Origin of the sequence: Pseudomonas sp. RIT-PI-S (assembly GCF_025642975.1) — a bacterium.
GTDB lineage: Bacteria > Pseudomonadota > Gammaproteobacteria > Pseudomonadales > Pseudomonadaceae > Aquipseudomonas.
On record NZ_JANZKJ010000001.1, the window covers coordinates 569,569 to 680,671 of the forward strand.

At 62.2% G+C, this 111,103-nt stretch carries 110 protein-coding genes and 1 pseudogene (2 of these 111 running past the window's edge); 55 read left to right on the forward strand and 56 right to left on the reverse strand.

Annotation, left to right across the window (positions count from 1 at the left end; genetic code table 11):
* Positions 1-438, forward strand: partial view of a D-2-hydroxyacid dehydrogenase gene (locus tag OGL93_RS02575; RefSeq protein WP_263260802.1) — the 3' end only. It extends 495 nt beyond the left edge of the window; only the last 438 of its 933 coding nucleotides appear in the window; the start codon falls outside the window, past its left edge; it ends in the stop codon at positions 436-438.
* Positions 439-513: 75 nt separating this feature from the next.
* Here the strand turns inward: OGL93_RS02575 and OGL93_RS02580 are convergent, their stop codons facing one another.
* Positions 514-1,110, reverse strand: a complete 597-nt coding sequence (locus OGL93_RS02580; RefSeq protein WP_263260803.1) for a nitroreductase family protein — start codon at positions 1,108-1,110, stop codon at positions 514-516.
* Between the two features lie 182 nt (positions 1,111-1,292).
* On the opposite strand from OGL93_RS02580, the gene OGL93_RS02585 reads away from it, so the two are divergent.
* Positions 1,293-1,742: a YcgN family cysteine cluster protein gene (locus OGL93_RS02585; RefSeq protein ID WP_263260804.1), complete on the forward strand. Its 450-nt coding sequence runs from the start codon at positions 1,293-1,295 to the stop codon at positions 1,740-1,742.
* Between the two features lie 130 nt (positions 1,743-1,872).
* Here the strand turns inward: OGL93_RS02585 and OGL93_RS02590 are convergent, their stop codons facing one another.
* Together OGL93_RS02590 and OGL93_RS02595 are read right to left on the reverse strand one after the other, a co-directional pair.
* A complete protein-coding gene (locus tag OGL93_RS02590; protein WP_263260805.1) occupies positions 1,873-2,244 on the reverse strand; it encodes a DUF2892 domain-containing protein in 372 nt (123 codons plus the stop codon).
* Positions 2,245-2,303: 59 nt separating this feature from the next.
* Positions 2,304-2,774, reverse strand: coding sequence for an RNA methyltransferase (locus OGL93_RS02595; RefSeq protein ID WP_263260806.1), 471 nt, complete (start codon positions 2,772-2,774; stop codon positions 2,304-2,306).
* A gap of 146 nt (positions 2,775-2,920) precedes the next feature.
* Here OGL93_RS02595 and OGL93_RS02600 point away from each other — a divergent pair, with 146 nt between their 5' ends.
* The gene (locus OGL93_RS02600; protein ID WP_263260807.1) at positions 2,921-3,169 is read left to right on the forward strand and encodes a hypothetical protein; all 249 of its coding nucleotides are present in this window, start codon (positions 2,921-2,923) and stop codon (positions 3,167-3,169) included.
* Between the two features lie 7 nt (positions 3,170-3,176).
* On the opposite strand, the gene OGL93_RS02605 is transcribed toward OGL93_RS02600, so the two are convergent.
* Both OGL93_RS02605 and OGL93_RS02610 read right to left on the reverse strand, forming a co-directional pair.
* Complete coding sequence (locus tag OGL93_RS02605; RefSeq protein WP_263260808.1) at positions 3,177-3,641, reverse strand: cyclic nucleotide-binding domain-containing protein; 465 nt, start codon at positions 3,639-3,641, stop codon at positions 3,177-3,179.
* A gap of 33 nt (positions 3,642-3,674) precedes the next feature.
* Positions 3,675-5,717, reverse strand: coding sequence for a S9 family peptidase (locus tag OGL93_RS02610; RefSeq protein ID WP_263260809.1), 2,043 nt, complete (start codon positions 5,715-5,717; stop codon positions 3,675-3,677).
* A gap of 116 nt (positions 5,718-5,833) precedes the next feature.
* Here OGL93_RS02610 and OGL93_RS02615 point away from each other — a divergent pair, with 116 nt between their 5' ends.
* The 3 genes from OGL93_RS02615 to OGL93_RS02625 are packed head-to-tail and all read left to right on the forward strand — an operon-like array spanning position 5,834 to position 7,707.
* Positions 5,834-6,367, forward strand: a complete 534-nt coding sequence (locus OGL93_RS02615; RefSeq protein WP_263260810.1) for an MFS transporter — start codon at positions 5,834-5,836, stop codon at positions 6,365-6,367.
* 32 nt (positions 6,368-6,399) lie between these two features.
* A complete protein-coding gene (locus tag OGL93_RS02620) occupies positions 6,400-7,176 on the forward strand; it encodes a class II glutamine amidotransferase (protein WP_263260811.1) in 777 nt (258 codons plus the stop codon).
* A gap of 9 nt (positions 7,177-7,185) precedes the next feature.
* On the forward strand, positions 7,186-7,707 hold the full coding sequence (locus OGL93_RS02625) for a DUF2937 family protein (RefSeq protein WP_263260812.1): 522 nt from the start codon (positions 7,186-7,188) through the stop codon (positions 7,705-7,707).
* Between the two features lie 110 nt (positions 7,708-7,817).
* Here OGL93_RS02625 and OGL93_RS02630 read toward each other — a convergent pair whose 3' ends face one another.
* The 3 genes from OGL93_RS02630 to OGL93_RS02640 form a co-directional block, all read right to left on the reverse strand.
* Positions 7,818-8,996, reverse strand: coding sequence for a VWA domain-containing protein (locus OGL93_RS02630; protein ID WP_263260813.1), 1,179 nt, complete (start codon positions 8,994-8,996; stop codon positions 7,818-7,820).
* Positions 8,997-9,017: 21 nt separating this feature from the next.
* Positions 9,018-9,863: a MoxR family ATPase gene (locus OGL93_RS02635; protein ID WP_263260814.1), complete on the reverse strand. Its 846-nt coding sequence runs from the start codon at positions 9,861-9,863 to the stop codon at positions 9,018-9,020.
* 68 nt (positions 9,864-9,931) lie between these two features.
* Positions 9,932-11,008 carry a DUF748 domain-containing protein gene (locus OGL93_RS02640; RefSeq protein WP_263260815.1) on the reverse strand — a complete coding sequence of 359 codons (1,077 nt, stop codon included), beginning with the start codon at positions 11,006-11,008 and terminating at the stop codon, positions 9,932-9,934.
* Positions 11,009-11,139: 131 nt separating this feature from the next.
* On the opposite strand from OGL93_RS02640, the gene cysK reads away from it, so the two are divergent.
* The 3 genes from cysK to OGL93_RS02655 all read left to right on the forward strand — a co-directional run bounded on the left by cysK (position 11,140) and on the right by OGL93_RS02655 (position 14,033).
* Entirely contained in the window at positions 11,140-12,114 is a 975-nt protein-coding gene (cysK, locus tag OGL93_RS02645) for a cysteine synthase A (protein ID WP_263260816.1), read from the forward strand.
* Between the two features lie 102 nt (positions 12,115-12,216).
* Positions 12,217-13,155, forward strand: a complete 939-nt coding sequence (locus OGL93_RS02650) for an aspartyl/asparaginyl beta-hydroxylase domain-containing protein (RefSeq protein WP_263260817.1) — start codon at positions 12,217-12,219, stop codon at positions 13,153-13,155.
* 356 nt (positions 13,156-13,511) lie between these two features.
* The gene (locus tag OGL93_RS02655; RefSeq protein WP_263260818.1) at positions 13,512-14,033 is read left to right on the forward strand and encodes a GNAT family N-acetyltransferase; all 522 of its coding nucleotides are present in this window, start codon (positions 13,512-13,514) and stop codon (positions 14,031-14,033) included.
* A 75-nt stretch (positions 14,034-14,108) separates the two neighbouring features.
* On the opposite strand, the gene OGL93_RS02660 is transcribed toward OGL93_RS02655, so the two are convergent.
* The 3 genes from OGL93_RS02660 to OGL93_RS02670 all read right to left on the reverse strand — a co-directional run bounded on the left by OGL93_RS02660 (position 14,109) and on the right by OGL93_RS02670 (position 16,996).
* Positions 14,109-15,254, reverse strand: coding sequence for a nitrate- and nitrite sensing domain-containing protein (locus tag OGL93_RS02660; protein WP_263260819.1), 1,146 nt, complete (start codon positions 15,252-15,254; stop codon positions 14,109-14,111).
* A gap of 79 nt (positions 15,255-15,333) precedes the next feature.
* Positions 15,334-16,203, reverse strand: a complete 870-nt coding sequence (locus tag OGL93_RS02665; protein WP_263260820.1) for a DUF6279 family lipoprotein — start codon at positions 16,201-16,203, stop codon at positions 15,334-15,336.
* 73 nt (positions 16,204-16,276) lie between these two features.
* Positions 16,277-16,996 carry a TorF family putative porin gene (locus OGL93_RS02670; protein ID WP_263260821.1) on the reverse strand — a complete coding sequence of 240 codons (720 nt, stop codon included), beginning with the start codon at positions 16,994-16,996 and terminating at the stop codon, positions 16,277-16,279.
* A gap of 270 nt (positions 16,997-17,266) precedes the next feature.
* On the opposite strand from OGL93_RS02670, the gene OGL93_RS02675 reads away from it, so the two are divergent.
* From OGL93_RS02675 to def, 4 genes are all read left to right on the forward strand, one after another.
* Positions 17,267-18,106 (forward strand): S1-like domain-containing RNA-binding protein, encoded by an 840-nt coding sequence (locus tag OGL93_RS02675; protein WP_263260822.1) that lies wholly within the window; start codon positions 17,267-17,269, stop codon positions 18,104-18,106.
* A 113-nt stretch (positions 18,107-18,219) separates the two neighbouring features.
* A complete protein-coding gene (locus tag OGL93_RS02680) occupies positions 18,220-18,420 on the forward strand; it encodes a CsbD family protein (protein WP_263260823.1) in 201 nt (66 codons plus the stop codon).
* 121 nt (positions 18,421-18,541) lie between these two features.
* Positions 18,542-19,480, forward strand: a complete 939-nt coding sequence (locus OGL93_RS02685) for a YihY/virulence factor BrkB family protein (protein WP_263260824.1) — start codon at positions 18,542-18,544, stop codon at positions 19,478-19,480.
* 6 nt (positions 19,481-19,486) lie between these two features.
* On the forward strand, positions 19,487-20,017 hold the full coding sequence (gene def, locus OGL93_RS02690; protein WP_263260825.1) for a peptide deformylase: 531 nt from the start codon (positions 19,487-19,489) through the stop codon (positions 20,015-20,017).
* Between the two features lie 65 nt (positions 20,018-20,082).
* Here the strand turns inward: def and alkB are convergent, their stop codons facing one another.
* From alkB to OGL93_RS02710, 4 genes are all read right to left on the reverse strand, one after another.
* Positions 20,083-20,745, reverse strand: coding sequence for a DNA oxidative demethylase AlkB (gene alkB, locus OGL93_RS02695; protein WP_263260826.1), 663 nt, complete (start codon positions 20,743-20,745; stop codon positions 20,083-20,085).
* Positions 20,742-22,574, reverse strand: coding sequence for an ABC transporter ATP-binding protein (locus OGL93_RS02700; RefSeq protein WP_263260827.1), 1,833 nt, complete (start codon positions 22,572-22,574; stop codon positions 20,742-20,744). The genes alkB and OGL93_RS02700 overlap by 4 nt, the downstream gene beginning before the upstream one ends.
* A 53-nt stretch (positions 22,575-22,627) precedes the next feature.
* A complete protein-coding gene (locus OGL93_RS02705; protein WP_263260828.1) occupies positions 22,628-23,191 on the reverse strand; it encodes a peptidylprolyl isomerase in 564 nt (187 codons plus the stop codon).
* A 183-nt stretch (positions 23,192-23,374) separates the two neighbouring features.
* Positions 23,375-24,298 (reverse strand): LysR family transcriptional regulator, encoded by a 924-nt coding sequence (locus OGL93_RS02710; protein ID WP_263260829.1) that lies wholly within the window; start codon positions 24,296-24,298, stop codon positions 23,375-23,377.
* Between the two features lie 140 nt (positions 24,299-24,438).
* Here OGL93_RS02710 and OGL93_RS02715 point away from each other — a divergent pair, with 140 nt between their 5' ends.
* From OGL93_RS02715 to OGL93_RS02735, 5 genes are all read left to right on the forward strand, one after another.
* Positions 24,439-25,071, forward strand: coding sequence for an FMN-dependent NADH-azoreductase (locus OGL93_RS02715; protein WP_263260830.1), 633 nt, complete (start codon positions 24,439-24,441; stop codon positions 25,069-25,071).
* A gap of 36 nt (positions 25,072-25,107) precedes the next feature.
* Positions 25,108-25,968, forward strand: coding sequence for a carboxylate/amino acid/amine transporter (locus tag OGL93_RS02720; RefSeq protein WP_263260831.1), 861 nt, complete (start codon positions 25,108-25,110; stop codon positions 25,966-25,968).
* A 76-nt stretch (positions 25,969-26,044) separates the two neighbouring features.
* Positions 26,045-27,364: a DEAD/DEAH box helicase gene (locus OGL93_RS02725; protein WP_263260832.1), complete on the forward strand. Its 1,320-nt coding sequence runs from the start codon at positions 26,045-26,047 to the stop codon at positions 27,362-27,364.
* 94 nt (positions 27,365-27,458) lie between these two features.
* A complete protein-coding gene (locus OGL93_RS02730) occupies positions 27,459-27,830 on the forward strand; it encodes a transcriptional regulator (protein ID WP_263260833.1) in 372 nt (123 codons plus the stop codon).
* A 356-nt stretch (positions 27,831-28,186) separates the two neighbouring features.
* Positions 28,187-28,309: a PA1414 family protein gene (locus OGL93_RS02735; RefSeq protein WP_263260834.1), complete on the forward strand. Its 123-nt coding sequence runs from the start codon at positions 28,187-28,189 to the stop codon at positions 28,307-28,309.
* A 56-nt stretch (positions 28,310-28,365) separates the two neighbouring features.
* Here the strand turns inward: OGL93_RS02735 and OGL93_RS02740 are convergent, their stop codons facing one another.
* Positions 28,366-29,865 carry a cytosine permease gene (locus tag OGL93_RS02740; protein ID WP_263260835.1) on the reverse strand — a complete coding sequence of 500 codons (1,500 nt, stop codon included), beginning with the start codon at positions 29,863-29,865 and terminating at the stop codon, positions 28,366-28,368.
* 164 nt (positions 29,866-30,029) lie between these two features.
* Positions 30,030-30,980 carry an agmatinase gene (gene speB / locus OGL93_RS02745; RefSeq protein WP_263260836.1) on the reverse strand — a complete coding sequence of 317 codons (951 nt, stop codon included), beginning with the start codon at positions 30,978-30,980 and terminating at the stop codon, positions 30,030-30,032.
* A gap of 155 nt (positions 30,981-31,135) precedes the next feature.
* On the opposite strand from speB, the gene OGL93_RS02750 reads away from it, so the two are divergent.
* From OGL93_RS02750 to OGL93_RS02760, 3 genes are all read left to right on the forward strand, one after another.
* A complete protein-coding gene (locus OGL93_RS02750; protein ID WP_263260837.1) occupies positions 31,136-32,029 on the forward strand; it encodes a LysR family transcriptional regulator in 894 nt (297 codons plus the stop codon).
* A 127-nt stretch (positions 32,030-32,156) separates the two neighbouring features.
* Entirely contained in the window at positions 32,157-33,722 is a 1,566-nt protein-coding gene (locus tag OGL93_RS02755) for a PAS domain-containing methyl-accepting chemotaxis protein (RefSeq protein WP_263260838.1), read from the forward strand.
* 14 nt (positions 33,723-33,736) lie between these two features.
* The gene (locus OGL93_RS02760) at positions 33,737-34,315 is read left to right on the forward strand and encodes a DTW domain-containing protein (protein ID WP_263260839.1); all 579 of its coding nucleotides are present in this window, start codon (positions 33,737-33,739) and stop codon (positions 34,313-34,315) included.
* 55 nt (positions 34,316-34,370) lie between these two features.
* Here the strand turns inward: OGL93_RS02760 and OGL93_RS02765 are convergent, their stop codons facing one another.
* Genes OGL93_RS02765 through OGL93_RS02790 form a run of 6 tightly spaced genes read right to left on the reverse strand, consistent with a single transcriptional unit; the run spans position 34,371 to position 39,588 of the window.
* A complete protein-coding gene (locus OGL93_RS02765) occupies positions 34,371-35,024 on the reverse strand; it encodes an HAD family hydrolase (protein ID WP_263260840.1) in 654 nt (217 codons plus the stop codon).
* 19 nt (positions 35,025-35,043) lie between these two features.
* Positions 35,044-36,033: an ABC transporter ATP-binding protein gene (locus OGL93_RS02770; protein ID WP_263260841.1), complete on the reverse strand. Its 990-nt coding sequence runs from the start codon at positions 36,031-36,033 to the stop codon at positions 35,044-35,046.
* 1 nt (position 36,034) lies between these two features.
* A complete protein-coding gene (locus OGL93_RS02775) occupies positions 36,035-36,832 on the reverse strand; it encodes an ABC transporter permease (protein WP_263260842.1) in 798 nt (265 codons plus the stop codon).
* Complete coding sequence (locus tag OGL93_RS02780) at positions 36,819-37,661, reverse strand: ABC transporter permease subunit (protein ID WP_263260843.1); 843 nt, start codon at positions 37,659-37,661, stop codon at positions 36,819-36,821. Before OGL93_RS02780 ends, OGL93_RS02775 begins: the two co-directional genes overlap by 14 nt.
* The gene (locus OGL93_RS02785; RefSeq protein WP_263260844.1) at positions 37,658-38,464 is read right to left on the reverse strand and encodes an alkaline phosphatase family protein; all 807 of its coding nucleotides are present in this window, start codon (positions 38,462-38,464) and stop codon (positions 37,658-37,660) included. Before OGL93_RS02785 ends, OGL93_RS02780 begins: the two co-directional genes overlap by 4 nt.
* Positions 38,465-38,523: 59 nt before the next feature.
* Entirely contained in the window at positions 38,524-39,588 is a 1,065-nt protein-coding gene (locus tag OGL93_RS02790) for an ABC transporter substrate-binding protein (RefSeq protein ID WP_263261099.1), read from the reverse strand.
* A 338-nt stretch (positions 39,589-39,926) separates the two neighbouring features.
* Between OGL93_RS02790 and OGL93_RS02795 the strand changes: the two genes are divergently transcribed.
* The gene (locus OGL93_RS02795) at positions 39,927-40,643 is read left to right on the forward strand and encodes a UTRA domain-containing protein (RefSeq protein ID WP_263260845.1); all 717 of its coding nucleotides are present in this window, start codon (positions 39,927-39,929) and stop codon (positions 40,641-40,643) included.
* A 46-nt stretch (positions 40,644-40,689) separates the two neighbouring features.
* On the opposite strand, the gene OGL93_RS02800 is transcribed toward OGL93_RS02795, so the two are convergent.
* The 6 genes from OGL93_RS02800 to minC all read right to left on the reverse strand — a co-directional run bounded on the left by OGL93_RS02800 (position 40,690) and on the right by minC (position 47,899).
* Positions 40,690-42,819 (reverse strand): mechanosensitive ion channel family protein, encoded by a 2,130-nt coding sequence (locus OGL93_RS02800; protein ID WP_263261100.1) that lies wholly within the window; start codon positions 42,817-42,819, stop codon positions 40,690-40,692.
* 35 nt (positions 42,820-42,854) lie between these two features.
* Complete coding sequence (locus tag OGL93_RS02805) at positions 42,855-44,144, reverse strand: M18 family aminopeptidase (protein ID WP_263260846.1); 1,290 nt, start codon at positions 44,142-44,144, stop codon at positions 42,855-42,857.
* Between the two features lie 1,091 nt (positions 44,145-45,235).
* The gene (locus OGL93_RS02810; RefSeq protein WP_263260847.1) at positions 45,236-45,871 is read right to left on the reverse strand and encodes an RluA family pseudouridine synthase; all 636 of its coding nucleotides are present in this window, start codon (positions 45,869-45,871) and stop codon (positions 45,236-45,238) included.
* Positions 45,872-45,936: 65 nt separating this feature from the next.
* Positions 45,937-46,191: a cell division topological specificity factor MinE gene (gene minE / locus OGL93_RS02815; protein WP_263260848.1), complete on the reverse strand. Its 255-nt coding sequence runs from the start codon at positions 46,189-46,191 to the stop codon at positions 45,937-45,939.
* Complete coding sequence (gene minD / locus OGL93_RS02820; protein ID WP_263260849.1) at positions 46,188-47,003, reverse strand: septum site-determining protein MinD; 816 nt, start codon at positions 47,001-47,003, stop codon at positions 46,188-46,190. The genes minE and minD overlap by 4 nt, the downstream gene beginning before the upstream one ends.
* Before the next feature lie 140 nt (positions 47,004-47,143).
* A complete protein-coding gene (gene minC / locus OGL93_RS02825) occupies positions 47,144-47,899 on the reverse strand; it encodes a septum site-determining protein MinC (RefSeq protein ID WP_263260850.1) in 756 nt (251 codons plus the stop codon).
* 120 nt (positions 47,900-48,019) lie between these two features.
* Between minC and OGL93_RS02830 the strand changes: the two genes are divergently transcribed.
* Positions 48,020-48,949 (forward strand): lipid A biosynthesis lauroyl acyltransferase, encoded by a 930-nt coding sequence (locus OGL93_RS02830; protein WP_263260851.1) that lies wholly within the window; start codon positions 48,020-48,022, stop codon positions 48,947-48,949.
* Between the two features lie 111 nt (positions 48,950-49,060).
* On the opposite strand, the gene OGL93_RS02835 is transcribed toward OGL93_RS02830, so the two are convergent.
* The gene (locus OGL93_RS02835; RefSeq protein ID WP_263260852.1) at positions 49,061-49,837 is read right to left on the reverse strand and encodes a VacJ family lipoprotein; all 777 of its coding nucleotides are present in this window, start codon (positions 49,835-49,837) and stop codon (positions 49,061-49,063) included.
* Positions 49,830-51,128: a serine/threonine protein kinase gene (locus OGL93_RS02840; RefSeq protein ID WP_263260853.1), complete on the reverse strand. Its 1,299-nt coding sequence runs from the start codon at positions 51,126-51,128 to the stop codon at positions 49,830-49,832. The genes OGL93_RS02835 and OGL93_RS02840 overlap by 8 nt, the downstream gene beginning before the upstream one ends.
* A 209-nt stretch (positions 51,129-51,337) precedes the next feature.
* On the opposite strand from OGL93_RS02840, the gene OGL93_RS02845 reads away from it, so the two are divergent.
* On the forward strand, positions 51,338-51,739 hold the full coding sequence (locus OGL93_RS02845; protein WP_263260854.1) for a hypothetical protein: 402 nt from the start codon (positions 51,338-51,340) through the stop codon (positions 51,737-51,739).
* 12 nt (positions 51,740-51,751) lie between these two features.
* Here OGL93_RS02845 and OGL93_RS02850 read toward each other — a convergent pair whose 3' ends face one another.
* Positions 51,752-53,323, reverse strand: a complete 1,572-nt coding sequence (locus OGL93_RS02850) for a beta (1-6) glucans synthase (protein ID WP_263260855.1) — start codon at positions 53,321-53,323, stop codon at positions 51,752-51,754.
* 297 nt (positions 53,324-53,620) lie between these two features.
* On the opposite strand from OGL93_RS02850, the gene OGL93_RS02855 reads away from it, so the two are divergent.
* The 3 genes from OGL93_RS02855 (at position 53,621) to OGL93_RS02865 (ending at position 56,605) form a co-directional block, all read left to right on the forward strand.
* Entirely contained in the window at positions 53,621-54,469 is an 849-nt protein-coding gene (locus OGL93_RS02855) for a glycine betaine ABC transporter substrate-binding protein (protein WP_263260856.1), read from the forward strand.
* Positions 54,470-54,638: 169 nt separating this feature from the next.
* Positions 54,639-54,950 carry a DUF485 domain-containing protein gene (locus OGL93_RS02860; protein ID WP_263260857.1) on the forward strand — a complete coding sequence of 104 codons (312 nt, stop codon included), beginning with the start codon at positions 54,639-54,641 and terminating at the stop codon, positions 54,948-54,950.
* Entirely contained in the window at positions 54,947-56,605 is a 1,659-nt protein-coding gene (locus OGL93_RS02865) for a cation acetate symporter (RefSeq protein ID WP_263260858.1), read from the forward strand. The genes OGL93_RS02860 and OGL93_RS02865 overlap by 4 nt, the downstream gene beginning before the upstream one ends.
* Before the next feature lie 169 nt (positions 56,606-56,774).
* Here the strand turns inward: OGL93_RS02865 and OGL93_RS02870 are convergent, their stop codons facing one another.
* A complete protein-coding gene (locus OGL93_RS02870; protein WP_225772438.1) occupies positions 56,775-56,927 on the reverse strand; it encodes a DUF3309 family protein in 153 nt (50 codons plus the stop codon).
* 208 nt (positions 56,928-57,135) lie between these two features.
* Between OGL93_RS02870 and OGL93_RS02875 the strand changes: the two genes are divergently transcribed.
* The 3 genes from OGL93_RS02875 (at position 57,136) to csrA (ending at position 58,718) form a co-directional block, all read left to right on the forward strand.
* The gene (locus OGL93_RS02875; protein WP_263260859.1) at positions 57,136-57,942 is read left to right on the forward strand and encodes an SDR family oxidoreductase; all 807 of its coding nucleotides are present in this window, start codon (positions 57,136-57,138) and stop codon (positions 57,940-57,942) included.
* 37 nt (positions 57,943-57,979) lie between these two features.
* The gene (locus OGL93_RS02880) at positions 57,980-58,309 is read left to right on the forward strand and encodes a YnfA family protein (RefSeq protein WP_263260860.1); all 330 of its coding nucleotides are present in this window, start codon (positions 57,980-57,982) and stop codon (positions 58,307-58,309) included.
* A gap of 214 nt (positions 58,310-58,523) precedes the next feature.
* Positions 58,524-58,718: a carbon storage regulator CsrA gene (gene csrA, locus OGL93_RS02885; protein ID WP_263260861.1), complete on the forward strand. Its 195-nt coding sequence runs from the start codon at positions 58,524-58,526 to the stop codon at positions 58,716-58,718.
* A gap of 4 nt (positions 58,719-58,722) precedes the next feature.
* Here csrA and OGL93_RS02890 read toward each other — a convergent pair whose 3' ends face one another.
* The 6 genes from OGL93_RS02890 to mnmC form a co-directional block, all read right to left on the reverse strand.
* Positions 58,723-58,953 carry a YheU family protein gene (locus OGL93_RS02890; RefSeq protein ID WP_263260862.1) on the reverse strand — a complete coding sequence of 77 codons (231 nt, stop codon included), beginning with the start codon at positions 58,951-58,953 and terminating at the stop codon, positions 58,723-58,725.
* A 63-nt stretch (positions 58,954-59,016) separates the two neighbouring features.
* Positions 59,017-60,192: an osmoprotectant NAGGN system M42 family peptidase gene (locus tag OGL93_RS02895; RefSeq protein ID WP_263260863.1), complete on the reverse strand. Its 1,176-nt coding sequence runs from the start codon at positions 60,190-60,192 to the stop codon at positions 59,017-59,019.
* Between the two features lie 90 nt (positions 60,193-60,282).
* Complete coding sequence (gene ngg / locus OGL93_RS02900; protein ID WP_263260864.1) at positions 60,283-62,028, reverse strand: N-acetylglutaminylglutamine synthetase; 1,746 nt, start codon at positions 62,026-62,028, stop codon at positions 60,283-60,285.
* A gap of 3 nt (positions 62,029-62,031) precedes the next feature.
* Positions 62,032-63,804: an N-acetylglutaminylglutamine amidotransferase gene (locus tag OGL93_RS02905; RefSeq protein WP_263260865.1), complete on the reverse strand. Its 1,773-nt coding sequence runs from the start codon at positions 63,802-63,804 to the stop codon at positions 62,032-62,034.
* A gap of 346 nt (positions 63,805-64,150) precedes the next feature.
* Positions 64,151-65,923, reverse strand: coding sequence for a sensor domain-containing phosphodiesterase (locus OGL93_RS02910; protein WP_263260866.1), 1,773 nt, complete (start codon positions 65,921-65,923; stop codon positions 64,151-64,153).
* A 130-nt stretch (positions 65,924-66,053) separates the two neighbouring features.
* The gene (mnmC, locus tag OGL93_RS02915; RefSeq protein ID WP_263260867.1) at positions 66,054-68,021 is read right to left on the reverse strand and encodes a bifunctional tRNA (5-methylaminomethyl-2-thiouridine)(34)-methyltransferase MnmD/FAD-dependent 5-carboxymethylaminomethyl-2-thiouridine(34) oxidoreductase MnmC; all 1,968 of its coding nucleotides are present in this window, start codon (positions 68,019-68,021) and stop codon (positions 66,054-66,056) included.
* An 86-nt stretch (positions 68,022-68,107) separates the two neighbouring features.
* On the opposite strand from mnmC, the gene pap reads away from it, so the two are divergent.
* A complete protein-coding gene (gene pap, locus OGL93_RS02920) occupies positions 68,108-69,589 on the forward strand; it encodes a polyphosphate:AMP phosphotransferase (protein ID WP_263260868.1) in 1,482 nt (493 codons plus the stop codon).
* A gap of 73 nt (positions 69,590-69,662) precedes the next feature.
* On the opposite strand, the gene OGL93_RS02925 is transcribed toward pap, so the two are convergent.
* On the reverse strand, positions 69,663-69,869 hold the full coding sequence (locus OGL93_RS02925) for a DUF6316 family protein (RefSeq protein WP_263260869.1): 207 nt from the start codon (positions 69,867-69,869) through the stop codon (positions 69,663-69,665).
* Between the two features lie 74 nt (positions 69,870-69,943).
* The gene (locus tag OGL93_RS02930) at positions 69,944-71,338 is read right to left on the reverse strand and encodes a class II fumarate hydratase (RefSeq protein ID WP_263260870.1); all 1,395 of its coding nucleotides are present in this window, start codon (positions 71,336-71,338) and stop codon (positions 69,944-69,946) included.
* 201 nt (positions 71,339-71,539) lie between these two features.
* Here OGL93_RS02930 and OGL93_RS02935 point away from each other — a divergent pair, with 201 nt between their 5' ends.
* From OGL93_RS02935 to OGL93_RS02960, 6 genes are all read left to right on the forward strand, one after another.
* Positions 71,540-72,058 (forward strand): DUF2059 domain-containing protein, encoded by a 519-nt coding sequence (locus OGL93_RS02935; RefSeq protein WP_263260871.1) that lies wholly within the window; start codon positions 71,540-71,542, stop codon positions 72,056-72,058.
* Positions 72,059-72,063: 5 nt separating this feature from the next.
* Positions 72,064-72,357: a BolA family protein gene (locus OGL93_RS02940; RefSeq protein ID WP_263260872.1), complete on the forward strand. Its 294-nt coding sequence runs from the start codon at positions 72,064-72,066 to the stop codon at positions 72,355-72,357.
* A gap of 201 nt (positions 72,358-72,558) precedes the next feature.
* Positions 72,559-73,497: a rhodanese-related sulfurtransferase gene (locus OGL93_RS02945; protein ID WP_263260873.1), complete on the forward strand. Its 939-nt coding sequence runs from the start codon at positions 72,559-72,561 to the stop codon at positions 73,495-73,497.
* Between the two features lie 3 nt (positions 73,498-73,500).
* Complete coding sequence (locus OGL93_RS02950; protein WP_263260874.1) at positions 73,501-74,133, forward strand: DsbA family protein; 633 nt, start codon at positions 73,501-73,503, stop codon at positions 74,131-74,133.
* 154 nt (positions 74,134-74,287) lie between these two features.
* Positions 74,288-76,726 (forward strand): EAL domain-containing protein, encoded by a 2,439-nt coding sequence (locus tag OGL93_RS02955; protein WP_263260875.1) that lies wholly within the window; start codon positions 74,288-74,290, stop codon positions 76,724-76,726.
* A 97-nt stretch (positions 76,727-76,823) separates the two neighbouring features.
* Positions 76,824-77,615 (forward strand): iron-containing redox enzyme family protein, encoded by a 792-nt coding sequence (locus tag OGL93_RS02960; RefSeq protein WP_263260876.1) that lies wholly within the window; start codon positions 76,824-76,826, stop codon positions 77,613-77,615.
* 98 nt (positions 77,616-77,713) lie between these two features.
* On the opposite strand, the gene OGL93_RS02965 is transcribed toward OGL93_RS02960, so the two are convergent.
* From OGL93_RS02965 to OGL93_RS02980, 4 genes are all read right to left on the reverse strand, one after another.
* On the reverse strand, positions 77,714-78,454 hold the full coding sequence (locus OGL93_RS02965; protein ID WP_263260877.1) for a YciK family oxidoreductase: 741 nt from the start codon (positions 78,452-78,454) through the stop codon (positions 77,714-77,716).
* Between the two features lie 29 nt (positions 78,455-78,483).
* Entirely contained in the window at positions 78,484-79,155 is a 672-nt protein-coding gene (gene mupP, locus OGL93_RS02970) for an N-acetylmuramic acid 6-phosphate phosphatase MupP (RefSeq protein ID WP_263260878.1), read from the reverse strand.
* Positions 79,156-79,157: 2 nt separating this feature from the next.
* Positions 79,158-79,856: a bifunctional 2-polyprenyl-6-hydroxyphenol methylase/3-demethylubiquinol 3-O-methyltransferase UbiG gene (ubiG, locus tag OGL93_RS02975; protein ID WP_263260879.1), complete on the reverse strand. Its 699-nt coding sequence runs from the start codon at positions 79,854-79,856 to the stop codon at positions 79,158-79,160.
* 75 nt (positions 79,857-79,931) lie between these two features.
* The gene (locus tag OGL93_RS02980; protein ID WP_263260880.1) at positions 79,932-81,263 is read right to left on the reverse strand and encodes a TRZ/ATZ family hydrolase; all 1,332 of its coding nucleotides are present in this window, start codon (positions 81,261-81,263) and stop codon (positions 79,932-79,934) included.
* 102 nt (positions 81,264-81,365) lie between these two features.
* On the opposite strand from OGL93_RS02980, the gene mtnA reads away from it, so the two are divergent.
* The 9 genes and pseudogenes from mtnA to OGL93_RS03025 all read left to right on the forward strand — a co-directional run bounded on the left by mtnA (position 81,366) and on the right by OGL93_RS03025 (position 92,571).
* Positions 81,366-82,442 carry an S-methyl-5-thioribose-1-phosphate isomerase gene (gene mtnA, locus OGL93_RS02985; protein ID WP_263260881.1) on the forward strand — a complete coding sequence of 359 codons (1,077 nt, stop codon included), beginning with the start codon at positions 81,366-81,368 and terminating at the stop codon, positions 82,440-82,442.
* 362 nt (positions 82,443-82,804) lie between these two features.
* Positions 82,805-85,477 carry a DNA gyrase subunit A gene (gyrA, locus tag OGL93_RS02990; protein WP_263260882.1) on the forward strand — a complete coding sequence of 891 codons (2,673 nt, stop codon included), beginning with the start codon at positions 82,805-82,807 and terminating at the stop codon, positions 85,475-85,477.
* Positions 85,478-85,561: 84 nt separating this feature from the next.
* A complete protein-coding gene (gene serC, locus OGL93_RS02995; protein WP_263260883.1) occupies positions 85,562-86,644 on the forward strand; it encodes a 3-phosphoserine/phosphohydroxythreonine transaminase in 1,083 nt (360 codons plus the stop codon).
* The gene (pheA, locus tag OGL93_RS03000) at positions 86,644-87,738 is read left to right on the forward strand and encodes a prephenate dehydratase (protein ID WP_263260884.1); all 1,095 of its coding nucleotides are present in this window, start codon (positions 86,644-86,646) and stop codon (positions 87,736-87,738) included. The genes serC and pheA overlap by 1 nt, the downstream gene beginning before the upstream one ends.
* A 93-nt stretch (positions 87,739-87,831) precedes the next feature.
* Positions 87,832-88,740: pseudogene (locus tag OGL93_RS03005) on the forward strand (prephenate dehydrogenase/arogenate dehydrogenase family protein); the annotation flags it as partial.
* Positions 88,741-88,982: 242 nt separating this feature from the next.
* The gene (gene cmk / locus OGL93_RS03010) at positions 88,983-89,669 is read left to right on the forward strand and encodes a (d)CMP kinase (RefSeq protein ID WP_263260885.1); all 687 of its coding nucleotides are present in this window, start codon (positions 88,983-88,985) and stop codon (positions 89,667-89,669) included.
* A 138-nt stretch (positions 89,670-89,807) separates the two neighbouring features.
* Positions 89,808-91,490 carry a 30S ribosomal protein S1 gene (gene rpsA / locus OGL93_RS03015; RefSeq protein ID WP_263260886.1) on the forward strand — a complete coding sequence of 561 codons (1,683 nt, stop codon included), beginning with the start codon at positions 89,808-89,810 and terminating at the stop codon, positions 91,488-91,490.
* Between the two features lie 501 nt (positions 91,491-91,991).
* Positions 91,992-92,294, forward strand: a complete 303-nt coding sequence (ihfB, locus tag OGL93_RS03020; protein WP_263260887.1) for an integration host factor subunit beta — start codon at positions 91,992-91,994, stop codon at positions 92,292-92,294.
* 70 nt (positions 92,295-92,364) lie between these two features.
* Entirely contained in the window at positions 92,365-92,571 is a 207-nt protein-coding gene (locus tag OGL93_RS03025) for a lipopolysaccharide assembly protein LapA domain-containing protein (protein WP_263260888.1), read from the forward strand.
* A gap of 4 nt (positions 92,572-92,575) precedes the next feature.
* Here OGL93_RS03025 and OGL93_RS03030 read toward each other — a convergent pair whose 3' ends face one another.
* From OGL93_RS03030 to OGL93_RS03040, 3 genes are all read right to left on the reverse strand, one after another.
* Positions 92,576-93,130: a cysteine hydrolase family protein gene (locus tag OGL93_RS03030; RefSeq protein ID WP_263260889.1), complete on the reverse strand. Its 555-nt coding sequence runs from the start codon at positions 93,128-93,130 to the stop codon at positions 92,576-92,578.
* Between the two features lie 19 nt (positions 93,131-93,149).
* Positions 93,150-93,428 carry a hypothetical protein gene (locus tag OGL93_RS03035; RefSeq protein WP_263260890.1) on the reverse strand — a complete coding sequence of 93 codons (279 nt, stop codon included), beginning with the start codon at positions 93,426-93,428 and terminating at the stop codon, positions 93,150-93,152.
* 509 nt (positions 93,429-93,937) lie between these two features.
* Positions 93,938-94,825 carry a glycosyltransferase family A protein gene (locus OGL93_RS03040; RefSeq protein WP_263261101.1) on the reverse strand — a complete coding sequence of 296 codons (888 nt, stop codon included), beginning with the start codon at positions 94,823-94,825 and terminating at the stop codon, positions 93,938-93,940.
* A gap of 231 nt (positions 94,826-95,056) precedes the next feature.
* On the opposite strand from OGL93_RS03040, the gene OGL93_RS03045 reads away from it, so the two are divergent.
* The 4 genes from OGL93_RS03045 to OGL93_RS03060 all read left to right on the forward strand — a co-directional run bounded on the left by OGL93_RS03045 (position 95,057) and on the right by OGL93_RS03060 (position 100,787).
* Positions 95,057-96,313 carry an O-antigen ligase family protein gene (locus OGL93_RS03045; protein WP_263261102.1) on the forward strand — a complete coding sequence of 419 codons (1,257 nt, stop codon included), beginning with the start codon at positions 95,057-95,059 and terminating at the stop codon, positions 96,311-96,313.
* A gap of 434 nt (positions 96,314-96,747) precedes the next feature.
* Positions 96,748-97,704, forward strand: coding sequence for an SDR family oxidoreductase (locus OGL93_RS03050; RefSeq protein WP_263260891.1), 957 nt, complete (start codon positions 96,748-96,750; stop codon positions 97,702-97,704).
* On the forward strand, positions 97,705-98,712 hold the full coding sequence (locus tag OGL93_RS03055; protein ID WP_263260892.1) for a glycosyltransferase family 4 protein: 1,008 nt from the start codon (positions 97,705-97,707) through the stop codon (positions 98,710-98,712).
* Between the two features lie 95 nt (positions 98,713-98,807).
* Positions 98,808-100,787: a nucleoside-diphosphate sugar epimerase/dehydratase gene (locus OGL93_RS03060; protein ID WP_263261103.1), complete on the forward strand. Its 1,980-nt coding sequence runs from the start codon at positions 98,808-98,810 to the stop codon at positions 100,785-100,787.
* 317 nt (positions 100,788-101,104) lie between these two features.
* On the opposite strand, the gene OGL93_RS03065 is transcribed toward OGL93_RS03060, so the two are convergent.
* Complete coding sequence (locus OGL93_RS03065) at positions 101,105-101,362, reverse strand: hypothetical protein (RefSeq protein WP_263260893.1); 258 nt, start codon at positions 101,360-101,362, stop codon at positions 101,105-101,107.
* Positions 101,363-101,557: 195 nt separating this feature from the next.
* Between OGL93_RS03065 and OGL93_RS03070 the strand changes: the two genes are divergently transcribed.
* The 3 genes from OGL93_RS03070 to fabF all read left to right on the forward strand — a co-directional run bounded on the left by OGL93_RS03070 (position 101,558) and on the right by fabF (position 104,497).
* Entirely contained in the window at positions 101,558-102,619 is a 1,062-nt protein-coding gene (locus OGL93_RS03070; RefSeq protein WP_263260894.1) for a lactonase family protein, read from the forward strand.
* A gap of 100 nt (positions 102,620-102,719) precedes the next feature.
* Entirely contained in the window at positions 102,720-103,043 is a 324-nt protein-coding gene (locus OGL93_RS03075; RefSeq protein WP_263260895.1) for a ComEA family DNA-binding protein, read from the forward strand.
* 182 nt (positions 103,044-103,225) lie between these two features.
* The gene (gene fabF, locus OGL93_RS03080) at positions 103,226-104,497 is read left to right on the forward strand and encodes a beta-ketoacyl-ACP synthase II (protein WP_263260896.1); all 1,272 of its coding nucleotides are present in this window, start codon (positions 103,226-103,228) and stop codon (positions 104,495-104,497) included.
* 382 nt (positions 104,498-104,879) lie between these two features.
* Here fabF and OGL93_RS03085 read toward each other — a convergent pair whose 3' ends face one another.
* The gene (locus tag OGL93_RS03085) at positions 104,880-105,464 is read right to left on the reverse strand and encodes a TetR/AcrR family transcriptional regulator (RefSeq protein ID WP_263260897.1); all 585 of its coding nucleotides are present in this window, start codon (positions 105,462-105,464) and stop codon (positions 104,880-104,882) included.
* Positions 105,465-105,551: 87 nt separating this feature from the next.
* Complete coding sequence (locus OGL93_RS03090; protein ID WP_263260898.1) at positions 105,552-105,719, reverse strand: DUF2897 family protein; 168 nt, start codon at positions 105,717-105,719, stop codon at positions 105,552-105,554.
* 152 nt (positions 105,720-105,871) lie between these two features.
* Here OGL93_RS03090 and pyrF point away from each other — a divergent pair, with 152 nt between their 5' ends.
* A complete protein-coding gene (gene pyrF / locus OGL93_RS03095; RefSeq protein WP_263260899.1) occupies positions 105,872-106,573 on the forward strand; it encodes an orotidine-5'-phosphate decarboxylase in 702 nt (233 codons plus the stop codon).
* Positions 106,574-106,585: 12 nt separating this feature from the next.
* Here the strand turns inward: pyrF and OGL93_RS03100 are convergent, their stop codons facing one another.
* From OGL93_RS03100 to OGL93_RS03120, 5 genes are all read right to left on the reverse strand, one after another.
* Positions 106,586-107,779 (reverse strand): benzoate/H(+) symporter BenE family transporter, encoded by a 1,194-nt coding sequence (locus OGL93_RS03100; RefSeq protein WP_263260900.1) that lies wholly within the window; start codon positions 107,777-107,779, stop codon positions 106,586-106,588.
* Positions 107,780-108,003: 224 nt separating this feature from the next.
* Positions 108,004-108,549: a GTP cyclohydrolase I FolE gene (gene folE, locus OGL93_RS03105; RefSeq protein ID WP_263260901.1), complete on the reverse strand. Its 546-nt coding sequence runs from the start codon at positions 108,547-108,549 to the stop codon at positions 108,004-108,006.
* A gap of 91 nt (positions 108,550-108,640) precedes the next feature.
* Positions 108,641-109,198: a Smr/MutS family protein gene (locus tag OGL93_RS03110; protein WP_263260902.1), complete on the reverse strand. Its 558-nt coding sequence runs from the start codon at positions 109,196-109,198 to the stop codon at positions 108,641-108,643.
* A 34-nt stretch (positions 109,199-109,232) separates the two neighbouring features.
* Positions 109,233-109,556 carry a hypothetical protein gene (locus OGL93_RS03115; RefSeq protein WP_263260903.1) on the reverse strand — a complete coding sequence of 108 codons (324 nt, stop codon included), beginning with the start codon at positions 109,554-109,556 and terminating at the stop codon, positions 109,233-109,235.
* Between the two features lie 117 nt (positions 109,557-109,673).
* Positions 109,674-110,264 carry a cysteine hydrolase family protein gene (locus OGL93_RS03120; protein WP_263260904.1) on the reverse strand — a complete coding sequence of 197 codons (591 nt, stop codon included), beginning with the start codon at positions 110,262-110,264 and terminating at the stop codon, positions 109,674-109,676.
* Positions 110,265-110,400: 136 nt separating this feature from the next.
* Between OGL93_RS03120 and prmB the strand changes: the two genes are divergently transcribed.
* Positions 110,401-111,103: the 5' portion of a 50S ribosomal protein L3 N(5)-glutamine methyltransferase gene (gene prmB, locus OGL93_RS03125; protein WP_263260905.1), read on the forward strand. 206 nt of this gene lie beyond the right edge of the window; only the first 703 of its 909 coding nucleotides appear in the window; the start codon lies at positions 110,401-110,403; its stop codon lies off the right edge, out of view.

The following is a 111,103-nucleotide window of genomic DNA, read 5'->3' on the forward strand; positions in this document are numbered from 1 at the left end:
ACCGCGCGAGCGCTGGCGCCCTTCAAGGAAGTCGCTGGGCTGGAGGCCTTGCCGCGACTGGTAGGGCAGGCCGACTACGTGATCAATTTGCTGCCCGACACGCTCGCCACCCGGGACCTGTTCGATGCCCAGCTGTTCGCAGCCTTCAACCCCGAGGCGCTCTTCATCAACGCAGGCCGCGGCAGCGCGGTGGTCGATGGCGATCTGGTGCAGGCGCTGCGCGACGGTCACGTGGCTGGCGCGGTGATCGACGTATGCCGCCAGGAGCCGCTGCCTCGCCAACACCCGTTCTGGACCGCCTGGGGCCTGCTGCTAACCGGCCACAGCGCCGCACCTACGTCGCCTGCCTTGATGGCCGGGCTGTTCCTGGAAAACTTGGCGGCGTTCCAGGCCGGAGAGCCACTCAAGGGCAGGGTGGATTTCAACCGGGGCTATTGATGGCGCCGCTCCCGTTCGTAGCAGCTGGCGACGCCTGCGAACCTGTCAGGTCAGGGCCGCGAACCCGGTAACCCCTCAGCTGAAGTCGAAATCCCCACCCTTGGCCAGCTCGCCTACGGGGCGCCGCGGGCTCGGTACTTCCCGGGCTTGCAGGTGCTCGGCCAGGCTGCTCTTGTCGCCCAGCTTGCCCACCGCAACTGCGGCGTGCAGCGCATAGCCTTCCGGAATGTGCAGCTCTTCGCGGGTCTTGGCTTGATCGAAGCCCGCCATGCCGTGGGTGTGCCACCCGCTGATGCTGGCTTGCAAAGCGAAGTGCGCCCAGGCCGAGCCGGTGTCAAAGGTGTGCCACAGCGCCGGGCCTTCTTCGCTGGCGCCCGGCGGCGTGAAGGTGGTTTTCGAGAGAATGATCACCAACGCCGAAGCATGCTGGGCCCAGCTACGGTTGAAGTCGTTGAGCAAGCTTAGAAAGCGCGCCCAGTCTGGGGTATCGCGACGGGCGTAGAGGAAGCGCCAGGGTTGCGAGTTGTAGGCCGAAGGCGCCCAGCGCGCAGCTTCGAAGAAACTCAACAGGGTTTGCTCGTCGATCGGCTCGGCATTGAAGGCACGCGGCGACCAACGATTGATGAAATGTTCGGCAATGGCGTATTCGGCAACGCGGGAGGTGTCGGACATGGCTTCGCTTCCTGGGTAAGAGGGTAGCAAGCTACTCAACCGTTTCACCGCTGGCAAGCGCTTGGCCATGCATCCCTGGCGCGCCGGTCATCCGCCGCGCTTGGCCGCACGCCCATCCCGCACTAGACTTGCCGCGCTTTGAGCCGATGTACTGTCGGCATGCTCTCGTCTCAGGAACGCCCATGGCCGTCACCGTAGAACCCTTCTGGCTTCGCAAGACCCTCGATCAGCTGGACCCCGGCGAATGGGAATCGCTGTGCGATGGCTGCGGGCTTTGCTGCCTGCAGAAGCTGGAAGATGAAGACGACGGCAGCGTGTACTACACCCGCATCGCCTGCCGGCTGCTGGACCGCGACAGCTGCCGTTGCAGTGACTATCCCAATCGCCGGGCCCATGTGCCGGATTGCATCCAGCTTACCCCGGAGCAGGCCGATCAATTTAACTGGCTACCACCTACCTGCGCCTATCGGCTGGTGAGCGAAGGCAAGGACCTGCCTCCCTGGCATTACCTGGTATGTGGTGATCGGCAGCAAGTGCACAAGCAGCGGGTATCGCAGGCGGGGCGGATGCTTAGCGAAGACAGCGTAGCGGCGGATGACTGGGAAGAGCATCTGATCTTCCGCGCCGGATGAGCTCCTGCCGCTGGGAAGAGCGGGCGAAGCCCGCGAATCGGTTGGTGCCAGCGCCATTTCGTGGGCTGGCATACCGCGTTCGCGGGCTGCGCCCACTCCTGCAACCATGCTGCGATCCCTGGGACGGGCTTCAGGCTTTCGGCGATTCCAGCGAGTCGTTACCGGTAACGGTCGCCGAAGAGGTGGCGGCTTCGGCGCTGTTTTTCAGCTCCTTGAGTTGATCGCCGGCGCGTTCGATGTTGCCGCGCAAGCCCTCGAGTTCTTCCCGCCCTTTGGCCAACAGGCTCTTGGTTTTGCTGCGCCCGGTGAAGCCGCGGGCCAGGGCCACGCCGCCAAGGGCAATCTGCACCAGGCCGAACAGGCCACCACGGCGTACACCTTTGCCCACCAGCAACAAGCCACCGGCGAGGGAGCCGGCGCGTTCCCAGCCATGTACGTTGGTGTCAGTGGCGGAGGAAGAAGGCAGGGCTTCGATAGCTTCGGTGATGATGTCTTTGCTCATGGGAATCTCCGGGTGAATAAGCTCAATAAGCTGACTCCCAAACGCGACGGCTGTTCCCCTTACTTGAAGCCTGGGCCCGAACGGGTATTGTTTCCCTTGGCCAAACGGTCGTACAGGACCACGTTGACCGTAGCCGCAAGGTTCATGCAGCCCTGGGTCGGAATGTAGATGGTTTCTTCGCACCACTGGCGCAGGTCTTCGTCCAGGCTGCCGTCCTCGGGGCCGAAGATGTACAGCGCGCGGTCTGGGTGGGTGTAGCTGGGCAAGGGCCGGGCGTCTGGCACTAGCTCGACCGCCACCGGAATACAATCCAGGGGCAGGATCATCCGCAGGTCGTCCACGCCAATCAGCGGTATGTCGTAGTGCACACGCTTGGTGTCGGTGATGAAGTCGCGGGCGCGTTCGTAGCGCCTGCCGGTATAGAACACCGAATTGACCCCATAGCAGCCAGCCGCGCGCATGACCGAGCCGACGTTTTCCGGTGACTTGGGGTTCTGTAGCCCGATGCAACTGTATCGCTTGTTCGCCACGGCGGGCCCCTTGGTGAAAAACGCGCGATTATCCGGGGGCGGGCAGGTCGCGGCAAGCGTGGCGGCGACGGGGGGCTTGCCGACAGGCGCAAGCACGGATAGCGTGTGGCCTGTCCCTAGCGATGCGAGGCCATAGCTTGACTGCCATGAACCCACTTTTCGTGCTGCTGTTCAGTGCCGTGGCGGCCTTTGCCCAGGCTGCGACTGAGCCGCCCGCGCCCATCGAACCCGCGCCACCCGTGCCCGCGGTGGCACCCGCCACGCCTTCGATGCAAGGCGGCCCGGTCGCCCCGCCCGCCAGCCCGGCGGCGCCCCTGCCGGAAGTTGAGTTGCCCCAGCCGCCAGCGGTGAGCCCTGCGGCGGTGCAGAAAGGTGAGAGTTCCGCGGACGGTTAACGGCCGCTCAGGACAGCCGCTGACCGTCGACCATGCGCAGGCGCTTGGACAACGCTATCGCCAGCGCACGGATGACCTTGGCGGCGACCTTCGGTGCCTCGGTCATCATCTTTTCCAAGGAGTCCTTGCCCAGGCTGAGCAGTTGGCAGTCCGTGGCGGCCACGCAGGTGGCCGAACGCCGCTCGCCATCGAGCACGGCCATTTCCCCGAACGAACGGCCCTTGCGCAGCAGCGCGATTTCCACCTGGTTGCCGTCGGCGTCGAGCTTGGCCACCGAGACGTTGCCGTAGTGGATGATGCACATGAAGGTGCCGGCATCCCCCTCGCTGAAGATGCGGGTGCCTTGTTCCATCGAGACGATGCTGAAATACCCTGCGGCAACGCCGCAGTCATCCGGGTGCAGCTGGCTGAACAGGCCGCAATCCATCAGCATGATGCGGATTTCGCTGTTCAATGAAGCGGCGTGTGCCATGGTCTGTATCTTCGCTAATGCCGTGGTTGTTATTTACACCAGTTTCAGCACCTTGAACACAAAGCCATACTCCAGCGCGACGTCGCGCAGCCCCTGGTAACGCCCGCTCATGCCGCCGTGCCCAGCGTCCAGTTCGGTCTTGAGCAATAGCAAGTTGCTCGAGGTCGAGCGCTCCCGCAGGCGAGCCACCCATTTGGCCGCTTCCCAGTAAGCCACCCGGCTGTCGTTGTAACCGGCCACCACCAGTAGATGAGGATACGCCTGGGCGCGAACGTTTTCGTAAGGCGCGTAGGCCTTGATGCGTTCGTACACTTCTGGCTCTTGCGGGTTGCCCCACTCATCGTACTCAGTCACGGTCAATGGCAGGTCCGGGTCGAGCATGGTGTTGAGGGTATCGACGAACGGCACCTCGGCGATGGCCGCGGCGAACAGCTCGGGCCGCAGGTTGAGCACTGCGCCAATCAGCAGGCCGCCAGCGCTGCCGCCGCTAGCCACCAGGGAGTCGGCACGGGTCACGCCGGTGCTGATCAGGTGTTCGGCGCAAGCGATGAAATCGCTGAAGCTGTTGTGTTTGTTCGCCTGCTTTCCCGCCTGGTACCACTGCTCGCCGAGCTCTCCGCCCCCGCGCACGTGAGCGATGGCAAAGCCGACGCCACGGTCGAGCAGGCTTAGCCGGGCGTGGGAGAACCAGGGGTCAAGGCTTTCGCCGTAGGCGCCGTAGCCGTACAGGTACAGCGGCATGGGCTGGCCAATATGGTCGCGGCGCCGCACCAGGCTCACTGGCACTTGGGTGCCGTCCGGGGCAGTCGCCCAAACCCGCTCGCTGAGGTAGTGATCCGGGTCGAACGAGCCGAGCACCGGCGTTTTCTTCAGAACCACCTGCTCGCCGCTGGCCAGTGCCAGTTGACGCACCTGCGCCGGTCGGTTGAGCGCCTCGTAGCGCAGCCGCATATGGTCCCCGACGAACTCCAGGGTGTCTTGCACATACAGGCTGTAGGCCGCGTCCGGCAGGCTGACGCGATAGTGCTCCGCCCCGCTCGGATGCACTTGCACCACCGGCAGGCCGGCTTCGCGCAGGCTCAGTACGTAGGCGCGGTGGTTAAGGCTGAAGCCATCGAGCATCACCTGCGGGTCATGGGCGACCAGCGTTTGCCAACGGTCCTCATGAGGGGCCTCGGAGGCTGCCGGGCAGTGGTACAAGGCGAAGTTCAGCCCGTCGCGGTTGCTGCGCACGAACCAGGTCCAGGTGCCATCCAGTTGGCCGTGGTCGATGTCGTAGTCATGGCCCTCCCGGCGCGGTGCCACGCAGCCGAACGCTCCCTCGGGCTGATCTGCATCCAGCACCCAGGCTTCGCTGGTGGTCTTGCTGTTGGTATGCAACACCAACTGGCGCTCGGAACTGGCGCGGTAGCAGTGCAGGAAAAAGCGCCCGTCGCTTTCCTCGAACACCAGCGTGGCGCCCGCCGTGCCCAGGCGGTGGCGATACAGTTGGTGCGGGCGGTGGGTATCGTCGTGCACGGCGAAGAACAGCGTGGCGCTGTCGTTGGCCCAGGTCATGCTGCCCGAGCACTCGTCGAAGGGCAGGGCCTGCACCTCGCCAGTGGCCAGGATTTTTACGAACAAGCGGTAGGTTTCGTCGCCTTGGGTGTCCAGGCTATAGGCAAGGCGTTGGTGGTCTGGGCTGATGCTGAACGCGCCGAGGGAGAGGAAACCGCCTTCGGCCAGCACATTGGGGTCCAGCAGCAGTTCCTCGGTAGCGGGGTCCACTTCCAGCGAACCATTGGCCGGGCGCGGAGCGCGGTAATGGCGCGCGTACTCATCGCCTGCAGTGGTGCGCGAGTAATACAGCCATGGGCCCCAGGGGGAGGGCAGGCTCAGGTCGGTTTCCAGGATCCGCCCGCGTATTTCCTCGAACAACGCCTCGCGCAGCCCGGCCTCGCTTGCCAGCTGCGTGTTCAGGTAGCTGTTTTCCGCGCGCAAGTGCGCCAGCACCTCTTCGCTGTCGCGGGCTTGCAGCCAGGCGTAGGGATCGTTGCCGGCGGCCTTGCGGGCGAGTGGGGGCGTGAGCTGTGACATGGATGGATCCTCGCAAGATGCGCGGCGGGCGCCACGCTGGCCGGCAGCACTGCGCCTTTAGCCAAAAGCCGTTATCATAAGCGCCACTCTGCTGCCTTGCCACGACCACGACCACCATGACCGAGAACGACTATTACATTGCCTGGGGCCTCTATGCCTTCGCCGCCCTAGGCTGCCTGCTGGTGTGGTTTCGCCTTACCCGATGGCTGTGGCGCTGGCTGCGCGAACCGCTGCGGGTAGTGGCGGCGGTGGCGCTGTTCACCCCGACCGTAGTAGACCCTGCCAAGGAGCAGTTCGCGCCTGCCATCGCTATCACCGCGCTGGATCTGATCTTCAAGGTGGCCGCCAACGCCTGGCGCGCCGTGCCAGACCTGGCCATGTACAGCGTGATCGCGCTGGCCGTGTATGCCGTGTTCGCGCTGATCCGCTGGCCACTGGAGCGCAGCGCCCGCGCCCGCCGAGCCGAGCAGCAGGCCGACGCCGAGCGCCGGGCGAAGCTGGCCGAAGCCGAGGCGAACGAGCTCTTCGCGCCCGCGCCGCTTAACCCCCCGTCCGCGCCTGGCCGCTACGACGCCGAGCCGCGCCCACAGGCCGGTAGCCCACGACGCCCCACCGACGGCGGCTCGATGCGGGTCGAGCCGCGGGTCTAACCGATAGCGCTGCTGCCAATGAGGGGCCTGTAATGTGCGAATTGCTCGGCATGAGCGCCAACGTCCCCACCGACATCGTTTTCAGCTTTACCGGCTTGATGCAGCGGGGCGGCCGTACTGGCCCTCACCGCGACGGCTGGGGCATTGCCTTCTACGAGGGGCGGGGCCTGCGGCTGTTCCAGGATCCAGCGCCCAGTTGTGAATCGAGGGTCGCGGAGCTGGTGCAGCGTTATCCGATCAAGAGCGAAGTGGTGATCGGCCATGTGCGCCAGGCCAATGTGGGCAAGGTCTGCCTGGCCAACACCCACCCCTTCGTGCGTGAGCTGTGGGGCCGCAACTGGTGTTTCGCCCACAATGGCCAGTTGGCCAACTTCGCGCCGCCCCCCGGGTTCTACCGGCCGGTGGGTGATACGGACAGCGAAGCGGCCTTCTGTGACTTGCTCAACCGGGTACGCGCCGCCTTCCCCGAGCCTACTGAAGAAGAGCGGCTAGTGCCGATCCTGGTGGAGGCTTGCGCCGGCTACCGAAAGCTTGGGGTATTCAATGGCCTGCTCAGCGATGGCGACTGGTTGTTTACCTTCTGCTCGACCAAGCTGGTGCATATTACCCGGCGGGCACCTTTTGGCCCGGCCCGGCTCAAAGACGTCGATGTGATCGTGGACTTCCACGCCGAAACCACACCTAACGACGTGGTCACGGTCATTGCCACCGAGCCTCTGACCGAAAACGAAACCTGGCACCGTCACGAACCAGGGCGCTGGAAGCTCTGGCGTGGCGGTGAATGCGTAGCCGAAGGCCATATCGAATAAGGACGCTCCATGCTGCGAAGCTATCTCCGGCTGATACTGTTCGCCCTCGGCCTGCTGGTTGGGGTTCAGGTGCCGGGCGTGATCAACGACTACACCCAACGGGTACAGGCGCACCTGCTCGAAGCGCAGAAGGCGCTGGAAGGCTTTAGCGAAACCGCGCAGAAGTTCTTCAATGGGGATTTGCAAGCGCTGGTGCAGCATTATCAAAGCAGCGACGACCCGGTGTTCCGCAGCGACGCCCAAAGCGTTGCCGCGCTTGTCGCGCGGGAGCAGGCGCTGGAGCGCGAATGGCAGGCCCTCCAGGGGCGGTGGTATGAGCGCGCCTGGCATGTAGCGAGCGCCGCCGACCGGCAGATCCGCCAGGAAACCCTCGACAGTTATGATTACCGCGTGCCGCTGGCGCCGGATGCCATCGCCTGGGGCATCAGCGTCGCCTTGCTGCTGGCGGCGGCCATCGAGTGGCTGCTGATTGGTGTGGGTTACACCTTCGGCATCCGCCCCCGCAAGCCGATTCCAGAGAGCTGGCGATAAACAGGTTGTAGGCGTAAGGGCGGCCATCCGGCGCAGCCCGCGAACCGTGGTCTGCCAGTTCGCAAGCTGGCGCCAGCCCCTACCCTGGAAAGGGCTTGGGGCGTAACCGGTTATTTCGACAGGTACCGCATTCCTTCCTCGAGGCCCGCCAGGGTCAAGGGGTACATCTTGTCCTCTATCAGCTCCCGTACCAGCCCGGTAGACGCTGTGTAATGCCAAGTGTCCTTAGGGTAGGGGTTGATCCAGATCAGCTTGCGAAATTTCTCCTTGAAGCGCTGCATCCATGCCGCGCCAGCTTCTTCGTTCCAGTGTTCGACGCTGCCACCGGGGTGGGTGATTTCGTAGGGCGCCATGGCCGCATCGCCAACGAAGATCACCTTGTAGTCCGCCCCGTACTTGTGCAACAGGTCGTGGGTCGAGGTCCGTTCGGAAGTACGCCGCAGGTTGTTCTTCCACACCGATTCGTACACGAAGTTATGGAAGTAGTAATACTCCAGGTGCTTGAACTCGGTCTTGCAGGCGGAAAACAGCTCTTCGCAGGTTTTCACGTGGGCGTCCATGGAGCCGCCGATGTCGAACAGCAGTAGCAGCTTCACGCTGTTGCGCCGCTCGGGGCGCAGCTGAATGTTCAGTAGCCCGGCATCACGCGCCGTGTGGTCGATGGTGCCGTCGATGTCCAGCTCGTCCGCGGCGCCTTGGCGGGCGAACTTGCGCAGCCGGCGCAGGGCCATCTTGATGTTGCGGGTGCCCAGCTCGACCTGATCGTCCAGGTTCTTGTAGTCACGCTGGTCCCACACCTTCACGGCCTTGCCCTGGCGTTTGCCCGCATCACCCACGCGAATGCCTTCGGGATTGAAGCCTCCGGAGCCGAATGGGCTGGTGCCGCCGGTGCCGATCCACTTGTTGCCACCGGCATGGCGTTCTTTCTGTTCGGCCAGGCGTTCCTTGAAGGCTTCGATGAGTTTGTCCAGCCCACCAAGGGTCTGGATCTGCGCACGCTCTTCCGGGCTCAGCGAGCGCTCGAACTCTTTGCGCAGCCACTCCTCGGGAATCAGCGCCTGCAGATGCTCGCCGAGGTTTTCCAGGCCATTGAAGTAAGCGGAAAACGCCCGATCGAACTTGTCGTAATGGCGCTCGTCCTTGACCAGAATCGCCCGGGCCAGATAGTAGAATTCGTCCATGTCGGCGAACACTACACGCTGCTTCAGCGCCTGGAGCAGGTCGAGCCATTCGCGCAGCGAAACCGGCACCTTGGCCGCGCGCATTTCATTGAACAGGTTTAGCAGCATGGCATTGGCCTCCGCGGCGCGTCAGCGGTTGCTGCGACGGCTCATGAACGCCAGGCGTTCAAGCAGCTGCACGTCCTGCTCGTTTTTCACCAGGGCACCGGCCAGCGGTGGGATCGCCTTGGTGGGGTCGCGCTCGCGCAGTACCGCTTCGCCAATGTTGTCGGCCATCAGCAGCTTGAGCCAGTCCACCAGTTCGGAAGTGGAGGGTTTTTTCTTCAGGCCCGGCACTTTGCGCACGTCGAAGAACACATCCAGCGCTTCGCTGACCAAGCTTTCCTTGATCCCGGGGAAGTGCACATCGACGATCTTCTGTAGCGTGTCGCGGTCGGGGAAGGCGATGTAATGGAAGAAGCAGCGGCGCAGGAAAGCGTCGGGCAGTTCTTTCTCGTTGTTGGAGGTGATGATGATGATCGGCCGCTGCTTGGCGCGAATGGTTTCATCCGTTTCGTATACGTAGAACTCCATTTTGTCGAGTTCTTGCAGCAGGTCGTTGGGGAATTCGATATCGGCCTTGTCGATCTCGTCGATGAGCAGGATCACTCGCTCCTCGGCTTCGAAGGCCTCCCACAGCTTGCCCTTCTTCAGGTAGTTGCGTACGTCATGGACCTTATCCACGCCCAACTGCGAATCCCGCAGGCGGCTGACCGCGTCGTACTCATACAGCCCCTGATGGGCCTTGGTGGTGGACTTGATATGCCAGGTGATCAGCCGGGCGCCGAAGGCCTCGGCCAATTGCTCGGCCAACATGGTCTTGCCGGTACCCGGCTCGCCCTTGACCAGCAACGGGCGCTCCAGCGTGATGGCCGCGTTGACTGCCAGCTTCAGGTCGGACGTGGCGACATACGCCTGGGTCCCTTCGAATTTCATGGGCCGATCCTCTTGTTTTGAATGCCCGGATCATACCCTGCGCCGGGGGCGAATTCACCGCCCCGCGGTCAGTCCTTGGTAGGCGGCGCTTGTTCGTAGCGAGCACTGAAGGCCTGCACGAAGCCGTTACGCAATATCTCCCAGAAGGCCTGCAAGGGGCTGATGTCTTGGCGGTGCACATTGCCGCTCAGTTCCACCCGGGTCGCGAACTGGTTCTTCTGCTGGTTCTTGAGCACGGTTTCGGTGCCGCCAACCAAGGCCTCCCACACGCCGCGGAAAAAGCCCTTGTCCTTGTTCTCGACATCTTGCTGCCAGTTGAACACGTCCACGTCGCGCAGCAGGGGCTTGATGTAACCGGAAAGCTGGCCTTTCTTCGCTTGGGCCTCTACCACCACATCGCCATGGCCGGCATTGAAGTCGAACTTCCCATAAGCGGAAGCGAAGCTATTGACCCGCTTGAGTTCGATGTCGGTCACCCGCAGGCGGAACTGGAAGTCATCGAAGTTACCGAAGGGGTCGAACGTGGCTTTGGTATCTAGCGGCGCCTGGCCGAACAACACGGCCTTACCCTCGAAGCGCGCGTCGCGCTTGCCCGCGGAATCTTCCACATTCGTCAGGTTATACAGGCTGGCGTTGATCTGGTCGGCTTCGAGCTTTACCGGTGGCTTGGAGGAGAAGTTGTTGAAGGTGATCTTGCCGTCGTCCACCCGAACTTCGTTAAGGGTGATCGGCAGCAGTTTTTCCAACTGAGCGCGCCAGTCCGTGCCGGCACCCGTCTGCGAGGCCTGTTTGTTCTCGCCACCGTCGACGAAGTTCAGCGTTGGTTGCATGAAGGCCACGCGGGCCACCACGGCGTGGTCGTACCACAGCGAATGCCAGCTCACGGCCAGGTCGGTTCGGGGGACGTCCAGCAGCGGCACCGGCACCTTGCCGTCGACCTTGGTCACCCGCAGGCCATTGATTGCGTAGGCGCCGCGCCAGAGGGCGATGTCGACATCATCCACATGGCCGCTATAGGCGCCCATGTCTCGCAGCTTGTCATTGAGGTAATCCCGCACCAGGAAGGGCAGGGCGATGTGCAGAATGATCAGCAGCACAATGAGGGTGACGATAACGATCAGTGGCCAACGGTAGCGACGTTTCATCAGGTTGGGCTCCATCAATATGCTAAGTGGACTCTCTTGCGCGCAAGACGTTCGCTCCAATGCCCTGGACGCCGCGAGGGCGCCAGCTTACCCTCAGCCCCTTGCCCTGGCCGCTTGCACAAGGACACCCAATGAGCCGCATTTTCGCCGACAACGCCCACTCCATCGGTAACACGCCCCTGGTGCAGATCAACCGCATCGCGCCGCGCGGGGTGACCATCCTGGCGAAGATCGAAGGCCGTAACCCCGGCTATTCAGTCAAGTGCCGTATCGGTGCGAACCTTATCTGGGATGCCGAGGCACGCGGGCGCCTCAAGCCCGGGATGACGATCATCGAGCCCACGTCGGGCAATACCGGCATCGGCCTGGCATTCGTGGCGGCGGCCCGGGGCTACAAGCTGATGCTGACCATGCCCGCGTCCATGAGCCTGGAGCGACGCAAGGTGCTCAAGGCCTTGGGCGCTGAATTGGTGCTGACAGAACCGGCCAAGGGCATGAAGGGCGCGATCGAAAAAGCCAGCGAAATCGTCGCTGGCGACCCGGCCACCTTCTTTATGCCTCAGCAGTTCGAGAACCCTGCCAACCCCGCCATCCATGAAAAAACCACGGGCCCGGAAATCTGGAACGACACCGACGGCGCGGTCGATGTACTGGTGGCGGGTGTCGGCACCGGGGGCACGATCAGCGGAGTGTCGCGCTACATCAAGCACACCCAGGGCAAGCAGATTCTTTCGGTGGCGGTCGAGCCGATCAGTTCTCCGGTGATCACCCAGGCACTGGCGGGCCAGGAGATCAAACCGGCGCCTCACAAAATCCAGGGCATCGGCGCGGGCTTCGTGCCAGGGAACCTGGACCTGAGCCTGGTCGACCGGGTGGAGCTGGTCAGCGATGAAGAGTCCAAGGCCATGGCGTTGCGGCTGATGCGCGAGGAGGGCATCCTCTGCGGCATTTCCTGCGGGGCGGCAATGGCGGCGGCGGTGCGGCTGGCCGAGAAACCCGAGATGCAAGGCAAAACCCTCGTGGTCATCTTGCCGGACTCTGGCGAGCGTTATCTGTCGAGCATGCTGTTCAGCGACCTGTTCACCGAGCAAGAGAACCAGGTTTGAGCGGCGGTAAAAGCTGACGCCGGTCAAGCGGCCCGCCGTTGACCTGTGCGCGGCAAGGCTTCGGGTTTATGATGGCGGCCTGCCAAATTCCAGGAGCGCTGCATGACCCTCTCGTTCACCGCCAAGGCCCTTGTGCTGTTCATGTTCATAGGCAGTACGCTCTATGTGCATTTGCGCGGCAAGGCGCGGCTGCCGGTGCTGCGCCAGTTCGTTAACCACTCGGCGCTGTTCGCCCCCTACAACGCCCTGATGTACTTGTTTTCCAGCGTGCCGTCACGGCCCTACCTGGACCGCAGCCGCTTTCCCGAACTGGACGTATTGCGCGACAACTGGAGCGTGATTCGCGAAGAGGCGATGCGCCTGTTCGACGAGGGCTACATCCGCGCCGCCGAGAAAAACAACGACGCTGGCTTCGGGTCGTTCTTCAAAAAGGGCTGGAAGCGCTTTTACCTGAAGTGGTACGACAAACCGCTGCCTTCGGCGATGGCTCTGTGCCCACGCACGGTGGAGCTGGTCAGCGCCATCCCTAACGTCAAGGGTGCGATGTTCGCGTTGCTGCCCGGTGGCAGCCACCTCAACCCGCATCGCGACCCCTTTGCCGGTTCTTTGCGCTATCACCTGGGGCTGGCCACACCCAACTCCGACGCCTGCCGCATTTATGTGGATGGCCAGCCCTACGCCTGGCGTGACGGGCAGGACGTGATGTTCGACGAAACCTACGTGCACTGGGTGAAGAACGAAACCGAGCAAACCCGGGTCATCCTCTTCTGCGACATCGAGCGGCCGTTGTCGAACCGCCTGATGACCCGCATCAACCGCAGCGTCAGCGCCTTCCTTGGCCGTGCCACCGCGCCACAGAACCTGGACGATGAGCGCGTAGGCGGGATCAACCAGGCGTATGCCTGGAGCAAACGCTTCAGCGACGGCACCAGCGGCCGAGTGAAGCAATTCAAGCGCAAGCATCCAAAAGCCTATCGCGTGCTGCGGCCTGTGCTGGCCGTCGTGGTGCTTACTGCCCTGGGTTACTGGCTGTTCGGATGACGCCGGGCCCTGGAAGCGAAGGCACCAGCTTGCGAACCTTATTGTTGCGGTTCGCAGGCTTCGCCTGTTTCTGCATGCAGGAGCTGTAGCAGCCGGGCTTGCCCTTAACCCGTTTCATCACCGTTAACGGCCTGCCACCGGACGGCCGAGCCCTGCGTTATGGGAACGTCGTCACACTTCTGGCCACCGGCCATCTTTTCCTCAAGCGCAACGGCACTTTTGCCGCAGGCGGATGCCTCACATCGGCGTAAGCTTGCGTTGGCAGATGGTTGGATCCATCCTTCGCGCTTACCCAAATGGAGCGGTGCTGCGATGGATTCCTCGCATTTCGGGAATTTTTTCAGGATGTCTGTTTTATGACGTTTTGCCTGGTCAGAGCGGCGCGGCTCGGCGATTGCTGTGCGTTGCGCGCCATTCACGCAAACTCCGCCAACGGCGTCTCTGTACCCGCCGATAACGATCCAGACCTGTGCGGGTTGATGGCCACTACCCGTGGCCGCTATCCCTTCCTGGTGGCCGAATGTAACGATCAGGTGGTCGGCTTCGCTTACGCCCGGGCCCACAAGGCGCCCCTGGCGCTGCGCTGGTCGGTGGACATCACCGTATACATGAACGTCGAAGGCCGCCGCGCGGGAATGCTGCGGTCGCTGTACCGCTCGCTGCTGGAGCATTTGCAGGAGCAAGGTTACCTCGCCGTGTACGCCGCGATCGCGGTCACCGATAGCGCCACTATCGCTACCCATGAAGCGCTAGGCTTCGCGCACATCGGCATGGGCCAGGCGCTCGACTTGCGCCAGGACGCCGAATACTGGTGCTTGACCCTTGGCGGCAACGCGAACCTGATGACGGCCCCCGCGCTCCGCAACCAGTACCTGTAGGTGCGTGCGAGGCACGCGAACCCGCCAACGAGCCCGGCCGGCCCGTGAGCTGAAGCCCAACGCCCTCGCCCACCCCTAAGTGTCGCGCGAAGGCTTGGCCGGCGGGGTTAGCGCCCTACGGGCCTGCTCTAGTTGATCGGAGGTGCTGGCGGGTTGTTGGGTATGCGCATGCAGCAGGTCCAGCACAGAGCGACCCAACTGCGGGCTCAGCCCATCCAGAGACGGTGCGTCCATGTCACTGGCGTATACGCTGAAGAGCCGGGCCTGCTCACCGCCGCCGGTTGGCTCCAGGCTGGCCAGCCGCCGCAGCAGCAGGCGGTGGTTATGCAAGTCGGCGCGTGCCAGGCGAATGCTTTCCTGACAGCCATCGCGCAGAACCCGGGTCAGGTGGTTCTCCACATCCTTGAGCGCTTCGATGCGCCGGCTGGCTACGTCGAACCATAGCCGGGACAGCGCCGGGTCTACACAGGCGCCAGCGTGTGTGCGCAGGGCCACCGCTCGCATCCGGTACAGTTGAGCCAGGTTTTCGCTATTTTGTTGAGCCCGCCATAGGGTCAATGCGCCGGGGTCGGCGAATTCGCAAAACACGCTGAAGGATTGCTCCTGCGCCTGGGCCAGATGTTCCAGCCGTTGGCGTAGCGCTTCGTCGAAATAGCCGATCGTGAATCCGTTCACGCCACTGGCGCGCTCTTGTCCGGCCAACTCCTTGCCTTGCATGAAGTTGAACAGGGCGACCAGCAGCCGCGCGATGCTTGGGTCGGTAGCGGCGTCGGCGGCTTCGAACACCACCGCGAGCAGGCCGCCTATCAGCCGGGTCAAGGCGCCAGTGGCCTGGGTGGCGGTGATTTGCCTGCCGCGCACACGGCTTCGCAGCCCGGGCAACTCTTCGAAACCCTGCAGCACATAGGCGATACGGTTGAACAGGCGGGCGCGGTCGATACCAGCGGGGGCGTCAGGGCTTAGCGAGTCGAAGCCGCCGCGAACCTGTTCCTCGATCGCCAATGCTTCGTCTGCCAGGTGTTGCAGCACCTCCAGGTGGTCTTCCAACGCGCTGCCCAGGTGCAAGTTCGACCAGCCTCGTTCACGCTGCAGGGCGTGCACCAGTTCGCAGATCGCCGAGACCAGGTCGCAGTTCAACGCCAGGCTTTCCAGCGCCTCGAGTTCGATACGGCGGGCAGCCAGCATGAAGCGCAGGGCAGGGGGCATGTGGAGATCGGACATGGGCCTCAGGGAGCTGAGTGGCTTCGGCGCTGATTAGAGCATGATCCTGTGCGTACGCCCATGCCGTGCCGGCAATTGGCTACTGTTTTTTCAAGCAGCGCAACGTGGCGAAGCGGCCGCGCAGGGTGTCCAGCTGTTCCACGAAGCGCTGGCGCTGCCCGGCGTCGCTGAGTTGGAGCAGTTCTGCGGTCAGCCGTCGGGCGGCGGCCTGGGCCCGCGTGCGGTCAGCGCGGTAGGCGTCGCTCCATAGCGTCTGGCGGTGTTGCAGCAGTTGTGCGATCTGCCCTTCGAAAGCGGGTTGCGAGCGCTGTGCCAGCGCGGCCAGCAAGGCCTGCTGCCATTGCTCACGGTTTGCCAGCGCGACGCTGTTATGGTCGCCCAGTTGCTGGGACCAGCGCAGGATGGCCGCGTCCTGATCGGCGTGCAGCTCTCCTAACCAAGGCAGCAGGCGTTTATGCATGTTGTTGGCGCGGGTTTGTACCTGCTCGGCGAGGGCTGGGGTGACCAGTTCCTTGCGCCGTTTGGCGATATCTTGCGCCAAGGCCTCGCGAAGCGAGCGCACTTGGTCCTCGTTCAACCCCTGCAATAGCTCTACCGCCGAGGGGGTGATCTGCCGCGCGACTTCTTCGGCGGCCTGCTCGCCTTCGCGGGTGAGCGCTTGCAGCTCTTCATCACTCACCTGTTGCGCCATGGCAAGGTTGCGCAGGCGGTCCAGCCAGGGCAGGTAGCCTGGCAGCTGGGTCTGGCAGTGCCAGCGCAGGTGATCGGCAAGCCGCTCTTCGAACCAGGCCTTCTGCTCCCGGTTCATGTCTAGATAATCGTCGAGGGTCCAGGGGATGAGCACGTCGAGGTTGCGGTAGGCCAGGTCCATGCGGGTGCAGCCGGCCATCGCCAGCAAGCCACCCAGGCATGCCACCAGCCACCACCGACGTACTGCTGAAAACGCCATTGAGCCCCCACCGGCCACCGCTGCTTTCGCTAACGGTAGAACGGCTCCGGCGAGGGCGCCACCGAATGGCTACTCAAAAGAAGGTCCGTTGCGCCTTGAGGGTGACCATGCTGTCACAGGTCGGGTTATGCCCGGAATACGCTACACAGGCGCCGCCGCGCAGGTCCGAGGCGCTATACACCAGGTTCAGGTCTACGCCCATCAATGGCCGCGACACTTGCATGGACCAGTCGCTGTACCCCTCGACCAGTTCGCCGTTACCCAGGCTGTAGGGTGAGGCCAGGCTGTACCGGGTCATCTTCAGTGACAGGTCCAGCCCCACCAGGGGTAGCTGGCCAAGGTCCGCGAACAATGTGCCCGAGCGGCTGCCCACGGCTTCGCTCCAGGCCGCGCCAAAGCGGCTTTCGAAAACGCGCATGCCGGCATATAGCTGGTGGCTGTTGCCATTGGCTACGTCTGGGCGGGTGTAGCCGATCATGCCGAGCTCATAGCCAAACGCTGGCGCCACGCGCCGTTTATAGCCCAGGTAGCTGTCGAGCTCGAAGTCGCTGTCGGGGGTCAGGCCCACGCTCGGAGACCATTGGCCGAAATACCAGCCGCTGTCATGGGTCACGTCGATGCCGCCGTGGACCGAACCCACGGTGCCCGGCGCCACCAGCCCCTGGGCCATGCTGCGGGTAGGCGTGGTACCGAGCTTGAGGTCGAAATCGCCCAGCTCGCGCTGGAGCGTCTGGGCGTTGAGATGGGGCGCGGCTAGCAGGCCGGCAGTCAGCAGCAGGCTGGGCTTGAGCATGCGTCTCTCCATTGGCGCAAGGCGCATAGGCGGCTGCGTGGTGCTCGCAACGGTGTCGGTTGAAGGCGGGAAAGCCCGGTTTAGACGGCTTCGAGGATACCCGTGATCATGATGGCGAAGGGCTTTGAGCGGAACCGCTCGTCGATTTGGCCGTAATGGCCGAAACGGTTCAGCCCGGCCGCGTACGTGAACTGACGTTGTGAGTACCTGCAGGCGGTAGCTGCTATCGCCGTGGGTTACACTGTCAGCTTGTTAACAAAGGTGTCGAACATGGCTTTGGTGGGTCGCTACAACAGCATGCAAGTGGTCAAGCACACGGACTTCGGGCTCTACCTCGACGGCGGCGCGGATGGCGAAATCCTTCTGCCCAACCGGTACATCCCCAAGGGCACGCCTCACGAAGTCGAGGACTGGCTGAATGTTTTCGTGTACCTGGACAGCGAAGACAAACTGCTGGCTACCACTGAAAAGCCCAAGGCCCAGGTAGGGGAGTTCGCCAGCCTCAAAGTGGTCGAGGTCAATTCGACTGGGATCTTCCTGGATTGGGGCCTACCCAAAGACCTGCTATTGCCGTTCTCCGAGGAAAAACGCCAGCTGCGCGCAGGCGAATACTGCATCGTTCACCTCTTCCTGGATCGGCGCACCCGGCGCATCACCGCCAGCGCCAAGGTTGACCGCTACCTGGACAAAACCCCGGCCAATTACAAGGCTGGCCAGGCGGTGCAGGTGCTGGTCGCGGCCCAGACCGACCTGGGCTTCAACGCCATCATCGAAAATGCCCATTGGGGCCTGATTCACAAGAATGAGGTATTCAAATTCTTGCGCAGCGGCATGCGCGAGACCGCCTACATCAAAGAAATCCGGGCGGATGGCAAGATCGCTCTGAGCTTGCAGCCGGTGGGCCAGCAAGCGGTGGAAGGGCTGCAGGGGCAAATTCTGCAAGCGTTGAGTGCCGCGGGCGGAAGCCTGCCGCTGAGCGACCGCAGCGCGCCTGAAGTGATCGCCCAGCAGTTCGGCGTAAGCAAGGGCAACTTCAAGAAGGCCATAGGGGCGTTATACAAGGCCGGCAAGATTATGATTCATCCTGAGAGCATCAGCCTGCCGGAATGACCCTTCGTCGGAAGGGCGCGTACTTGGAAAATTCATTGAAACTCATGAGCGAGGCGGTCTGTCCATCTTTATGCCGATTGAATGAATTCAATCAAAACTGAGGAGTACGGGTCATGAGTGGTACCGGAGACAAAATCAAAGGTAAGGCAAATGAATTGGCTGGCGAAGTTCGCCAGAAAGTAGGTAGCGCTACTGGCAATACCGAAACCCAAGCCCGCGGCGCCGCCCAGGAAACCAAGGGCAAGGCTCAGCAGATCAAAGGCGATGTCAAAGACGCGATGGCTGACGCCCGCGATCGTAAAGACAAGATCTGACGCTTAGTAAAACTTCGCAGTACCCCGGCGGTCATCTTAGGATGACCGCTGTGCTTTCGGGCATGGCAAAAACAAAGGAGTGGCCCGGCCGGGCCAAGGGGCAGAGTACAGGAGCCGCCAGATGATCTTTCCGGACATGAAGAAACTACCGTTGACCAAGGTGTTGGTCCGCACGGTGCAAGAATTCTCCAACGACGAAATGTCCACCTACGCCTCGGCGCTGGCGTATCAAATGCTCTTCTCTTTATTTCCTTTTCTGCTGTTTCTGATTTCCCTGATCGGTTTTTTTCATCTTCCCGACTTCTTCTCCTGGCTGCGTGAACAGGCAGGCATGGTGCTGCCGCCCAAGGCCCTTGATTCGGTCAACCCGGTGATCGACCAGTTGCAGCAATCCAAGGGCGGGCTGCTTTCGTTCGGCATCATCGCCGCGCTCTGGACTGCCTCGGCTGGGGTACGCTCGCTGATGAGCGCAATGAATGCCGCCTACGACGTGGCAGAAGGGCGCCCGGCCTGGAAGCGCCTGCCGATGTCCGTGCTATACACCATAGGCCTGGCCGGCATGCTGCTGTGTTCCGCGGCATTGATGGTGCTTGGCCCGCAGGTAATGAACTGGCTCGCCGGCCACATCGGCCTGGAAAGTATCACCGTGACCATCTGGACGATCGCCCGCTGGCCGGTGATCGTGGCGATCATGATGCTGACCGTTGCGCTGATCTATTACCTCATGCCCGATGTGGATCAGCGCTTTCGTTTCCTGACCCCCGGCGCCGTGCTGGCGGTAGTGGTATGGATCATCGCGTCCGTGGGTTTTGCCTATTACGTACAGAACTTCGCGGACTACAACGCGATGTACGGCAGCATTGGCGCAATCATTATCCTGCTGCTGTACTTCTACATCTCTTTCGCCGTCTTGCTGCTCGGTGCGGAGATGAACGCGGTGATTGAACATATGTCCGCCGAAGGCAAGGACAAAGGCGAGAAAGCCCCGGGAGTACCGTCGGGCGGAACCGAAGAACAGCGTTCGGGCCTTGGCGGCGGGACAGCCGATGCAAGCCAGTGAGGTCTTATGATTCGCGACATCCTCAAGATGGGTGATGAACGGCTGTTGCGTGTGGCGCCACCGGTGCCCGATGCGCTGTTAGGCAGCCATGAGCTGGATGAGCTCATCGCGGATATGTTCGCCACCATGCACGAAGCCGGTGGCGTAGGGCTGGCGGCACCGCAAATCGGTGTGGACCTTCAGGTAGTGGTGTTCGGCTTCGATCGCGCCGAGCGTTATCCGGGCGCCGCCGCCGTAGAACGCACGGTGCTGATCAACCCGTTGATCACGCCCCTGAGCCCTGAGCTGGAAGAGGGCTGGGAAGGCTGCCTGTCCGTGCCTGGGCTCCGTGGCCTGGTCGCCCGCTACAAACACATTCGCTACGAAGGCATCGACGCCCGTGGCAAGGGCCTTCAGCAGGTTGCCCACGATTTCCACGCCAGGGTGGTTCAGCACGAATGCGACCACCTGATCGGCCGCCTCTACCCCTCGCGCATCACGGATTTCGGCCGCTTCGGTTACACCAGCGTGTTGTTCCCGGAGCTTGAGGCTCGCTAACCCGCACACGGCATTCACAAAGGCTGGAGCGATGCCGCCCCGGTAGGGCCGGGCGGTGACTGATGTCAGAGGACCTTGCGAAAGGTCAGGTTCAGCCGGCGCGAGCCGGTCAGCGGGTGTTCACCGGCCTTGACCGGCGCAACACCGTGGTAGCGCAAGCGATCTTCACCTCCCCAGACCACGACGTCGCCATGTTGCAGCGGATAACGCGCTATCGGCGAATTGCGTTCCGCGCCGCCGAACATGAACACCGCGGGCAGGCCAAGGGAGACTGAAACGATCGGCGCGGCGAGGTCCTGCTCGTCTTTGTCCTGATGCAGCGACAATCTAGCGCCCGGCTCGTAGGCGTTGATCAGGCAGGCATCCGGTTCGAAAGCGGCAAAGCCCGCCGCCACGGCCGCTGCCTGGGCAAGCTCGACGAACGCTTCTGGCATGCTTGGCCAAGGCTGGCCGGTGAGCGGGTCGTGGGTTGCATAGCGATAGCCGCGCAGGTCGCTGGTCCAGCCGAGGCGGCCACAGTTGGTCATCGCCACGGACATGGTATATCCCCCTGGTGTCACCAGATGACGCAGCGGGCTGCGGGCCTCCACGGACCGCACCGCTTCGACAATAGCGACGGCCTGGGCGAGCGCGAAGCCTTCCAGCAGCCACGCACCCGGGCCGAGCTGGCGGCGCTCGTCGGCTGACCTTGGCAGCTCGGCGAACAGGTCCAGGGTGAACACGGTCAATCCACCCCAACGAAGCCGCCGGTCTGGTGCCGCCACAGGCGCGAGTACAAACCTTTGTGAGCGAGCAGCTCATTGTGGGTACCGACTTCCACCACCCGGCCTTTGTCCATCACTACCAGCCGGTCCATCTTGGCGATGGTCGAGAGCCGGTGGGCGATGGCGATAACGGTTTTACCTTCCATCAAGGTCTCCAGGCTCTCCTGGATGGCCGCTTCCACTTCCGAATCCAGCGCGGAGGTGGCCTCGTCCATGATCAGGATCGGGGCGTTTTTCAGCAGCACCCGAGCAATGGCGATGCGCTGCCGTTGCCCGCCCGAGAGTTTTACCCCGCGCTCGCCCACATGAGCGTCGAGGCCAACGCGGCCCTGGGCGTCGGTGAGATGGGCAAGGAATTCATCGGCCTTGGCCTTGTGAACCGCTTCCCACAGCTCGTCTTCGGTTGCGTCCGGGCGGCCGTACAAGAGATTGTCGCGGATCGAGCGATGGAGCAGGGCGGTGTCCTGGGTGATAAGGCCGATCTGCTCGCGCAGGCTTTCCTGGCGTACCTGGGCGATGTCCTGGCCGTCGATCAGGATGCGCCCGCTTTCGAGGTCGTACAGGCGCAGCAGCAGGTTCACCACGGTGGACTTGCCCGCCCCGGAAGGGCCGATCAGGCCGATGTTCTCGCCCGGGGCGATTTCCAGGTCCAGGCCGCTGATCACTCGGCCGACTTTGCCGTAGTGGAATTCCGCCGCCTCGAAACGCACGCCGCCGCGTTCGACCTTCAGCGCCGGGGCGCTTGGCATATCGGTCACGCTCAGGGGCTGGGCGATGGTCTGCAGGCCATCCTGGACCATGCCGATGTTCTCGAAGATGCCGTTGACCACCCACATGATCCAGCCCGACATGTTCACGATACGAATCACAAGGCCCGTGGCCAGTGCAATGGCGCCCACCGTGAGCAGGCCCTGGGTCCACAGCCACAGGGCAAGGCCGGTGGTGCCGACGATCAACAAGCCGTTCAGCGTGGTGATCACCACGTCCATGCTGGTGATGACGCGGCTGGCCAGTTGGGTTTTCTCGGTTTGCTCACTGATCGCCTCGCGGGCGTATTGCTGTTCCAGGTTGGTGTGGGCGAACAGCTTGAGCGTGGTGATGTTGGTGTAACCATCGACGATGCGGCCCATCAGCTTGGAGCGGGCGTCGGAGGATACGACCGAGCGTTCTTTCACCCGCGGTACGAAGTACCAGAGGGCGATGATGTAGGAAATGATCCAGCCAACCAAAGGCAGCATCAGCCGCCAGTCGCTTTCGGCGAACAGCACCAGCGAGCTGATGGCGTAGATGGTCACGTGCCAGATAGCGTCCACGGCCTGCACGGCCGAGTCACGCAGCGAGTTGCCGGTTTGCATGATGCGCGTGGCGATCCGGCCGGCGAAGTCGCTCTGGAAGAAATTCATGCTCTGCTTGAGCACATGGCTGTGGTTCTGCCAGCGGATCATGCTGGTCATGCCAGGGGAGATCGTCTGGTGCACCAGTAGGTCATGCAGCCCCACGAACACCGGGCGGATCAGCAGCGCCACGGCCAGCATCCAGAGCAGCACGCCCCAGTGCTCGCTGAAAAACCGCTCCGGCGGGGTGCTGTTGACCATGTCGATGATGTCGCTGAGGTAACTGAACAGCGCCACCTCGATCAGCGCGGAAATCAGCCCTACCACCAACAGTGCGGCGAAGCTCGGCCAAACCTGGCGCAGGTAATACAAATAGAACGAGGTCACCTTGCCGGGCGGGGCGTCTGTGGGCGCTTCACGAAAAACATCGATCCACTGTTCGAAACGGCGGTACAGCATGGGCATCCCCTCCTGTTTGTGAACCGCCCGGGGGCCGGGCGGTAAAGCGCGGGTCAGTCGATGCGCTTGGCGGATTTGATCATGATCGGGTCGGCCGGCACGTTTTGCATGCCGCCGCGGCTGGTGGTGCGTGCCTGGACGATGTTGGTGACGACGTCCATGCCCTTGGTCACCTTGCCGAACACTGCATAGCCGAAGTCGCGGCTGCCGTGGTCAAGGAATTCGTTGTCATTGACGTTGATGAAGAACTGGCTGGTGGCGGAGTTCACATCCGAAGTACGCGCCATGGCCAGGGTACCGGTGAGGTTGCGCAAGCCGTTGTCGGCTTCGTTCTTGATCGGGGCCTGGGTAGGTTTTTCGTTCATGCCGCGGTCATAGCCGCCGCCCTGGACCATGAAGCCTGGGATCACCCGGTGGAATTGGGTGCCGCTATAGAAGCCGCTGTCGACATACGCCAGGAAATTCTTGGTGCTGATCGGGGCTTTTGCCTCATCCAGCTCGACCTCGATCTGCCCCATGTCGGTATCGAGCAGAACATGGTGCTTGCCTTCAGGAGCAGCGTAGACGCTGGCGGCAAAAAGAACGGAGCAGGCGGAAAGAACGATGCGCTTGAACATGGGGCGGGGGGTCCTTCTTACGTGGGTTGGCGACAACTGCCGCAAGGCTTTGGCTGCCTTCTGGCGACACAACGCAACAGGGTACCGCAAATGCCTCTGATCGCCAGCCGCATCGCCCTGCGCGAGGCCCTGGGTACCTGTTTATTGACCCCCTGTGGCGCGCGGACGTTCCACCGTATTGGCTCAGGCCTGGGGCGGCGCGGCGAAGGGGGCGTCCAGCGAGGCGGTATCGAAGTTGCGCAGCAGCTCCACCAGAATCTGCGTGGCAGGGCCCAGGGGCTTTTCCTTGCTCGCATAGAGATGGAACACCGGGTGGCGGTTGCCGCCTTGTTCGAGCGGCAGCGGTTTGAGCAAGCCCTCGCGCAGTTCCCGCTCGATCATATGACGGGGCAGCCAGGCAAAGCCCAGGCCGCTGCCAACGAAACTGGCGGCGGTGCCCAGGCTCCCCACGGTCCAGCGATGTTCGGCACCGAGCCAGCCCACATCCCGCGGCTGCTGGCGGCCAGAGTCGCGAATCACCACTTGCAGTTGGCTTTCCAGGTCTTGGAAGGTCAAGACGCGGTTCATCTGGTGCAGGGCATGCTCAGGGTGGGCGACCGCCACGAACTCAACCGCGCTCATTTCGGTGCCCAGGTACCCGGGGATAGTGAAGCTGCTGATGGCGAGGTCGGCGATGCCGGCTTGTAGCACTTCCTCCACACCCGACAGCACCTCCTCGCGCAGGCGCACACGGCAGCCGCGGCTCTGCGGCATGAAGGCGGTCAAGGCGCGGACCAGACGGGCGTTGGGATAGGCGGCGTCGACCACCAGGCGAACCTCCGCCTCCCAGCCTTGCTCCATCTGCAGGGCAAGGTCTTCCAACTGGCTGGCCTGTTTAACCAACTGCCGCGAACGGCGCAACAGCACCGCCCCAGCCTCGGTCAGCACCGCCTTGCGCCCATCGATACGCAACAACGGCACACCCAGTTGCTCTTGCATGCGCCCTACGGTGTAGCTCACCGAGGACTGCGAGCGGTGCAGCGCTTGCGCCGCCTGGGCGAAGCCGCCGTGATCGACGACGGCCTGAAGCGTTCGCCATTGGTCGAGGGTGACGCGGGGCGCTTTCATTCGAATGCCTGCGGGTAGGAAATGAAGCCGTTATTTAACAATAAATCCGATAGTTAAAAGCGGTTTTTTGCGCTTTTTTATCGGATCAATGCTGAATAACCTGCACTCATTCCGAACTAACACCCTTAATGAGATCTACCATGTCCCGTGTACAAGTGATTGAAAGCAGCGCCCGCCAAGACGGCTCCGTATCCCGGGAGCTGACCCAGGCGTTCATCAGCCAGTGGAAAAGCGCTCATCCCCAAGACAGCATCCAGGTCCGGGACCTGGCGCGCCAACCCGTACCGCATCTGGACGCGACCCTGCTGGGCGGCTGGATGAAACCCGACGCCGAGCGCAATGCGAGCGAAGCCGAGGCGCTGGCGCGTTCCAATGAGCTGACCGACGAAGTGCTCGCTGCTGACGTACTGGTGCTTGCAGCGCCGATGTACAACTTTGCGATCCCGAGCACCCTCAAGGCTTGGTTCGACCATGTGCTGCGCGCCGGGGTGACCTTCAAATACACCGCAACCGGCCCCCAGGGCCTGCTCACCGGCAAGCGCGCCTATGTGCTGACCGCACGCGGCGGTATCCATGCTGGCGCCAGCAGCGACCATCAAGAACCCTACCTGCGCCAAGTGCTTGCGTTCATCGGCATTCACGACGTGACCTTCATCCATGCCGAGGGCCTGAACATGGGTGCCGAGTTCCTGGAAAAAGGTTTGGGCCAGGCTCGCGCGCAGCTGGCTGACGTTGCCTGGCAGTTCGCCGCACCCGCCGCCGCTGAGGCCTGAATATGCTAAGGTCGCGCGCTTTGTCCGAGGCGCGCCATGGCGTATCTGCTGATCGTTACCCTAATTCAAGCCTTATCCTTCAACCTGATCGGCGAATACCTCGCTGGCCAGGTTGACAGCTACTTCGCCGTGCTGGCACGGGTGCTGCTGGCAGGCTTGGTGTTCCTGCCCCTGACCCGCTGGCGCTCGGTACCTGGGCCCTTTGCGCGACAGATGCTGTTGATCGGCGCTTTGCAGTTCGGTGTGACCTACGTATGCCTGTACCTGAGCTTCCGCGTGCTTACGGTGCCGGAAGTGCTGCTGTTCACCATCCTCACGCCTGTGCATGTGACCTTGTTGCAAGACGCCTTGGCACGACGCTTCAACCCCTACGCCTTGCTGGCTGCGCTGGTGGCGGTAGCGGGTGCGGCGGTGATCCGCTTCGAGGGCGTGAGCGGCGACTTCTTCGCGGGTTTTGTGCTGTTACAGCTCGCCAACTTCACCTATGCGGCCGGCCAGGTGCTGTACAAGCGGCTGATGCTGCAACAGCCGTTGCCCGGCCCGCAGTACCAACGGTTCGGTTATTTTTTCGTGGGTGCACTGCTGGTGGCGCTGCCGGCTTTCCTCGCCCTGGGTAACCCTGCGCGCCTGCCGACTGCGCCCCTGCAATGGGCGGTACTGGGTTTTCTAGGGCTGGTAGCCACCGCCTTTGGCATGTACGGCTGGAACAAAGGCGCCAGCCAAGTGCCGGCGGCGCGGCTCGCGGTGATGAACAACCTGCATGTGCCGGTGGGGCTGCTGCTTAACCTGCTCATCTGGAACCATGCCGAACCGCTGGGGCGCCTGGCCCTGGGCGGGGCGATCATCCTCGGGTCGGTGTGGCTTAGCCGTCGCGCCCACCGGCGACCTTCGGCATAGGCGCCGCACTCGCTTGTCGGCCGCAGCTCCGCTACCCTATGCAGTCGTTCCAGGTTCCCTTCGAGGTAGTACCCCAGTGTTTTCCCAATTCGCCCTTCACGAACGCCTGCTCAAAGCCGTGGCCGAGCTCAATTTTGTGGAGCCGACCCCCGTGCAGGTCGCGGCCATTCCGCCGGCGCTGGAAGGGCGTGACCTGCGGGTGACCGCCCAGACCGGCAGCGGCAAGACCGCCGCCTTCGTATTGCCACTGCTCAACCGCCTGATCGGCCCGGCGCGCCCTCGGGTGGACATCCGCGCGATCATCCTGCTCCCCACCCGCGAGTTGGCTCAGCAGACGCTCAAGGAAGTAGAGCGGTTCTCTCGTTATACCTTCATCAAAGCTGGGTTGATCACCGGCGGCGAGGACTTCAAGGTCCAGGCAGCCATGTTGCGCAAGGTGCCGGACATCCTGATCGGCACCCCCGGGCGCCTGTTGGAACACTTGAACGCCGGTAACCTGGACCTGGCCCAGGTCGAAGTGATAGTGCTCGACGAAGCCGATCGCATGCTGGACATGGGCTTCGCCGAGGACGTGAGCCGCCTTTGCGACCTGTGCCCGCCCCAGCGCCAGACGCTGCTGTTCTCCGCCACCACTGGCGGCGCCGGGCTGCGCGACATGATCGCCAAGGTGCTGAAAGAGCCGCAGCACCTGATGGTCAATAACGTCAGCGACCTCAGCGAGGCCACCCGCCAGCAGATCGTCACCGCGGACCACAACGCTCACAAGGAAGCCATCGTCCAGTGGTTGCTGGCCAACGAGACCTACCGCAAGGCCATCGTATTCACCAATACCCGCAGCATGGCCGACCGCATCTATGGCCACCTGGTGGCCAAAGACTTCAAGGTGTTCGTGCTGCACGGCGAAAAGGACCAGAAGGATCGCAAGCTGGCCATCGAGCGGCTGAAGCAAGGTGCGGCGAAGATTCTCGTGGCCACCGACGTCGCGGCTCGTGGGCTGGACGTGGACGGCCTGGACCTGGTGATCAACTTCGACCTGCCGCGCAGCGGCGATGAGTACGTGCACCGGGTGGGCCGTACCGGCCGCGCGGGCGGCGAGGGCCTGGCGATCTCGCTGATCTGCCACGGCGACTGGAACCTGATGTCCAGCATCGAGCGCTATCTGAAGCAGAGTTTCGAGCGCCGGGTGATCAAGGAAGTAAAAGGCAGCTACACCGGCCCGAAGAAGCTTAAGGCCTCTGGTAAAGCCGCCGGCACCAAGAAGAAAAAGACCGACAAAGACAAGAAAACAACCGCCAAGCCTGCGGCCAAGCGTAAGCCGAACGCGCGCAAGCCCGAAGGCGCCGGCCTCGCCAGCCAGGACGGCCTCGCTCCGTTGAAGAAGCGTAAGGTCGAGTAAGCGCGCCGGGCCCTCACCTGACCGAACGGTCACTGTGGGGGCCGGTCACAACTAGGCATGTTTATCTCCACCCCCCTTTTGGAGTTACCGCCCCATGCCTACTTATAACTGGGACCTGATAGAGCGCTTGCTGCATAAGGTCCAGACCGACAAGGATTTCGACGGTCAAGGCTATGCCGAAGAGTTCGCACGCACCCAAGCTGCCGAAGGCGTAGCGCCCATCCCACTGGATACGCTCAAGAGTGACGCTGCCCGCTACGAGCAGGTGCTGCGCGAACGCGGGTTCATCCGGGCCGAAGCGGGCCAGGGCTACACCCTCACGGAGAACGGCGCTCGCTTGCTGGCACTGCTCGACAGCAGCATCCCCGACAAGGAACATCCGCGCGACGTGCTCAACGGTCAGGCAGACGCCCTGGACCCGGCGACCTTCCTGGAGCTGTCCAACAAGCCCCAGATCGCACCTTAAGCACCTCTGACCAACCGCGCCGGCGCCCGCTGGCGCATTCGTCACCCCGTGGAACCTCTTCGATTGGCCACGGGTCATCCATACACGTTGGACGTTTTGGCAGCCTTATAGGCCTGTTATGCAAACGTGGGTCTTTAGCGGCACCCCGAGCGGCCGATACTGTTACAGCAAGGGTTATTGATACTGGATGTTCCTGGGCATGGTGGGTTACCCGCCAGTACTGTCTGTGGAGCCCACGTGCTGGCCGCGACCATTGGTCGCGGCGCGGAGCGTGATCTGCACGGCGTCCAGGAGGATAATTGCGGAGTGACGGCACCTGTAGTGGCCGTATCGGGCAAGTCCCAAGGGGGCGTGTGATGCAAGACAAATTCTTTAACTGGCTGCACGACCTGGCAGTCGCGCTCGGCTTGATCCCACCGATGCAACCCGTACCTATTCCCACCGATGAAGAACGCCAGCGCCGACAGCGTCGGCGTTGAGCTGCATGCGGGCGCCGGCGGTGTATCCCAGGCTGGCGCCAGTTCCTGCCGGGCTGTTAAGGGTTTGGAACGGTGTAGGCGCGGGTAAAGCCCGCGAATGTTGACCCTGGCCCATAGACTTCAGGCGACTCTGGGAAGACCTTGAGCAAGCCCAGGTAAAGCACCGCGGCCAAGCCGAGGGTGACCGGCAGGCTGATGTCGATACCGCCGGCCAGGCTCCCCAGCACCCCTACGAATTGCCCTGGCAAGTTAACGAAGCACAGGCCGATCAGCGCGCTGGGAATCCACGCGCCCATGCCCCGCCAGTTCCAGCCGTGGTGGAACCAGTAGCGGCCGCCGCGTTGGCCCCGTGTGAACACCTGCAAGTCATCGGGGCAGTACCAGCCGCGGCGCTTGAGCAGGCCGATGAGCATGATGACCATCCACGGCGTGGTGCAGGTGATGATCAACACCGCGAAGGTGGACACGCTTTGCACCAGGTTAGCGGCGAAGCGCCCGATGAAGATGAACGCAATGGACATCAACCCGATCAGCAGCGTTGCCTTGACCCGGCTCAACAGCCGAGGGAACACGCTGGACATGTCCAGCCCGGTGCCGTAGAGCGACGTGGTGCCGGTGGACATGCCACCGATCACCGCCAGCAGGCACACCGGCAAGAAGTACCAGGTCGGGGCGATAGCCAGCAGGCCGCCCACGTAGTTGTTGGCAGCGATGTAGTCTGGCGCTTGCACGGCCACGATAGTGGCGGTCACCAGGCCGAAGAAGAACGGCAGCAGCGTGGCCAGTTGCGCCAGCACTACCGCGCCGAGGATGCGCGAGCGCGGGGCGGTGCGGGGGATGTACCGAGACCAGTCACCCAGGAATGCACCGAAAGAAATCGGATTGCTCATGGCAACCAGCGCCGCCCCGATGAAGGCTGCCCAGAACCCATCCTGCCCCTGGGCCACGCTGCCGGCGAAGTGGGGGTCGAATGGCCCGGCGAAGGCGACGATGCCCAGCAGGAACAACAGGCTGGCGCTCCATACCGCCACCTTGTTGACCCACAGCATCACGCGAAAGCCATAAATGCAGACGGCCAGCACCAGCACGGCGAACAAGCCGTAGGCAAGGCCCAGAGACAAGTCGTTTTCCTCCAGCCCCACCAGCCGGTGTGCTCCGCCAACCAAGGCGTCGCCAGAGCTCCAGACGGAAATCGAGAAGAAGGCGATGGCGGTCAACAGGGACAGGAACGAACCGACGATGCGCCCGTGGACCCCAAAGTGCGCCCCCGACGACACCGCGTTGTTAGTGCCATTGATGGGGCCGAACAGCCCCATGGGGGCCAGGATTAGCGCGCCTACCAGCACGCCCGCCACTATCGCCAGGGCCCCAGCCTGGAACGACAGCCCGAACAGCACCGGGAAGCTGCCCAGTACGGCAGTGGAGAAGGTATTGGCGCCGCCGAAGATCAGCCGGAACAGGTCCAGCGGGGTGGCGTTGCGGTCATGGTCCGGGATCTGCTCAACCCCATAGGTTTCTATCTTGCCGAGGGTCTGGCTTGTGTTGTTGTTCTGCATGATCTGCTCCGATCATTTGCGTGGCGTTATTGGCGCACGCCGGCTGGTGAGGGCAGGAGCGTGAAAAGTCACGGCGGGCCAGCCAACGGCCTTATTGTTATGGGTGTTACAGGGGGGCGCCGAAGCACCCCGGTCGGTGTGCAGCTTGAGCTTGGTGCCGGGAGTCAGCGGTGGGCCACCCCTGGCAGCACGCAGAGCATCTCGTACAGCAGGTTCGCCCCCAGCAGCGAGGTATTGCCGGTGGTGTCGTAGGGTGGAGAAACCTCCACCAGGTCGCCGCCGATCAAGTCCAGGCCTTGGCAGCCACGGATGATTTCCAATGCCTGGATAGTGGTCAGGCCGCCGACTTCCGGCGTGCCGGTGCCGGGCGCCCAGGCCGGGTCGATGCCGTCGATGTCGAAACTCAGGTACACCGGGCCACCGCCGACCTTCGCCCGTACTTCTTCCATCAGCGGCGTCAGCGAGCGGTGCCAGCATTCCTCGGCCTGGACCACCCGAAAGCCCTGGCGCCGGCTCCAGTTGAAGTCGTCCGCGGTATAGCCCTGGGCGCGCAGGCCGATCTGCACCACGCGGTCGCAGTCCAGCAGGCCTTCTTCCACAGCGCGGCGGAAGGTGGTGCCGTGGGCGATCTTCTCGCCGAACATATGGTCGTTGACGTCGGCGTGGGCATCCACGTGCACCAGGCCGACCTTGCCGTACTTCTTGTGCAGCGCCCGCAGGATCGGCAGCGTGATGGTGTGGTCGCCGCCCAGGGTCAGCGGCTTCACGTTGTGCTCGAGGATGCCGTCGTAGGCTTGCTCGATGATCCGCACGGCATCGAGCAGGTTGAAGGTATTGATCGCCACATCGCCGATGTCCGCGACGCTCAGTGAGTCGAACGGTGCGGCGCCGGTCGCCATGTTGTAAGGGCGGATCATCACCGACTCCGCACGGATCTCTCGCGGGCCGAACCGGGTGCCGGAGCGCAGCGAGGTGCCGATGTCCAACGGTACGCCCACGAAGGCGGCATCCAGCCCAGCCGGCGAGGCCAGGTGGGGCAGGCGCATCATGGTGGCGATCCCGCCGAAACGCGGCATTTCGTTGCCGCCCAGGGGTTGGTGGAGAATTTTGTCCACGGTGTGCCTCAATCTGCCAAAGCGTGTGGGCTGGAGTCTGCGTAACCCCCGGCTAGGGAAGAATCGCCCCGCGGAAAAACTTAGTTCAGGTATTTCTGAACTAATGGCATGCTGCCGCTTCGTTCTTCACCTTTACGCCCGTTCGCGAGCCTGCCATGGCCAATACCTTTCCAGACCTCAAGCTGCTTCGGATCTTCACCAGCGTGGTTCACCACCAGGGCTTCGCCAACGCGCAGCAGGCGCTTAACTTATCCACCTCGGCAATCAGCACCTACATGAGCCAGCTGGAGGCGGCACTGGGCATCGTGTTGTGTCATCGCGGGCGAGGCGGCTTCAGCCTGACCAGCAAGGGCGAGCTCTTCTACCAGGAGGCATTGCGCTTGCTGGCGGAAATAGAAGGCTTCGAGCGCTACGCCGCTGCCCTTAAGGGCGAGCTGCGCGGCACCTTGAACCTCGGGGTGATCGACTCCACCGTGGGCGATTGCCAGTTACCCTTTGCCGAAGCCATCGGCGCCTACAGCCAGGAGCACCCAGCGGTGCATATCCACCTGGCGGTGCAAAGCCCCTACGAGCTGCAACTGGGCGTGCAGGACAACCGCCTGGACATCGCCATCGGCGCGTTCTCCACGCGCATGAGCGGGCTGGTGTACCAACCGCTTTACCGCGAGCAACACTGGTTGTATTGCAGCAACCGCCACCCGCTGTACGCGGAACGGCGCATTCCGGAACAAGTGATCACCCAGCAGCGCATGGTAGGCCGTGGCTACTGGAGCCAGGCCGAACTGGCCCGCCACGGCTTCAAGCACAGCGCCGCGACCGTTGAGAGCATGGAGGCGCAGCTGATCCTGGTATTGTCCGGCGCCTATATCGGCTACCTGCCTGAACATTACGCTCAACCTTGGGCAGACAAAGGCGACCTGAGAGTGCTGTCGCCGGCGACCTTTGGCTACCAGGCGCCGTTCTCGCTGATCCTACGCCGCGGCCGCACCCGCGAACCCTTGATCCAGACGTTCCGGGACCTGCTCAAGAGCCAGCTGCTGGCCCGCTGAGCCTGGGTTAAAGATCTTGGAGCAAGGGCCGAAATAGGGGGGCGGTGGATCCGATTTCCACAGAGTCACCCTCTGCTAGCCTTAACGGCGCTAGAGGCTCGTTTATGCCCGCCCAGGAATGCCGCTAATGCGCTCCAACCTTCCCGTTACCGATCGCGAACGTACCTTCCCCGCCGAGCAACGGCTGATTTCCACTACCGACCTGGATAGCCGCATCACCTACTGCAATGATGCGTTCGTGGCCATCAGCGGCTTCACCCGCGAAGAACTCATTGGCCAGCCCCACAATCTGGTCCGCCATCCCGACATGCCTGCTTCGGTGTTTGCCCATATGTGGGAAACCCTCAAACAAGGCAAGCCGTGGATGGGCGTGGTGAAGAACCGCGCCAAGAATGGAGATTTCTACTGGGTCAGCGCCTACGTGACAGCGATTTACGAAAACGGCCGTATCGCAGGGTTCGAGTCTGTGCGCTTTGTGCCCAGCCGCGAGCAAATCGGCCGCGCGCAGGCGTTGTATGCCCGGCTACGGGCCGGCAAGACCGCGGTGGCCGCGCCGGCGCGAATGGCCCACGGGCTGGCGCGGGCCTGGCCATTCCTGGCGGCCGGGCTGGTTGCGTTCGCCGGCTGGGCCTGGTTGACGCCTGGCATTGCCCTGATAGCTACCTTGCTGGCCATCGGTGCTGCCTTTGGTTTGAACGAGGCACGTCAGCAGCAGGCGATCCGCACCACACTGGCGGCCCATCCGAAGGCCTTCACCAGCCCCCTGGTGGCGTTGACCTACAGCAGCAACAGTGGGCGGCAAGCCCAGCTAGACCTGGCCATGGTCAGCGAGGAGGCCCGCCTGCAAACCGCTTTGACGCGCCTGGTGGACGCCGGGCTGCAGGTGAAGGCCCGGGCGAGCGAGTCTTCGGCGCTGTCCGAGGGCCAGGCTGGCTCGCTGGAGCGCCAGCGCAGCGAAACCGACCAGTCGGCCACCGCGGTGGCGCAGATGGCCGCAACCATCCAGGAAGTCACCCACAACGTGCAGTTGACCGCCAGTGCCGCGGCGGATGCCAACCGCCTGGCGGGCGAGGGTAGCGAGCTGGCCCGGCAAAGCCTGCTGGCGATGGAAGAGATGGGCGGCGCCGTGGTCGAAATCGGCCAGGCTGTGAATGCCCTGGCCGAGCAGACCCAGTCGATCGGCAGCGTGGCGGATGTCATCACCTCCATCGCGGAACAAACCAACCTGCTAGCGCTTAACGCAGCGATCGAAGCGGCGCGGGCTGGCGAGCAGGGCCGGGGGTTCGCGGTGGTCGCCGACGAGGTGCGCTCGCTGGCCATGCGCACCCGCGCCTCCACCGAGCAGATCCACCAGATCATTTCCTCGCTGCAGGCCGGCGCTGAACGTGCGGTGCAGACTGCCGGCAAGGGCACGCAGATCTCTCACAGCAGCATGAGCAGCGTCGAGGCGGTCAAAGGGGCGCTCAGCGGGATCTCCGAGGCCGTGGCGCGCATCACCAGCATGAGCGAGCAGATGGCGACCGCCTCGGAAGAGCAGACTCACGTGGTGGAAGACATCAACCGGCAGATCACTCGCATCGCGCAGCTGTGCGACCATAGCGCCGGCCAGGCGCGGCAGGGCGCACAGATCAGCCATGAGCTCGAAGGGATGGCCGAGTACCTGCACAGCCTGGCTGAACGTTTCCGCCACTGATCACTGAGACTGCCATGCCCCGCCCCCATTGTGCCCGCTGCCAGCGGCCCGAAGGCCATTGCCTTTGTGCGCTGATCCCGCAACTGCCCAGCCAGACCCGGGTGTTGATACTGCAGCATCCCAGCGAAACCGCGCATGCGCTGAACACGGCGCGTCTGGCGGCGCTGGGGCTGGCTAACAGCGAGCTGATGGTTGCCGAGCAAGTTGCCCCGTCACTCTGGCAAGCCGGCGCTGCACGCACCTGCGTGCTGTTTCCCGGCGAGGGCGCCACGCCGCTGGCGCCCAGCGAGGAGCCCTTGCAGTTACTTGTGCTCGACGGCACCTGGCGCAAGGCGCGCAAGCTGTTGCATCTGAACCCTGAGCTGGCGGCGCTGCCCCGGGTCAGCCTGCCGGCACCTCAGCCATCGCGTTACCGCCTGCGCAAGGCGCCCGCCGAAGGCGCGCTGTCGACCATCGAGGCGATCGTGCAAGCGCTGGAAATCCTCGAAGCGCCTGCGTCTTTCCAAGCGTTGCTGGCGCCGTTCGAGGCGTTGATCGAAGGCCAGATTCGCGCCATGGGCGAAGACACCTATAAGCGCAATCATCAGGTTTAACGCCCCTCCCGGCCGCGGCCGTAAGCGCCAGAGGTTCGCAGGCCGGCGCCAGCGCCTACCTCCAGTGCAACACTTCCCAACCCGCCTGCTCGGCATGGGCGCGCAGGACGGGGTCCGGGTTGACCGCCACTGGCCGGCTGACCTGCTGCAGCAGTGGCAGATCGTTGCGCGAGTCTGAGTAGAACGCCGCGCCTTCCAGGGTTTCACCCTCGGCCTGTAGCCACTCCAGCAAACGAGTGACCTTGCCTTCGCGGTAGGTGAGGGTGCCTCGGGTGTTGCCGGTATACGCGCCGTGGGCGGCTTCCAGGTCGATGGCGAGCACTTCGTCGATGCCGATGCGCTCGGCAATGGGCTTGACCAGGTGCACGCCCGAGGCCGAGATCACCAACAGGCGGTCCCCGGCGGCGCGGTGGGCGGCGATGCAGCGGGTGGCGTCGCTGAAGATCAGTGGCTCGATCACCTCTTCCACCCAGGGGCCAACCAAGTGGTCGACTTCCTCTTCGGTGCGCCCCAGCAGGGGCTCGAGGGTGAACGCCATATAGTCTTCCATGGCCAGCTCGCCTCGGCTGTAGGCGGCCATCAGTTCGTGGTCGCGGCGCACGAAGCTGTCCGCGTCCACCCAACCCAGGCGGGCCATTTGCTCGCTCCACAGCGAAGCGCAGTCGCCGTCGATCAGGGTTTCGTCCAGGTCAAAGATTGCCAAAGGCATTTGCGGTTCCTCTTCAGGCTCAGGCCACTTCACACACGGCGGTGGGGGCGATATGCAGACGCACCCGGGTGCCGGTGGGGTACAGGTCGATGGCGGAGCGGTTGAGCACGTCTACCAGCACATCCACGCCTTGGGCGCGCACGCGGTAGCGGATCACGTTGCCCAGCAGGCTGTGCCCGAGAACCTCGCCGTCGCCCTCGGCGTCTGGCTGGAGCTCGATGGCCTCCGGGCGGATCGCCTGGGCCGTGCTCAGGGGCCGTTGCAGCAGCCGGCTGGCGCTGCTGGCGTCGAGCACGTTGTAGTTGCCGATAAAGCCCGCCGCAAAGGCGCTCACCGGGGCGGTGTAGAGGTTCTGGGCATCGCCGCTCTGCACGATCTGCCCTTTGTTCATCAGGAAGATCCGATCGCTCATGGTCAGGGCTTCTTCCTGGTCATGGGTAACGAAAATGGTGGTCAGCCCCAGCGCCTGCTGAATGCCACGGATCTGTTCACGCAGGTGCTTGCGAATACGCGCGTCCAGTGCGGAAAGCGGTTCGTCGAGCAGCAGCAGGCGTGGCCGCGTGACCAGCGAGCGGGCCAACGCCACCCGTTGGCATTGGCCTCCGGACAGCTGATGCGGGTAGCGGTCCGCGAAGGTGTCCAACTCCACCATATGCAATGCCTCGCGCACTCGCTCGCGGCTGTCGGCGGCGCTGACCTTCTGCATGCGCAGGCCGAAGGCGACGTTGCGCTCCACGGTCATGTTGGGAAACAGCGCGTAGCTCTGGAACACCATGCCGATATCGCGCTTTTGCGGCGACAGCGGGATCAGGTTCTGCCCATCGAGCAGGATCTCGCCGCCATCCACGCCGGTCAGCCCGGCGATGCAGCGCAGCAAGGTGGATTTGCCACAGCCGGAAGGCCCCAGCAGCGTGACGAACTCGCCCCGGGCGATCTCGAAGTCGATGTCGGCGAACACCGGGGTTGGGCCGAAGCTTTTGTGCAGCTTGCGCACGGTGACGAAGCTCATGTCAGTAGGTGTCCTTGTTCAGGCGTGTAGCGATCCAGGTCATCACCAGCACGAAAAGGAAGTAGGAGATCACCAGGGCGCTGTTAAAGTGGCCGCTGCTGTTGCGCATGTTGTTGAGGTAAACCTGCAGGGTTTCGTACTGAGTGCCGACCAGCAGGTTAGCGAACACGAACTCCCCGAACAGGAACGAGAAGGACAACAGCAGCGCGACCATCAGCCCTTTGCGCAGGTTGGGCAGCACCACCAGCCAGGCCGCCTGCCAGGTGCTGGCCCCCAGCAGCTGAGCGGCGTCCATCAGGTCATGCAGGTGGATCGCCTGCAAATTGTTGGTGATGGCCCGGTACATGAACGGCAGCGCCACCGTGAAGTAACAGCCAATCACGATCCACGGGGTGCCCACCATGGCCAGCGGGCCAGAACCATACAGCTGCAGGAGCCCTACCGACGACACCACTGGCGGTACGGCGAAGGGCAGCAGGATGAGGATGTTCATCAGCCCGTCCAGCCGGGGGAAGTAGTAGTGCACCACGAACAGCAGCGGCAGGATGAGCACCACGGCCAGCAGCAGGGCGCCCACGCACACCAGCAAGGAATGGCCGAAAGCGACGAGAAAACGCGGGTCCGTCCATAGCGCCAGGTACCACTTGAAGGTCAGGCCGCTGGGCAGCAACGTGGCCGACCACTCGGTGGCCAGGGAATACAAGAGGGTACCGGCCAGGGGCAGCAGCAGAATGAGGAACAACAGCCACACCACGAGCCGGTGGTAGAGGCGGGCGGGGCCAGGGTCAGCGGTTGACATGGTAGCTCCTGCGCAAGATCCATTGATGCACCAGGGTCACCAGCGCCATCATCGCGACCAGAATGATCGCCAGCGCGCTGGCGAGGTTGGGGTCCAAGGTAATGTCGCCCGCGACCATGGCGGCGATGCGGATCGGCAACACATTGAAGTTACCGGTGGTCAGTGCGTACACCGTGGCGTAGGCGCCGAGGGCATTGGCGAGCAGGATCACGAAGGTCCCCAGCAGCGCGGGCAGCAGCACCGGCAAGGCTATCAGGCGCCAGTACTGCCAGGGGCCGGCCCCGAGCAGGGCAGCGGCATCGCGCCAGTCGTCGCGCAAGGCGTCGAAGGCGGGGTAGAGCAGCAGTACCCCGAGCGGGATCTGGAAGTAGGTGTACACCACGATCAGCCCGGTCTTGGAATACAGGTTGAAGTCACTGATCAGGCCGCTCTGCTTGAGCAGCAGGGTGATCGCCCCGTTGAAGCCGAGCAGGATGATAAAGGCGAAGGCCAGCGGCACCCCGGCGAAGTTGCTGGTCATGTTGGCGAAGGCCGTCACGAAGTTGCGCAGGCGTGAGTCGACCTGCCGCAGCGAGTAACTTCCCAGCACCGCGATCAGCAAGCCCAGCAGGCTCGACCACAGGCTGATCTCCAGGCTGAACTGCATCGCCTGGCGATAGAAACGCGAGCTGAACGCCTTGGTGAAGTTGGCCAGGCCCCAGCCGTCGGCGCTTTGCAGGCTACCAAGGGCGACCCAGGTCAAGGGTGCGAGCTGGAACAAGATAAAAAACACCGCAAAGGGCAGCAGGCATAGCAGCGCCACACCTTTGCCGCGAGAGGTTGCACTCATATCAGCAACTCCGGGCAGGCAGGTTTGTCGTGAGCAGCCCCGAGCAGATCGCAGATTAGCCCGCATATCTGGGCCTGCCGCGGTTGCGCGGTCGGCGCCAGGTTAAAGGCGCTGCCCAGCACGAACAGCGGCACCTCCCGCTCCTCGGCGAGCAGGCCGTTGTGGGAGCGGTCGGTATTCATGCCGTGGTCGGCGGTCACCAGCACCTGATAACCGGCGTCTAGCCAGCCTTGCAGGTAGTCGGCCAGCAGCACGTCCGCGCTGCGTGCAGCGTTACGGTATTGCGAGCTATCCAGCCCATGACGATGGCCGGCGTCGTCGATGTTCATCGAATGCACCAGAAGAAAGTCCGGCGCGTGACGCAGCCTCAGGCTCTCGGCATCGGCGAACAGATGAGAGTCGGGGTAGTGGTCGGCGTAGTAAAAGTGCCCACGTTGGATCGGCAGATCAGATGCGTCCGTGTGGCGGTCGCGGGCGGCCACGAAAGGGCTTCGGTTATACAGCTCGCTGACCCAGTGGTAGGCCGCGGCGGCGGTGCCCAGGCCAGCGGCGCGGGCATAGTGGAAGATGCTGCGCTGGTTCGAAAGGCGGTTCACACCGTTGTGCACGATGCCGCTGTCAATGGGCGCTACGCCCGTGAGTATGCACTCGTAAAGCGGCCGTGACAGCGCGGGCAATTCACAGGTGAGCCGGTACAGCGCACCTCGCCCGGCTTGCACATAGGCCTGCAGATGGCCCAGGGCGTGCTCGGCGACCGAGTACGCAAGGCCATCGAGTATTACCAGAATCACCTTGTGTCGCATAAGCACGCCTCGTGCGGTCAAGCCTGCCGCGCCGGTTGGGCGCGGCAGGTATCACTGGGTTATTGCTGCATCTCGATGATCACTTGCTCGTTCCACTGTTGTGGCAGCGCCTTGGAACTGGTCTCCCAGGCGTCGTGCTGGGTAATCGGCTTCGCATTTTTATACTGCTCGGCGGGCAGCAGCTTGGCCGCGACCTCTGCTGGCAGCTTTACGTATTCGGCGCGGATCGGCCGGGCGTAGCCACTGGCGAGGTTGATCTGCCCGGCGTCGCTCAAGATGTACTCGCGGGCGAGCTTGGCGGCGTTGGGATGCTTGGCGTATTTGTTGATGATGGTGGTGTAGCCGGAAATCACCGTGCCGTCGGACGGGATCAACACATCAAAGCGCTTGGGGTCGATCTGGTCGCGGTAGCTCAAGCCGTTGAAATCCCACACCACGCCGACTTCGATCTCGCCCTTTTCCAGCGTCTGGATAGTCGGGTTGGCCAATGACAAACGCTTCTGCTGGGCGAGCTTGGTGAACAGTGCCAAGCCTGGAGCCAGGTTGGATTCATCCCCCTTGTAGGCGATAGCAGCGGCCAATACGCCGTTGGCGGCTTGGGCGGCGGTACTGACGTCACCGATAGCGACCTTGTATTTACCTTTCTCCAGGTCATGCCAGCTCTTCGGCGCATCGCCGTCCTTCACCAGCTGCTTGTTGATGATGAAAGCAATGGTGCCGGTGTAGGCGAGCATCCAGTGGCCGTCCTTATCCTTCGCCCAGTCGGGTATTTGCTCCCAGGTGCTTGGCTTGTACGGCTGCGTCACGCCCTGGGTCGTGGCGATGGGGCCGAAGGCTGCGCCTACGTCGCCGATGTCGGCGCTGGCGTTGTCTTTCTCGGCCGCGAACTTGGCGACTTCCTGCGCCGAGCTCATGTCTGTGTCCATGTGCTTGAGGCCGTATTTGCTGGCCAGGTCTTCCCAGGTGCCTTTCCAGTTTGCCCAGGCATCGGGCATGCCCACGCTATTGACCTGGCCTTCTTGTTTAGCCGCGGCTTCCAGGGCCTGCAGGTCGCCGGCGGCCATGGCCTGGTTGCCCAAGGCCAGGGCCGAGCCCAACAGTGAGGCGAGGAACAGTGTTTTCAGCGCGGGCTGTTTTTTCATCTGTAGCTCCTGACGAAGTTCGTCATCGGGGTCGAGGAAGTTCGCGATGCTGGTCTAGATCAGCAATACGCAGGCCAATCTAGGCTCTGTGCGTGACACTTTGATGTCTATCGGCACGAGAGGGCCGTTTCGCTCGCCTTAGCGTAGTCCATCCATGGCGCTGTGCAGGGCAATGGGCGCAGGGCTTGCAGGGAAGTTTTCGGCCTGTCGAAGAACGGCCTGTCATCCACTGTTCATCGCCATGGCCTACGCTGCGAACACCGAAGCTGAGCTTTGAAGGCGCCACCGGGCGCACTGGTCTAGACCAAAAGGATGTTTTGATGCGGGATCATGCACCGCGAGCGGTCACTGCAATATGCGCCGCCCTGGAAGAGCAGATGGAGCACGGCCTGTTACTGGCGGGGGCCAAACTGCCCGCGGAACGCCAGTTGAGTGAGCTGTTCGACACTACACGGATTACCCTGCGCGACGCGCTGGTGCAGCTCGAAGCCCGAGGGCTGGTATACCGCGAGGACAGGCGCGGCTGGTTCGTGTCGCCGCCACGGCTGACCTACGAACTCAACGAGCGCAGCCACTTTCACGCCATGGTGCGGGCCCAAGGGCGGCTGCCACACACCGAGCTGCTGAGCGCGCAGGCGATTCCGGCGCCAGCAGTGGTGTGCGATCGCCTGGGCTTGGCGCCGCTGTCTCAGGTTATCCGCATCTGCCGGCGACGGCGGATCGACGGCCGCTTGGTGCTTTATGTGGAGCACTACCTCAACCCGGCCTATTTCCCCGGGGTGCTGGAACATGACCTGAGCCAGCCCTTGACCGAGCTATACGCCCACGCCTATGGCATCGCTTATGGCCAGGTGCGCTTCGAAATGCTGCCCACCGCCTTGCCGCTGGAGGCTGCTGGCGCCCTGAAGGTCTCGGCCGGCAGCCCCGGATTGCGGATCACCCGGATCAACCATGACAGCCGTGGCCGCTTGATCGACTGCGACCTGGAGTACTGGCGCCACGATGCGATCCGGGTGGTGACCACGGTCAGCCCGTAGGTGCTGGGCTGCTCGCTTGTTCCATACGCCAGGGTTCGCATGGGCCTTACAGCGTTTTCGCCGCCGGCCCGCCATGCACCACCTGCACGCTCAGCCGCGGCGTGGCCAGGTCTAGCCCGGCTTCGTCGAGGGTGCGTTTGAGCAGCAAGTTGAAGGCACGGGAAATTTCCCATTGCTTGAGCGGTGCGGTCTTGAAGCGCGCGCGCAACACGGCGGAGCCGGATTCGAAGCTTTCTACCCCCTGGAACTCCAGGGGCGACCAGATCTCCCGGCGCAGCAACGGGTCGCTGTGCATCTTCTGGCCGACCTCGCGGATCAGCTTGATGGCGTCGTCGATCCCCACCGCATGGGGGATCGCCACGCGGAAAATGGCGTAGCCGAATTCCCGCGAATAGTTCTTGATGCTTTTGATCTCGCTGAAAGGAATGGTATGTACGATACCGTCGATGTCACGCAGGCGTACGGTGCGGATGGTCAGGCCCTCGACCGTGCCCAGGTGGCCGCCTACGTCCACGTAGTCGTCGATGGCCAGGGAATCCTCGACGATGATGAACAGGCCGGTGATCAGGTCCGCTACCAAGGACTGCGCGCCAAAGCCGATGGCTAGACCGATCACACCCGCACCGGCCAGCAGCGGCGTGACGTTCACGCCCATGTTCGCCAAGGCGACGATGCCGGCGATCACGAAAATGGTCACGAACAGCACGTTGCGGATCAGCGGCATCATGGTTTGCGCGCGCGCGTTGGCGATACCTTTGCGCGAGCGGGCCAGGCCGTGGTGGATCGCGGTGTCGGCGAGAATCCATACCAGCCAGGCCAGCATCAGCGTGCCAGTGAGGCCGAACAGCCGCAGGCTGAAGTCATGGCCGCTGCCCTCGGTAAAGCGAATGAAGGACAGCCCCCACACCCGTAGGCCCAATTCCAGGAACACCCCCCAGACCGCGATGTGCGCCAAGGTGTAGGCAAAGCTTTTCAGCCGTTCGGCGTAGGCCTCTTGGCGCCGGGCCCGTTTGCTCGGCTTCTGCGCATGCCGGCTGACCAGGCCATTGATCACCATGCATACCACCAGCAGCACGGTGCACAGCAGGGACTGGCGCAACGCGGTGCTGGTGTCGCCGGCGGAAATAAAGGTTGCCACCAGCGACACCCCCACCAGCACCAGCGCTGGCAGGTACCAATAGGTCCCCAGCACTTCCAGGGTGTCAGTCATCGCCCGCCGATGCAGGCGCCGCGCCAAGGGCTGGTTGCAGATCAAGTGCGCCACCGGCCGGCGGAAGCGCAGGATGAACAACCCGCTGAACAGCGCTGCCAGCACGTTGGCCAGGGCCGCTGCACTATGGGCCAGGTGCACCCCGAGGCCCGCCACCAGGCGCGGATCACTGAGCGCTTCGCCGAACGCGGCAAAGCTGCCGATCAGCCACATTGGCCGGAAAGCGCGTCGGCGCAGGATGTACAGCGCACGGTGGCGGTGCGGGCCGTCGAGTAGCGAAAACGCAATCACGCAGATGGCGGCGAAGCAGGTGCCCACTACCAGGGCATAGGCCACCACCAGGGCAAGGTCCTTGCCAAGCGAGGAGGGCACTGCGTAACCGATGCCCAGGGTCAGCGCCAGGGCCACCAACCAGGGGCCCAGCTTGCGCAAGGCGAAGCGCAGCAGGTCCCAGGTGCGTGGATGTTGCGGCAGTTCTTCGGGGAGGCCGAAACGCTCGCGCATGCGCTGGCTCAGCCAGATCAGCGCATAGGCCAGCAGTGCCCAGGCCAGGATGGTGAGCACGAAGATCATCAATACCGAGCTCTGGTCGGCGAAGTTGCTCGACCGGTCGAGCAGCTCGTCCCGCGCTAGCGCCAGCTCATCGACCCACTGGCTTAGTGGGCTGTTCTCACCGGCGAACTGCCGCTCCAAGGTGCGCACCGTCCCGCCGAGCAGCCCCACCACCCCTTCTCCCTGAGTGGGGTTGGCCTTGCGGCTGGCGTCGCGCAGTTGTTTGAGCTCGGTGAGCAGCCGTGCGCGCTGCTCGTCGTTCTCCAGCGTGCCGATCACGTGATCCAGCGACTGGTTCAGGTTCTCGGCCGGCGCCTCGCTCTTCGCCGGGTTGCCCAGCAGGCTGGGCAACCCGCTTGCCTGGGCCGGCGCGGAAAAGGCCAACGCGCAGCACAATAGCCAGCACAGGGCCAGCGCCCAATGCCGGGCCGGCCCTGATACCCGCGCGATCACGGCAAGGCTCGGGCGGCGTAGAAGGCGCCCAGCACCTTGACCAAGTGGGCGAGGTCGTGGCTGCCGGCAAGCTCACGAATGGAGTGCATGGCGAAGGTCGGTACGCCGATGTCTACCGTGCGCACCCCCAGGCGGCTGGCAGTGATGGGCCCGATGGTGGAGCCGCAGCCCATGTCGCTGCGCACCACGAAGCTCTGCACCGGCACTTCCTCGGCCAGGCACAGGTGGCGGAAGAACCCGCCGGTTTCGCTGTTGGTTGCGTAGCGCTGGTTGCTGTTGACCTTGATCACTGGCCCGGCGTTGAGCTTGGGGCCATGGTTGCCATCGTGCTTGTCCGCATAGTTGGGGTGCACGCCGTGAGCGTTGTCGGCCGAAATCAGCAGCGAACGCTGGATCGCCCGCACGTAGTCGTCGCCCTCGGGCAGCAGCCGTTGCAGGGTCTGTTCCAGCAGCGGGCCATCGGCACCGCAGGCCGAGCTCGAGCCCACTTCTTCGTGGTCGGTGCATACCAGCACGCAGGTTTCATCCCCTTCGGCGCGCAGCAGCGCTTGCAGCCCGGCAAAGCAGGACAACAGGTTGTCCAGGCGGGCGCCGGCGATGAAGTCGCCATTAAGGCCAATCACCGCGGCAGGCTGGGTGTCGTAGAAACTCAGCTCGTAATCGAGCACCACGTCGGCATTCACGCCGTGCTCCTTGGCCAACTGTTCGGTGAGCAGGGCGCGGAAGTCAAAGCGCTCGCTGCCGTCCACCTGGGCAAGAATCGGCGGCAGTTCGTTCTGGGCGTTGATCGCCCAGCCTTCATTCGCGGCGCGGTTAAGGTGAATCGCCAGGTTCGGAATGATCGCGATCGGCACCTGGAAATCCACCAGTTGGCTGGCCACGCGGCCATCCTGGCGAAAGGTCACGCGGCCAGCGATCGACAGGTCGCGGTCGAACCACGGCGCCAACAAGGCCCCGCCGTACACTTCCACGCCCAGTTGCAGAAAGCCCTGGCGTTGCAGCTCGGGCTGCGGCTTGACCCGCAGGCAGGGGCTGTCGGTATGCGCGCCAACCAGGCGCAGGCCCTGGGTGACCGGGGATTCCTTACCCAGCCGGATAGCGATCAGCGAGGAGTCGTTACGGGTCAGGTAATAGCGGCCACCGGGGGTGGTGCTCCAGCGCTCGCGTTCGTCCAGGCGTTGATAACCCGCGGCTTCGAGGCGCTGAACCAGGCTGGCGGTGGCATGGAAGGGTGTTGGCGAGGCCTTGAGGAAATCAATCAGGCCCAGGTTGAGGGTGTCACGCATCGGGGTACTCCAGGCAGCAATGCCGCGAGTCTAGCGCACATGCGGGAAACGACGAAAATTGTTGCGTGGCGGGGCCGCCCATGAAGAGCGGCGTCTGGGTTCGCAGGCTGGCGCCAGCTCCCACAATGTAGAGCCCCTGTGGGACCGGGCGAAGCCCGGGAACGGTCGGGCGTTCGGGTTCGCAGGCTGGCCCCAGCTCCCACAATGTAGGGGCCCTGTAGGACCGGGCGAAGCCCGGGAACGATCGGCGTTTGGGTTCGCAGGCTGGCGCCAGCTCCACAATGTAGGGGCCTTGTGGGGCCGGGCGAAGCCCGGGAACGGTCTGGCGTCTGGGTTCGCAGGCTGCCGCCAGCTCCCACAATGTGGGTCCCTGTGGGACCGGGCGAAGCCCGGGAACGGTCTGGCGTCTGGGTTCGCAGGCTGGCGCCAGCTCCCACAATGTAGAGACCCTGTAGGACCGGGCGAAGCCCGGGAACGGTCTGTGTCTGGGTTCGCAGGCTGGCGCCGGCTCTCACAATGCCGAGACCCTGTGGGACCGGGCGAAGCCCGGGAACGGTCTGGCGTCTGGGTTCGCAGGCTAGCGCCAGCTCCCACAATGTGGGGATCCTTTGGGACCGGGCGAAGCCCGGGAACGGTCTGGCGTTTGGGCTCGCAGGCTGCCGCCAGCCCACAACGTAGGGGTCTTGTGGGACCGGGCGAAGCCCGGGAACGGTCGGCGTCCGGGATCGCAGGCTGGCGCCAGCTCCCACAATGTAGGGACCCTGTGGGACCGGGCGAAGCCCAGGAATGGTCGGCGTCTGGGTTCGCAGGCTGGCGCCAGCTCTCACAATGCCGAGACCCTGTGGGACCGGGCGAAGCCCAGGAATGGTCGGCGTCTGGGTTCGCAGGCTGGCGCCAGCTCTCACAATGCCGAGACCCTGTGGGACCGGGCGAAGCCCGGGAACGGTCTGGCGTTTGGGTTCGCAGGCTGCCGCCAGCTCCCACAATGTAGGAGCCCTGTGGGACCGGGCGAAGCCCGGGAACGATCGGCGTTCGGGTTCGCAGGCTGGCGCCAGCCCACAACGACCTATGTAAAACCGGACACTGGAACGCTAGAACGGCGCCGGGCACTCGAAACGCAAGCGCTCACCCGTGGCCGGGTGGCTGAAGGCGAGCATGCTGGCGTGCAAGCACAGCCGCGGGGAGGCCGCCAAGGCTGCTTCATGCGCGTAGAGGCGGTCGCCGAGCAGCGGGTGGCCGATGCTCAGCATGTGCACGCGCAGCTGGTGCGAGCGGCCGGTGACCGGGGTCAGTTCCACACGGCACCATTGCTCATGGCGCTCCAGCACACGCCAGAAGGTCAGCGCATGCTTGCCCAGTTCGTGGTCGACCACGTGGCGAGGCTTGGTGGGCGGGTCGTAGCGCAAGGGGAGGTCGATACTGCCGCTGTCCAAGGCAGGTTGGCCCCAGCACAGCGCGGTATAGGCTTTTTCCGTTTCGCGGTCATGAAATTGCCGCGACAGCTCCCGATGGCTGTCCGCATCCCGCGCCAGCAGGATGATCCCTGAAGTTTCCCAGTCCAGCCGGTGAACGATCAACGCCTCGGGATAGCCGTTCTCCTGCAGGCGGGTGATCAGGCAATCCTTGTTATCGTCAGCGCGCCCAGGCACGGACAGCAGCAGGGTCGGTTTGTCGATCACCAGGAAGGTCGGGTCTTGGTGCAGGATGCGGATAGAGGAAAGGGGCATCGCGGGGGTCTCGGGCAAACGCATGCGGCGACCAGTAGGTCGCCGCATGGAGGAGCCTGCTTCGCTTAGCGGTCGGGCAGGGTGATATTCAATTCCAGGATCGAACAGCTGCCCTGGTTTTCCAGGGCGACATGTACGTCGTCGTTGTCGATGCTGACGTACTTGCGGATGACTTCGACCAGCTCTTTCTGCAACGCAGGGAGGTAGTCTGGGGTGGTCCGCTGGCCGCGCTCGTGCGCCACGATGATTTGCAGACGCTCCTTCGCGACCGAGGCGGTGCTGGCCTTCTTGCGGTCACGAAAGAAGTCGAAAATATTCATTCACGACCTCCGAAAATGCGCTGGAGAAGGCTCTTCTTCTTCACGTCGAGGAAACGATGCTCGACCGTTTTGCCCAGCAGGCGATCGACCGCGTCGCTGTAGGCCTGGCCAGCGTCGCTTTGCTCGTCGAGGATCACTGGAACGCCCTGGTTGGACGCCTTGAGCACCGCCTGGGATTCCGGGATCACGCCCAGCAGGCGGATGGCGAGGATCTCTTCCACGTCTTCCACGCCCAGCATCTCGCCCTTGCTTACACGCTCAGGGTTGTAGCGGGTCAGCAGCAGGTGTTCCTTGATCGGGTCCTCGCCTTTCTCGGCGCGGCGCGACTTGCTCGCCAATAGGCCGAGCATGCGGTCCGAGTCACGTACCGAGGACACTTCCGGGTTGGTCACCACGATGGCTTCGTCGGCGAAATACATCGCCAGGCTTGCGCCCTTCTCGATCCCGGCCGGAGAGTCGCAGATAACGTATTCGAAGTCTTCCTTGAGCTCGGTGAGCACCTTCTCGACGCCCTCCTGGGTCAGGGCGTCTTTGTCACGGGTTTGGCTGGCGGCGAGCACGTAGAGGTTTTCCAGGCGCTTGTCTTTGATCAGCGCCTGCTTGAGGGTCGCTTCGTTGTTCACCACGTTGACGAAGTCATACACCACGCGGCGCTCGCAGCCCATGATCAGGTCCAGGTTACGCAGGCCGACGTCGAAGTCGACGATAACGGTTTTGTGGCCGCGCAGTGCCAGGCCGGTGCCGATGGCTGCGCTGGTGGTGGTCTTGCCTACACCACCCTTGCCGGAAGTAACCACGAGAATCTTGGCCAAGGTGTATCACCCCTAATGAAAAAAGGACTGTTGAGTCCTCGAAAACGTGAAGATGAAGATCGAATGCTTATTGAGGTGCGTAACGCCGGCGAAAACGCCGTTTGCCAAACAAGTTACGCATAAAATGGCGGCAGTATCCGTTAAAGGCGGGTGATGTTCAACACATCGGCAATGAGGCTGATCTGCACCGCTGTGCCCCAGAGCGGGTCGCGCCGAAGGTCTTCGGCGACCTTGTACTGACCTGCGATGGACACGAGTTCGGCGCCCAGTTGCTGGCAGAAAATACGTGCCCGGGCATCCCCCTTGATGCCCGCCAGCGCCCGGCCACGCATGGGGCCGTAGACATGGATGTTGCCATCGGCGAGAAGTTCCGCCCCGGAACTCACCGACGACACCACCACCAAGTCACCGCCCTGGGCGTAGATCTGCTGGCCGCCCCGCACCGGTGTGGTGATCACCCGGGTAGGCTGCAACTGCGGTGCGGGCGGGGCTTCTACCACCGGTGGTGCGGGTTCGGCGGCTGGCTTGCGTTCTTCAACCGGTTCCACCGGCCGCTCCCGTGCGTTGGACGGCGGCAGCACGGGCAGGTCGATGGCGATGGCTGCAGCGATGTCTTCGATGCGCGCGGCACGGATGGCCAGGGTGCGCAGGCCATGGTGGCGGCACACTCGCATCAGCCCGGGCAGGTCGATGGAACCTTCGCCTGCTGGCAGCTTGTCGAGTGCCAGCACCAGGGGGGTGTTGCTGAAGAAGTTCGGCGCCTGGGCTACCTTGGCCGCCAACTGGCGGTCGAGGCCTTCGAGGTCGTTGCGAGCCAGCTCCAGCACGGTGATGGCGAGCATGCTGCCCTTCAGTTGGAATACGGCTTCCTGCTGCTGAGGTTCGGTTTGGCTCATGGTCGGCAAATGTCGCCTTGTCGCGAAAAGTGCCGTGACTTATAGCGAGAACGCTTGCCAGCCGCAAGCTGTGCGCAACCCATGTAGAATGCGCGGCTTTGCCTTAGCCCGGAAATCTTCATGCAACGACCGCAGTTTCGCCGCGCCTTTCTTCATCCCCGCTTCTGGCCGCTGTGGCTAGGGCTCGGGCTGCTGTGGCTGACGGTGCAGCTGCCTTATCCGCTGCTGCTGCGCCTGGGTGGGTTGCTGGGGCGGTTGATGGGCTTTTTCGCTACCGATAGGCGCCTGATCGCCGCGCGGAACCTCGAACTTTGTTTCCCCGAAAAAAGCGCCAGGGAGCGTGCCCGCCTACTCAAGGAAAACTTTCGCTCAACCGGCATCGCCTTTTTCGAGATGGCGATGAGCTGGTGGTGGCCGCGCGCCCGGCTGGCGCGGCTCGCGCATATCGACGGGCTCGAGCACCTGCGCGAGGTCCAGGCGGCGGGAGAGGGTGCGATCCTGATGGCGGCGCATTTCACTACCCTGGAGATCGGCGCGGCCCTGCTCGGCCAACAGCACACCATCGATGGGATGTACCGCGAGCACGGCAACCCGCTGTTCGACTACATCCAACGGCGCGGGCGCGAGCGGCATAACCTGGACGCCCTCGCCGTGGAGCGCGAAGACGTGCGGGGCATGCTCAAGTTGCTGCGCAAGGGGCGGGCGATCTGGTACGCGCCAGACCAGGACTACGGAGCCAAGCAAAGTTTGTTCGTACCGCTGTTCGGGATTCCCGCGGCCACGGTTACGGCGACCAGCAAATTTGCCCGGCTGGGCAAGGCGCGGGTCATTCCCTTCACCCAGCAACGCTTGGCCGACGGCAGCGGTTATCGGCTGGTGGTGCACCCGCCGCTGACGGACTTCCCCGCCGAGACGGAGGAGCAGGACTGCCTGCGGATCAACCAATGGGTCGAGGCCGTCATCCGGGAATGCCCGGAGCAGTACCTGTGGGCGCACCGGCGCTTCAAGTCACGGCCCGAGGGTGCGCCACGGCTGTACCCGAAGCGCTGAACGAAGGGGGCGGGGCCGGTACGGGCTGGCGCCAGCCCGCGAACTGGTGGTCACCCCGGCCTTGCCCGGCCCCACAGGGGCGTTCCAGGAAGGCGCCGGGGCTTGAGGAGATCACTCGCTGATCTGCAGCTTGCGCGCCTCGGTATACACGTAGCGCACTTTCTCGTATTCGAACGGCGAGTTCAGCTGCCCATAGCGGAAGCTGTTGGTGTAGCGCCGGTCGATAGCGCGCAAGAGCAGGATCTCTGGATGCCGGCTGCTTTCGTCGCTCACGTTGAGGAAGTTGATCTGCGATTCGGCGGCGAAGTCAGTGAGCAAACCGGTGGTATCACGCAGGTTGGACGGGCCCAAGATCGGCAGCACTACGTAAGGGCCTTCCGGCACGCCGTAATAACCCAGGGTCTGGCCGAAGTCCTCGTTCTGCCGTGGCAGGCCGAAGTGGGTGGCGGGGTCCCAGAGCCCGGCGATACCCAAGGTGGTGTTGACCAGCAGCCGCCCGCTGATGTCCAGCGAACGCTTGCCCTTGAGCTGTAGCAAGGCGTTGAGCAGGTTGCTGACGTCGCCCAGGTTGTTGAAGAAGTTGCTCACCCCGGTGCGCAGGAAGCTTGGGGTCACATAGCGGTAACCACGCACCACCGGCAGGAACACCCACTCATCGAAACGGTAGTTGAAGTGGTACACGCGGCGGTTCCACGACTCCAGCGGGTCGTAGACATTCAGCGCGCTCAACGTAGAGCGCTCGAACTCCCGTTGATCCAGCCCCGGGTTGAACTTGAGCTGCTTGAGCGGCTCCTTGAAACCATCCGGATCTGTGGCGGCACGGCCGTCGTCGGCCTGGGCGGCGCCTGCGCACAGCAGCGCGGCAATGAGCAGGACTTGTTTAACCACGGAAGAACTCCAGAATAGCGTCGCTGTTGACGCGGTAGTTGAGGTTGCCGCAATGCCCGCCATACGGGTAAAGGGTCAGCCGGTCCCCAAAGGTTTTACGCAAGAAGCCGATGTCGCCAGGGCCGAGGATCACGTCGTCGGCGTTATGCATCACCGCGATCTTGCTGCTGCTTTGCAAGTAGTCCTTGAGTGCATACAGGCTGACCTGGTCGATCAGTTGCAGCACGCTGCCGCCATCGGTGCGGGCGCGCCACATCGGGATCACCTGCTCGGTCATGTAGCAGTCGAAGTCACACTGCATCGCCCGGCGCATGAAGTCGGTCAGGCTGGTGCCCTCACGGATCGGATATTTGGGCGGGATGATCAGGCCGCGGCGGTTGATCAAGTCTGAGGTGAAAGCTATATCCGCCGCCGAGAAGCGGAACGACACCCCGATGAGCATGGCCATCTGCTCGTTGGAAAGATGCTGCTTGGATTGCTGGAAGTCATACAGCAGGGCTTCGTTGAGGTCGATGTAACCCTTCTGCTGGAAGTAACGGGTGAGCTTCTTGAGCACCAGTTCATAGAAGGTGGTGCTGTTGTTGATGCCCTTTACTTCGGTCTGGGTGAGCTTGTCCAGGTTGTTGATGGACGTATACAGGTTCACCGGCGGGTTGAGCAGCAGCACCTTCTTGAAGTTGAAACTGCGGCGGGTTTCGTCGAGCTTGCTGACGAAGGCTGCGTCCAAGCCACCGAGGCTATAACCGCTGAGGTAGTACTCGGTCACCGGCAACTTGGGGTGCTGCGCGCGCACGCCTTGCATCACCCGGTAGAGGTCTTCGGCGTCTTCGGTGCTGATGCCCGGCGTAGCGAAGCGCGAGGCCCCGCTCATGAAGTCGTAGCTGGTCGGCGACGACAACTGCACCACGTGGTAGCCCTCTTGGTAGAAGAGCTTTTTCAGGTATTCGTTCAGGGTGCTGTTATAGGCCGCGCCGGTGCCCGCGATCAGGAAGATCAGCGGCGCCGCGTGATCCTGCTCCGCCAGGCGATAACGCAGCTTTTTCACCGGCCAGAAGTTGTCTGGCAGGCTGAACTCACGTTCCGGGCGGATGTTCAAGGTGTAGTCGGCCTGGTCGATGTCGTCGTCGAGCGGCAGTTTGGGGCGCAGGTCTGGCGGCGTGGAAGCGATGGTCGCTTCGAACGGGTTGGTCAGCGGAAAACCGTAGCTGGCCGGGTCGATATCCTTGGCCAGCGAGAACGCGCTCATAACGAGGCCGCCCAATAGGGCAGCGAGGCGCAAAGATCGAAGCATGTGATGTTTCCTGACGACGAGATGCTGACTAGACAACCGCCGTGATAGCAAGTTGCCAACCCCTTGGAATGTTTTTGCCACGCAGCCGAACGCAGCGGGTGGAGCGAGACGATACACCGATTTCATCCCTGACATGTAGAGTATCGCGGCGCTTTTGTGCGGGCCGTCGCGGGCTCATCATCGCGGTTCCGTGAACCAGGGTAAAGCCTATGAAGCAACGTAATTATCGGGTCGGCGCATTGCTGGCACTCGCCGCCTGGGTGGCCATGGCCTATGCCGTGCGCTATGGGCTGATGGAGCATACGGCCTGGGTTGGCGCCTGCGCCGAGGCGCCCGAGCGCTTGCCGTGCCAAGTGCGAGCCGGGCTAGGGCTGATGATTCACTGGGCGGTGCTGCCCTGCGCCGGCCTGGCCCTGGCGGCGCTGGGCTGGGTGTTGAGCGCCCGGCGCGGGCGGATCGCTGCGGCTTGGGGCCTGGTGCTGGCGGTGCCGGGGCTGGTGCTGTACACCACGTCGCTGGCGGCGGTGGCGGTGATGCTCGCCGGGTTGCGGTTGGCACGAACGGCAACGCCCTCCTGTGGGCTTGGGCAGAGCCCGAGGACCAGCCCTTAGGTGCCTAGCGTTTTAGCGGCCCTGGATGGATGCTCCCGCTGGCATGCGCCCGGGCTTATACAGCCCGTACGCCATGGCACCACTCAACACCGCCCACGCCCAGGCGTAGGGGTTCTGCCAACCCTCGCGCAGCAGTTGCAGGGGAACTCCCGCCGCGCACACCGCGGCGAGCAGCCGGGCACTGGGCCGGGGCAGTTGAACTGGGCGCCACACCAGGCACAACACGGGTATCAGCAGCCCCGCGGTCGCGAAGTTGCGATAACGCGGGTCAAAGACCATCCACAGCACCTCGACGGCCATGGCGAAGCCGGCGGCCAGTGCCAGTGGCCGGCGGTAACGTCCCAGCATGCCCAGTGCGCGTTGCCGCCAGCCAGCAAGCGAGCCCAGTTGCAGCACAGCATCGGCCAGCATTGCCAAGCTCAGCGCCCCTAGGCCCAGTGCCCAGGCCCATTCGCCCAGATAGCGTGCATCCACCGACGTCTGGCGGGCCCAGCAGGCCAGGCTGGCCGCCGCTGCCGCGCTGATCCAGGGCAGGGCCAGGCCTGCGCGTCTTGACCGCGGCCGGCCGGCCACCGCCAGCAACGCCAGTGTCAACAGCGCCGAGCCTGCAAGCCAGCCGCGCCAGCCCGGCAAGTTGCTGATGGGCCCGAACAACACGCCCTTGTCCTGCCGATCCGCGTCGAACATCCCCCAGTAGCCGCCCACGGCGCCTTCGTTATTACGCTTCCAGGGCTGGTCGATGGCCTCGATCAGGTTGTATTGCCAGCCAAGGCGGTCGGCCAAGTGCACGAAGCCTCGTACGAAGCGCGCCTGGTTCACCGGCCCTGGCTCCGCGGTTTCGCGGCGCCGCCCCTGGCTGGGCCATCCGGTTTCGCCAATCATCACCGGCTTGGGTGCGAAGCGCCGGGCGAAGTCGTCGTGGATGGCCTGCACATGGGCGAGCGCCGTGCCCACGCCGTAAGGGACGTCCTCCCAGTACGGCAACAGGTGCACAGTGATGAAGTCCACCTCCGGCGCCACTTGCGGATAGAGCGTCCAGTATTCCCACACATCGGCGTAAGTCACCGGCTGGTGCACTCGCGCTTTCACCTGCCGCACCAGCGCAGCCATGCGCTCACCGGTCGCCTCCTTGCGCAGCAACACTTCGTTGCCGACGATCACAGCCTGCACCACATCCGGATAGGCATTGGCGGCGGCTACCAGCGCGTCGAGCTCTTTCTGGGTGTCGGCTGGGTCGCTGTTGACCCAGGCGCCGAGCATCAGCTTCAGGCCGTGGGCGCGGGCCAGCTCAGGCAAGGTTTCGAGCCCAGTCATCGAGTACGTACGTAGGCAGCTGAAGCGGGTGCTCAGCACTGCCAGGTCGCTGTCCAGCTGGCTCTGGCGGATCGCCAAGGGCTGGTCGAACGGTGACTGGTCCTTGCCGAACGGGGAGTAAGACGCGCATTGCAGGCGCTGCCCGGGCAACGTCGCATCCGGCAGCGCTACGGGCCGGCCCTGGAAGTACCAGAAACCGAGCAGCGCGCACAGGGCAAGGAAGGTAGACATGCCCCAGAGAGGGCTGAGGCGGGGGGTAGTCGAACGCATGAACGGGCCAAGCGGCGAAAAGTGTGCCGATCTTACCTTGTTCGTGCGTTTTCGAAAGGTTGCCGTTGAACATGCAAGGAACGGGCGAGCGGCCCTTTGATGGCTAAGTGGTGTCGCGGATCACCCGCTACAGGTCGCACACAGAACCGGCAGCCGGGACGTACAAGCCGATGATCAGCCAGTCGGCTAGCCGCCGACAAACAGTGTGCGGCGAAGGCGCGCAAGCACGCATCGCCGTGCACCACGCCAACACATGCAAGCCCGGTACACCGGGCATAGCCTTGATGGGGAGCGAACATGAAAGCGCGAACATTATGGGGAGCGGGGGCCGCACTGGTGCTGGCCATGGGGTCTGGCCTGGCCAGCGCCAAGGCCGAACTGAGCATCGGCTACGTGGACGGTTGGTCGGACAGCGTGGCGACCACTTTCGTGGCAGCGGAGGTGATCAAGCAAAAGCTTGGCTATGACGTAAAACTGATGCCTGTGGCCACCGGCATCATGTGGCAGGGCGTGGCCACCGGGAAACTGGACCTGATGCTTTCGGCCTGGTTGCCGGTGACCCACGGCGAGTACTGGGAAAAGAACAAAGACAAGGTCGTGGACTACGGGCCGAATTTCAACGACGCGAAAATCGGGCTGATCGTGCCCGATTACGTCAAGGCGAAAAGCGTGGCAGACCTGAAAACCGACGACAGCTTCGGCAAGAAGATCGTCGGCATCGACGCAGGCTCCGGGGTGATGCTCAAGACTGACCAGGCCATCAAGGATTACGCTCTCGACGGCTATAAATTGCAGGCCAGCTCTGGCGCTGCCATGACCGCTGAACTGGGCCGTGCCTACGACAAGCAGCAATCCATCGCTGTGACCGGGTGGGTACCGCACTGGATGTTCGCCAAGTGGAAGCTGCGCTTCTTGGATGACCCCAAAGGCGTCTACGGTGCCGCCGAGCACGTCGACAGTGTTGGCAGCAAGGGCTTGGAAGCTAAGGCGCCGGAGGTCGTGGCCTTCCTGAAGAAATTCACCTGGACCGATGCCAACGAGATTGGCGAGGTCATGCTGGCTATCCAGGACGGCGGCAAGCCTGAAGCCGTGGCCAAGGCCTGGATCGCCAAGCATCCGGACAGGGTCAAGGAGTGGACGCAGTAGGAGCGTGCGAAGCCCGTGAACCGGCCGGCGTAGGTCCTTGCCGGCCTCGTTCGCGGGCTAGCGGCAGCTGCTGCGCCGCGTACCTTAGACTAAGGTCGTCTATTGTTCTCTTCAGCTGGGCCTACAGTGGATAAGGTTCCACTAAAACCGTGCTGCGGAGACAAAAACAATGAACGACAGCATCTATCTGGCAATACAGAACAACCCCCGCTTCAAGGAGCTGGTGGCCAAACGCGAGCGTTTCGCCTGGATTCTTTCGGCGATCATGCTCGGCCTCTACTCAGCGTTTATCCTGCTGATCGCGTACGCCCCGCAAGTGTTGGGCACGCGGCTTAGCGAAGGTTCATCCATCACCTGGGGCATCCCGATCGGGGTGGGGCTGATCGTTTCGGCGTTCGTGCTCACGGCTATTTATGTGCAGCGCGCCAATGGGGAATTCGACGCTATGAACCAGGCCCTGCTCAAGGAGGTGCAGCTATGAGCCGCGGCCTCTTTGCAGCACTGGCCAGCATCGCCCTGGCGCCCTCGGCGATGGCAGCAGACGCCATCTCCGGCGCAGTCCAGAAACAACCCCTGAACGTGGCCGCCATCGTCATGTTCGTGGTCTTCGTGGGCGCCACCCTGTGCATCACCTATTGGGCGTCCAAGCGTAACCGCTCGGCGTCGGACTACTACGCCGCCGGTGGGCGCATCACCGGTTTCCAGAATGGCCTGGCGATTGCCGGGGACTACATGTCGGCGGCGTCTTTTCTGGGTATTTCCGCGCTGGTGTTCGGCTCCGGCTACGACGGGCTGATCTACTCCATCGGCTTCCTGGTGGGCTGGCCGATCATCCTGTTCCTGATCGCCGAGCGCTTGCGCAACTTGGGCAAGTACACCTTCGCCGACGTCGCTTCCTACCGGCTCAAGCAGAAGGAAATCCGCACCCTGTCGGCGTGCGGGTCCCTGGTGGTGGTGGCCTTCTACCTGATCGCGCAGATGGTTGGCGCCGGCAAGCTGATTCAGCTGCTGTTCGGCCTGGACTACGCAGTAGCCGTGGTGTTAGTGGGTATTCTGATGTGCCTGTACGTGCTGTTCGGCGGCATGCTCGCCACTACCTGGGTGCAGATCATCAAGGCGGTGCTGTTACTGTCTGGCGCAAGCTTCATGGCGCTGATGGTGATGAAGCACGTGAACTTCGATTTCAACACCCTGTTCTCCGAAGCGATCAAGGTGCACCCGAAGGGCGCGGCGATCATGAGCCCCGGTGGCTTGGTGAAGGACCCGATCTCGGCCTTCTCCCTGGGCCTGGCGCTGATGTTCGGCACCGCTGGCCTGCCACACATCCTGATGCGCTTCTTCACCGTGGGCGATGCCAAGGAAGCGCGCAAAAGCGTGCTCTACGCCACCGGTTTCATTGGGTACTTCTACATCCTCACGTTCATCATCGGTTTTGGCGCGATTTTGCTGGTGAGCACCAACCCGGACTTCAAGGACGCCACCGGTGCGTTGCTGGGCGGTAACAACATGGCGGCGGTGCACTTGGCCAATGCCGTGGGCGGTAGCGTGTTCCTCGGGTTCATCTCCGCGGTCGCCTTCGCCACCATCCTCGCGGTCGTGGCCGGGCTCACCCTGGCCGGGGCCTCGGCGGTATCCCACGACCTGTATGCGTCGGTGCTGAAGAAAGGCCACGCCAACGAGAAAGATGAAATTCGCGTGTCGAAGATCACCACCATCGCCCTCGGCGTCCTGGCGATCGGCCTGGGCATTCTGTTCGAGAAGCAGAACATCGCGTTCATGGTCGGCCTGGCATTCTCGATCGCGGCCAGCTGTAACTTCCCGGTGCTGCTGCTTTCCATGTACTGGAAAAAGCTCACTACCCGCGGCGCGATGATCGGGGGTTGGCTTGGGTTGCTCACGGCGGTAGCGCTGATGATCCTCGGCCCGACCATCTGGGTGCAGATCCTCGGCCATCCGACTCCGATCTACCCCTACGAATACCCGGCGCTGTTCTCCATCACGGTGGCGTTCGTGGGCATCTGGTTCTTCTCGATCACCGACAAGTCTGCTGCCGCCGACCAGGAACGCGCGCTGTTCTTCCCGCAGTTCGTGCGGTCGCAAACCGGCCTGGGTGCCAGTGGCGCGGTGTCTCATTGAGTTTGGAGCTTAGGCTATCCCCGTAGCAGCCGAGCGTGCGTGCGACGGGCCTTAAACCGTTGTTACGGCTGGTCGCGAGCGCCCCCGACTGCTACAAGCGCCAAAAAACAAAACCCCGAGGGTGGAAGGTCCACCGCTCGGGGTTTTGCATTACAGGCTGTCAGGCCAACTATATCTTCCCGAGCAACACCAGAATCAACAGGATGACCAAGACGGTACCGATGATGCCGGATGGCCCGTAACCCCAGCTGCGTGAGTGGGGGAAGACGGGTAAACCACCGATCAGCAGCAGAATCAGGATGATGATAAGTATGGTGCCCATGGCGGATTCCTTTTTTTAAGATCCTGTGCGGCAACGGGCCGCGGGTTTTGCGGGCGAGGGTGCCGTCCGCTTGTTCATACGACTCCTGGTGTACGCAAAAAGTTTGAAATACCGTGAAGCCGGTCCCGGCATTCAGCGCGCTGATGATCGTTATCCGCAAGGCCACGGCCCACTAGGCTTCGCGAACATCGCCAGCAGGAGACAAAGCATGAGCAACCGCATGATGGTGACCGGGGCCGGTTCCGGCCTGGGTCGGGAGATTGCCCTGCGCTGGGCCCGGGAAGGCTGGCGGCTAGCGTTGTGCGACCTCGACGAAACGCGCCTGCAGGAGACCCTGCGGATGGTCCAGGCGGCGGGCGGCGATGGCTTTATCCGCCGCTGCGATGTGCGCGACTACAGCCAGCTCAGCGCCTTCGCCGAGGCCTGCGAAGCGCAGCTGGGCGGCATAGATGTGCTGGTCAATAACGCTGGGGTCGCCTCTGGCGGCTTCTTCAGCGAGCTGTCACTGGAGGACTGGGACTGGCAGCTGTCGATCAACCTGATGGGGGTGGTCAAAGGCTGCAAGGCGTTCCTGCCGCTGATCCAGCAGAGCCAGGGGCGGATCATCAACGTCGCTTCCATGGCTGCCCTCATGCAAGGGCCGGGCATGAGCAATTACAACGTTGCCAAGGCCGGTGTGGTCGCGCTCTCCGAAAGCCTGCTGGTGGAACTGCGCGGGGTCGGGGTGAAGGTCCATGTACTTTGCCCGTCTTTCTTCCAGACCAACCTGCTGGACTCCTTCCGAGGCCCCACGCCAGAAATGAAAGCTGCGGTAGGCAAGCTGCTGGAAAGCTCGCCGATCAGCGCCAGCGACATCGCCGATTACCTCTACCAGCAGGTCGCTGAAGAGGTGTTCATGATTCTCCCTCACGACGCCGGGCGCCAGGCCTGGGCCGGCAAGTGCCGCAATCCCGAAACGCTCTACGCGGAAATGGCCTACATGGCCGATCGGATGAGGGCCAAGTCAGCGTCCTGACGTATGATCGCCGCCAGACTGGTCACAGGAGCCCACAGTGCTGAATTACCTCTGGTTCGCCTTGGCGGCGCTGTTCGAAATCGCCGGTTGCTATGGGTTCTATCTCTGGCTGCGCCTGGGCAAGGGCCCGCTCTGGGCCGTGGCCGGCCTGCTCAGCCTGACCTGCTTCGCATTGCTGCTCACGCGGGTGGAGGCCGCCTACGCTGGCCGCGCCTACGCCGCCTACGGGGGTATCTACATTGCAGCTTCCCTTGGTTGGCTGGCGCTGGTCGAGCGCAGCCGGCCGCTATGGACCGACTGGCTGGGCGTGTTCATTTGCCTGGCAGGGGCCACCTTGGTGCTGTTTGGGCCACGGTTTTCTTCTTGAGCCAGTTCGCGGGCTTCGTCGACTTCTGCAAGGTAGGTTGGGCTGGCACCAGCCTGCGGGCCGCGGCTGCGCTTTAATTCGCTCAACTTGGTTTCAATCCTTTGTAGGAAAGTGTCCAATTTTTGCCTCGTAGGGGCGAATCCGGTGCCTACGCGTTGAATACACCCGCGTTACAGGGCAGGCTCGGGGTCCCAACCAAGAAAGGACGCGAACCATGCTTGTACTGACCAGAGCGGTGGGTGAGGAAATCATCATCGGCGATGACATCCGCCTCAAGATTCTCTCGGTAAGCGGCAATCAGGTGAGATTGGGTATTGCCGCCCCCCGCCGGGTGGAGGTGCATCGGGCGGAGATCTATAAACGCCTGCAAATCGAGCGCAGCGAGCGCATCGCTGCGTCCGGCCGCTAAGCGCTTAGCCTTCGAGCAATTCTCGTGGCACATCATGCCGAGCCAGCAGTTGGCACTGTTGGCTATCGGCATCGAACAGGATAAACGCCTGGCCTTTGGCCAGGGCCTGACGCACCCGCAGTACCCTGGTTTGCAGCGGGGTCTCGTCACCGTTGTCGGTGCCGTCGCGGGTGACGAAGTCCTCGATCAGCCGGTTAAGGGTGTCGGGCGCGAGTTGGTCATAAGGGATAAGCAAGGGTGAACCCCAGGTAAGAGACAGCGCCTAGCTTACCCCAGGCAACACCCTCGCTTGAACGGCTCACTTGCCAATTACCTCATCTACGGCCGGCACCCGGGTATCGCTCTCCATATGCGCTTCGTGCTCGATCTGCTTGCTGAAGTTGGCAAGCGAGGCGTTGGCCGGGTCGGCATCGCTGGCGAACACCGGCGGGCTGAGCATATACGCCGCGAGCAAGCGGCTGAGCGCGGCGAGGCTGTCGATATGGGTCCGTTCGTAGCCATGAGTGGCGTCGCAGCCGAACGCCAGTAATGCGGCGCGGATGTCATGGCCGGCGGTCACCGCCGAATGCGCGTCGCTGTAGTAATAACGGAACAGGTCCCGGCGTACCGGCAGGGCGTGGTCCTGCGCCAGCCGCAGCAGGTGACGCGAAAGATGGTAGTCATAGGGCCCGCTGGAATCCTGCATGGCCACGCTTACCGCGTGTTCGCTCGAGTGCTGCCCTGGAGCGACCGGGGCAATGTCCACCCCCACAAACTCACTCACGTCCCACGGCAATGCGCCGGCGGCGCCGGAGCCGGTTTCTTCGGTGATGGTGAACAGCGGGTGGCAGTCGATCAGCGGTTCCACGCCGCTGTCGACGATGGCTTTGAGCGCAGTGAGCACTGCCGCGACGCCCGCTTTGTCGTCCAGGTGGCGGGCGCTGATATGGCCGCTGTCCGTGAACTCAGGCAGGGGGTCGAAGGCCACGAAGTCACCGATATTCACCCCCAGCGCTTCGGCGTCGGCACGGGTGGCGGAGTAAGCGTCAAGGCGCAGCTCCACGTGGTCCCACGTGATGGGCATCTGGTCCACGGCGGTGTTGAACGCGTGCCCAGAGGCCATCAGCGGCAGTACGCTGCCGCGCACGATGCCGGTGTCGGTGAATACGCTCACCCGGCTGCCTTCAGCGAACCGGCTCGACCAGCACCCCACCGGCGCCAACCCAAGGCGGCCGTTGTCCTGGATGGTCCGCACGATCGCACCGATGGTATCGAGGTGGGATGAAACGGCCCGGTCGGGGGAGCTGCGTTTACCCTTCAAGGTCGCCCTGAGGGTGCCGCGGCGGGTGAGTTCGTACGGAATGCCCAGGCCTTCTAGGCACTCGGCAACATAGCGCACGATGGTGTCGGTAAAACCGGTGGGGCTGGGAATGGCAAGCATTTCCAGCAGCACCTTGCGCAGATAGTTCATATCCGGCTCGGGGATGTTGGACATCAATTCTCTCCTCGGGGATACGCAGAGGGCGCGGCAACCGCGCTTAGGCGCCGGCCGCCGGGGGAGCCCCCAAGCGGCCGGCGTGCGGGATCAGCGCGCAGGCTGTATATGTGGGAACAGCAAATCGATGAAGCGTTCCGCGGTCGGCCGTGGCTCATGATTGGCTAGGCCCACGCGTTCGTTAGCCTCGATGAACACGTACTCGGGTTGGTCCGCCGCGGGCACTAGCAAGTCCAGCCCTACCACCGGAATGTCCAGCGCCCGCGCGGCCTGGATGGCCGCCTCGCGCAGGGTGGGGTGGAGAATGTCGGTGACGTCCTCCAGGTGCCCGCCAGTGTGCAGGTTGGCGGTCTTGCGCACTGCTAGCGTCTCGCCGTCCGGCAGGATGCTGCTGTACTCGTAGCCCGCTGCCTGCACCGTGCGTTCCGTTTCCCGATCCAGCGGAATGCGGCTCTCGCCCCCCGTGGCCGCCTGGCGCCGACGGCTCTGTGCCTCGATCAACTGGTGAACGCTGTGTTGGCCATCGCCGACGACCTGCGCCGGGCGGCGGATGGCCGCGGCCACCACTTCAAAGCCGATGACCACGATGCGCAGGTCCGCGCCCTCATGGAAGCTTTCCAGCAGCACCTGGCTGTCATACTGGTGCGCCACCTCGATGGCAGCCTGCACCTCGTCGAGGGTGCGCAGGTCCACGGCCACCCCCAGGCCCTGCTCGCCGTCCAGCGGCTTGACCACGATCCGGCCATGTTCCTCGAGAAAGCCTTCGTTATCGTCGGCACTGGCCGCCAGTTGCTGGGCGGGCAGCGACAAACCTGCGGCGGCAAGCGTTTTGTGGGTCAGGCTTTTGTCCTGGCAAAGCATCACGCTGATCGAGCTGGTGAGGTCGCACAGCGATTCACGACAACGGATCTTGCGCCCGCCATGGCTTAGCGTGAACAGGCCGTGTTCGGCGTCGTCCACCTGCACGTCGATGCCGCGGCGGAAGGCCTCATCGACGATGATGCGGGCATAGGGGTTCAAGTCCGCGGCCGGGCCTGGGCCCAGGAACAGCTTCTGGTTGATGCTGTTCTTGCACTTGACCGCGAAGGTCGGCAGCGTGCGGAAGCCGAGCTTGGCGTAGAGGTTCTTGGCCAGGCGGTTGTCGTGCATCACCGACAGGTCGAGGAAGGCCAGCCCGCGGCTCATGAAGTGTTCCACCAAGTGGCGTACCAGCACTTCGCCAACACCCGGCCGGGTACAGCGCGGGTCGACCGCCAGGCACCACAGGCTGCTGCCGCCTTCAGGGTCCTGGAAGGCAGTGCGATGGTTGAGCCCCATCACGCTGCCGATGACCGCGCCATCGTTCTCGTCCTCAGCCAGCCAATACACCGGGCCGCCCTGGTGCCTTGGGGTGAGCAGCGCCGGATCCAGCGGCAGCATGCGCCGCTTGCGGTACAACTGGTTGATCGACTCCCAGTCCTGCGGCGTGCAGGCGCGGCGCACGCGGAAGCCGCGAAATACCCGTTGGGCCGGGCGGTAGTCGCTGAACCACAGGCGGAGGGTATCGGACGGGTCCAGGAACAGTTGCTGCGGCGCCTGCGCCAGCACTTGCTGGGGCGCTGCCACGTAGAGTGCGATGTCCCGCTCGCCTGGTCGTTCCTTGAGCAGCTCGTCCGCCAGCTCCTGCGGTGAAGGCCAGGTGTGACCCATCAACAGCCGGCCCCAACCGCAGTGCAATGGGCGCGGTGTGCCGGCCAGCGGCAGGCCGTCTTCGGCGCACATCGCTTGCAGGCGTTCATAGGAAGGTGGTTGGCCGCGTTGCAGGCGTTGGCTTACAGATTGCGCATGGGCTTTCATCGGTTAGATTCCCTGCTCGCTGAGCCACAGGTTCAAGGCCGCCAGCTGCCACAGCTTCGAGCCATGCAGGGGGGTGAGTTGCCCCTGCGGGTCGGTCAGCAAGGCGTCCACGCGGGTTGGGTTGAACAGGCCGCGGTCCTGGCTGGAGTCCAGCAGCAGGTCGCGCACCCAGCCCAAGGTGGCGCCTTCGAGGTGCTTGAGCCCTGGCACTGGGAAATACCCCTTCTTACGGTCGATCACCTCGCTGGGGATCACCCGCCGCGCCGCTTCCTTGAGCACCTGCTTGCCGCCGTCGGGCAGCTTGAAGCGGCCAGGAATGCGCGCCGAAAGCTCCACCAGGCGGTAGTCAAGGAAGGGCGTACGCGCTTCCAGGCCCCAGGCCATGGTCATGTTGTCTACCCGTTTTACCGGGTCCTCTACCAGCATCACCGTGCTGTCCAGGCGCAGCGCCTTGTCTACCGCAGCGTCGGCGCCCGGCATGGCGAAGTGTTCGCGTACGAAGTCGCCCGCGGCATCGTGGTCCAGGCGCCAGCGCGGCTGCACGGTGTCGGCGTATTCGGCATAGTCGCGGTCGAAGAAGGCCTTGCGGTAGGCGGTAAAGGCATCGCTAGCGCCATCGACCTGCGGGTACCAGTGATAGCCAGCAAACAGCTCATCCGCACCCTGTCCGCTCTGCACGACCTTGCAGTGCTTGGCCACTTCACGCGAGAGCAGGTAGAAGGCGATGCAGTCGTGGCTGACCATCGGCTCGCTCATGGCGCGGAACGCCGCGGGCAGTTGCTCGATGATCTCCTTCTCGGCAATACGCAACTGGTGGTGGCGGGTCCCGTAGTGACGGGCGATCAGGTCCGAATACTGGAATTCATCGCCGCGCTCGCCGCCGGCGTCTTCGAAACCGATGGAGAAGGTGGACAGGTCCTCCACGCCGGCCTCACGCAGCAGCCCCACCAGCATGCTCGAATCCACCCCGCCGGAGAGCAGCACGCCTACGTCTACCGCCGCCCGTTGGCGAATGGCTACGGCTTCGCGGGTAGCCTCCAGCACGCGGTCCACCCAGCCTTCCAGGTCGAGCGAACGCTCTTCGGCCGAAGGGCCGTAGGGCAGCGCCCACCAGGTTTTTTCCTCGCTGCGGCCGTCCGCGTCGATGCGCAGCCAGGTGGCCGGGGCCAGCTTCTGCACATTGGCCAGCACGGTACGCGGCGCGGGCACCACGGCATGGAAGTTCAGGTAATGGTTGAGGCCGATGGGGTCGAGCATCGGGTCGATGTCGCCGCCCTTGAGCAGCGCTGGCAGGGTCGAGGCGAAGCGCAGCCGGCTGCCGTTGCGCGACAGGTACAGGGGCTTGACCCCAAGCCGGTCTCGCGCGAGGAACAGCCGTTGGGTGTCGCGCTCCCACACGGCGAAGGCGAACATGCCGTTGAGTTTGGGCAGCAACGCTTCACGCCAGGCGTGATAGCCCTTGAGCAGCACTTCGGTGTCGCCGTCCGAATAGAAGCTGTAGCCGAGGCCTTCGAGCTCCTTGCGCAGTTCCGGGTAGTTATAGATCGCGCCGTTGAACGCCAGCGCCAGCCCCAACTGGCCGTCCACCATCGGCTGCGCCGAGCAATCGGACAGGTCCATGATTTTCAGCCGGCGATGGCCGAGCGCCACTGGGCCCTGGCTGTGGAAGCCCCAGGCATCGGGGCCCCGAGGGGCGAGGTGATGGGTGATGCGCTCGATTGCGCCCAGGTCGGCGGGTTGCTGATCGAAACGGAGCTCTCCTGCGATTCCACACATGTAGCTAAACCTTTGGCTGTCAGCGTTTAGCGCTACTGGAGGCCAGGGGCCCAGTGGGGGCCGCCTGCGGGGAGGTGGTGCGAAAGTCGCCTGGTGACACGTCCGACCAGGCCGCGAAAACACTCGGCCAGTAGCGCAGGGCCCTGCACAGAGCGCGCGTTAGAGCGGCGCGTTGACAGGGGCTTGGCTTTTTGGAGGGCAGGGAGGGGCGGATCGTTCCCGGCCGATCGGGTTGAGGCGGATTTCCTGAAGGCTATCGAAGCCTTGTCTCACCGGCAGAAACCGACAAGCTGGCGGAATGACCCTGGCCGGTTCTCCGCGTTGCGCGGACCTATAGCGTTATGAGCTATGCCGTTTCCCTCGCCGCGCGCCAGCTCTCAAGGGCGTGCAACTCCATCGGGCGCGCGAGGAAAAAGCCTTGTACTTCATGACACCCGGCACGCCGCAGCACTTCGAGGGTGTCGGCGCATTCGATACCCTCGGCGACGATCCGGTAACCCAAGCGCAGGCCGAGGCCGATCAGGGTTTCCACCAGCCGGCGGTCGCGTTCGTCGCTGCTGATATTGCAGATCAGCGAGCGGTCCAGCTTCACTGCGGTAGCGGGCAGTTGGCGCAGGTAGGTCCAGTTGCTGTAGCCGGTGCCGAAGTCATCGATGGCCACATCGATGCCCACCCGGCGCAGCCGCTCGAGCTGCTCGCGCACCAGCTCCGGGCTCTGGCACACCGCGCTTTCGGTGAATTCCAGTTCCAGCAGCTGCGGCGGCAACCCTGTGTCGGCCAGCAGGGTGAGCAAGTTGTCGGTGAACTGCGCGCCGTCCAAGTCCTCGGCCGAGACGTTGACCGAGACCTTCAGCGGCATGCCGGCCCGATACCAGCCTGTCGCCTGGTTCACCGCCTGGCGGATCACCCAGAGGCTCAGCGGTCGAATCATCGACGTACGCTCGGCCAGCGGAATGAATTCCCCTGGGCTCAGCGCGCCAAGGAAAGGGTGCTCCCAGCGCAGCAACGCCTCGGCCGACAGCAACGCGCCGCTGTGGGCATCGAAGCGCGGCTGGTAGGCCAGGCGCAGTTGATCGCCGCTTTGCAGCGCCTCGGCGAGGGCGCTAAGCAGCATGAAGGCGCGCTGTTGCGCACGGCCCAGCCCAGGCTCATACCAGCCCGAGCCCTTGCCCTTGGTGCGGGCGTCGTCGGAGGCGCTGACAACCATGCGCAGCCAGTCCGGGAGGCTAGCTTGGCTATGGGACAGCTCGATGGCACCGATCCCGACCTGGGTCTGGATGGGAATGCCGCCGCAGAACAATGGCTGCTTGAAGCGCTCTAGGATGGCGGCGAACAATGCCTCGCTGGCTGGCCCCCGACCACCGTCCAGAAAGAACCCGAAGCGGGTCTGGCTTATCCGATAGATGTTCGTCTTGGCCGGCAGCAAGGCGGTGAGCTCGGCATGGATGGTGAGCATCAGGTCCTGGGAGAACTGATAGCCCAGGGCCTTGACGATGTCGTTGAGCATCTGCGGCGACACTACGTCGATCGCTACCAGCGAGTGGGCCTGTTCGCCGCGCCGGGTAAGAATGTCTTGTTCGAGCCGGGCACGGTTGAGCATCCCGGTTTGTTGATCCCGGTAATTGAGGTCGCGCAGGCTGAGGATGCGCTGCATCACCAGCGCAGCGAAGCGTTTCAACGCCGAGGCCTGGTGTTCGTTCAGTGGCGGGCGCGGCTGGTTGTCGATGATGCACAGGCTGCCCAGCCCCAGGCCGTCCTCGGTCACCAGCGGCATGCCGGCGTAAAAGCGGATGTACGGCGGGCCGGTGACCAACGGGTTATCCCGAAAGCGCTCGTCCTCCAACGCATCGGGTACCACGAACAGCGCGTCTGACAAAATCGCATACGTGCAGAAGGACATGTCCCGGGGCGTTTCCCGGATGCACAGGCCGCGGCTGGCCTTGAACCATTGGCGCTGCTCTTCAAGGATCGAGATCAGCGCTATGGGGGCGTCGAAGTAAGCCTGCAGCAGCTCGATGATGTCTTCGAACACCGGGTCCCGGGTGCCTTCGAGCAGGCACAGGTCCGCTAGGCGGCGCAGGCGAGCTGCTTCGTTGATAGGCATCGGAACTGATTGCATCGTCGGTTTCTTCCGCAGCGGACGGAGGGAGGGGGCAGTGATATCAATTTGCCCAGCCATGCTACAGCTTATCGGCCGCTTGGTTCGTTTCTGCAATGCCCGCCGGTCGGCGGGCTATCGGCCTGGTGCTTTAGCCGCCAGCGCCGCCCTTGCCCAGGCGGCGTACGGCGAAGCGGTTGGGGTGGCAAGCCTCGGCTACTTGCCGGGCCACGGGCAGAGGTTCATGTTCCAGCCAGGCGGCGATCAACTCGCCAGACAGCGGCGCGGTGATCAACCCTCGGGAACCATGCCCGGTGTTCACCCACAGCCCTGGCAACCAAGGGCAGGGCTCGCTGATAGCGGCCCGGGCATTGCGCCGCAGCCCTTGGTAGGCCTCGGCAAAGAGGCCAGCCTCGGCTACCGGGCCGACGATCGGCAGGTAGTCTGGGCTGGTGCACCGCAAGCCCACACGGCCTTGCAGCGCCTCGGGCGCGGCAGGGGCCAGGCGCTCGGCCAGGTCGGGCGAAATGCCTTGCAGCAGCGCCAGGTTGTGATTGTGCTCAGCCACGCTGGGCTGGTCATCCACGCGCTGAAAGTCAAAGCTGGCACCCAGGGTGTGTTCGCCCTCACGCGCTGGCGCTACGTAACCCTCGGCGCACACCACGGTCGCCAGCGCGGCGCTGGCGGCGGTGGCGGGCAGGCGGGTGATCTGGCCACGAACGGGCTTGAGCGGCAGTGTGGCAGTCTGCTCGAAGGCTCGTACCTGCGCGGCGCAGGCCAGGACCACCACCGGCGCGCTGGCCAGCAGCCGCTCCCCGGCCCAGGCGTGCCACAGTGATCCTTCACGGGCTAGGCGCAGCACGTCATGGTATGGCCGCAGCTGGATGTTAGGGTGGCGGGCAAGCTGCGCGCACAAGGCGGGCGGGTGCACCCACCCGCCTTCGGGGAACCACAGGCCGCCTGCCGGCAAGGGCACACCAGCGTGCTCACTGGCCTCGGCCGCGCTCACCTGGTGCAGCAGGCTGGGGGTAAACGCAGTGGCCAGTGCCTGTTGGCGCGCGGCTTCAGCGGCGCTGGTCGCCAGTTGCAGCACCCCGCAGGCATCCCAGGCACTGCCGCGCTCCAGCCGCTCGAGCAACCGGCGGGTGTACCCAAAGCCGCCAAGGATCAACTGCGACAGGGCGGTGCCATGGGCGGACAACTTCAGGTAAAGCACGCCCTGGGGGTTACCCGAAGCCTCGTTGGCGATCTGCCCGTGGCGCTCGAGCAGCGTTACCTGCCAGCCACGTGCCGCCAGGCTTGCCGCCGTGGCACAGCCCGCCAGGCCCGCGCCTACCACCAGTGCCTGGCGCTCGCCGAGGGCCTTGGGCGGATAGGCGAACCAGGGCTTGCCTGGTAACGCTGGGGCGCCGACGAATTCGCCGCGCATGATCTCCCATTTCTTCCCCAGGCCCGGCAGCCGTTTCATCTTGAAACCCGCCGCGATCAGCCCTCGGCGTACCGTGCCGGCCGCGCTGAACGTGCCCAGGGTCGCACCTTCGGCGGATAGCCGGGCCACTTCGCTGAACAGCTCGGCGGTCCACATCTCAGGGTTTTTCGCCGGTGCGAAACCGTCTAGGAACCAGGCATCGACACGCCCCTGCAACTGCCCGAGCTGGGCCTGGGCATCACCGATCAGCAGCGTCAGGGTTACCCGGCCGCCGTCGAACACCAGGCGCTGCGGGCCGTCATGCATGGCCCGGTAGGCGTTTTGCAGCGCCGTTGCCCAAGGTGCCAGCTCGGGCCATAGCGCCAACGCGCGCTGGAGATCCGCGAGGGCCAGCGGGAATTTCTCCGTGCTGATGAAGTGCAGCCGTGCCCCAGGTATCGCCGAGGCCTCGAACAGCCGCCAGGCGCAAAGAAAGTTCATGCCGGTGCCAAAGCCGGTTTCACCGATCACCAGGCACTCGCCATCGGCAAGGGCGGCGAAGCGCTGCTCCAAGCGGTTCTGCTCGAGGAATACGTAGCGTGTCTCGTCCAGGGCCGCCTGGCTGGAAAAATACACGTCGCCGAAAACGCGCGAGAGCGGCTGGCCGTTTTCGTCCCAATCAAGCTGGGCAGGGGAGATAACGCTAGGCATAGGGCTTGGCTGGGTCTTAGGGGAAACAGGCGCAGTATTCTGCCAGAAGGCGCTGTCCAGATAAGCAGCCAGAAGGAGTTTTGCCTATGTTTGAATCCGCCGAAATCGGCCACGCCGTCGATGACGACGCTTACAAGGCCGCGGTGCCAGCCCTGCGTGAGGCGCTGCTCGAAGCCCAATATGAACTCAAGCAGCAGGGCCGCTTTCCGGTCATTGTGTTGATCAATGGCATTGAAGGCGCCGGCAAAGGCGAGACAGTCAAGCTGTTGAGCGAATGGATGGACCCGCGCTTGATCGAAGTGCGCACCTTCGACGAGCAGACCGACGAAGAGCTGGCCCGGCCGCCGATCTGGCGGTATTGGCGGCAGCTGCCAGCGAAAGGGCGCATGGGCGTGTTCTTCGGCAATTGGTACAGCCAGATGATCCAGGGCCGCGTGCATGGGGACTTCAAGGATGCGGTGCTGGACCAAGCCATCAATCAGGCGGAGCGGCTGGAGCAGATGCTCTGCGACGAAGGCGCACTGATCTTCAAATTCTGGTTTCACCTGTCCAAGAAGCAGATGAAACATCGGCTCAAGTCCCTCAAGGACGATCCCCTGCATAGCTGGCGAATCAGCCCATTGGATTGGCAACAATCCAAGACCTACGACCGTTTCGTGCGCTTCGGCGAACGGGTGTTGCGCCGTAGCAGCCGTGAATACGCGCCTTGGCATGTGATCGAAGGCCAAGACAGCAATTATCGCAGCCTGGCGGTGGGCAATATCCTGCTCGAAGGCCTGCAGGCGCGGCTCAATGCCCCGCAACGGCCGGTCGAGCAGGCGGTGCCGCCCTTGGGCAAGAGCCTGGACCAGCGCACCGTGCTGGACGCTCTGGACCTAAGCCTGTCGCTGGAGAAAGCCGATTATCAGCGCCAGCTCATTGAAGAGCAGGCCCGCCTGGCCACGCTGCTGCGCCACAAGCACATGCGCAGGCATGCCCTGGTCGCGGTGTTCGAAGGTAACGATGCCGCCGGCAAAGGCGGGGCCATCCGGCGAGTGGCCGCGGCGCTGGACCCGCGTCAATACCACATCATCCCAGTGGCGGCGCCGACCGAAGAGGAGCGCGCACAGCCCTACCTGTGGCGCTTTTGGCGGCACATTCCGGCGCGGCGGCAGTTCACCATCTTCGACCGCTCCTGGTACGGGCGCGTTTTGGTGGAGCGCGTGGAGGGCTTCTGCGAGCCGGCGGACTGGCTACGGGCGTATAGCGAGATCAACGATTTCGAGGAACAGCTCACCGAGGCGGGGGTGGTGGTGGTCAAGTTCTGGCTGGCCATCGACGAGCAAACCCAGTTGGAACGTTTCAAGGAGCGTGAGGAAACCCCGTTCAAACGCTACAAGATCACCGAGGATGACTGGCGCAACCGCAAGAAGTGGGGCCAGTACCGCGAGGCGGTTGGCGACATGGTCGACCGTACCAGCACCGAGATCGCGCCTTGGACGCTGATCGAGGCTAATGACAAGCGCTGGGCGCGGGTCAAGGTCCTGCGGACCATCAACGACGCGCTGGAGCGGGCGTTCAAGGAGTAGGCGCGGGCAAAGCCCGCGAACCTCGTGACCCCAGGCGCAATGATGGAGGCGGGCAGTGCCCGCCTCTTCGGCGTTAGCCCGCTAATTCGTTGCGCATGCGGTTGGACACAGCCCGCTCGATATACGCCTCGCTTTCCTTGACCGCTTCCTCGCGGGTAGGGAAGGGGCCTTCGAGGGTGTTTTCCCGAGTGCTGAAAAAGAAGTTGCCGTTGATCAGGGTGAAGCGGTCGCTGCGAAACCGAGTGGCGGGTGCGATTTCTTCTGCGCGTTTGCCTAACATGTAGCCCTCCGAACGAACTGATAGCCGAAGTGTAAGCTGCCCGCCGGCGCTCGGCGGGCAGGGGATAGCGTTAGTCAGCCTTGGCCACCGGCTGACAGCATGTTTTCCGGGCGCACCCACTGATCGAACTGCTCGTCGGTGAGGTAGCCCAGGTCCAGCGCTGCCTGGCGCAAGGTCAGGTTTTCGCCGTAGGCCTTCTTGGCGATCTGCGCGGCCTTGTCATAGCCGATATGCGGGTTGAGCGCGGTGACCAGCATCAAGCCCCGCTCCAGGTGCTCCGCCATCTTGTCGGCATCCGCTTCGAGGCCAGCGATGCAATGGGCCTGGAAATTGCGGCAACCGTCAGCCAGCAAGGTGATCGATTGCAGCAGGTTATGAATGATTACCGGCTTATAAACGTTCAATTGCAGGTGGCCCTGGCTGGCCGCCATGCCGATGGTCACGTCGTTGCCCAGCACTTGGCAGGCCAGCATCGACAGCGCCTCGCACTGGGTCGGGTTGACCTTGCCAGGCATGATCGAGCTACCTGGCTCGTTAGCCGGCAGGCGCACTTCCGCCAAGCCGCCACGGGGGCCGGAGCCCAGCAGGCGAAGGTCGTTGGCCAGTTTCATCAACGCCACGGCGAGCGTTTTCAAGGCGCCTGCAAGGGTCACCAGAGGCTCATGCCCGGACAACGCGGCAAACTTGTTCGGCGCGGTGACGAAGGGGAGGCCGGAGAGGGCCGCCAGCTCGGCAGCCATGGCTTCGGCGAAACCCTGCGGCGCGTTGAGGCCGGTACCCACCGCGGTGCCGCCCTGGGCCAGCTCATAAACCGCTGGCAAGGCCGCGCGAATCGCCTGTTGGGCGTAGTCCAGCTGGGCGATGAAGGCCGATACCTCTTGGCCGAAGGTGATGGGAGTCGCATCCATCATATGGGTGCGCCCGGTTTTCACCAGCTGCATGTGACGCGCCGACAGCTCGGCCAAGCCCGCCGACAACTCGCCAACCGCCGGCAGCAGCTCGGCTTGCACCGCCTTGGCCGCGGCAATGTGCATGGCCGTGGGGAAGCAGTCGTTGGAGCTTTGCGAGCGGTTCACATGGTCATTGGGGTGCACCGGGCTCTTACCGCCACGGCCTTGGCCGGCCAGCTCGTTGCCGCGGCCGGCGATCACCTCATTGACGTTCATGTTGCTCTGGGTGCCGCTGCCGGTCTGCCAGACCACCAGCGGGAATTGGTCGTCGTGCTCGCCAGCCAGCACCTCATCGGCTGCCTGTTCGATCAACCGGGCAACGTCTGGCGGCAAGTCGCCGCTACGGCTATTGACGCGCCCCGCGGCCTTCTTGATCAACGCCAGGGCGTGCACTACGGCCAGGGGCATGCGCTGCTCGCCGATTGCGAAGTTGATCAGCGAACGCTGGGTCTGCGCGCCCCAATAGGCGTCCTCGGGGACTTCGATCTGGCCGATGCTGTCAGTTTCGATGCGGGTCATTGCGTTCTCGCTTGGGCTAGTTCCACAGCCAGTTTAGGCGCATTCCAGCGCCCTGGGTTCCCTCGTTTTCAGCCGTCGGCGTGGGCATCGCGGGGGGCGGCTCGTCAGCCAGGGTTGAGCGCCCGGTTGGGTTGGGCGCAGAATGGGCCGTTCTGGGGTTCGCCCCTATTGCCACCCCAATCGCCACAGTAAGGAAAACCGATGAATCGAGTTCGCGCCCTCTGCACAGCGGCCGTCTTGGCCTGCGCCGGGCCGGTCATGGCCGATACCGCCAGCCACAACGCCAGCGCGGAAGCCTTCCTGATGATGGCTCATGCCGACAAGCTCGGTACGCCTGTATACATGCAGGTGCAACAGATGTTCGCCCAGCGTTTCGCCCAGGCCAACGCGCCGGATTCCAAGCAGGCGCTGCTGGAAACCTACCAGGCCAAAGCCAACGCCGCGCTGGACCAGGCCATCGGCTGGGACAAGCTCAAGCCCGAGATGGTCAAGCTCTATACCGATAACTTCACCGAGCAGGAGCTCAAGGACCTGGTCAAGTTCTACCAGTCGCCGCTCGGCCAGAAGATCGTGCAGAAAATGCCGCAAGTCACCGAGCAGTCCGCCGAGCTGACCCAGGCGCACCTTAAAGAAGCGGCCCCGGTGGTGAACAAACTGCTGGCGGACATGACCGCCGAGATTACCCCGCCGAAGGCCCCCGAATCCGCCAAGAAGAAGTGATCGCCATGACCATGCAGGCCCGCATTCAGAGCGCCCTGACGCTGCTGCAGCCACAACACCTGAGCGTGCTCGATGAAAGCCACATGCATAGCCGGGGGCAACAGACCCACTATAAAGCCGTGGTGGTCAGCGAGCGGTTCGCCGGGCTGAACAGCGTCAAGCGGCACCAGTTGGTGTACGGCACCCTGGGCGAGCTGATGGGCGAGTTCCATGCATTGGCCCTGCACACCTACACCCCCGAGGAGTGGGCCGCCATCGGTGCCGCTCCCGCTTCACCGGTGTGCGCCGGCGGGCATTGATCCAGCGCAGCACACAGGCGCCGATCGCTTTGCTAGAATGCGCGCCGCTTTGGATGGCATGACCAGTTCGCGGGCTTCGTTCGCTCCTGCATATGACCCTGCTGGAGCGGGCGAAGCCCGCGAACGGTCAACGGCTCCAAACGCGTATTCATGACCTGCCTGGTCCGCCCTTTGCGAGGGCGACCACCTGGAGATGCAAAGATGAGCCAACCCATTGTCGTGGCGGCACTGTACAAGTTCGTCACCCTCGAAGATTACCTGGACCTGCGTGAGCCTCTGCTGGAGGTCATGCTGGCCAACGACGTCAAGGGCACCCTGCTGCTTGCGAACGAAGGCATCAACGGTACCGTCTCCGGCACCCGTGCCGGCATCGATGCCCTGCTGGCCTGGCTGCGTAGCGACGCCCGCCTGGTGGACGTGGACCACAAGGAGTCGTACTGCGACGAGCAGCCGTTCTACCGGACCAAAGTCAAGCTCAAGAAAGAGATCGTCACCCTCGGGGTGCCGGGCGTGGACCCGAACAAAAAGGTCGGGACCTACGTCGAGCCCCAGGACTGGAACGCGTTGATTAGCGATCCCCAAGTGCTGCTGATCGACACCCGCAACGATTACGAAGTCGCCATCGGCACCTTCGAAGGCGCCGTCGATCCAAAGACCGCGACCTTCCGGGACTTCCCCGAATACATCAAGGCCAATTTCGACCCGGCCCGGCACAAGAAAGTCGCGATGTTCTGCACCGGTGGCATTCGTTGCGAGAAGGCCTCCAGCTATATGCTCGGCGAAGGGTTCGAAGAGGTGTATCACCTCAAGGGCGGCATCCTCAAATATCTCGAAGAGGTACCGCAAGAGCAGAGCAAATGGCAGGGTGACTGCTTCGTCTTCGACAACCGCGTGACCGTTCGTCACGACCTCAGTGAAGGCGACTACGATCAGTGCCATGCCTGCCGCATGCCCATCAGCGTGCAGGAGCGCCAGTCCCCCCACTATGCGCCAGGGATCAGCTGCCCGCACTGCTGGGACAACCTCAGCGAAAAAACCCGTCGTAGCGCCATTGATCGGCAAAAGCAGATCGAACTGGCCAAGGCCCGCAACCAGCCCCATCCCATCGGCTACAACTACCGTAAAACGACCGAGGCCTGACTCATGGCCAGCCGCCTGGTGTACGTGATGGACCCGATGTGCTCCTGGTGCTGGGGGTTCGCGCCGGTGCTCGACGCCTTGCTCGCGCAAGCGGCCGCGGCCGGCGTGCCCACCCATCTGGTGCTGGGCGGGTTGCGTACCGGCCAGGCGGCGCTCGACCCCGGTACCCGGGCGCGCATTCTCGAGCACTGGCACAGCGTTGAAGCCGCCACCGGGCAGCCGTTTCGCTTCGACGAAGCGCTGCCGCACGGCTTCGTCTATGACACCGAGCCGGCGTGCCGTGCCGTGGCTGCCGCCCGGAGGATCGACGAGGCGCTCGCCTGGCCGATGGCCAGGGCGCTGGCCGAAGCCTTCTACCGGGACGGTCGCGATATCACCCGTACCGCCACTTTGGTAGATATCGCCGAACGCACTGGCCTGTCGCGCATCCGTTTCGCCGAAGCCTTCGACGGCCCGGCGACCTTGGAGGCGACCCAGGCTGACTTTCGCTGGTCACAATCGCTTGGTATCTCTGGCTTCCCCACTGTGCTATGCGAACACGACCGGCAATTCGCCCTGCTTACCAACGGCTATCAACCCCTCGGGGAACTGGCACCCTTGCTGGCACGTTGGCTTGATCGCGCCACCGCGCTATAGTCGCCGGGTGCCGCTCCGCCCCTCGGCGTCGGCTTAGGCACAAAGGGGGGAGTACCGCGTCGGCCAATGCTCGAGCGAGCTTGGCTCCGCTGTGCTGAATGTGTGCCGGGACCTCGTTCGCTCGTGTGCCGGCTTCTGCGACGCAAAGGATCACATGAAGCAGAAACGGACGCTCGAAACGCCCAGACTCATCAGTATTGCCTGGCCCTTCATAGCCGTCGTACTGCTGTTGGCGTTGCTCGGCTGCATCAGCCTGTATGCCCTGTCCGCGGTGCGTGGGTACGTAGCAGGTGAAAGCTTGTGGTCGAAGGGCCAGAAGGACGCGATCTTTTACCTGAGCCTCTATGCCGAAAGCCGCGATGAGCAGGTCTTTCGCAAATACCGTGAAGCCATGGCCGTCCCGGAGGGCAGCCGCGACCTGCGCCTGGCCCTGGACCAGCCGGAGCCGGACGCGGCCCTCGCGCGCCGGGGCCTGCTGCAGGGTGGCAACCATCCAGACGACTTCGACGGCATCATCTGGTTGTTCCTTAATTTTCGGCACATCTCTTATTTCGCCCGTGCCATCGAGCTATGGACCATCGGCGACCAGTACCTGAATCAGCTGGACGAACTTGCCCGGCAGATGCACGCCACCATCCTCGCCAACACCGCCACGGATGCCGACACGGCCCGCTGGAAGGCCCAGATCGTTGCGCTGAACGACGCCGTGACTCCCGCGGCCGTTGCCTTCAGCGATGCCTTGGGCGAAGGCACCCGGGTGCTCCAGCGCCTGCTCATCGCCACCAACTTGATTACTGCCTTCGTTTTGATCGGCCTGGCGCTGTGGATCACCCGCAAGCTGCTGGTGCAGCGGCATAACATGGCCGAGGCGCTGCAGCTGGAAAAGGAGCGCGCCCAGGTCACCCTGGCCTCCATCGGCGATGGCGTGATCGCTACCGATGTTACTGGCGCTATCGCCTATATGAACCCGGCGGCCGAACAACTTACCCACTGGAAAGCCGAACAGGCGGTGGGGCTGCCCTTGGCGGCGCTGTTCAACCTGCTGGATGACCACGCCGAGAAGGACAATTTCACGCTCATCGAGCGGATTCTCGGCGGCCAGCTCAAAGGCGGCAGTGAGCACGCCAAGCTGATCCAGCGGCTCGACGGCAGTACCGTATCGGTGACCTTGGTTGGTGCGCCCATTCAAACCGACGGGCGGATCAGTGGCGCTGTGCTGGTGCTGCACGACATGACGCAAGAGCGGCAGTACATCGCCAACCTGTCCTGGCAGGCGAGCCACGACGCGTTGACCGGGCTTGCCAACCGCCGGGAGTTCGAGCAGCGCCTGGAGCAGGCGCTATGCCGCATGGCCAGCGGCAAGGGCCGCCACTCGCTGATGTTCCTGGACCTGGACCAGTTCAAGCTGGTGAACGATACCTGCGGGCACGCCGCCGGCGACGAACTGCTGCGACACATCTGCGCCGTGCTCCAGGCCGGCCTGCGGGAAACCGACACCCTGGCGCGCTTGGGCGGCGATGAGTTCGGCGTGCTGCTCGAGGACTGCCCGGCCGAGCAGGCCGAACGCATCGCCGAGTACCTGCGCGAAAGTGTGCACAGCTTGCACTTCGTGTGGAAAGGCCGCCCCTTCATGACCTCGGTCAGTATCGGCCTGGTTCATCTCAACCTGCTGCCGGCCACCTTGGAGTTGTCCCTGCGTGCCGCAGACATGGCCTGCTACATGGCCAAGGAAAAGGGCCGCAACCGGGTGCAGGTGTATCACGCCGATGATTCGGAAGTGTCTACCCGCTTCGGCGAGATGGCCTGGATTCAACGCCTGCGCCTGGCGCTCGAAGAGGATCGCTTCACCCTCTACTCCCAGGAGATCGCCCTGCTGTCGGAGAACCGCGGGGCAGGGGAGGCCAGGCATGTGGAGATTCTTCTGCGCCTGCACGACGAGCACGGCCGGATGATCCTTCCCGACACCTTCATCCCGGCCGCCGAGCGTTACGGGCTGATGACGGCGCTGGACCGCTGGGTGGTGAAGAATGTATTCGGGATCATCCGCCAGGCCATGGACGAAGGCGGTGGCGAGCCCTTGGCGGTATGTGCCATCAACTTGTCCGGGATCAGTATCGGCGACGAGGATTTCCTCGATTATCTTCGGGAGCAGTTCCGGCGGTTTGCCATTGCACCGCACCTCATTTGTTTCGAAATCACCGAGACGAGCGCCATTTCCAATCTGGGCAGCGCTATCCGTTTCATCAACGAGCTCAAGGCGTTGGGTTGCCTCTTCTCGCTGGATGATTTCTGTGCGGGCATGTCCTCGTTCGCTTACCTCAAACACCTGCCGGTGGACTTCTTGAAGATCGACGGCAGCTTCGTCAAGGACATGCTCGACGACCCGATCAACCGGGCCATGGTGGAAGTGATCAACCACATTGGTCATGTGATGGGTAAGCGGACCATCGCTGAGTTCGTTGAAACTCCGCTTATCGAGCAGGCGCTCATGGACATCGGTGTGGACTACGCCCAAGGCTACCTGATCGAGCGGCCAAGGTTGTTCACCTGTGCCAGCCTGAAGTGCGCCGACGAAGCGCGGGCGACGCCATAATAAAAAAAGTGCATTGGTTCCAGGTGCCATCGCGGTCAGAGCGGGGTGCCACCAGTCGTCACGCGGTAGTTTTTCACCAACAGAAAGGAAGTTGTCGATGAATGATGTAGCAGAGTCAGGTTTCACCCGCACCGGGCCACTGATGGAGGCAAGTAGCTACCCGGCATGGGCCCAGCAATTGCTGCGTGATTGCAGCATCGCCAAGCGCCGCGTGGTGCAGCACGAGCTATACCAGCGCATGCGCGACAACAAGCTCAGCGCCGCGACCATGCGGCAATACCTGATCGGCGGCTGGCCGGTAGTCGAGCAGTTCTCGCTGTACATGGCGCAGAACCTCACTAAAACCCGCTTCGCCCGGCACCCCGGTGAAGACCTTGCCCGCCGCTGGCTGATGCGCAACATCCGGGTGGAACTCAACCATGCCGATTACTGGGTGAACTGGTGCGCGGCCCACGGTGTGACCCTCGAGGACCTGCAAGCGCAGAAAGTGCCGCCGGAGTTGCAGTCTCTGAGCCACTGGTGCTGGCAGACCTGCGCTACCGATCCGCTGGTGATCGCGATGGCCGCCACCAACTACGCCATCGAAGGAGCGACTGGCGAGTGGTCCGCCGTGGTGTGCTCTACCGACACTTATGCCAACGCCTTCCCTGAAGAAACCCGCAAGCGCGCCATGAAGTGGCTCAAGATGCATGCCCAGTACGACGATGCCCACCCGTGGGAGGCGCTGGAGATCATCTGCACCCTGGCCGGCAACAACCCGCCACAGGCCTTGCAGACCGAGCTGCGCAAGGCGATCTGCAAAAGCTACGACTACATGTTCCTGTTCCTGGAACGCTGCATGGAGCTGGAAAACAAGACCGTGCATCGCGAGCGCGAAGCCTTGGCTTGAGCAGCCCATGCGTAGGCGCCAGGCTCTGCCTGCACTTTGCGTTTCGATCACGCGGTGCAGGCAGAGCCTGGCGCCTACAAGGGTGTTAACAGGGGCTGCTACCTGGCGTCGAATGCCTGGCCATTGACGCCGGTGCTGTCCGGCCCCATCAGGTAGAGGTACACCGGCATGATCTCCTCCGGGCGCGGGTTGCGCTGAGGATCCTCACCTGGGTAGGCCTGGGCGCGCATGTCGGTACGGGTGCCGCCGGGGTTCAGGCTGTTGGCTCGGATCAACGAACTGCCAGCCAGTTCGTCCGCCAGCGTTTGCATCAGCCCCTCGGTCGCGAACTTGGACACCGCATAAGCGCCCCACTGCGCGCGGCCCTTACGGCCCACGCTGCTCGAGGTGAAGATCACCGAGGCGTCGGTGGACCGGTGCAGCAAGGGCAGCATGGCGCGGGTGAGCATGAAGGTGGCATTTACGTTCACCTGCATCACCTGGATGAAGTCTGCGTCGGGAATTTCATCGAGGTTCGCCCGCGGGCCAAGGAGCGAAGCATTGTGCAGCAGGCCGTCGAGCCGCCCGAACTCGTCGTCTATACGTACTTCGAGCTTTTCGTAGTCCGACGTGCCTGCGTGTTCCAGGTCCAGCTCGAACACCGCGGGCCGTGGATGCCCCGCCCCCACGATGCGCTGGGCCACGGCCTGCAGGTTGGCGGCGGTTTTACCGAGCAGGATCACCTTGGCGCCATGGGCGGCATACGCTTCGGCGGCCGCCGCGCCTATCCCGCGGCCAGCGCCCGTGACCAGGATCACCCGGTCGGCGAGCAGATTGGGTGGGGCCTGGTATTCGAACATTGCGTCTCCTTGCTCAAACAGCGCGGCGATCAGCAGCCGCAGAGCGCGCGGTCGAGCACCTCGCGCAGCTCCTCGGGGTGGCTGACGACCACATCCGCGCCCCAGTGGTTGGGGTTGTCATGAGGATGAATATAGCCGTAACGCACCGCGGCGGTTTTGGTCCCGGCGTCGCGCCCGGATTCGATGTCGCGCAGGTCGTCGCCCACGAACAACACGCGAGAGGGGTCCACCCCCAGGGTTTTGCACGCCAGGATCAGCGGCTCGGGGTCTGGCTTGCTACGGGTGACGTGGTCCGGGCAGATCAACAGCCGAGACCGTTCGGCCAGCCCTAGCCGCTGCATGATGGGTTCGGCGAAGCGCACCGGCTTATTGGTGACCACCCCCCACATCAGCCCGGCTTTCTCGATGTCGGCCAGCAGAGCGCCCATGCCGTCGTAGAGCCGCGTGTGAACGGCGCAGCCTTGTTGATAGCGCTCAAGGAATTCCAGGCGCAGCGCTTCGAACTCCGCCGCTTCGGGCGAGAGGGCGAAGGTGGCGCTGACCATGGCACGGGCGCCGCCAGAGATCACATCGCGGATCAGTTGGTCGTTCACCGCCGGCAAGCCACGGTCGGCGAGCATGGCCTGACACACAGCGACGAAATCCGGAGCGGTGTCCAGCAGGGTGCCGTCCATGTCGAAAAGCACTGCGTCAAGGCGCATGTTTACGCCTCCCGTACGGTCTGAATCATGTAGTTGACGTCCACGTCCGCGGCCAGCTTGTAATGTTTGGTCAGCGGATTGTAGGTCAGGCCGATCATGTCTTTGACCCGCAGGTCGGCGGCTCGGCTCCAGCTGCCCAGTTCCGATGGACGGATGAATTTCTTGAAGTCATGGGTGCCGCGCGGCAGCAGTTTCATGATGTATTCGGCGCCGACGATGGCGAACAGGTAAGCCTTCGGGTTGCGGTTGATGGTGGAGAAAAACACCTGGCCGCCGGGCTTGACCATTCGCGCGCAGGCTTTGATCACCGAGGAAGGGTCCGGCACGTGCTCGAGCATCTCGAGGCACGTGACCACGTCGAAGGCGCCAGGCGCTTCTTCCGCCAGGGCCTCGGCAGTGATCTGCCGGTACTCCACGTTCACCCCAGACTCCAGCTGATGCAGCCGCGCTACCGCGAGCGGTGCCTCGCCCATGTCGATACCCGTCACGGTAGCCCCGCGCAGCGCCATGGCCTCGCTCAGGATGCCGCCTCCGCACCCTACGTCCAGCACTCGCTTGCCGGCGAGGTGAGCGCGCTCGTCGATCCAGTTGACCCGCAGCGGATTGATCTCGTGCAGCGGCTTGAACTCGCTCTCCCGATCCCACCAGCGGTGGGCGAGGGCTTCGAATTTGGCGATTTCGGCGTGGTCGACGTTACTCATGGGCGATCCTTGGAACAAAGATAAAAAAGGTGGCTCGAGCGCACGCTGAGCATTGCGCCTAGGGCGTGTTACCGGTCATTGAGCGTCGCTCGCGGCGATGCGCTCGCCCCAGGCGCGGGCACGGGCGGCGAGCGCGGCTTCATCGAAACCCGTAAGCCGGCCGTCGCTCAACAGTGCCTGGCCGGCGACCCACAGGTGCCTGACGCAGTCGCGCCCGGTGGCGTAAATCAATTGAGATACCGGGTTGTAGACCGGTTGCTGGGCGAGGCCAGACAGATCGAAGGCCACGACGTCTGCGGCCTTGCCCACTTCCAGCGAGCCGATCAGCGCGTCCAGCCCCAGCGCTCGTGCGCCGTTGAGCGTTGCCATGCGCAAGGCACGATGGGCATCCACGGCGGTTGCCGAGCCCGCTACCGCCTTTGCCAGAAGGGCCGCGGTACGAACCTCAGCCAGCAGGTCCAGATCGTTGTTGCTGGCGGCGCCATCGGTACCCACGGCCACATTCACCCCGGCCTGCCACAGGCGCTCTATCGGACAGAAGCCGCTGGCCAGCTTGAGGTTGGACTCAGGGCAATGCACCACACTGCAGTTGTTTTCTACCAGCAGGGCCAGGTCGTCATCGTTGACCTGGGTCATGTGCACGGCCTGGAAGCGCGGCCCCAGCATCCCGAGGCGAGCGAGCCTGGCCAGCGGGCGCTCGCCGGTATGTTCCAGCGCCTGCTGTACCTCCGAAGCGGTTTCGTGGACGTGCATCTGGATCGGCGCATCCAGCTGGTTGGCCAGCACCCGGACTTTCTCCAGGTTGGCATCGCCCACGGTATAAGGCGCGTGAGGGCCGAACGCCAGGCTAACGCGGGGGTGGTCACGCAACTCGTCGAAGAGGGCAATGCCCTGGCGCAGCGCTTCGTCGATATCGCGGGCGCCCGGCACGGGAAAATCCAGAATCGGCACGGAGATCTGCGCACGCATGCCGCTTTCGTGAACGCGCTCGGCGGCGATCTTGGGGAAGAAGTACATGTCGGCGAAACAGGTGATGCCGCCCTTGAGCTGCTCGGCGATGGCCAGGTCCATGCCATCGCGGACGAAGGCTTCATCCACCCAGCGGCCTTCGGCCGGCCAGATGTGGTCCTGCAGCCAGGTCATCAGCGGCAGGTCATCGGCCAGGCCACGGAACAGGGCCATCGCCCCATGGCCGTGGGCATTGACCATCCCCGGCGTGAGCAGGCAACCCGGCAGTTCCAGCACTTCCACTGCCGAACGGGCCATGCCGTCGGCGCGTGGGCCGATGAATTCGATCAGGCCGTCCCGGATACCCAGCGCGTAATCCTTGAACACCACGCCCGCCGGTTCCACCGGAACCAGCCAGCTTGGCAGCAGCAGGAGATCGAGCGTTGGGGCTGGGGGCATGGCGGCTTCCGATGGGAGGAACAGGATGCCGAAGTATACCCGAGCGTCTTTCCCGGGCGAGCGGTATAATCGGCGGTTTTGAAAGCTTGAGTGGGGTGGGGCATGCGCGATCGGCTTTTGGCGGCAGAGAAAGTAAAGGCGATCGAGTGGCGGGACGGCGCCTTGTTTCTGCTCGACCAGCGCCTGCTGCCAGCCTCCGAAACCTGGCTGCGCCACGATGACGCCGCCGCGGTAGCCGATGCTATCCGCGGCATGGTGGTTCGTGGCGCGCCAGCCATTGGCATCGCCGCGGCCTATGGCGTGGCGCTCTCGGTGGCTCGGCGGCTGCAGGCAGGCGGAGACTGGCGCGCCGCAGTGGCGGCGGATATCGCCTTGCTGGCCGACTCCCGTCCCACCGCGGTGAACCTGTTCTGGGCGCTCAATCGCATGCGCGACCGCCTGGGCCGGCTACGTGAAAGCGAGTCGCCGCTCGCCGCGATGGAAGCCGAGGCGGTGGACATCCATCAGAGCGACCGCGAAGCCAACCTGACCATGGCCCAGCTTGGGGTAGACCTGATCCGCAAGCATCAGGGCAACGTGCAAGCCCTGCTCACCCATTGCAATACCGGCGCGCTCGCCACGGGCGGCTTCGGCACCGCCCTGGGGGTAATCCGTGGCGCCTGGCTGGAGGGCATGGTCGAGCGGGTATACGCCGATGAAACCCGCCCCTGGCTGCAAGGCTCGCGGCTGACCGCGTGGGAGCTGGCCAATGAGGGCATACCGGTATCGCTCAATGCCGACTCTGCCGCGGCGCACATCATGAAGACCAAAGGCATCACCTGGGTCATCGTCGGGGCGGACCGCATCACTGCCAATGGTGACGTTGCTAACAAGATCGGCACCTACCAGTTGGCGGTCAATGCCATGCACCACGGTGTGCGGTTCATGGTGGTCGCGCCCAGCTCCACTATCGACATGAGCTTGGAAACCGGGGACGACATTCCCATCGAAGAGCGCGCTGGCAGCGAACTGCTCGAAGTGGGTGGAACCCGCATCGGTGCCGATGTCGACGCCTTCAACCCGGTGTTCGACGTGACGCCGGCCGACCTGATCGACGCCATCGTCACCGAGAAAGGCATCGTCGAACGCCCGGATGCCGCCAAGATGAACCAGCTGATGTGCCGCAAGCGGTTGCATTGAGCTGCTGGTGGTAGGTCTGTAGGGCCGGGCAAAGCCCGCGAAAGCCTTTTGCGGTATCGGGTTCGCGCGCTGGCGCTCGCGCCTGCAAGGGTGATAGGCGCCCCTCAAAAACCGCCCCAATAAGATGTGCCCTTGCGGCCAAGCCTTCTGAGCGGCCTTCCAAGCCTTTTATGGCCTTTGGCACTGTCCTCCAAAGCCTTGATTGGGATAGGCCCTTGCTGCGCGCTGTGGTAACATCCGGCGGTTTAGAGGCTGGCCTACACGAAGTGCCGCCACGCTGTTTGTGAGACGCAAGTCGTCAGGTGTGCGCTGGCCATTGCTGGCTCGGCTGAGTTTCATTACATAAAGGAATCAGGCTTCTCATGGGCGAACTGGCCAAAGAAATCCTACCGGTCAATATCGAAGACGAGCTCCGGCAGTCGTACCTCGACTACGCCATGAGCGTAATCGTCGGGCGTGCACTGCCCGACGCCCGCGATGGCTTGAAGCCAGTGCATCGGCGGGTTCTTTATGCCATGAGCGAGCTGGGCAACGACTGGAACAAGCCCTACAAGAAATCGGCCCGTGTGGTCGGTGACGTGATCGGTAAATACCACCCCCACGGCGACACTGCCGTCTACGACACCATCGTGCGGATGGCCCAGCCGTTCTCGCTGCGCTACCTGCTCGTGGATGGCCAGGGCAACTTCGGGTCGGTGGACGGCGACAACGCCGCGGCCATGCGGTACACCGAAGTGCGCATGACCAAGCTGGCCCACGAGCTGCTGGCCGACCTGCACAAGGAAACCGTCGACTGGGTGCCCAACTACGACGGCACCGAGCTGATCCCGGCGGTCATGCCCACGCGCATTCCCAACCTGCTGGTCAACGGTTCCAGCGGCATCGCCGTCGGCATGGCTACCAACATCCCGCCGCACAACCTGGGTGAGGTGCTCGACGGCTGCCTGGCGGTGATCGACAACCCGGACGTCACCATCGATGAGCTGATGCAGCACATCCCCGGGCCGGATTTCCCCACCGCCGCCATCATCAATGGCCGCCAGGGCATCATCGAGGCGTATCGCACCGGCCGCGGCCGCATCTACATGCGTGCCCGTTCCACCGTGGAAGACATCGACAAAGTCGGCGGCCGCCAGCAGATCGTGGTCACCGAGCTGCCCTATCAGCTGAACAAGGCGCGCCTGATCGAGAAGATCGCCGAGCTGGTGAAGGAAAAGAAACTCGAAGGCATTACCGAGCTGCGCGACGAGTCCGACAAGGACGGTATGCGCATCGTCATCGAGCTGCGTCGGGGCGAAGTGCCTGAGGTCATCCTCAACAACCTCTATGCCCAGACCCAACTGCAAGCGGTCTTTGGCATCAACATCGTTGCCCTGGTCGACGGCCGGCCACGCCTGCTCAACCTCAAGGACCTGCTCGAGGCCTTCGTTCGCCATCGCCGCGAAGTCGTTACCCGCCGCACCGTGTTCGAGCTGCGCAAGGCGCGCGAGCGTGGCCACATCCTGGAAGGCCAGGCGGTGGCGCTGTCCAACATCGACCCGGTCATCGCGCTGATCAAGGCGTCGCCGACGCCGTCCGAGGCCAAGGAAGCCCTGGTGTCCACCGGCTGGGAATCCACCGCGGTGATGACCATGGTCGAGCGCGCCGGCGCCGATGCCTGCCGCCCGGAAAACCTCGACCCGCAGTACGGCATGCGTGACGGCAAGTACTTCCTCTCGCCGGAGCAGGCCCAGGCTATCCTCGACCTGCGACTGCACCGCCTGACCGGCCTGGAGCACGAGAAGCTGCTGGCCGAGTACCAGGAAATCCTCAACCAGATCGGCGAACTCATTCGCATCCTCAGCAGCGCCGAGCGCCTGATGGAAGTGATTCGCGAGGAGCTGGAGCTGATCCGCGCCGAATACGGCGATGCGCGCCGCACCGAGATCCTCGACGCGCGCCTTGACCTGACCCTTGGCGACATGATTCCCGAAGAACACCGCGTGGTGACCATCTCCCACGGCGGCTACGCCAAGACCCAGCCCCTGGCGGCCTACCAGGCGCAGCGCCGGGGCGGCAAGGGCAAGTCGGCCACGGGCGTGAAGGACGAGGACTACATCTCCCACCTGCTGGTCGCCAACAGCCACACCACGCTGATGCTGTTCTCCAGCAAGGGCAAGGTGTACTGGCTCAAGACCTACGAAATTCCCGAAGCCTCCCGCGCGGCGCGTGGTCGCCCGCTGGTGAACCTGCTGCCCCTGGGCGAAGGCGAGTACATCACCACCATGCTGCCGGTGGAGGAGTACACCGAAGGCCACTTCATCTTCATGGCCACCGCCAACGGCACCGTGAAGAAAGTGCCGCTGCAGCAGTTCAGCCGCCAACGCAGTGTTGGCCTGATCGCCCTGGAGCTGGACGAAGGCGACGTGTTGATCTCGGCGTCCATTACCGATGGCAACCGTGAAGTCATGCTGTTCTCCGACGCCGGCAAGGTGACCCGCTTCAACGAAGCAGATGTGCGCCCGATGGGCCGTACCGCCCGCGGCGTCCGCGGCATGCGCCTGGGTGAAGGCCAGCGGTTGATCTCCATGATCATCCCGGAGGAGGGCAGCCAGATCCTTACCGCCTCCGAGCGCGGTTATGGCAAGCGCACCGCCATCGCCGAGTTCCCGCAATACAACCGCGGCGGCCAGGGCGTGATCGCCATGGTCAGCAATGACCGTAACGGCCGCCTGGTGGGGGCCGTGCAGGTGCTCGAGGGCGAGGAGATCATGCTGATCTCCGACCAGGGCACCCTGGTGCGTACCCGGGTTGGCGAGGTCTCCAGCCTTGGCCGCAACACGCAGGGCGTGACCCTGATCAAGCTGGCCAGCGACGAGAAACTGGTGGGCCTGGAGCGGGTTCAGGAGCCTTCCGAGGAGGAAGTGGAGATCTTCGAAAGCGAGGACGCGCTGGCCGCGACCATGGTCGAGGAGCTTGCTGACGCGCCTGAAGAGCCTCTGGAAACCCCTGCCGATCACCTGGGTGACACTGGCGAAGAGCCGATCCCGGAGTAAAACGCCGGAGCAAAGCGAGACAGCCGGGCACATGGGTGCCCGGCGATGCAAAGACAATCAGCCCTTTGTAGAGCGAGAGTGGATGTGAGCAACCGAGCCTTTAACTTCTGCGCAGGCCCCGCTGCGCTTCCTGACGCCGTTCTGCAGCGTGCCCAGGCGGAAATGCTCGACTGGCATGGCAAGGGCCTTTCCGTAATGGAAATGAGCCACCGCAGCGATGACTACCAGGCCGTCGCGCACAAGGCCGAGCAGGACCTGCGAGACCTTCTGTCTATCCCCTCCAACTACAAAGTGCTTTTCCTTCAAGGTGGCGCCAGCCAGCAGTTCGCGGAAATCCCGCTCAACCTGCTGCCCGAAGGGGGCGTGGCCGACTACATCAATACCGGCATCTGGTCGGGCAAGGCTGTCGACGAAGCCCGTCGCTACGGCACGATCAACGTTGCCGCCAGCGCGAAGAGCCTCGATTTCCTCGACCTGCCGCCACAAGACCAATGGCAGTTGAGCGATAACGCCGCCTATGTGCATTACGCCAGCAACGAAACCATCGGTGGCCTGCAGTTCCAGTGGGTGCCCAACACCGATGCGCCCCTGGTGGTGGACATGTCTTCGGACATCCTTTCGCGGCCGATCAATGTCGCGGACTACGGCATGATCTATGCGGGCGCGCAGAAGAACATCGGCCCCAGCGGCCTGGTGGTGGTGATCATCCGCGAAGACCTGCTCGGCAATGCCCGGGCTAGCTGCCCGACCATGCTCAACTACAAGGTCGCCGCGGATAACGGCTCCATGTACAACACTCCTGCGACCTACTCTTGGTACCTCTCGGGCCTGGTGTTCGAGTGGCTGAAAGAGCAGGGCGGTGTAGCCGCCATGGAGCAACGCAACCGTGCCAAGAAGGACCGTCTGTACGGTTTCATCGATGGCAGCGCCTTCTATAGCAACCCCATCGCGCCGGCGGCACGTTCGTGGATGAACGTTCCGTTCCGTTTGGCGGATGAGCGCCTCGATAGCACCTTCCTCGCTGGCGCCGATGCCCGCGGCTTGCTCAACCTCAAGGGGCACCGTTCGGTCGGTGGCATGCGCGCCTCGATCTACAACGCGCTTGGGCTGGACGCCGTTGAGGCGTTGGTGGCCTACATGGGCGAATTCGAGAAGGAACATGGCTGATGGCCGAACAGGAACTCAAGGCGCTGCGCCTGCGCATCGACAGCCTCGACGAGAAGATCCTTGATCTGATCAGTGAGCGGGCGCGGTGTGCCCAGGAAGTTGCGCGGGTGAAGATGGGCGAGCTGGCCGTCGGCGAGCAGCCGATCTTCTATCGGCCCGAGCGAGAGGCGCAGGTGCTCAAACGGGTGATGGAGCGCAACCAGGGGCCGCTGGGTGACGAGGAAATGGCGCGGCTTTTCCGCGAAATCATGTCCACCTGCCTGGCGCTGGAGCAGCCGCTGAAGGTGGCCTACCTGGGCCCCGAGGGCACTTTCACCCAGGCCGCGGCCATGAAGCACTTCGGCCATGCGGTGATCAGCCAGCCCATGGCGGCCATCGACGAAGTGTTCCGCGAGGTGGTTGCTGGCGCGGTGAATTTCGGCGTAGTCCCGGTGGAGAATTCCACCGAGGGCGCGGTGAACCACACCCTGGACAGCTTCCTCGAGCACGACATGGTGATCTGCGGCGAGGTGGAGCTACGCATCCACCACCATTTGTTGATCGGCTCCAACACCAAGACCGACAGCATTTCGCGCATTTATTCCCATGCCCAGTCCCTGGCCCAGTGCCGCAAATGGCTCGACGCCCACTACCCGAACGTCGAGCGCGTAGCGGTATCGAGCAACGCCGAGGCGGCCAAGCGGGTCAAGGGCGAGTGGAATTCCGCTGCCATCGCAGGCGACATGGCAGCCAGCCTGTACGGCCTGGAGCGCCTGGCCGAGAAGATCGAGGACCGGCCGGACAACTCCACCCGGTTCCTGATCATCGGCAACCAGGAAGTGCCTCCAACCGGTGATGACAAGACCTCCGTCATCGTGTCGATGCAGAACAAGCCTGGCGCCTTGCATGAGCTGTTGATGCCGTTCCACGACAACAACATTGACCTCACGCGCATCGAGACGCGGCCATCACGCAGTGGAAAGTGGACATATGTGTTCTTCATCGATTTCGTCGGCCATCACCGTGATCCGCTGATCAAGGCTGTGCTTGAGCGCATCAGCGGCGAGTCGGTGGCATTGAAGGTGCTCGGGTCCTATCCCAAGGCCGTGCTCTAACGCCTATATCGCAGCCGCTGCGGCGGCTGCTTTCCTCTACCACCATGGCAGGTGGCGGCCCAGCCGTCGCGGCCAAGCGTCTCGGATTGCCCCATGTCGAATGAACACCCCGCCCGCCCTGCGCCATTGATTGGCCGCCTGGTAGTCGTAGGGCTTGGCCTGATTGGCGGCTCCTTTGCCAAGGGCCTGCGCGAAAGCGGGTTGTGCCGCGAAGTTGTGGGGGTCGACCTGGATGCTCGGTCGCGTGAACGCGCAGTCGAACTCGGGGTTGTGGACCGTTGCGAGGCGGCGTTGGCGCAAGCGTGTGTAGGGGCCGATGTTATCCAGCTGGCGGTGCCGATCCTGGCAATGGAGCGGGTGCTGGAAGTGCTGGCTGGCCTTGAGCTAGGGAGCGCGGTGATCACCGACGTGGGCAGCGCCAAGGGCAACATCGTGCGTGCGGCCCGGGCTGCATTGCCTGGTCAGCTCAACCGCCTGGTCCCAGGGCATCCGATCGCCGGCTCCGAGCAGAGCGGAGTAGAGGCGGCGAACGGGGCACTATTCAAGCGCCATAAAGTCATCCTTACCCCGCTGCCAGAGACTGACGCGGCCGGGCTCGCTCTGGTGGATGCGCTGTGGCGGGCGCTGGGTGCGGACGTTGAGCATATGGAGGTGGAACGCCACGATGAGGTGCTCGCGGCGACAAGCCACCTGCCGCATCTGCTGGCCTTCAATCTCGTGGATTCGTTGGCCAGGCGTGATGAAAGCCTGGAAATCTTCCGCTACGCCGCTGGCGGTTTCCGTGACTTCACCCGTATCGCCGGCAGCGATCCTGTGATGTGGCACGACATTTTTCTAGCTAACCGTGACGCCGTTCTGCGTCAACTGGACATCTTCCGCGCCGACTTGGACGCATTGCGCGAGGCGGTGAGCCAGGGCGATAGCGACGAGCTGATGACTGTGTTCACCCGTGCGCGTCAGGCCCGGGAGCATTTTGGCGAGATTCTGGCCCGGCGTGCGCATGGCCAGCCAAGCGTTACGTCCTCGCTTCATTCAAAGCCTATCGGTGGCGACCCTCAGTGATGCTCGAGGATTCGAAGCGATCGAGCACTGGCTACTTGCTGGGCGGTGATCGGGTTATCATTCGTCCCGCCCGTGCCGTTCTGGCGTTGTAAGCCCAGGCGACGCATCGTTCGCCACTGCGTTACCAAAGGTCCCCCTGCGCCGAGGCGCTTCGGGATACACGTGTCTGAAGAGGGTCAGTTGTGAATTTTCAAGCTCCGGTCATCACCATCGACGGGCCCAGCGGGTCGGGCAAGGGTACGGTTGCCAGCAAGCTGGCGGAACGGCTCGGCTGGAACCTCCTCGATTCCGGCGCGCTCTACCGGCTGCTGGCGTTCGCCGCTGGCAACCATGGCGTGGCGTTGAGCAACGAGGCCTCCTTGGTGCTATTGGCCAAGCACCTCGATGTGCAATTCGTCGCGGCGACCAGTCATCGGCTGGACCGCATCCTCCTCGAGGGGGATGATGTGTCCCAGGCCATCCGTAACGAACAGGTCGGTGCCGGGGCGTCGCAGGTCGCGGCCATCCCCGCGGTACGTGAAGCCTTGCTGGAGCGTCAGAAGGCGTTCCGCGAAAGCCCGGGTCTGATCGCCGATGGCCGGGACATGGGGACCGTCGTCTTTCCCGATGCGCCGTTGAAGATCTTCCTCACCGCCAGCCCGGAGGAGCGCGCCCGCCGCCGCTACTTGCAGTTGAAGGCCAAGGGCGATGATGTTAGTCTGGCGAGTCTGTTGGATGAGATACGTCTGCGCGACGAGCGCGACACCCAGCGCGCGGTGGCACCGCTCAAGCCTGCCCCCGACGCTATCCAGCTCGATTCCACCGAGCTGTCCATCGAACAGGTGCTCGATCGAATCATGAGCGAGGTCGCCCAACGCGATCTCGCCTGACCCAGGAAAGCCCTCGGGGGTTCCAGCGTAAGCGGCAACGGCCGCTGCCTCCGCAGGCTTTCTTTTACTTGAACGCAGCCCACGTTAGCTGGAGCGTGGTTGATGAGCCGGCATACGGTTCAATTTACAGGAATTAAAATGAGCGAAAGCTTTGCAGAACTTTTTGAAGAAAGCCTGAAAACCCTCAACCTTCAGCCTGGTGCGATCATCACCGGTACCGTTGTCGACATCGACGGTGACTGGGTGACCGTGCATGCCGGTCTGAAGTCCGAGGGCGTCATCCCGCTCGAGCAGTTCTTCAACGAAGCTGGCGAGCTGACCATCAAGGTCGGTGACGAAGTTCACGTCGCGCTGGACGCGGTGGAAGATGGCTTTGGCGAAACCAAGCTGTCCCGTGAAAAAGCCAAGCGCGCCGAGTGCTGGATCGTTCTGGAAGCTGCCTTCGCTGCCGAAGAAGTGGTCAAGGGCGTCATCAACGGCAAGGTCAAGGGCGGTTTCACCGTCGACGTCAACGGCATCCGCGCGTTCCTGCCGGGTTCGCTGGTCGACGTGCGCCCTGTGCGCGACACCACCCACCTCGAAGGCAAAGAGCTCGAGTTCAAGGTCATCAAGCTGGACCAGAAGCGCAACAACGTTGTCGTTTCCCGTCGTAGCGTCCTGGAAGCCGAGAACAGCGCCGAGCGCGAAGCGCTGCTGGAATCGCTGCAGGAAGGCCAGCAGGTCAAGGGTATCGTCAAGAACCTCACCGACTACGGCGCATTCGTCGACCTGGGTGGCGTGGACGGCCTGCTGCACATCACCGACATGGCCTGGAAGCGCATCAAGCATCCTTCCGAGATCGTCAATGTTGGCGACGAGATCGACGTCAAGGTTCTGAAGTACGATCGCGAGCGTAATCGTGTTTCCCTGGGCCTGAAGCAACTGGGCGAAGACCCATGGGTTGCTATCAAGGCACGTTACCCAGAAGGCACCCGCGTGAACGCCCGTGTCACCAACCTGACCGACTACGGCTGCTTCGCTGAGCTGGAAGAAGGCGTGGAAGGCCTGGTACACGTTTCCGAAATGGACTGGACCAACAAGAACATCCACCCGTCTAAAGTCGTTCAGGTTGGCGACGAAGTGGAAGTCATGGTTCTGGACATCGACGAAGAGCGTCGTCGTATTTCCCTGGGCATCAAGCAGTGCAAGTCCAACCCATGGGAAGACTTCTCTGGCCAGTTCAACAAAGGCGATCGCATCAGCGGTACCATCAAGTCGATCACCGACTTCGGTATCTTCATCGGCCTGGACGGCGGCATCGACGGCCTGGTTCACCTGTCCGACATCTCCTGGAACGAAGCCGGTGAAGAAGCTGTTCGCCGCTTCAAGAAGGGCGACGAGCTGGAAACCGTCATCCTGTCCGTTGATCCTGAGCGTGAGCGCATCTCGCTGGGTATCAAGCAACTGGAAGATGATCCGTTCTCCAACTTCGTTGCACTGAACGACAAGGGCGCCATCGTCCGCGGTACCGTTAAAGAAGTTGACGCCAAGGGCGCTATCATCACCCTGGCCGATGACATCGAAGCTACTTTGAAAGCTTCCGAAATCAGCCGTGACCGCGTTGAAGACGCTCGTAACGTGCTGAAGGAAGGCGAAGAAGTCGAAGCCAAGATCATCAGCGTCGACCGCAAGTCCCGCGTTATTCAACTGTCGATCAAATCGAAAGACGTTGAAGACGAGAAAGAAGCAATCCAGAGCCTGCGCGACAAGCCAAGCTCGGAAAGCGCCGGCCCGACCACCCTGGGTGATCTGCTCCGCGCTCAAATGGAAAAACAGAACTGAGTTCTGTTCTCCATTAAAAAGGGGTGACTTCGGTCACCCCTTTTTTTATGCCTGCTCTATCGGCTCGGCCTGTCACTTGTAGGAGCCAGCAACGTTGGCGAACTGGAATACGCCAAGAAACACAACCTGACTGGCGCCCTCTTTCGCCAGCCGTCATTGGCTCCCATACAAGCGGTGCCTTGCTCCGCGAGGTTGCTGCAGTTGCAGCTCGTAGCGGCCGAGGTATCTTCCCCTGGTGCCTCGTAATACATCACTCGCCAGCAGTGCCAAGGAGGTTAGCAGCAAGGCGAGTCATGGCTGTGCACGCGAGAGTTAGCCTTGCCCAGAAAGGCGATAGCTTGTTTTAAATACCAGCCGTCAAACAATTGATGCCAGAAAACCAAGCTCACTTTCCTGAATCTCGATAATTTCCCGGAAGTCAAGATCGGACTGTTCAAATCATTCAAGCCGTGCTACAACCTTCTGGCGGTTTCCTAGCTTCTTGATAAAGAAGGGAAAAACATGACGAAGTCGGAACTGATCGAAAGGATTGTCACCCACCAAGGCTTACTGTCATCGAAGGACGTAGAGCTGGCGATCAAGACCATGCTCGAGCAGATGTCCCAGTCGTTGGCGACAGGAGACCGGATCGAAATTCGCGGCTTCGGTAGCTTCTCACTCCATTACCGCGCCCCTCGAGTGGGCAGGAACCCTAAAACCGGCCAATCGGTTACTCTCGATGGCAAGTTCGTCCCACACTTCAAACCCGGCAAAGAATTACGCGACCGGGTGAACGATGAAGACGAAATGCGCGATAGCGCCTGATCTCCGGAGGAGCCCTGTGCGTAGCCTAACGCGCTTGTTGCAAGTTGTTGTGGTCTTGACGGTGGCGGCCATGTGCCTGCTTTTCGTCCTGGAAAACTCCCAGAAAGTCGCGCTGAGTTTCCTGGGGTTCGCCAGCCCTGAATGGCCGATCTCGGCAGTCGTGCTACTGGCCTTGCTTCTAGGTCTGGCAGTAGGTCCGCTGATTGGCTGGTTTATCGCCATACGAGGGCGCCGGAGATTGCGCCGGGCTGCAATCCGCCAAAAAGCGGGTATTTAGTGAATCAGGAGCTGAGCAGCGTTGCCGTATTGGAGATGGTCGCGTAGTCCATGGCAAGGTTGCTCAAGGACATCGCATGCACGTCTTCGGCACGCCACAGGTGGCCGCGCAGGTCTGCTTGGTCGAAGGTATAGGTCCCGTCGCCTACCACTGTCACATCGAAGCCCAGGTTTGCACCCGTGCGGGCGGTTGCTTCCACAGAGTTATTGGTAATCACCCCTACAATCACCATCTTCCCCAGATCGCGGATTCGCAACCAGCGCTCCAGCTGCGTAGCTATGAACGCGTCCGGCACATTCTTCTCAAATACCGCTTCGGTTTTCAGAGGGGCAAGCGCCGGTTGAAACTCGCAGCCTGGCTGGCCCGGGTAGAATACCGACCCCTCTGACCGAGATATATGCCGCACATGTACTACTGGCCAAGCGTTCGCGCGCCAGTGGCCCAGCAACACAGCGATATTCTGTTCCGCTTCAGGGTTGTTGCGCGGGCCTAGGCGTGGCTTCAGCATCCCCTGTTGCATATCGATGATCAGCAGCACCTGTGGGACATGTTTCGCCATGGGTAATCTCGATCTGTAGCTATTTGCACATGATGATCATGCTACGGCTGGTGTAGCCCGCTGGGTTGATCCCAAACGGATATTCACTGGCGTCCTCACCTTCCTGGCCGGAGCGGGCGAGAACCCTATAGCCGCCTTCGCAGGCCTTTTCCGCCCGCTTGTAACATCTATTCCATGAGGAGGTGAGACCGGAACAGTTGATATGCAAACCCTTTTTTCCCGGCTTCACCTCAGAGTCCGAGCTGCCTGCGCAACCGTATAGCGCCAGCATCAATACCGCTACAACAAACCGTCTCATGCCCTTCCTTATCATTACCGCCCGGGTACGTTGCCCGGCTTTCTGGTGTTCATGGCAGTGCACGTGCCGGCCAATTCTTGGCCGGACCGAATAGCAACATCACGCAACGCTACCGCAAATGCTGCAGAAAGCGTAGCGGTGTTTGATGATGCGCTAGCCGCTGATCGGGGTTTCGGAGAAACCCATAGGTCTTAATAGCGGCGCTACGTTTAATTTCGTTTTTTCTCTGTGGTGGACACGCACGATCGGCTGAACACGCGGCCACCCACGGTGGTTGCTGGTATTGGCATCGAGCTCAATTTTGCGACAGCAAGCAGTGGCAGCAGGTTGCCACCTGATGCTCGAAAACGCCTTGGGGGCTATTGCTTAATCAAGACGGGCTTGGTCGAGCGACCTTGAATTATTAGCCAGCTGCATGATTTCTTTGCAACACAGTTGTAGGTTTTCGTTGGTACTTGGGCGCCGACCGGAAGCGGCCCACCCTAGCTGGCGGCCGCTGGGGGGTAATTTCAGCGGGGAAGCGCCAGCCGGCAGAGGCCGCGAAGGGTTTTACGATTCCAGTAGCGTAGAGGGATTTCCCTTAATATCTCTCTCGCCAACTGTTTGTCCCGGTTAGCGCTTTTAAGAAACATGGCGTTGCGATATCCCATACAAACTTCGTCGTAGCCGTCTTGTTCTTTGAATGCGGCAAAGGTGGTGAGAACGTTCTGATACATGAACCTGTGCTTCTTGTAAGTATTGCCGGGGTGCTTGCGGTATTGCGACAGGGGTTCGCCAAGTACATCAACGAAATACCCGGCGCGCGCGATAGCCAGTTGGATGTAAATGTCTTCCAGGCGGATGTTTGGATCAAAACCACCCACTCGTTCAAACGCCTCGCGCCTTAGCATCAAGGTTGCAGCAGTGGGCCCCGGCTTGCGATCGAAAAACAGATCTGCAAAATCCAGGCGGCGGAAAGGGAGGTTGCGCTTGCGCTGCTCCTTTTCGGGGAGTATTTGCCCGTCGGGCCCAATATTTTCGATATTGGCAGAGCAGATCCCGACCTCGGGCTTGTCTTGGAGGTAAGCGACCTGGGTGGCGAGCCGATGAGGGAACATAATGTCATCGGAGCCGAAGGGTACAATCAGCGATCCCGCCGAGCGAGCAATGGCGGCGTTGAGCGTTCGCGAAAGGCCCATATTGGGCTGGAAAGTCAAGCTGAAACCACATTCGGCCACCAGCTCTTGAAGCAGCTCGACGCTGCCGTCCGTAGAGCCATCATCTACTACGATGAGTTCTACCGGCTGGTAGGTCTGGGCGAGCACGCTGCGAATGCTGGCTTCCACATAGGGCCGATGGTTGTAGGAGGCGATGATTACTGAGACGAGGGGTGATTCGCTACAGATATGATCCTGCATCATTCCTGATTCCCGTAAATGACCTTAACCACTCGTGAGTGCACCACAGATAGCCTCGGAAAAAAAAGGATGAGTTTATCGTAACCAATTTTTGGATGGCTAGGGGTTGAGGCCTGTGCTGATATCAACCCTTAAGCTAGATATGTCGACACCTCCGTAGCCTAGTCCTTGTTAGAATTGAGATTCGAGGTCATGACGACATCACATACGGTACTGGAGCAAAAAAGACAGATGGCAACGCTTTCAACACCCATTCCCCTTCGTCTTCGAGCTGTGGGTTGGCTAGTGCATTACATCTTACCCCTCGGCTGGATAGCTATGCTCACAGGCATGTTCTGGATTGGGGACAGGTCGCTTTACCACAAGCTTTATTATGTGCTAGTTGCTGTGCCTACAGTCGCGGCTTTGGCTTTGCATCCCCAACAGCTCAAGGCGCTGGCCACGCAGCCACTTTTCCTCGCCTTCATTGCATTCTCAGCTTACATGATGCTGACCCTGCTCTGGTCCCCCACCGACAATCATCCCGGCTCGCTTTTCAAGAGGCCATTGTATATAGGGCTGCTTTTGCTGGCGGCGGGCCTGATCGCGTCTCACTCAGCTAACCGATTTATTGCTGCTACATATATATCGGCGCTCATAGCCGTATTGGGAGCGTTAGCACTATTGGGGCATTTTTTAATGGTGGAGCTTCCAAAAGGAGTGGATCGACTCAGTGGGATGGGTGCATTCTACAATCCACTGCTAACTTCTCATGTGCTGGGCGCATTTGCAGCATATTGGATGGCGACGACATTCCAGTCTCCAAAAAAAAACATGGCGTTGCCGATTACTTGCCTGACTATTCTCCTCGTGGCGATTCTAGCCACGGGTTCTAGAACGCCTTTAGTTGGACTGCTGATAGGCTTCGCTTGGCTGCTAATAGGGGGGCATCCAAAGCGCGGCTTCATTGGCATGGGGCTTATCATCGCCGTGGGCGTAGCGCTGACTTTTCTCTATCCCGACGCTGTATTGCAGCGGGGGCTGTCGTACCGACCAGAAATATGGACAAAGGTGGTAGGCATGGTAGGAGAGCGGCCATGGTTGGGGCTTGGGTACGACGCGCCTATTAAACTCAACATTCCGGGAGTGGCAGAAATACTTTCCGACCCTCATAACATCGAATTGGCCGTACTATACGAGGGGGGGATCGTGGGCCTTTTGCTGTGGGTCGTGCTCTATGCTACCGCACTGGTGTTTTGCTGGCGCTTCAGAAGCGAGCCTTATATCAACCTTGCAGGTACATGGCTCGCGTTTGGTTTTGGAGCTGGACTGACTGAAGGCGCGGCGTTTTTGTCGAGGCCTAAGGAGCACTGGCTACTGATATGGTTACCTATTGCCTTTATTTATGGGCTGCGTGTGACGCGCATGGATCGCCGAGCACCTGCGAGAGCATCAAAAAATAGTTGTGAAGAAGATGAACCTAGCTCAAAGTTTATAAAAAGGGGCTAACGTCTGCATGATACTGGGAGGGGTGTAAAGGGCATGCCTAAAATTGCATAAAGGGCACGGTTACCCACATTCTGCGCCAAACCAAGGTTGACCCATGGGTAGCTCCGGTGAATAGCCAATGACTCTTAGACCGAGCTACCCGTACCTAATATTGAGAGCAGGGATGTCTATGATAAAAGATAGTCGGGGCGACGTGAAATGTGGCTAATTTTTGCAACGGCCACTAGGAAGAGGGCAACAAGCTTGGGGCCTTCCGGTGTCGCTTATTCTTCCAACGTCACTAAAATTCGTTTCTGCCTCGGAGGTTCGTTACGGAGAGCCTGTGAATCGCTGAAACAGACCAGGCAAGGATATAAAAAATATCAATTTCAAAATATTGCTTTATTGCTTGGCTATTTTTTATATATTGCGACGCGAAGCGGAGTGCAGCGCTAATGACTGTAAGTGTTCTATTAACAGGAGCTACTGGTTTTGTAGGTGGTGCGATCTTGAAAGACTTAGTTTCCCGCGGACTCAAGATAACCGTCTCGACTCGAGGAGTACTGCCTGTTGGATACTTGGGGTCAACTGTACACATAGGCGCATTGGATGGTGATACAAATTGGGGTCCTGGCTTGAAGGGCGTAGACGTAGTTGTGCACTCCGCCGCCCGGGTCCATGTGATGAGGGAACAGAGTAAGGACGCACTCTCTGCTTTTCGGCGAGTAAACGTCGAAGGGACCTTGAACTTAGCCAGGCAGGCAGTTAAGGCGGGGATTAAAAGGTTCATATTCATTAGCTCTATTAAAGTGAACGGGGAGAGCACTACTCCTGGTAACGCCTACAAGCCGGATGATGCTCCGGCTCCAGTGGATGCATATGGCATCTCTAAAATGGAGGCGGAGCTGGGTCTTAAAAAATTGGCTGAAGAAACCGGTCTTGAAATAGTTATAATCCGACCTGTGTTAGTCTATGGGCCGGGTGTTAAGGCAAACTTTCTCCGTATGATGCACTGGCTAAAGAAGGGGATACCCTTGCCCTTTGGGGCTATTGATAACCGCCGTAGCTTGGTCGCCCTTGAAAATCTCGCTAATCTTGTAGGGATATGCGTGAATCATCCCGCAGCAGCTAATCAAACTTTTCTGGTCAGTGATGGCGAAGATCTTTCTACTACAGAGTTGCTAAAGAGGATGGCAACAGCGTTGGGACGTCCGGCCTATTTGATTCCGGTCCCGCCTATTGTGCTTAGAGCCATGTCAAGCCTCTTGGGTATGGAGAATTTTACGCAGCGGTTATGTGGCTCACTACAGGTCGACATAAGTAAAACATGTGAACTGCTCGCATGGTCTCCGCCAATGAGTGTTGCAGATGCATTAGTTTCAACTGCAAATTACGATAGGAATCAAGCTTAAATGACAGTGTCGTTGGTATTAGTTTCGCTGGTTTCGTCATTGGTGATGACTGCAGGTCTACGACGCTATGCGTTAGCCAAGAGGGTATTAGATGTGCCCAATGCACGAAGTTCACATACTGTTCCAACCCCTCGAGGGGGAGGAGTTGCCATTGTTCTCGTATTCCTCATCGGGTTAGCGCTGCTTTGGAAAGCCGGTTCTGTTCCGACTGCTGTCATGCTTGCCTTGGCAGGGGCAGGGTCGTTGGTCGCATTTGTTGGTTTTCTGGATGATCATAGCCATATCCCCGCTCGCTGGCGATTACTGGGCCACTTCGTTGCGTCGGCATGGGCATTATTTTGGCTTCAGGGCTTACCTTCGGTGCAGTTGCTTCACTGGCGGCTCGAGGGAAGTTGGTTATTGGCGATAATAGGTTGTCTTTACTTGGTCTGGCTGTTGAACCTGTATAACTTCATGGATGGCATCGACGGTATAGCAAGCGTCCAGGCTATCTGTGTATGTGGTGGCAACTGCCTGATATACTGGGCGTCGGGACACGGGGAGCTGATAGCGGAACCTGCACTTCTGGCTGCCGCAGCCGCTGGATTCCTGTACTGGAATTTCCCTCCCGCTCGGATTTTCATGGGAGATGCAGGCAGCGGTTTTCTCGGTATAGCGCTGGGTGTACTGTCAGTGCAAGCGGCTTGGGCTTCTCCAGCGCTCTTTTGGGGGTGGTTGATCCTTCTTGGGGTGTTCATCGTGGATGCTACTTTTACCCTGGCCAGACGCCTGGCTCGAGGCGATAAGGTCTATGAAGCTCATCGCAGCCATGCGTATCAGTTTGCCTCGCGGCGGTATGGCAAGCACCTCCCTGTCACCATTGGTGTGGGTATAATCAATGTGTTTTGGCTGTTACCGATTGCATTGTGTGTCGCCTTGTTGCATCTTGATGGATTAATTGGCCTTTGCATAGCATACGTGCCTCTAGTTGGCCTTGCGTTGCGATTTAAGGCAGGCGCAATTGAATAGGGGTTTAAAGCCTATCTGATCTAGGTGGCTGCCAGCCTAGATGCATGCCGAAAGGAGTGGGAAGAGTGTTTAATAGGAAGTTAATAAATATTCGGATGGCGCTTCTGGGATTACCCCGACGAAAGAAGCGATTGCTGCAGGTTTTGACAGATATTGTACTGGTATGGGCGGCATTATGGCTGGCTTTTGTAGTTCGTCTAGGGATAGAAGACCTCACCATTCCTACCAATGATTATCCCTGGCTCTTTCTAACTGCTCCATTTGTATGTATTCCGCTGTTCATCAGGTTTGGTATGTATCGAGCGGTAATGCGTTATTTTGGAACTGATGCGCTGATATTAATAATTAAAGCTGTTACATTGGCGTGCCTAATACTAGGCGTTTTTGTATACGCCTACAGCGCACACAGGAACGCCGTTCCCCGCTCTGTCTTGTTCAATTTTTGGTGGCTGAGTCTCATTCTACTGGGCGGTTTACGGCTGGCGATGCGTCAGTATTTTCTGGGACATTGGTTTTCAGCATCCCTTCATGTGCCTTTTACGGCCCGGGAAAGCGGGTTGCCTAAAGTAGCTGTTTACGGAGCGGGTGCGGCTGGTAATCAACTGGTAGCGGCGCTACGGCTTGGCAAGGCGATACGTCCAGTGGCTTTCATTGACGACGACAGCAGCATTTCGAATCGAGTGATTTCAGGATTACCGGTTTTCAAACCTCGGCATATTCAACGGATGATTGATCTTACGGGTGCTCAGGAAATACTACTGGCCATCCCTTCCGTTAGTCGAACCCGCCGTCGCGAGATATTGAGCTTTCTTGAAGGTTTCCCGCTTCATGTGCGAAGCGTTCCAGGTTTCATGGACCTCGCCAGTGGACGAGTAAAGGTCGACGATATCCAAGAGGTTGACATTGCCGATTTGTTGGGGCGAGATTCGGTGCCGGCTCAGGAAGAGCTCCTTGAGCGATGTATTACCGGGCTTAATGTTATGGTAACCGGCGCAGGTGGCTCGATTGGATCGGAACTTTGCCGCCAGATTCTCGCCCTTGAGCCTAAAGCGCTTATACTTTTCGAGCAATGTGAGTTCAATCTTTATAGTATTCATTCCGAGCTTGATCAGCGCATAAGTCGTCAATCCTTGGCAGTGCGCTTATTGCCTATCCTGGGTTCTGTCCGGGATGGAGAAAAACTATTGAATGTGATGAATGGATGGAAGGTTGATACGGTTTATCATGCCGCCGCTTACAAACACGTCCCCATAGTTGAGCATAATATTGCTGAGGGTGTGCTAAACAATGTTATTGGCACTTTGAATGCTGCTGAAGCTGCTCTACAGTCAGGTGTGGCAAATTTTGTGCTGATATCTACAGACAAGGCAGTGCGCCCCACGAATGTGATGGGGAGCAGCAAACGGCTGGCGGAAATGGTGCTGCAGGCTCTAAGTAAAGAGATGGCCCCTGTGCTATTTAGAGATAAAAGGAGAATTTCTCAGGTCAACCGAACTCGATTTACTATGGTGCGTTTCGGGAATGTCTTAGGTTCTTCTGGCTCTGTAATCCCACTGTTCCACAAGCAGATTAGGTCTGGAGGACCTCTCACAGTAACGCATCCTAATATTACTCGCTATTTCATGACCATACCCGAAGCTGCTCAATTGGTCATCCAAGCGGGTTCGATGGGGCGGGGTGGGGATGTATTCGTGCTTGACATGGGAGAACCAGTAAAGATCGCGGAGCTCGCGGAAAAAATGATCCACCTGTCTGGGCTGAGTGTTCGCTCTGAAAATAACCCCCATGGCGATATAGCCATAGAGTTTACCGGTCTGCGCCCGGGTGAAAAGTTATATGAAGAGCTGTTGATAGGCGATAACGTTGGGTCTACTTCCCATCCTATGGTCATGATGGCAAATGAAGACTATTTATCTTGGGAAATACTTAAGGAGAGGCTGGAAAAAATACTCGGCGCTGTAGCAAAGAATGATTATGATCAGGTTCGTCAGCTTTTGCGCGAGACAGTCAGTGGTTACGCGCCAGACTGTGAAATCGTCGATTGGATTCATTTACAACGCCGTCTTGATCCATGAAACAGCTTCTGTTGCAGACGGTCTACTGGTAAAGGCCTCGACGGCTGCCCTTCTTCTTACGGGCAGCCATGGCCGAGTGTGACGGGGCCTGAATCGCTGGCGCCTTTCCCACCCGGCATCCGGTAACGAGTATAGGATGGTAACGGTGATCGTCCAGGAACCGCAGATTTCGATATTACTTCCTGAAGAGCTATTGCCAAGCCGCAATTTAGTAGATTAAAAAGTCAGCTCATCACTGTCGTTTCGGCTTGATACTTTTACTAAAGTTTCGAGATTTCCGTCAATTCAAGATTTTCAGAATTACGAACGGACTGGGATCAATGCACGCCCACCGTCGGGCCGGGATCGAACCTTCCCAACGCTTTTACCCAATACCTCTTATACTCCGCTTCCCCCGGCGGCAGCGGCTTCTCTGTAAACCACCCAGACGGCCGCTTCAACTCCGCTCGATACGCTTCCCACTCCATCTTCAAAGCCGCTGCCTGTGCTGTGGCCTCATTGTCGAACCAGCCCAGTACATAGGCTTCGCCGTATTCCCGGCCGTGTTCGATCAGCAGATAAATGTCGTTGTTCATGGCGGTCTCCGTATCGCAGCGGCGTTCGCTTTCTTATCCGGCTATCGGCAAGCTCTCCGTCACGTTAGACATCCCTAGCCGAAGAGGTGCGATCAAAAATGGGTGAGGCTAGTTCGGTTTTATTCTGCAAAGGTTGAGTACGGAGTGCTGCGGTCATAGGATGACTACCTACGTTTACATTGCCGAGGGAACGTCATGAGCTACGCCTATATTTCCAGCCCCAACGACGGGTTGGTCTCCCACTACCACCTCAATGACGATACTGGTGAGCTGAGGCTCGTTGAGCAGTTGCTGGCGGGAGAAAAGGTCAATGCTCTAGCATTGTCGCCGGATGGCAGCACGCTATATGCCGCGCTACGCGGGCAGCCCCCACAAGTAGCGAGCTTCAGCGTGGATGCGGGCAACGGTAAGCTCACCCGGCGGGCCGAGGCTCCATTGGGCGCAGGGCTGTCCTATATGGCTACCGACCGTCAGGGTCGATTCCTGCTCGGAGCGTCATATGGCGAAGACCTGGTCACACTTCAGCCTGTCGATGACGAACTGCAGGTGCTTGAGACGATCCGCAAGTACCCTAGTGGCTTGCATGCGCACTCGGTCAGAACCGATCCTAGCAACCGGTTCGTATACGCTTGCGTGCTCGGTGTAGATAGGGTTTTGCAATACAGGCTAGACGAGCAAGCAGGGGAGTTGCAGCCCATCGGGAAGGGTTTTATCGCTGTTCCGGAGAACACGGGCCCACGGCATTTGGCATTTTCCGAGGATGGCAAATACGTATTCGTAGTGGGAGAGATGAGCGGTACGGTGACCTCGTTTGCTATAGATTCGCAGACGGGCGAACTCAGCCAGGTTGATGCTCAGCAGGGCATTCCTGCTTCACTGAACTTAGAGCAGGGCTTGGTGCGTGACAGTCGCAATAACAACCTTAGCGACGATCCTACGCCTCGGATCTGGTGCGCGGACATCCGTCTCGTGCCGGGGCGGAGCCTGTTGTATATCACCGAACGGACCACCAGTTCGGTCAGTGTGTTTGAGATCACTGCGGCCGGCACGCTGAACTACCTTGGCAACCATAGGCTAGAGGAGAAACAGCCACGTAATATTGCCATCTCACCTAGCGGGGAGTGGCTGCTGGCCTGCGGTGAGCAAAGCGCCGTGGTGGGTGCTTACCGCATTCAACCAGACGGCAGGCTCGCTCGGGTCAGCCAGGCTGTTTCGGGAGACGGAGCGTTGTGGATCGAGGTACTGCCCGAGGGCTGAAAGCTTCGCTAACATCTCTGCGCTGGTATTCATATACCGCTCCGCTAAGGTACGTGCACGGCCCATGGAGCGCCGTGCCAACCTGCAAGGAGCATTCTCAATGCGCAAGTCCGCCCTTTCTTCCGCTTTCATCGCCATGCTGGCTATCACATCGTTTGCCGCTCAAGCAAATACCACTGACACCATGGCGGCCCCTATGGCCGATATGGCGATGGCCATGCCCCAAAACATGGTCAACTTGAACACTGCGGACGCTGCTACCTTGCAGAAAGAACTCGCTGGCATTGGCGCCGCCAAGGCTCAGGCCATCGTAGCGTTCCGTGAACAGAATGGCGCGTTCACATCAGTCGATGAGCTCCTGGAGGTGCAGGGTATTGGCAAGGCGTTGCTTGATAGGAACCGGAGCCGCCTCGCGATTAACTGACCTTTCATACGCTCGCCTCTTTTCGGAAAGGGGCGAGCGAATTTTTCAACGTTTTAAATGTTGGTTGACATCTAACAAGGAAGACTCGCAAGATTTTGCATTATGGTCATCATCAAATGCGAAGGGAGTCTTCATATGGCAATCCACTCACTACAACTCGTGGCGACCGATGGGTGGCCGTCATGACTATGCCCCGCATCGTGGTAACGGGTATGGGCGCTGTTTCTCCTTTGGGTACAGGGGTCGAGGCGAACTGGAGGCGCCTTTTGGCTGGTGAACCCGGCATTCGTGCGCTTGCGCCCGAAACAGCAGAGGGACTGTCGGTTACCGTAGCGGGCCAGGTGCCGTCGCTTTCTGCGGACCCGGTGGCGGGATTCGACCCGTCGGCGGTTGTACCACTGAAGGACCAGAAGAAAATGGCATCTTTTATCGTCTACGCCCTGGCTGCGGCGGCGGAGGCATTGCAACAGGCCGGATGGGCCCCAAAAGATGGTCGCTCCCGAGCCCGCACGGCTACCGTCATTGGCTCCGGAGTAGGTGGTTTTGGCGCCATTGCCGAAGCGGTGCGAATTACCGATGAGCGCGGGCCTAAACGGCTTTCGCCTTTTACCATACCGTCCTTTTTGGTGAACCTGGCTGCTGGACACGTTTCTATTCGGTATGGCTTCCAAGGGCCCATCGGGGCTCCGGTGACGGCCTGCGCCGCTGGAGTACAAGCTATCGGCGATGCTGCGCGGTTGCTGCGCGCGGGCGAGGCGGACATTGCTATCTGCGGTGGCAGCGAGGCGGCGATCGACAGGGTCAGCCTGGCCGGTTTCGCTGCGGCCAGATCCGTCTCTTGCAACCCTGTGGCCGCAGAGGCGTCACGCCCGTTCGACAAGGCCAGAGACGGTTTCGTGATGGGGGAAGGCGCGGGTCTATTGGTCATCGAGACGCTACAGCATGCGCAGGCGCGAGGTGCACAGCCGCTTGCGGAGTTGGTCGGCTATGGCACTTCGGCGGACGCCTACCACCTCACGGCAGCCCCTGAGGACGGCAATGGTGCTCAGCGAGCAATGCGCCAGGCACTGGCCCAGGCATGCCTTGGGCCGGAGCAAATCGGCCATATCAATGCCCACGCCACTTCGACATCTGTCGGCGACCATGCCGAGCTGCAGGCTATCCGGGCGGTGTTTGGCGAGGCGCCCGCATTGGCGATTTCGGCTACCAAATCGGCGACCGGACACTTATTGGGTGCAGCTGGAGGGCTAGAGGCAATCTTCACAGTTCTGGCGTTGCGGGAGCAGTCCGCTCCCCCGACGTTGAACTATAACGACCCGGACGAGGCGGTAGGCCGGCTATGCATAGTGGGCCCCCATGCGGCACAGCCATTGACCACAGAGTACGCACTATCTAACGGATTTGGTTTTGGAGGAGTAAACGCCAGTGTGATTTTCCGTCGCTGGGTGGAATAACGGCCCCAAATACCTATTGATCATTTTTTGTACAGGTTGGCAAACCTCCCGCAGTCCGGGGGGTTGCCCTCTCTTCCCCCAGGTTATACACAGCGTCGTGCAAGTTTTCGCTGGATAACCTTTTAGGAGGAGAAACAGGGGCTTATGAGGCGTGTTGATCCAGCGATGCTGGCGCGCAATCAGCGGATGTTTAAAAAATGATCAATACTTTTAAACCCTTGGCCGGCGGGGGTTGCAGAGACATGTACAAGGGTTATCCACATAGCCGTCCCCCTACTATGTGCACAACATCTGAAGAGCTGGCCAACATTTGCTCTAGATACGTTAGATCGCACCCGGCATCGGTTTCAACGCTCCAACCACAGCACATTCCCACGCTCCCTCACGTTTTCTTGGGATAACCTGCTTGCTGATCGATCCCAGCCTTGAGCACACGCTTGGCATCTTCCAGAATGCGCTCTGATAACGCTGCATCTTTTACGCTGCGGGACAGCACCAAGGCGCCTATAAGGGCGGATAAAATCACGCTGGCGTGTGCTTGGCTGTCATCCCCCGATAGATTTTGCGCAATCATTTCCAAGCGGCTAAGCACGGCTCCGTCCGCGATGTCGCTCGGTTCGCCGCGTTGGCCAAGTTCCGCGGCGATAGTCGGCAGGGGGCATCCCTGCTCAGGATGATCACGGTGGGCCTTGCTGAGGTAGCGGTCGATCAGCGTAGCGACCGGGGCCTCGGATCTGGCTGCATCGGCCGTCACTTGATCCATTTGAGCTGAGGCGTCACGCAGCGCTGTTTCAACGAGGGCCTGCTTGGAAGCGAAGTGAGCATAAAAACCGCCATGCGTCAGGCCCAACGCCTTCATCAGTGGTTGCAACCCCGTCCCAGCAATACCATCGCGGCGGAAGCGGGCGCTTGCCTCCTTTACGATGCGTTCGTACGTTTGCGCCTTGTGATCCTGGGAATATCGCATGGGGCCTCCAGGCAGTGATGAAATGTTGCTCAACATTCTATCACTATGGGCACAAGCCGCGCTTTGCGGTTTTAACGTACGTCGATGCTATCGGTCCTTGGCTTCCTTGGCGTCCATCTCGGCATTTCGCTCATGTACTCGCTTAAGCTGCTCTTCCGTCAAAGGCACTTTCTGTGCGCTCTGCTTGAGCATCATCAGCCCACCCACCATTGAGCCGATCGCTACTAATAGAATTAACCACGCGTACCAGGGCATATGAGTCTCCTTTACCGCTTCGAGTAACACTGCCTTATATTGGTTCAAGTATAGGGCCCGGAGCGCTGTCGGAACTCCCGCCCAAATGGCCTCCCCCTAGGGGATAAATTCGATACAATGCGCGCCGTTTCCGATCCTCGCCGAGAGCCCCCATGCCCATTTGCCAGTCGCCCGTCATTGTCGCCCTGGATTTCTCCACTCGCGAAGCCGCCCTGGCGCTGGCTGACCGTCTGGACCCACGCTTGTGCCGGGTCAAGGTGGGGAAAGAGCTGTTTACTAGCAGCGCGGCGGGCATCGTGGGGGCGCTGAACGATCGTGGCTTCGAAGTGTTCCTTGACCTGAAATTCCACGATATCCCCAACACCACCGCGATGGCCGTCAAAGCCGCAGCAGATATGGGGGTGTGGATGGTCAACGTGCATTGCTCAGGCGGCCTGCGAATGATGAGCGCATGCCGGGAGGTTCTGGAACAGAAAGGTGGGCACAAACCGCTGTTGATCGGTGTGACCGTGCTCACCAGCATGGAGCGCGAGGACCTGGCGGGCATTGGCCTGGATGTCGATCCACAGGAGCAGGTGCTGCGTTTGGCTGGCTTGGCGCAAAAGGCCGGGATGGACGGTCTGGTGTGCTCTGCCCTTGAAGCGCCAGCGCTCAAGGGTGCTTACCCGCAGCTGAAACTGGTAACCCCCGGCATTCGCCCGGCTGGCAGTGCCCAGGACGATCAGCGGCGCATCCTGACCCCGCGCCAGGCACTGGATGCGGGTTCGGATTACCTGGTTATCGGCCGCCCCATCAGCCAGGCGGCGGATCCCGCGCGGGCGCTGGCGGATGTCGTCGCAGAGCTCAACGGCTGAGCGCCCGGGCGTTCAAGCCTTGCGGCCGTAGTTGAGAATAAGCAGGGTGCTTACGCCCGCGACTATTCCCCAGAACGCCGACCCTATGGACAGCAGCGTCATCCCTGAGGCAGTAACCATGAAGGTAATCAGTGCCGCCTCCCGCTCCCCAGGTTCTGCCATTGCCTGAGTGAGCCCATTGACGATCGAGCCAAGCAACGCCAAGGCTGCTATCGATAGCACCAACTCCCGGGGAAAGGCCGCGAAGAGCGCGGCCAGCGTGGCGCCGAAGGTGCCGGCGATCCCATAGAAGATTCCGCACCATACCGCCGCGGTGTAGCGCTTGCGCGGATCTTCATGCGCTTGTGGCCCGGTGCAGATGGCGGCGCTGATGGCGGCGAGGTTAATGCCGTGGGAGCCGAACGGCGCCAGCAGCAACGAAGCGATCCCGGTAACCGAAACCAGCGGCGACGCGGCAACCTGATAGCCGTCGGCGCGTAGCACGGCCATGCCTGGCATATTCTGCGAAGTCATGCACACCACGAACAATGGAATGGCGATGCTGACCGTAGCGGCCAGTGAAAACGCCGGGGGCGTCCACACCGGTACTGCCAGTTGCAATCGCACTTCGCTGAAGTTGAGCAGCCCCAGGCACGCTGCGGCTGTCACACCCGCCAACAAGGCGACCAGTACTGCGTAGCGCGGCGAGGCACGTTTGCACACCAAGTAGCTGAAGAACATGCATAGCACCAGCAAGGTCTGGTGCTGTGCGGCAAGGAAGATCTCGCTGCCGATCCGGAACAGGATCCCCGCCAACAAGGCAGCGGCGAGGGCGCCTGGCAGCCTGCGCACCAGGCGCTCGAATGTGCCGGTCATGCCGCAGACGGTAACCAGCAGCGCGCAGGTCAGGTAGGCACCGATTGCCTCGGGATAGCTGACACCACCCAGGCTGGTGACCAGCAGCGCCGCGCCGGGGGTGGACCAGGCCACGGTAATCGGGGTGCGATAGCGCAACGACAGGCCAATGCTGCACAGCGCCATGCCGATGGACAGCGCCCAGATCCACGATGCGATCTGCGCCGTACTCAAGCCTGCCGCCTGGCCAGCCTGGTACATCAGGATCAGTGAGCTGGTGTAGCCGGTCATCATCGCGATGAAGCCTGCAACCACGGCGGAGGCCGAGGTGTCTGCCAAAGGGCGAGGGCGGGAAGAGGCGGTGCTGAACATGGCTGGCGAATCCCTTGCGTCTGTTCACGAAGGGTAACGCCGGGGCGTAGGGGAGGGGCCGTACAGCCGTGAAAACAATCGGCAATACAGTGGATCTAGGGTGGAGATCATGTAGGAGCCGGCAAAGCTGGCGAATGAACAGGGCTCCAGGCCATGACTGAATCGCCAATCGCCAATCGCCAATCGCCTTCGCCGGCGTCGCCCGCTCCTACACCGGTCTGGGTTTAGCGGATCAGGCTAAGAAACTCGCTGCGAGTTGCGGCATTACTACGAAACTCACCCAGCATCACCGAGGTGATCATGGTGGAATTCTGCTTCTCAACGCCGCGCATCATCATGCACATATGCTTGGCTTCGACCACCACCGCCACACCCGCAGCGCCGGTCACCTGAAGCACCGCATCGGCAATCTGCCGGCTGAGGTTTTCCTGGATCTGCAGGCGACGGGCATACATATCCACGATCCGTGCGACCTTCGACAGCCCAAGCACCTTGCCGTTGGGCAGGTAGGCTACGTGAGCCTTGCCAATAAAGGGCAGCATGTGATGCTCGCACAGCGAGTACAGCTCGATATCCTTGACCAGCACCATTTCGCTGTTATCAGAGCTGAACAAGGCGCCATTGGTCACCTCTTCGAGGGTTTGCTCGTAGCCGCGGCAAAGGTATTGCATCGCTTTGGCGGCGCGCTTGGGCGTATCGAGCAAGCCCTCACGGGAGATGTCCTCGCCGATCTGGCCGAGGATGGCACTGTATTGCTGTTCCAGGGACATGGATTTACCTGTAAGGGGTTTTTAAGCAGGCGCGTAGGTTAAGGCGCGCAAGGGGGCGCCGCAAGTGCACCGCCCGAGAAGGGGAGGCGGGCTATTCGTCGCGGCCTTCGAGCATGGTCCTGCGCAGCATCACATAAACCGCGCCGGTGCCACCATGGCGAGGCTGGCACGAGGTGAAGCCAAGCACCTGCGCATGCTGGCGCAGCCAGGTGTTCACGTGACTTTTGATCATCGGTCGCTTGCCATCGAGGCGCGCGGCCTTGCCGTGAGTGACGCGGACGCAGCGGATTTCCAGGCGCGCCGCTTCGGCAAAGAAGTCCCACAGCGTTTCCCGGGCTTTCTCCACCGGCATGCCATGAAGGTCCAGGCTGCCCTCGAAGGGAATCTGCCCGAGCTTGAGCTTGCGCATCTGGCTTTCCTGCACGCCATCCCGGGCCCAGTGCAAGTCATCTTCGGCGCCTACGTCGATGACGAATTGGTCCGACAGTCCATCGACTACCTTTACATCCTGGCGCACCGTAGCGGCCTGGCGCAGGGCCTGCAAACGCTCGCGATCTGCTCGCGGCTTGCCGGTGTCGGCGCGATCATGGCGCAACGGTTTCACGCCGCGCACTTGGGCCTGGAACAGGGAAAAATCGTCGTCTTGCATATTTGCCTCCAAACAGGAAGCCAGTCTACGCGAGTCAGTCGTGCTTTTTCATCAGGTGCGGCGCCAGGTTCAAATCCTGGGTACGCCGCATGCGACGGCGGCTGCGCCGCCACACGATGATGCCCAGATAGAGGAACAGCAAGCCAAACACGACCTGGATGATCGCCCCCGTGGTGCTGGTGTCGAGGCCTTCCACGGCAGGTGGGCGGCCCAGCAGGCTGGCTGCGCCAGCCATGCCCAGCAGTATGCCAAAGGTCGCTAGCAGCGCCGCGAAGGTTGCACTCAACCGCATCCGCCACCGGTTTGGACCGCGAGGGCGAAGCCGGCGAGCGTCGAAACCGTCGTCGGATAGCTTCATCGGGAGTTCCTCAGGTGAATACCGGGCCTTCGACCCGCTGTGCGGGCTCGGGTTCCGGGGTGTGCGGTAATCGGCTCGCAGGGGCCGTGATGAACGACGGACGGCGCTCGCCGAAGCTTAGATGACGTTAGCGGTCGAAGTTACGGCGGCGAAGTTATCGGCCATGGTCGCCATGCCTACCTGCTTGACCTGTTCGGCGCTGAGCACGCCACCCTTGTAAGGCAGGTCGCGGGTAGCGCAGGCGTCTTCGATCAGGGTGCAGCGATAACCGTAGTCCTTGGCGGCGCGAATGGTGGTGCTGACGCTCGAATGAGTCATGAAGCCGCACACGATCAGGTCGAGGTGGCCAAGCTCTTGAAGCCGTTTATGCAGGTCGGTGTCGTTGAACGCATTGGGCATGCGTTTTTCAATGATGTGTTCGCCTTCGAGCGGTGCGGCCTTGTCGATAAACCGGCCGCGTTCCCCCTGAGGGTCGAACAGGCCGCCGGGGATGCCCAGGTGCTTGACGTGGACAATGGGCCGCTTGGCCTTGCGCGCGGCGTCCAGCAGCAGAGCGATGTGGTCGACGGCTTCGTCAATGCCGGACAACGCCAGAGGCCCGCTCAGGTACTCTTTCTGCGCGTCGATAATGATCAGCGTGGCATTGCTCAGAGTAAACGGCGGGTAGCCGCGACCGCTGAGTTGAAACATCGTCTTGACATCGGGCATCAGGGGCTCCTTTGGATAGGGCTTTTGCCATATTCTCCACTGCCCAAGCCGTTATGGGAATCACCGCGATGCGAAGTCGCGCCTGCCGGGGCCTGGGGCTGGTAGAATCGAGGGCAGTTTGTTCAAGGAGCTTGCCGTGATCACTACCCGCCTGCGCACCCTGCGCGACCACATTCGTTGGGCGGTCAGCCGCTTCCATGCCGAGGGGCTTTATTTCGGCCATGGCACCGATAACGCCTGGGACGAAGCACGGCAGCTGGTGGTAGGGGCTTTGCACCTGCCCTGGGATATCAGCGATGCCTATCTCGATTGCCGGCTGGAGGACGACGAACTGAGCCACGTGCAACACCTGTTGCGCCGGCGAATCAAAGAGCGCATTCCCGCAGCCTATCTGCTAGGTGAGGCATGGTTCTGCGGGCTGCCATTTATCGTCGATCAGCGGGTGCTGATTCCGCGGTCCCCCATCGCCGAGCTGATCGGCCAGCGCTTCGCCCCTTGGCTGGATGGCGCCCCGGCACGGGTTCTTGACCTGTGCACGGGTTCGGGTTGCATCGGCATCGCCTGTGCAGACGCGTTCCCCGCCGCCGAGGTAGTGCTCGCCGACCTGTCCTTCGACGCACTGGAAGTGGCCAACCAGAACATCGAGCGGCATGAGTTGGAAGCCCGGGTATTCACGGTGCAGGGTGACGGTTTCGCCGGCCTGCCAGGGCAGCGCTTCGACCTGATCGTTTCGAACCCGCCTTACGTCGATGCCGAAGACTTCGCGGACATGCCCGCCGAGTACCATCACGAGCCCGCGCTGGGCCTGGCCTGCGGCGACGACGGCCTGGACCTGGTGC

Excerpts from the sequence above, each read along its gene's own strand:
- OGL93_RS02580 (WP_263260803.1), bottom strand. The coding sequence starts at position 1,110 with ATGTCCGACACCTCCCGCGTTGCCGAATACGCCATTGCCGAACATTTC.
- OGL93_RS02585 (WP_263260804.1), top strand. The coding sequence starts at position 1,293 with ATGGCCGTCACCGTAGAACCCTTCTGGCTTCGCAAGACCCTCGATCAG.
- OGL93_RS02590 (WP_263260805.1), bottom strand. The coding sequence starts at position 2,244 with ATGAGCAAAGACATCATCACCGAAGCTATCGAAGCCCTGCCTTCTTCC.
- OGL93_RS02600 (WP_263260807.1), top strand. The coding sequence starts at position 2,921 with ATGAACCCACTTTTCGTGCTGCTGTTCAGTGCCGTGGCGGCCTTTGCC.
- OGL93_RS02605 (WP_263260808.1), bottom strand. The coding sequence starts at position 3,641 with ATGGCACACGCCGCTTCATTGAACAGCGAAATCCGCATCATGCTGATG.
- OGL93_RS02610 (WP_263260809.1), bottom strand. The coding sequence starts at position 5,717 with ATGTCACAGCTCACGCCCCCACTCGCCCGCAAGGCCGCCGGCAACGAT.
- OGL93_RS02615 (WP_263260810.1), top strand. The coding sequence starts at position 5,834 with ATGACCGAGAACGACTATTACATTGCCTGGGGCCTCTATGCCTTCGCC.
- OGL93_RS02620 (WP_263260811.1), top strand. The coding sequence starts at position 6,400 with ATGTGCGAATTGCTCGGCATGAGCGCCAACGTCCCCACCGACATCGTT.
- OGL93_RS02625 (WP_263260812.1), top strand. The coding sequence starts at position 7,186 with ATGCTGCGAAGCTATCTCCGGCTGATACTGTTCGCCCTCGGCCTGCTG.
- OGL93_RS02630 (WP_263260813.1), bottom strand. The coding sequence starts at position 8,996 with ATGCTGCTAAACCTGTTCAATGAAATGCGCGCGGCCAAGGTGCCGGTT.
- OGL93_RS02635 (WP_263260814.1), bottom strand. The coding sequence starts at position 9,863 with ATGAAATTCGAAGGGACCCAGGCGTATGTCGCCACGTCCGACCTGAAG.
- OGL93_RS02640 (WP_263260815.1), bottom strand. The coding sequence starts at position 11,008 with ATGAAACGTCGCTACCGTTGGCCACTGATCGTTATCGTCACCCTCATT.
- cysK (WP_263260816.1), top strand. The coding sequence starts at position 11,140 with ATGAGCCGCATTTTCGCCGACAACGCCCACTCCATCGGTAACACGCCC.
- OGL93_RS02650 (WP_263260817.1), top strand. The coding sequence starts at position 12,217 with ATGACCCTCTCGTTCACCGCCAAGGCCCTTGTGCTGTTCATGTTCATA.
- OGL93_RS02655 (WP_263260818.1), top strand. The coding sequence starts at position 13,512 with ATGACGTTTTGCCTGGTCAGAGCGGCGCGGCTCGGCGATTGCTGTGCG.
- OGL93_RS02660 (WP_263260819.1), bottom strand. The coding sequence starts at position 15,254 with ATGTCCGATCTCCACATGCCCCCTGCCCTGCGCTTCATGCTGGCTGCC.
- OGL93_RS02665 (WP_263260820.1), bottom strand. The coding sequence starts at position 16,203 with ATGGCGTTTTCAGCAGTACGTCGGTGGTGGCTGGTGGCATGCCTGGGT.
- OGL93_RS02670 (WP_263260821.1), bottom strand. The coding sequence starts at position 16,996 with ATGCTCAAGCCCAGCCTGCTGCTGACTGCCGGCCTGCTAGCCGCGCCC.
- OGL93_RS02675 (WP_263260822.1), top strand. The coding sequence starts at position 17,267 with ATGGCTTTGGTGGGTCGCTACAACAGCATGCAAGTGGTCAAGCACACG.
- OGL93_RS02680 (WP_263260823.1), top strand. The coding sequence starts at position 18,220 with ATGAGTGGTACCGGAGACAAAATCAAAGGTAAGGCAAATGAATTGGCT.
- OGL93_RS02685 (WP_263260824.1), top strand. The coding sequence starts at position 18,542 with ATGATCTTTCCGGACATGAAGAAACTACCGTTGACCAAGGTGTTGGTC.
- def (WP_263260825.1), top strand. The coding sequence starts at position 19,487 with ATGATTCGCGACATCCTCAAGATGGGTGATGAACGGCTGTTGCGTGTG.
- OGL93_RS02700 (WP_263260827.1), bottom strand. The coding sequence starts at position 22,574 with ATGCTGTACCGCCGTTTCGAACAGTGGATCGATGTTTTTCGTGAAGCG.
- OGL93_RS02705 (WP_263260828.1), bottom strand. The coding sequence starts at position 23,191 with ATGTTCAAGCGCATCGTTCTTTCCGCCTGCTCCGTTCTTTTTGCCGCC.
- OGL93_RS02710 (WP_263260829.1), bottom strand. The coding sequence starts at position 24,298 with ATGAAAGCGCCCCGCGTCACCCTCGACCAATGGCGAACGCTTCAGGCC.
- OGL93_RS02715 (WP_263260830.1), top strand. The coding sequence starts at position 24,439 with ATGTCCCGTGTACAAGTGATTGAAAGCAGCGCCCGCCAAGACGGCTCC.
- OGL93_RS02720 (WP_263260831.1), top strand. The coding sequence starts at position 25,108 with ATGGCGTATCTGCTGATCGTTACCCTAATTCAAGCCTTATCCTTCAAC.
- OGL93_RS02730 (WP_263260833.1), top strand. The coding sequence starts at position 27,459 with ATGCCTACTTATAACTGGGACCTGATAGAGCGCTTGCTGCATAAGGTC.
- OGL93_RS02735 (WP_263260834.1), top strand. The coding sequence starts at position 28,187 with ATGCAAGACAAATTCTTTAACTGGCTGCACGACCTGGCAGTCGCGCTC.
- OGL93_RS02740 (WP_263260835.1), bottom strand. The coding sequence starts at position 29,865 with ATGCAGAACAACAACACAAGCCAGACCCTCGGCAAGATAGAAACCTAT.
- OGL93_RS02750 (WP_263260837.1), top strand. The coding sequence starts at position 31,136 with ATGGCCAATACCTTTCCAGACCTCAAGCTGCTTCGGATCTTCACCAGC.
- OGL93_RS02755 (WP_263260838.1), top strand. The coding sequence starts at position 32,157 with ATGCGCTCCAACCTTCCCGTTACCGATCGCGAACGTACCTTCCCCGCC.
- OGL93_RS02760 (WP_263260839.1), top strand. The coding sequence starts at position 33,737 with ATGCCCCGCCCCCATTGTGCCCGCTGCCAGCGGCCCGAAGGCCATTGC.
- OGL93_RS02765 (WP_263260840.1), bottom strand. The coding sequence starts at position 35,024 with ATGCCTTTGGCAATCTTTGACCTGGACGAAACCCTGATCGACGGCGAC.
- OGL93_RS02770 (WP_263260841.1), bottom strand. The coding sequence starts at position 36,033 with ATGAGCTTCGTCACCGTGCGCAAGCTGCACAAAAGCTTCGGCCCAACC.
- OGL93_RS02775 (WP_263260842.1), bottom strand. The coding sequence starts at position 36,832 with ATGTCAACCGCTGACCCTGGCCCCGCCCGCCTCTACCACCGGCTCGTG.
- OGL93_RS02780 (WP_263260843.1), bottom strand. The coding sequence starts at position 37,661 with ATGAGTGCAACCTCTCGCGGCAAAGGTGTGGCGCTGCTATGCCTGCTG.
- OGL93_RS02785 (WP_263260844.1), bottom strand. The coding sequence starts at position 38,464 with ATGCGACACAAGGTGATTCTGGTAATACTCGATGGCCTTGCGTACTCG.
- OGL93_RS02795 (WP_263260845.1), top strand. The coding sequence starts at position 39,927 with ATGCGGGATCATGCACCGCGAGCGGTCACTGCAATATGCGCCGCCCTG.
- OGL93_RS02805 (WP_263260846.1), bottom strand. The coding sequence starts at position 44,144 with ATGCGTGACACCCTCAACCTGGGCCTGATTGATTTCCTCAAGGCCTCG.
- OGL93_RS02810 (WP_263260847.1), bottom strand. The coding sequence starts at position 45,871 with ATGCCCCTTTCCTCTATCCGCATCCTGCACCAAGACCCGACCTTCCTG.
- minE (WP_263260848.1), bottom strand. The coding sequence starts at position 46,191 with ATGAATATTTTCGACTTCTTTCGTGACCGCAAGAAGGCCAGCACCGCC.
- minC (WP_263260850.1), bottom strand. The coding sequence starts at position 47,899 with ATGAGCCAAACCGAACCTCAGCAGCAGGAAGCCGTATTCCAACTGAAG.
- OGL93_RS02830 (WP_263260851.1), top strand. The coding sequence starts at position 48,020 with ATGCAACGACCGCAGTTTCGCCGCGCCTTTCTTCATCCCCGCTTCTGG.
- OGL93_RS02840 (WP_263260853.1), bottom strand. The coding sequence starts at position 51,128 with ATGCTTCGATCTTTGCGCCTCGCTGCCCTATTGGGCGGCCTCGTTATG.
- OGL93_RS02845 (WP_263260854.1), top strand. The coding sequence starts at position 51,338 with ATGAAGCAACGTAATTATCGGGTCGGCGCATTGCTGGCACTCGCCGCC.
- OGL93_RS02850 (WP_263260855.1), bottom strand. The coding sequence starts at position 53,323 with ATGCGTTCGACTACCCCCCGCCTCAGCCCTCTCTGGGGCATGTCTACC.
- OGL93_RS02855 (WP_263260856.1), top strand. The coding sequence starts at position 53,621 with ATGAAAGCGCGAACATTATGGGGAGCGGGGGCCGCACTGGTGCTGGCC.
- OGL93_RS02860 (WP_263260857.1), top strand. The coding sequence starts at position 54,639 with ATGAACGACAGCATCTATCTGGCAATACAGAACAACCCCCGCTTCAAG.
- OGL93_RS02865 (WP_263260858.1), top strand. The coding sequence starts at position 54,947 with ATGAGCCGCGGCCTCTTTGCAGCACTGGCCAGCATCGCCCTGGCGCCC.
- OGL93_RS02870 (WP_225772438.1), bottom strand. The coding sequence starts at position 56,927 with ATGGGCACCATACTTATCATCATCCTGATTCTGCTGCTGATCGGTGGT.
- OGL93_RS02875 (WP_263260859.1), top strand. The coding sequence starts at position 57,136 with ATGAGCAACCGCATGATGGTGACCGGGGCCGGTTCCGGCCTGGGTCGG.
- csrA (WP_263260861.1), top strand. The coding sequence starts at position 58,524 with ATGCTTGTACTGACCAGAGCGGTGGGTGAGGAAATCATCATCGGCGAT.
- OGL93_RS02895 (WP_263260863.1), bottom strand. The coding sequence starts at position 60,192 with ATGTCCAACATCCCCGAGCCGGATATGAACTATCTGCGCAAGGTGCTG.
- ngg (WP_263260864.1), bottom strand. The coding sequence starts at position 62,028 with ATGAAAGCCCATGCGCAATCTGTAAGCCAACGCCTGCAACGCGGCCAA.
- OGL93_RS02905 (WP_263260865.1), bottom strand. The coding sequence starts at position 63,804 with ATGTGTGGAATCGCAGGAGAGCTCCGTTTCGATCAGCAACCCGCCGAC.
- OGL93_RS02910 (WP_263260866.1), bottom strand. The coding sequence starts at position 65,923 with ATGCAATCAGTTCCGATGCCTATCAACGAAGCAGCTCGCCTGCGCCGC.
- mnmC (WP_263260867.1), bottom strand. The coding sequence starts at position 68,021 with ATGCCTAGCGTTATCTCCCCTGCCCAGCTTGATTGGGACGAAAACGGC.
- pap (WP_263260868.1), top strand. The coding sequence starts at position 68,108 with ATGTTTGAATCCGCCGAAATCGGCCACGCCGTCGATGACGACGCTTAC.
- OGL93_RS02925 (WP_263260869.1), bottom strand. The coding sequence starts at position 69,869 with ATGTTAGGCAAACGCGCAGAAGAAATCGCACCCGCCACTCGGTTTCGC.
- OGL93_RS02930 (WP_263260870.1), bottom strand. The coding sequence starts at position 71,338 with ATGACCCGCATCGAAACTGACAGCATCGGCCAGATCGAAGTCCCCGAG.
- OGL93_RS02935 (WP_263260871.1), top strand. The coding sequence starts at position 71,540 with ATGAATCGAGTTCGCGCCCTCTGCACAGCGGCCGTCTTGGCCTGCGCC.
- OGL93_RS02940 (WP_263260872.1), top strand. The coding sequence starts at position 72,064 with ATGACCATGCAGGCCCGCATTCAGAGCGCCCTGACGCTGCTGCAGCCA.
- OGL93_RS02945 (WP_263260873.1), top strand. The coding sequence starts at position 72,559 with ATGAGCCAACCCATTGTCGTGGCGGCACTGTACAAGTTCGTCACCCTC.
- OGL93_RS02950 (WP_263260874.1), top strand. The coding sequence starts at position 73,501 with ATGGCCAGCCGCCTGGTGTACGTGATGGACCCGATGTGCTCCTGGTGC.
- OGL93_RS02955 (WP_263260875.1), top strand. The coding sequence starts at position 74,288 with ATGAAGCAGAAACGGACGCTCGAAACGCCCAGACTCATCAGTATTGCC.
- OGL93_RS02960 (WP_263260876.1), top strand. The coding sequence starts at position 76,824 with ATGAATGATGTAGCAGAGTCAGGTTTCACCCGCACCGGGCCACTGATG.
- OGL93_RS02965 (WP_263260877.1), bottom strand. The coding sequence starts at position 78,454 with ATGTTCGAATACCAGGCCCCACCCAATCTGCTCGCCGACCGGGTGATC.
- mupP (WP_263260878.1), bottom strand. The coding sequence starts at position 79,155 with ATGCGCCTTGACGCAGTGCTTTTCGACATGGACGGCACCCTGCTGGAC.
- ubiG (WP_263260879.1), bottom strand. The coding sequence starts at position 79,856 with ATGAGTAACGTCGACCACGCCGAAATCGCCAAATTCGAAGCCCTCGCC.
- OGL93_RS02980 (WP_263260880.1), bottom strand. The coding sequence starts at position 81,263 with ATGCCCCCAGCCCCAACGCTCGATCTCCTGCTGCTGCCAAGCTGGCTG.
- mtnA (WP_263260881.1), top strand. The coding sequence starts at position 81,366 with ATGCGCGATCGGCTTTTGGCGGCAGAGAAAGTAAAGGCGATCGAGTGG.
- gyrA (WP_263260882.1), top strand. The coding sequence starts at position 82,805 with ATGGGCGAACTGGCCAAAGAAATCCTACCGGTCAATATCGAAGACGAG.
- pheA (WP_263260884.1), top strand. The coding sequence starts at position 86,644 with ATGGCCGAACAGGAACTCAAGGCGCTGCGCCTGCGCATCGACAGCCTC.
- rpsA (WP_263260886.1), top strand. The coding sequence starts at position 89,808 with ATGAGCGAAAGCTTTGCAGAACTTTTTGAAGAAAGCCTGAAAACCCTC.
- ihfB (WP_263260887.1), top strand. The coding sequence starts at position 91,992 with ATGACGAAGTCGGAACTGATCGAAAGGATTGTCACCCACCAAGGCTTA.
- OGL93_RS03025 (WP_263260888.1), top strand. The coding sequence starts at position 92,365 with ATGTGCCTGCTTTTCGTCCTGGAAAACTCCCAGAAAGTCGCGCTGAGT.
- OGL93_RS03030 (WP_263260889.1), bottom strand. The coding sequence starts at position 93,130 with ATGGCGAAACATGTCCCACAGGTGCTGCTGATCATCGATATGCAACAG.
- OGL93_RS03035 (WP_263260890.1), bottom strand. The coding sequence starts at position 93,428 with ATGAGACGGTTTGTTGTAGCGGTATTGATGCTGGCGCTATACGGTTGC.
- OGL93_RS03040 (WP_263261101.1), bottom strand. The coding sequence starts at position 94,825 with ATGCAGGATCATATCTGTAGCGAATCACCCCTCGTCTCAGTAATCATC.
- OGL93_RS03045 (WP_263261102.1), top strand. The coding sequence starts at position 95,057 with ATGGCAACGCTTTCAACACCCATTCCCCTTCGTCTTCGAGCTGTGGGT.
- OGL93_RS03050 (WP_263260891.1), top strand. The coding sequence starts at position 96,748 with ATGACTGTAAGTGTTCTATTAACAGGAGCTACTGGTTTTGTAGGTGGT.
- OGL93_RS03055 (WP_263260892.1), top strand. The coding sequence starts at position 97,705 with ATGACAGTGTCGTTGGTATTAGTTTCGCTGGTTTCGTCATTGGTGATG.
- OGL93_RS03060 (WP_263261103.1), top strand. The coding sequence starts at position 98,808 with ATGGCGCTTCTGGGATTACCCCGACGAAAGAAGCGATTGCTGCAGGTT.
- OGL93_RS03065 (WP_263260893.1), bottom strand. The coding sequence starts at position 101,362 with ATGAACAACGACATTTATCTGCTGATCGAACACGGCCGGGAATACGGC.
- OGL93_RS03070 (WP_263260894.1), top strand. The coding sequence starts at position 101,558 with ATGAGCTACGCCTATATTTCCAGCCCCAACGACGGGTTGGTCTCCCAC.
- OGL93_RS03075 (WP_263260895.1), top strand. The coding sequence starts at position 102,720 with ATGCGCAAGTCCGCCCTTTCTTCCGCTTTCATCGCCATGCTGGCTATC.
- fabF (WP_263260896.1), top strand. The coding sequence starts at position 103,226 with ATGACTATGCCCCGCATCGTGGTAACGGGTATGGGCGCTGTTTCTCCT.
- OGL93_RS03085 (WP_263260897.1), bottom strand. The coding sequence starts at position 105,464 with ATGCGATATTCCCAGGATCACAAGGCGCAAACGTACGAACGCATCGTA.
- OGL93_RS03090 (WP_263260898.1), bottom strand. The coding sequence starts at position 105,719 with ATGCCCTGGTACGCGTGGTTAATTCTATTAGTAGCGATCGGCTCAATG.
- pyrF (WP_263260899.1), top strand. The coding sequence starts at position 105,872 with ATGCCCATTTGCCAGTCGCCCGTCATTGTCGCCCTGGATTTCTCCACT.
- OGL93_RS03100 (WP_263260900.1), bottom strand. The coding sequence starts at position 107,779 with ATGTTCAGCACCGCCTCTTCCCGCCCTCGCCCTTTGGCAGACACCTCG.
- folE (WP_263260901.1), bottom strand. The coding sequence starts at position 108,549 with ATGTCCCTGGAACAGCAATACAGTGCCATCCTCGGCCAGATCGGCGAG.
- OGL93_RS03110 (WP_263260902.1), bottom strand. The coding sequence starts at position 109,198 with ATGCAAGACGACGATTTTTCCCTGTTCCAGGCCCAAGTGCGCGGCGTG.
- OGL93_RS03115 (WP_263260903.1), bottom strand. The coding sequence starts at position 109,556 with ATGAAGCTATCCGACGACGGTTTCGACGCTCGCCGGCTTCGCCCTCGC.
- OGL93_RS03120 (WP_263260904.1), bottom strand. The coding sequence starts at position 110,264 with ATGCCCGATGTCAAGACGATGTTTCAACTCAGCGGTCGCGGCTACCCG.